At 46.1% G+C, this 115,343-nt stretch carries 96 protein-coding genes, 2 rRNA genes, 2 pseudogenes and 1 riboswitch (2 of these 101 running past the window's edge); of the genes and pseudogenes, 75 read left to right on the forward strand and 25 right to left on the reverse strand.

The features are described from left to right. Positions 1-1,839 (forward strand): 23S ribosomal RNA (locus tag MHI55_RS04095); it begins 1,087 nt to the left of the window's first position. Positions 1,840-1,915: 76 nt separating this feature from the next. After that, positions 1,916-2,032, forward strand: a 5S ribosomal RNA gene (gene rrf, locus MHI55_RS04100). 183 nt (positions 2,033-2,215) lie between these two features. Here the strand turns inward: rrf and MHI55_RS04105 are convergent. After that, positions 2,216-2,770 carry an NADPH-dependent FMN reductase gene (locus tag MHI55_RS04105; RefSeq protein ID WP_036668406.1) on the reverse strand — a complete coding sequence of 185 codons (555 nt, stop codon included), beginning with the start codon at positions 2,768-2,770 and terminating at the stop codon, positions 2,216-2,218. Positions 2,771-3,072: 302 nt separating this feature from the next. On the opposite strand from MHI55_RS04105, the gene MHI55_RS04110 reads away from it, so the two are divergent. Next, positions 3,073-4,080 carry a ketoacyl-ACP synthase III gene (locus MHI55_RS04110; RefSeq protein ID WP_340388941.1) on the forward strand — a complete coding sequence of 336 codons (1,008 nt, stop codon included), beginning with the start codon at positions 3,073-3,075 and terminating at the stop codon, positions 4,078-4,080. Between the two features lie 173 nt (positions 4,081-4,253). On the opposite strand, the gene MHI55_RS04115 is transcribed toward MHI55_RS04110, so the two are convergent. After that, on the reverse strand, positions 4,254-6,188 hold the full coding sequence (locus tag MHI55_RS04115; protein ID WP_340388943.1) for an amidase family protein: 1,935 nt from the start codon (positions 6,186-6,188) through the stop codon (positions 4,254-4,256). Between the two features lie 368 nt (positions 6,189-6,556). Between MHI55_RS04115 and MHI55_RS04120 the strand changes: the two genes are divergently transcribed. From MHI55_RS04120 to purF, 12 genes are all read left to right on the forward strand, one after another. Beyond that, a complete protein-coding gene (locus MHI55_RS04120) occupies positions 6,557-8,686 on the forward strand; it encodes a DNA topoisomerase III (RefSeq protein ID WP_340388945.1) in 2,130 nt (709 codons plus the stop codon). Between the two features lie 74 nt (positions 8,687-8,760). Continuing rightward, positions 8,761-8,898, forward strand: a complete 138-nt coding sequence (locus tag MHI55_RS04125; protein ID WP_017690703.1) for a hypothetical protein — start codon at positions 8,761-8,763, stop codon at positions 8,896-8,898. Positions 8,899-9,024: 126 nt separating this feature from the next. Next, complete coding sequence (locus MHI55_RS04130) at positions 9,025-9,288, forward strand: DUF1294 domain-containing protein (protein ID WP_017690702.1); 264 nt, start codon at positions 9,025-9,027, stop codon at positions 9,286-9,288. A 170-nt stretch (positions 9,289-9,458) separates the two neighbouring features. Beyond that, positions 9,459-9,893 carry a universal stress protein gene (locus MHI55_RS04135; RefSeq protein ID WP_047840488.1) on the forward strand — a complete coding sequence of 145 codons (435 nt, stop codon included), beginning with the start codon at positions 9,459-9,461 and terminating at the stop codon, positions 9,891-9,893. A gap of 270 nt (positions 9,894-10,163) precedes the next feature. Beyond that, a riboswitch (purine riboswitch) is annotated at positions 10,164-10,265 on the forward strand. Positions 10,266-10,459: 194 nt separating this feature from the next. Then, positions 10,460-10,945: a 5-(carboxyamino)imidazole ribonucleotide mutase gene (gene purE / locus MHI55_RS04140; protein ID WP_339258764.1), complete on the forward strand. Its 486-nt coding sequence runs from the start codon at positions 10,460-10,462 to the stop codon at positions 10,943-10,945. Then, positions 10,942-12,144: a 5-(carboxyamino)imidazole ribonucleotide synthase gene (gene purK, locus MHI55_RS04145; RefSeq protein ID WP_340388947.1), complete on the forward strand. Its 1,203-nt coding sequence runs from the start codon at positions 10,942-10,944 to the stop codon at positions 12,142-12,144. Before purE ends, purK begins: the two co-directional genes overlap by 4 nt. Then, positions 12,141-13,439, forward strand: a complete 1,299-nt coding sequence (gene purB, locus MHI55_RS04150) for an adenylosuccinate lyase (RefSeq protein ID WP_076320043.1) — start codon at positions 12,141-12,143, stop codon at positions 13,437-13,439. Before purK ends, purB begins: the two co-directional genes overlap by 4 nt. 235 nt (positions 13,440-13,674) lie before the next feature. Next, positions 13,675-14,547, forward strand: a complete 873-nt coding sequence (locus MHI55_RS04155; RefSeq protein ID WP_340388949.1) for a phosphoribosylaminoimidazolesuccinocarboxamide synthase — start codon at positions 13,675-13,677, stop codon at positions 14,545-14,547. A 602-nt stretch (positions 14,548-15,149) separates the two neighbouring features. Further along, complete coding sequence (gene purS, locus MHI55_RS04160) at positions 15,150-15,395, forward strand: phosphoribosylformylglycinamidine synthase subunit PurS (protein WP_017690695.1); 246 nt, start codon at positions 15,150-15,152, stop codon at positions 15,393-15,395. A 4-nt stretch (positions 15,396-15,399) separates the two neighbouring features. Further along, on the forward strand, positions 15,400-16,089 hold the full coding sequence (purQ, locus tag MHI55_RS04165) for a phosphoribosylformylglycinamidine synthase subunit PurQ (protein WP_036606071.1): 690 nt from the start codon (positions 15,400-15,402) through the stop codon (positions 16,087-16,089). Continuing rightward, positions 16,067-18,310, forward strand: a complete 2,244-nt coding sequence (purL, locus tag MHI55_RS04170) for a phosphoribosylformylglycinamidine synthase subunit PurL (protein WP_100526311.1) — start codon at positions 16,067-16,069, stop codon at positions 18,308-18,310. Before purQ ends, purL begins: the two co-directional genes overlap by 23 nt. Then, positions 18,295-19,773, forward strand: coding sequence for an amidophosphoribosyltransferase (gene purF / locus MHI55_RS04175; protein ID WP_036606069.1), 1,479 nt, complete (start codon positions 18,295-18,297; stop codon positions 19,771-19,773). Before purL ends, purF begins: the two co-directional genes overlap by 16 nt. Before the next feature lie 77 nt (positions 19,774-19,850). On the opposite strand, the gene MHI55_RS04180 is transcribed toward purF, so the two are convergent. Beyond that, positions 19,851-20,072 (reverse strand): hypothetical protein, encoded by a 222-nt coding sequence (locus tag MHI55_RS04180; protein WP_156946077.1) that lies wholly within the window; start codon positions 20,070-20,072, stop codon positions 19,851-19,853. Positions 20,073-20,137: 65 nt separating this feature from the next. Between MHI55_RS04180 and purM the strand changes: the two genes are divergently transcribed. The 8 genes from purM (at position 20,138) to MHI55_RS04220 (ending at position 30,410) form a co-directional block, all read left to right on the forward strand. Then, on the forward strand, positions 20,138-21,178 hold the full coding sequence (gene purM, locus MHI55_RS04185; RefSeq protein WP_340388950.1) for a phosphoribosylformylglycinamidine cyclo-ligase: 1,041 nt from the start codon (positions 20,138-20,140) through the stop codon (positions 21,176-21,178). Further along, on the forward strand, positions 21,178-21,795 hold the full coding sequence (purN, locus tag MHI55_RS04190) for a phosphoribosylglycinamide formyltransferase (protein WP_036606067.1): 618 nt from the start codon (positions 21,178-21,180) through the stop codon (positions 21,793-21,795). Before purM ends, purN begins: the two co-directional genes overlap by 1 nt. A 331-nt stretch (positions 21,796-22,126) precedes the next feature. Beyond that, entirely contained in the window at positions 22,127-23,674 is a 1,548-nt protein-coding gene (gene purH / locus MHI55_RS04195) for a bifunctional phosphoribosylaminoimidazolecarboxamide formyltransferase/IMP cyclohydrolase (protein WP_340388952.1), read from the forward strand. A 129-nt stretch (positions 23,675-23,803) separates the two neighbouring features. Next, positions 23,804-25,069 carry a phosphoribosylamine--glycine ligase gene (gene purD, locus MHI55_RS04200; protein WP_340388954.1) on the forward strand — a complete coding sequence of 422 codons (1,266 nt, stop codon included), beginning with the start codon at positions 23,804-23,806 and terminating at the stop codon, positions 25,067-25,069. 719 nt (positions 25,070-25,788) lie between these two features. Further along, a complete protein-coding gene (locus tag MHI55_RS04205; protein ID WP_036606064.1) occupies positions 25,789-27,126 on the forward strand; it encodes a hemolysin family protein in 1,338 nt (445 codons plus the stop codon). A gap of 231 nt (positions 27,127-27,357) precedes the next feature. Beyond that, on the forward strand, positions 27,358-28,440 hold the full coding sequence (locus tag MHI55_RS04210) for a hemolysin family protein (protein WP_036606063.1): 1,083 nt from the start codon (positions 27,358-27,360) through the stop codon (positions 28,438-28,440). Between the two features lie 396 nt (positions 28,441-28,836). Then, positions 28,837-29,790, forward strand: coding sequence for a ring-cleaving dioxygenase (locus MHI55_RS04215; protein WP_143781310.1), 954 nt, complete (start codon positions 28,837-28,839; stop codon positions 29,788-29,790). A gap of 14 nt (positions 29,791-29,804) precedes the next feature. Beyond that, a complete protein-coding gene (locus tag MHI55_RS04220) occupies positions 29,805-30,410 on the forward strand; it encodes an alpha/beta hydrolase (protein WP_340390570.1) in 606 nt (201 codons plus the stop codon). A gap of 110 nt (positions 30,411-30,520) precedes the next feature. Here MHI55_RS04220 and MHI55_RS04225 read toward each other — a convergent pair whose 3' ends face one another. Continuing rightward, the gene (locus tag MHI55_RS04225) at positions 30,521-31,204 is read right to left on the reverse strand and encodes a stalk domain-containing protein (protein WP_340388956.1); all 684 of its coding nucleotides are present in this window, start codon (positions 31,202-31,204) and stop codon (positions 30,521-30,523) included. A gap of 246 nt (positions 31,205-31,450) precedes the next feature. Here MHI55_RS04225 and MHI55_RS04230 point away from each other — a divergent pair, with 246 nt between their 5' ends. The 4 genes from MHI55_RS04230 to MHI55_RS04245 all read left to right on the forward strand — a co-directional run bounded on the left by MHI55_RS04230 (position 31,451) and on the right by MHI55_RS04245 (position 37,187). Then, complete coding sequence (locus tag MHI55_RS04230; protein ID WP_340388958.1) at positions 31,451-33,742, forward strand: glycoside hydrolase family 3 C-terminal domain-containing protein; 2,292 nt, start codon at positions 31,451-31,453, stop codon at positions 33,740-33,742. Between the two features lie 365 nt (positions 33,743-34,107). Then, positions 34,108-34,998, forward strand: coding sequence for an alpha/beta hydrolase (locus tag MHI55_RS04235; RefSeq protein WP_340388960.1), 891 nt, complete (start codon positions 34,108-34,110; stop codon positions 34,996-34,998). Between the two features lie 294 nt (positions 34,999-35,292). Then, a complete protein-coding gene (gene ilvA / locus MHI55_RS04240) occupies positions 35,293-36,585 on the forward strand; it encodes a threonine ammonia-lyase IlvA (RefSeq protein WP_036606060.1) in 1,293 nt (430 codons plus the stop codon). Positions 36,586-36,599: 14 nt separating this feature from the next. Beyond that, a complete protein-coding gene (locus MHI55_RS04245; RefSeq protein ID WP_340388962.1) occupies positions 36,600-37,187 on the forward strand; it encodes a GNAT family N-acetyltransferase in 588 nt (195 codons plus the stop codon). 149 nt (positions 37,188-37,336) lie between these two features. Here MHI55_RS04245 and MHI55_RS04250 read toward each other — a convergent pair whose 3' ends face one another. Continuing rightward, complete coding sequence (locus MHI55_RS04250) at positions 37,337-38,305, reverse strand: hypothetical protein (protein WP_340388964.1); 969 nt, start codon at positions 38,303-38,305, stop codon at positions 37,337-37,339. Between the two features lie 316 nt (positions 38,306-38,621). Between MHI55_RS04250 and MHI55_RS04255 the strand changes: the two genes are divergently transcribed. Next, positions 38,622-41,765, forward strand: coding sequence for a copper amine oxidase N-terminal domain-containing protein (locus MHI55_RS04255; protein ID WP_340388966.1), 3,144 nt, complete (start codon positions 38,622-38,624; stop codon positions 41,763-41,765). A gap of 300 nt (positions 41,766-42,065) precedes the next feature. Then, a complete protein-coding gene (locus tag MHI55_RS04260) occupies positions 42,066-42,971 on the forward strand; it encodes an AraC family transcriptional regulator (RefSeq protein WP_340388968.1) in 906 nt (301 codons plus the stop codon). Positions 42,972-43,075: 104 nt separating this feature from the next. Here the strand turns inward: MHI55_RS04260 and MHI55_RS04265 are convergent, their stop codons facing one another. After that, on the reverse strand, positions 43,076-43,888 hold the full coding sequence (locus MHI55_RS04265; RefSeq protein ID WP_340388969.1) for a DUF1129 family protein: 813 nt from the start codon (positions 43,886-43,888) through the stop codon (positions 43,076-43,078). 412 nt (positions 43,889-44,300) lie between these two features. Here MHI55_RS04265 and MHI55_RS04270 point away from each other — a divergent pair, with 412 nt between their 5' ends. From MHI55_RS04270 to MHI55_RS04280, 3 genes are all read left to right on the forward strand, one after another. Next, positions 44,301-44,534, forward strand: coding sequence for a hypothetical protein (locus MHI55_RS04270; RefSeq protein WP_340388971.1), 234 nt, complete (start codon positions 44,301-44,303; stop codon positions 44,532-44,534). 254 nt (positions 44,535-44,788) lie between these two features. Continuing rightward, positions 44,789-45,619: an alpha/beta fold hydrolase gene (locus MHI55_RS04275; protein ID WP_340388973.1), complete on the forward strand. Its 831-nt coding sequence runs from the start codon at positions 44,789-44,791 to the stop codon at positions 45,617-45,619. Between the two features lie 103 nt (positions 45,620-45,722). Beyond that, positions 45,723-46,508, forward strand: a complete 786-nt coding sequence (locus tag MHI55_RS04280; protein ID WP_100526323.1) for a class III extradiol ring-cleavage dioxygenase — start codon at positions 45,723-45,725, stop codon at positions 46,506-46,508. A gap of 167 nt (positions 46,509-46,675) precedes the next feature. On the opposite strand, the gene MHI55_RS04285 is transcribed toward MHI55_RS04280, so the two are convergent. Both MHI55_RS04285 and MHI55_RS04290 read right to left on the reverse strand, forming a co-directional pair. Further along, entirely contained in the window at positions 46,676-46,888 is a 213-nt protein-coding gene (locus MHI55_RS04285) for a hypothetical protein (protein ID WP_017690673.1), read from the reverse strand. 155 nt (positions 46,889-47,043) lie between these two features. Further along, positions 47,044-47,586, reverse strand: a complete 543-nt coding sequence (locus MHI55_RS04290) for a DoxX family protein (protein ID WP_340388975.1) — start codon at positions 47,584-47,586, stop codon at positions 47,044-47,046. Positions 47,587-47,923: 337 nt separating this feature from the next. Between MHI55_RS04290 and MHI55_RS04295 the strand changes: the two genes are divergently transcribed. The 5 genes from MHI55_RS04295 to MHI55_RS04315 all read left to right on the forward strand — a co-directional run bounded on the left by MHI55_RS04295 (position 47,924) and on the right by MHI55_RS04315 (position 52,838). Further along, positions 47,924-48,997, forward strand: a complete 1,074-nt coding sequence (locus tag MHI55_RS04295; protein WP_340388978.1) for a DUF3048 domain-containing protein — start codon at positions 47,924-47,926, stop codon at positions 48,995-48,997. 317 nt (positions 48,998-49,314) lie between these two features. After that, positions 49,315-49,935, forward strand: coding sequence for a DUF47 family protein (locus MHI55_RS04300; RefSeq protein WP_017690670.1), 621 nt, complete (start codon positions 49,315-49,317; stop codon positions 49,933-49,935). 14 nt (positions 49,936-49,949) lie between these two features. Further along, positions 49,950-50,939: an inorganic phosphate transporter gene (locus MHI55_RS04305; RefSeq protein ID WP_036668387.1), complete on the forward strand. Its 990-nt coding sequence runs from the start codon at positions 49,950-49,952 to the stop codon at positions 50,937-50,939. Between the two features lie 349 nt (positions 50,940-51,288). Next, a complete protein-coding gene (gene corA, locus MHI55_RS04310) occupies positions 51,289-52,248 on the forward strand; it encodes a magnesium/cobalt transporter CorA (protein WP_036668386.1) in 960 nt (319 codons plus the stop codon). A gap of 128 nt (positions 52,249-52,376) precedes the next feature. After that, positions 52,377-52,838 (forward strand): DIP1984 family protein, encoded by a 462-nt coding sequence (locus MHI55_RS04315; RefSeq protein WP_036668384.1) that lies wholly within the window; start codon positions 52,377-52,379, stop codon positions 52,836-52,838. A gap of 395 nt (positions 52,839-53,233) precedes the next feature. On the opposite strand, the gene MHI55_RS04320 is transcribed toward MHI55_RS04315, so the two are convergent. After that, a complete protein-coding gene (locus MHI55_RS04320) occupies positions 53,234-54,322 on the reverse strand; it encodes a DNA alkylation repair protein (protein WP_338707752.1) in 1,089 nt (362 codons plus the stop codon). A 133-nt stretch (positions 54,323-54,455) separates the two neighbouring features. Further along, positions 54,456-55,091, reverse strand: coding sequence for a hypothetical protein (locus MHI55_RS04325; RefSeq protein WP_338707753.1), 636 nt, complete (start codon positions 55,089-55,091; stop codon positions 54,456-54,458). 452 nt (positions 55,092-55,543) lie between these two features. Here MHI55_RS04325 and MHI55_RS04330 point away from each other — a divergent pair, with 452 nt between their 5' ends. Both MHI55_RS04330 and MHI55_RS04335 read left to right on the forward strand, forming a co-directional pair. Beyond that, the gene (locus MHI55_RS04330) at positions 55,544-55,834 is read left to right on the forward strand and encodes a YerC/YecD family TrpR-related protein (protein ID WP_017690665.1); all 291 of its coding nucleotides are present in this window, start codon (positions 55,544-55,546) and stop codon (positions 55,832-55,834) included. A 1-nt stretch (position 55,835) separates the two neighbouring features. Beyond that, entirely contained in the window at positions 55,836-56,621 is a 786-nt protein-coding gene (locus tag MHI55_RS04335; protein ID WP_340388980.1) for a CbiX/SirB N-terminal domain-containing protein, read from the forward strand. A 145-nt stretch (positions 56,622-56,766) separates the two neighbouring features. On the opposite strand, the gene MHI55_RS04340 is transcribed toward MHI55_RS04335, so the two are convergent. Beyond that, entirely contained in the window at positions 56,767-57,336 is a 570-nt protein-coding gene (locus MHI55_RS04340; protein ID WP_036606049.1) for a TetR/AcrR family transcriptional regulator, read from the reverse strand. A gap of 168 nt (positions 57,337-57,504) precedes the next feature. Between MHI55_RS04340 and MHI55_RS04345 the strand changes: the two genes are divergently transcribed. After that, the gene (locus MHI55_RS04345) at positions 57,505-58,431 is read left to right on the forward strand and encodes a 2-dehydropantoate 2-reductase N-terminal domain-containing protein (RefSeq protein ID WP_340388982.1); all 927 of its coding nucleotides are present in this window, start codon (positions 57,505-57,507) and stop codon (positions 58,429-58,431) included. Between the two features lie 71 nt (positions 58,432-58,502). Next, entirely contained in the window at positions 58,503-58,919 is a 417-nt protein-coding gene (locus MHI55_RS04350) for a DUF4395 domain-containing protein (protein ID WP_340388984.1), read from the forward strand. 181 nt (positions 58,920-59,100) lie between these two features. Here MHI55_RS04350 and MHI55_RS04355 read toward each other — a convergent pair whose 3' ends face one another. Beyond that, the gene (locus tag MHI55_RS04355; RefSeq protein ID WP_036668377.1) at positions 59,101-59,817 is read right to left on the reverse strand and encodes an NPP1 family protein; all 717 of its coding nucleotides are present in this window, start codon (positions 59,815-59,817) and stop codon (positions 59,101-59,103) included. Positions 59,818-60,342: 525 nt separating this feature from the next. Here MHI55_RS04355 and MHI55_RS04360 point away from each other — a divergent pair. From MHI55_RS04360 to MHI55_RS04450, 19 genes and pseudogenes are all read left to right on the forward strand, one after another. Then, positions 60,343-61,224, forward strand: coding sequence for a diacylglycerol kinase (locus tag MHI55_RS04360; protein WP_017690659.1), 882 nt, complete (start codon positions 60,343-60,345; stop codon positions 61,222-61,224). A gap of 546 nt (positions 61,225-61,770) precedes the next feature. Then, positions 61,771-63,552 (forward strand): 23S rRNA (uracil(1939)-C(5))-methyltransferase RlmD, encoded by a 1,782-nt coding sequence (gene rlmD, locus MHI55_RS04365; RefSeq protein WP_076253819.1) that lies wholly within the window; start codon positions 61,771-61,773, stop codon positions 63,550-63,552. Positions 63,553-64,955: 1,403 nt separating this feature from the next. Next, the gene (locus MHI55_RS04370; RefSeq protein WP_164783195.1) at positions 64,956-65,171 is read left to right on the forward strand and encodes a phosphopantetheine-binding protein; all 216 of its coding nucleotides are present in this window, start codon (positions 64,956-64,958) and stop codon (positions 65,169-65,171) included. Next, positions 65,168-66,661: a class I adenylate-forming enzyme family protein gene (locus MHI55_RS04375; RefSeq protein ID WP_083684999.1), complete on the forward strand. Its 1,494-nt coding sequence runs from the start codon at positions 65,168-65,170 to the stop codon at positions 66,659-66,661. The genes MHI55_RS04370 and MHI55_RS04375 overlap by 4 nt, the downstream gene beginning before the upstream one ends. Before the next feature lie 49 nt (positions 66,662-66,710). Beyond that, positions 66,711-67,766 carry a hypothetical protein gene (locus MHI55_RS04380; RefSeq protein ID WP_076253816.1) on the forward strand — a complete coding sequence of 352 codons (1,056 nt, stop codon included), beginning with the start codon at positions 66,711-66,713 and terminating at the stop codon, positions 67,764-67,766. Positions 67,767-68,155: 389 nt separating this feature from the next. Beyond that, positions 68,156-69,076: an NAD-dependent epimerase/dehydratase family protein gene (locus MHI55_RS04385; protein WP_218640806.1), complete on the forward strand. Its 921-nt coding sequence runs from the start codon at positions 68,156-68,158 to the stop codon at positions 69,074-69,076. A 21-nt stretch (positions 69,077-69,097) separates the two neighbouring features. Beyond that, positions 69,098-69,349, forward strand: coding sequence for an acyl carrier protein (locus MHI55_RS04390; protein WP_076253814.1), 252 nt, complete (start codon positions 69,098-69,100; stop codon positions 69,347-69,349). Continuing rightward, positions 69,346-70,704 (forward strand): hypothetical protein, encoded by a 1,359-nt coding sequence (locus tag MHI55_RS04395; protein WP_340388986.1) that lies wholly within the window; start codon positions 69,346-69,348, stop codon positions 70,702-70,704. Before MHI55_RS04390 ends, MHI55_RS04395 begins: the two co-directional genes overlap by 4 nt. A gap of 44 nt (positions 70,705-70,748) precedes the next feature. Continuing rightward, the gene (locus tag MHI55_RS04400; RefSeq protein ID WP_076253850.1) at positions 70,749-71,864 is read left to right on the forward strand and encodes a UDP-glucuronosyltransferase; all 1,116 of its coding nucleotides are present in this window, start codon (positions 70,749-70,751) and stop codon (positions 71,862-71,864) included. Positions 71,865-71,891: 27 nt separating this feature from the next. Continuing rightward, positions 71,892-72,986 (forward strand): radical SAM protein, encoded by a 1,095-nt coding sequence (locus tag MHI55_RS04405; RefSeq protein ID WP_076253812.1) that lies wholly within the window; start codon positions 71,892-71,894, stop codon positions 72,984-72,986. A gap of 42 nt (positions 72,987-73,028) precedes the next feature. Beyond that, complete coding sequence (locus tag MHI55_RS04410; RefSeq protein ID WP_076253811.1) at positions 73,029-74,207, forward strand: radical SAM protein; 1,179 nt, start codon at positions 73,029-73,031, stop codon at positions 74,205-74,207. A gap of 32 nt (positions 74,208-74,239) precedes the next feature. Further along, the gene (locus MHI55_RS04415) at positions 74,240-75,244 is read left to right on the forward strand and encodes an ATP-binding cassette domain-containing protein (protein ID WP_074093526.1); all 1,005 of its coding nucleotides are present in this window, start codon (positions 74,240-74,242) and stop codon (positions 75,242-75,244) included. Next, positions 75,222-76,031 carry an ABC-2 family transporter protein gene (locus MHI55_RS04420; protein ID WP_017690646.1) on the forward strand — a complete coding sequence of 270 codons (810 nt, stop codon included), beginning with the start codon at positions 75,222-75,224 and terminating at the stop codon, positions 76,029-76,031. The genes MHI55_RS04415 and MHI55_RS04420 overlap by 23 nt, the downstream gene beginning before the upstream one ends. A gap of 4 nt (positions 76,032-76,035) precedes the next feature. Further along, positions 76,036-76,848 (forward strand): ABC-2 family transporter protein, encoded by an 813-nt coding sequence (locus MHI55_RS04425; protein WP_017690645.1) that lies wholly within the window; start codon positions 76,036-76,038, stop codon positions 76,846-76,848. A gap of 40 nt (positions 76,849-76,888) precedes the next feature. Next, entirely contained in the window at positions 76,889-77,737 is an 849-nt protein-coding gene (locus MHI55_RS04430; RefSeq protein WP_036606035.1) for an FkbM family methyltransferase, read from the forward strand. A gap of 5 nt (positions 77,738-77,742) precedes the next feature. Beyond that, positions 77,743-78,696 (forward strand): class I SAM-dependent methyltransferase, encoded by a 954-nt coding sequence (locus MHI55_RS04435; RefSeq protein WP_076253809.1) that lies wholly within the window; start codon positions 77,743-77,745, stop codon positions 78,694-78,696. 46 nt (positions 78,697-78,742) lie between these two features. After that, the gene (locus MHI55_RS04440) at positions 78,743-79,777 is read left to right on the forward strand and encodes a hypothetical protein (protein WP_076253808.1); all 1,035 of its coding nucleotides are present in this window, start codon (positions 78,743-78,745) and stop codon (positions 79,775-79,777) included. Positions 79,778-80,191: 414 nt separating this feature from the next. Next, positions 80,192-80,541: pseudogene (locus tag MHI55_RS04445) on the forward strand (AIPR family protein). Continuing rightward, positions 80,468-80,878: pseudogene (locus MHI55_RS04450) on the forward strand (methyltransferase domain-containing protein); the annotation flags it as partial. The pseudogenes MHI55_RS04445 and MHI55_RS04450, both read left to right, overlap by 74 nt. Before the next feature lie 125 nt (positions 80,879-81,003). On the opposite strand, the gene MHI55_RS04455 reads toward MHI55_RS04450, so the two are convergent. After that, the gene (locus MHI55_RS04455) at positions 81,004-81,945 is read right to left on the reverse strand and encodes a 2-dehydropantoate 2-reductase N-terminal domain-containing protein (protein ID WP_340388988.1); all 942 of its coding nucleotides are present in this window, start codon (positions 81,943-81,945) and stop codon (positions 81,004-81,006) included. A gap of 149 nt (positions 81,946-82,094) precedes the next feature. Here MHI55_RS04455 and MHI55_RS04460 point away from each other — a divergent pair, with 149 nt between their 5' ends. Next, complete coding sequence (locus MHI55_RS04460; RefSeq protein WP_017690637.1) at positions 82,095-82,676, forward strand: TetR/AcrR family transcriptional regulator; 582 nt, start codon at positions 82,095-82,097, stop codon at positions 82,674-82,676. Between the two features lie 137 nt (positions 82,677-82,813). Here the strand turns inward: MHI55_RS04460 and MHI55_RS04465 are convergent, their stop codons facing one another. The 3 genes from MHI55_RS04465 to MHI55_RS04475 all read right to left on the reverse strand — a co-directional run bounded on the left by MHI55_RS04465 (position 82,814) and on the right by MHI55_RS04475 (position 86,213). Beyond that, the gene (locus MHI55_RS04465) at positions 82,814-84,481 is read right to left on the reverse strand and encodes a leucine-rich repeat domain-containing protein (protein ID WP_340388990.1); all 1,668 of its coding nucleotides are present in this window, start codon (positions 84,479-84,481) and stop codon (positions 82,814-82,816) included. Positions 84,482-84,864: 383 nt separating this feature from the next. Then, the gene (locus tag MHI55_RS04470; protein WP_340388992.1) at positions 84,865-85,746 is read right to left on the reverse strand and encodes a GNAT family N-acetyltransferase; all 882 of its coding nucleotides are present in this window, start codon (positions 85,744-85,746) and stop codon (positions 84,865-84,867) included. Positions 85,747-86,006: 260 nt separating this feature from the next. Next, positions 86,007-86,213 (reverse strand): DUF2536 family protein, encoded by a 207-nt coding sequence (locus MHI55_RS04475; protein ID WP_076329555.1) that lies wholly within the window; start codon positions 86,211-86,213, stop codon positions 86,007-86,009. A 383-nt stretch (positions 86,214-86,596) separates the two neighbouring features. Between MHI55_RS04475 and MHI55_RS04480 the strand changes: the two genes are divergently transcribed. Beyond that, the gene (locus tag MHI55_RS04480; protein ID WP_076215043.1) at positions 86,597-87,571 is read left to right on the forward strand and encodes a tRNA-dihydrouridine synthase; all 975 of its coding nucleotides are present in this window, start codon (positions 86,597-86,599) and stop codon (positions 87,569-87,571) included. Positions 87,572-87,667: 96 nt separating this feature from the next. Here the strand turns inward: MHI55_RS04480 and MHI55_RS04485 are convergent, their stop codons facing one another. Beyond that, positions 87,668-88,723, reverse strand: coding sequence for an ankyrin repeat domain-containing protein (locus MHI55_RS04485; protein WP_340388994.1), 1,056 nt, complete (start codon positions 88,721-88,723; stop codon positions 87,668-87,670). Between the two features lie 252 nt (positions 88,724-88,975). Between MHI55_RS04485 and MHI55_RS04490 the strand changes: the two genes are divergently transcribed. Continuing rightward, complete coding sequence (locus MHI55_RS04490; RefSeq protein ID WP_340388997.1) at positions 88,976-89,545, forward strand: hypothetical protein; 570 nt, start codon at positions 88,976-88,978, stop codon at positions 89,543-89,545. 170 nt (positions 89,546-89,715) lie between these two features. Next, positions 89,716-90,882: a cobalamin-independent methionine synthase II family protein gene (locus MHI55_RS04495; protein WP_076253801.1), complete on the forward strand. Its 1,167-nt coding sequence runs from the start codon at positions 89,716-89,718 to the stop codon at positions 90,880-90,882. A 191-nt stretch (positions 90,883-91,073) separates the two neighbouring features. On the opposite strand, the gene MHI55_RS04500 is transcribed toward MHI55_RS04495, so the two are convergent. Beyond that, on the reverse strand, positions 91,074-91,652 hold the full coding sequence (locus MHI55_RS04500; RefSeq protein WP_340388999.1) for a GNAT family N-acetyltransferase: 579 nt from the start codon (positions 91,650-91,652) through the stop codon (positions 91,074-91,076). 44 nt (positions 91,653-91,696) lie between these two features. Beyond that, on the reverse strand, positions 91,697-92,440 hold the full coding sequence (locus MHI55_RS04505) for a TVP38/TMEM64 family protein (RefSeq protein ID WP_340389001.1): 744 nt from the start codon (positions 92,438-92,440) through the stop codon (positions 91,697-91,699). A gap of 183 nt (positions 92,441-92,623) precedes the next feature. Here MHI55_RS04505 and MHI55_RS04510 point away from each other — a divergent pair, with 183 nt between their 5' ends. Both MHI55_RS04510 and MHI55_RS04515 read left to right on the forward strand, forming a co-directional pair. Continuing rightward, complete coding sequence (locus tag MHI55_RS04510; RefSeq protein WP_340389003.1) at positions 92,624-93,316, forward strand: response regulator transcription factor; 693 nt, start codon at positions 92,624-92,626, stop codon at positions 93,314-93,316. Then, the gene (locus MHI55_RS04515; RefSeq protein ID WP_340389005.1) at positions 93,309-94,649 is read left to right on the forward strand and encodes a HAMP domain-containing sensor histidine kinase; all 1,341 of its coding nucleotides are present in this window, start codon (positions 93,309-93,311) and stop codon (positions 94,647-94,649) included. The genes MHI55_RS04510 and MHI55_RS04515 overlap by 8 nt, the downstream gene beginning before the upstream one ends. A gap of 194 nt (positions 94,650-94,843) precedes the next feature. On the opposite strand, the gene MHI55_RS04520 is transcribed toward MHI55_RS04515, so the two are convergent. After that, positions 94,844-96,379: a carboxylesterase family protein gene (locus MHI55_RS04520; protein ID WP_340389007.1), complete on the reverse strand. Its 1,536-nt coding sequence runs from the start codon at positions 96,377-96,379 to the stop codon at positions 94,844-94,846. A gap of 112 nt (positions 96,380-96,491) precedes the next feature. On the opposite strand from MHI55_RS04520, the gene MHI55_RS04525 reads away from it, so the two are divergent. Further along, a complete protein-coding gene (locus tag MHI55_RS04525) occupies positions 96,492-97,301 on the forward strand; it encodes an AraC family transcriptional regulator (RefSeq protein ID WP_340389009.1) in 810 nt (269 codons plus the stop codon). 206 nt (positions 97,302-97,507) lie between these two features. Here the strand turns inward: MHI55_RS04525 and MHI55_RS04530 are convergent, their stop codons facing one another. Continuing rightward, positions 97,508-98,671, reverse strand: a complete 1,164-nt coding sequence (locus tag MHI55_RS04530; protein ID WP_340389011.1) for a glycoside hydrolase family 27 protein — start codon at positions 98,669-98,671, stop codon at positions 97,508-97,510. A gap of 517 nt (positions 98,672-99,188) precedes the next feature. Here MHI55_RS04530 and MHI55_RS04535 point away from each other — a divergent pair. Beyond that, entirely contained in the window at positions 99,189-99,896 is a 708-nt protein-coding gene (locus tag MHI55_RS04535; protein WP_340389013.1) for a DNA alkylation repair protein, read from the forward strand. Between the two features lie 578 nt (positions 99,897-100,474). On the opposite strand, the gene MHI55_RS04540 is transcribed toward MHI55_RS04535, so the two are convergent. Continuing rightward, positions 100,475-101,050: a TetR/AcrR family transcriptional regulator gene (locus tag MHI55_RS04540; RefSeq protein WP_315370434.1), complete on the reverse strand. Its 576-nt coding sequence runs from the start codon at positions 101,048-101,050 to the stop codon at positions 100,475-100,477. Positions 101,051-101,250: 200 nt separating this feature from the next. Between MHI55_RS04540 and lpdA the strand changes: the two genes are divergently transcribed. The 4 genes from lpdA (at position 101,251) to MHI55_RS04560 (ending at position 106,019) form a co-directional block, all read left to right on the forward strand. Beyond that, positions 101,251-102,636: a dihydrolipoyl dehydrogenase gene (lpdA, locus tag MHI55_RS04545; protein WP_076253791.1), complete on the forward strand. Its 1,386-nt coding sequence runs from the start codon at positions 101,251-101,253 to the stop codon at positions 102,634-102,636. 49 nt (positions 102,637-102,685) lie between these two features. Next, on the forward strand, positions 102,686-103,318 hold the full coding sequence (locus MHI55_RS04550) for an HlyD family efflux transporter periplasmic adaptor subunit (protein WP_036606016.1): 633 nt from the start codon (positions 102,686-102,688) through the stop codon (positions 103,316-103,318). Next, a complete protein-coding gene (locus tag MHI55_RS04555; protein ID WP_036606015.1) occupies positions 103,302-104,474 on the forward strand; it encodes an ABC transporter permease in 1,173 nt (390 codons plus the stop codon). The genes MHI55_RS04550 and MHI55_RS04555 overlap by 17 nt, the downstream gene beginning before the upstream one ends. A 363-nt stretch (positions 104,475-104,837) precedes the next feature. Beyond that, the gene (locus MHI55_RS04560; RefSeq protein ID WP_036606014.1) at positions 104,838-106,019 is read left to right on the forward strand and encodes a DUF4317 domain-containing protein; all 1,182 of its coding nucleotides are present in this window, start codon (positions 104,838-104,840) and stop codon (positions 106,017-106,019) included. 173 nt (positions 106,020-106,192) lie between these two features. On the opposite strand, the gene MHI55_RS04565 is transcribed toward MHI55_RS04560, so the two are convergent. The 3 genes from MHI55_RS04565 to MHI55_RS04575 form a co-directional block, all read right to left on the reverse strand. After that, entirely contained in the window at positions 106,193-107,314 is a 1,122-nt protein-coding gene (locus tag MHI55_RS04565; protein ID WP_340389015.1) for a response regulator, read from the reverse strand. Further along, positions 107,311-110,442, reverse strand: a complete 3,132-nt coding sequence (locus MHI55_RS04570; protein ID WP_340389017.1) for an ATP-binding protein — start codon at positions 110,440-110,442, stop codon at positions 107,311-107,313. The genes MHI55_RS04565 and MHI55_RS04570 overlap by 4 nt, the downstream gene beginning before the upstream one ends. Positions 110,443-110,562: 120 nt before the next feature. Beyond that, complete coding sequence (locus MHI55_RS04575) at positions 110,563-111,510, reverse strand: AraC family transcriptional regulator (protein ID WP_340389019.1); 948 nt, start codon at positions 111,508-111,510, stop codon at positions 110,563-110,565. A 171-nt stretch (positions 111,511-111,681) separates the two neighbouring features. Here MHI55_RS04575 and MHI55_RS04580 point away from each other — a divergent pair, with 171 nt between their 5' ends. The 3 genes from MHI55_RS04580 to MHI55_RS04590 form a co-directional block, all read left to right on the forward strand. Continuing rightward, complete coding sequence (locus tag MHI55_RS04580) at positions 111,682-112,701, forward strand: glycoside hydrolase family 88 protein (protein WP_340389021.1); 1,020 nt, start codon at positions 111,682-111,684, stop codon at positions 112,699-112,701. Between the two features lie 13 nt (positions 112,702-112,714). Next, the gene (gene gnpA / locus MHI55_RS04585) at positions 112,715-114,895 is read left to right on the forward strand and encodes a 1,3-beta-galactosyl-N-acetylhexosamine phosphorylase (RefSeq protein ID WP_340389023.1); all 2,181 of its coding nucleotides are present in this window, start codon (positions 112,715-112,717) and stop codon (positions 114,893-114,895) included. Between the two features lie 210 nt (positions 114,896-115,105). Beyond that, positions 115,106-115,343 carry the beginning of a GNAT family N-acetyltransferase gene (locus tag MHI55_RS04590; RefSeq protein WP_340389025.1) on the forward strand. The gene runs 611 nt beyond the window's last position, so 238 of the gene's 849 nt are visible here — the first part of the coding sequence; the start codon lies at positions 115,106-115,108; the stop codon falls past the right edge of the window.

Here is a 115,343-nt window from a genome sequence, read left to right on the forward strand (position 1 = left end):
TTGCACAGACAACCAGGATGTTGGCTTAGAAGCAGCCACCATTGAAAGAGTGCGTAATAGCTCACTGGTCGAGTGACTCTGCGCCGAAAATGTAACGGGGCTAAACACACCACCGAAGCTATGGCTTGATGCTTTGCATCAGGGGTAGGGGAGCGTTGTATAAGGGTTGAAGGTGTACCGTAAGGAGCGCTGGACATTATACAAGTGAGAATGCCGGTATGAGTAACGAAAAGATCAGTGAGAATCTGATCCGCCGAAAGCCTAAGGGTTCCTGAGGAAGGCTCGTCCGCTCAGGGTAAGTCGGGACCTAAGGCGAGGCCGAAAGGCGTAGTCGAAGGACAACAGGTCGAAATTCCTGTACCACCGTAAGCCGTTATGAGCAATGGGGGGACGCAGTAGGGTAGTGACGCGGACTGATGGATGTCCGTCTAAGCAGTGAGGCTGATGTGTAGGCAAATCCGCACATTGTAAGGCTGAGCTGTGATGGGGAGCGAAAATTATAGTAGCGAAGGTCATGATCTCACACTGCCAAGAAAAGCCTCTAGCCAGGTGATGGTGCCCGTACCGCAAACCGACACAGGTAGGCGAGAAGAGTATTCTAAGGCGCGCGGAAGAACTCTCGTTAAGGAACTCGGCAAAATGACCCCGTAACTTCGGGAGAAGGGGTGCCCCGGTAGTGTGAATAGCACGAGGGGGCCGCAGTGAAAAGGCCCAAGCGACTGTTTAGCAAAAACACAGGTCTGTGCGAAGCCGTAAGGCGAAGTATACGGGCTGACGCCTGCCCGGTGCTGGAAGGTTAAGGGGAGTGGTTAGGAGCAATCCGAAGCTGTGAACCGAAGCCCCAGTAAACGGCGGCCGTAACTATAACGGTCCTAAGGTAGCGAAATTCCTTGTCAGGTAAATTCTGACCCGCACGAATGGCGTAACGACTTGGGCGCTGTCTCAACGAGAGATCCGGTGAAATTTTAATACCTGTGAAGATGCAGGTTACCCGCGACAAGACGGAAAGACCCCATGGAGCTTTACTGCAGCTTGATATTGAATTTGGGTACGATCTGTACAGGATAGGTGGGAGCCTTTGAAACGTGAGCGCCAGCTTGCGTGGAGGCAACGTTGGGATACCACCCTGATCGTATCTAGGTTCTAACCTGGTACCGTAATCCGGTGCGGGGACAGTGTCAGGTGGGCAGTTTGACTGGGGCGGTCGCCTCCTAAAGAGTAACGGAGGCGCCCAAAGGTTCCCTCAGAATGGTTGGAAATCATTCGAAGAGTGCAAAGGCATAAGGGAGCTTGACTGCGAGACCTACAAGTCGAGCAGGGACGAAAGTCGGGCTTAGTGATCCGGTGGTACCGCATGGAAGGGCCATCGCTCAACGGATAAAAGCTACCCTGGGGATAACAGGCTTATCTCCCCCAAGAGTCCACATCGACGGGGAGGTTTGGCACCTCGATGTCGGCTCATCGCATCCTGGGGCTGAAGTAGGTCCCAAGGGTTGGGCTGTTCGCCCATTAAAGCGGTACGCGAGCTGGGTTCAGAACGTCGTGAGACAGTTCGGTCCCTATCTGTCGTGGGCGTAGGAAATTTGAGAGGAGCTGTCCTTAGTACGAGAGGACCGGGATGGACGTACCGCTGGTGTACCAGTTGTTCCGCCAGGAGCACCGCTGGGTAGCTATGTACGGACGGGATAAACGCTGAAAGCATCTAAGCGTGAAGCCCCCCTCAAGATGAGATTTCCCAGTATGTAAGACCCCTTGAAGACGACGAGGTAGATAGGCTGGGGGTGGAAGTGCAGCAATGCATGGAGCTGACCAGTACTAATCGGTCGAGGGCTTATCCAATAGCAAGTTGTAATTCGCATGTTTCGTTTCGAATCTAGTTTTCAGAGAACAACAACTCTGAAATGTAAGCTACGCGTTTGGTGGCGATGGCGGAGGGGTTCCACACGTACCCATCCCGAACACGACCGTTAAGCCCTCTAGCGCCGATGGTACTTGGACCGCAGGGTCCTGGGAGAGTAGGACGCCGCCAAGCAATAGGAAGACACACTTGATAATATCGAGTGTGTCTTTTTTATTTTAATCCTAAATACTTATATAAACCTTAACAGCCCTGGTAAATAACCAAGGTTGTTTACTATTTCAATATTTATGAGCATGTTAAATAACTTTAAAAGGATCATTTCTTCTCTATCATCGATTTAAGTACAACATCTGTCTATACTTTCATTTGGTTGCAAGCCTCCCCAAGGATTGTAAGGGAGTTCTGCAATGCATGCTGGGTTTCCGAATCAATGATGACGCCTTGTTTGTTCATTTTCAATGTAATATGAGGAATGGTTAAACAGCCCTCCTGTAGAACTTGTGCATTAATCATGTTTAGTGTGAGCAATAAGGAAGCATGGGCTTTGTCACCTCCCATGGGGCTTGGGGAAGCAGCAATGACAATGGTGGGTTTATTGAGCCATTCTCCAGAAGATACAACCCAATCTAGTGCGTTTTTTAAGACCCCAGGAACGCCGTTTCCATACTCTGGCGTGCAGATAAGGACACCGTCCGAATGCTTAAGTTGGGCTCTCAAGTTCTGTACGGACACTGGACCCTCCTCGACATCGAGGTCAGGGTTAAAATGCGGCAGATCATTTAATCCATCATATACTTCAAACTTAAGGTTAGTGTGAGCCAGTTTAATCATGGCGTGCATTAGTAACGTATTGGAGGACTGATTGCGCAGACTTCCGGAAATGGCAAGGATATTTAATTCTTTTTTCATGGATATAGATCAACTCTATTCTTTAGTAATGTAGGGCAATTTGTTTATTTTCCTCCTGTTTGAATGAGCTGTCTATAAAAAACGCATATAATTAAGGCATTCTTCATGTTAGTCAGGGAATATCCACAATTCTTCATCAAAAATGCATGCCATCGTTTGTATTACTCTGGGTAATAGAATGAAGAGATCACTTTAAAATAAACAACTAACGAAAGAATCATAATAAATATTTTATATAATTAGTACCAAGTACTAAGACTTAGTGCTATAATGATAAAAAAACAAGTGAGGTGACTACCGGTATGAATCATCAATCAAAGGCAACCATCACGGCAATGGGGACGTATGTACCGGATCGAATATTAACGAATGCTGATCTGGAGAAATTGGTCGAGACAAGTGACGAATGGATTGTACAGCGTACTGGTATGAGAGAACGGCGAATTGCAGCTGAAGATCAATTTGTATCTGACCTGGCTACGAAGGCTGTAGAAGATATGATACGTCGTTATGATGTAAGTGTAGAAGATGTGGATATGATCCTTGTGGCTACAAGTACACCTGAATATGCTTTCCCAAGTACGGCATCCAGAGTACAGGCTAATCTTAAGATCCCATACACGGGTGTACTGGATTTAAATGCTGCATGCGCAGGTTTTACCTACGGGCTACAGCTAGCTGACAGTCTGGTGACCAGTGGAATGTACCGCAAAGTACTGGTTATTGGAGCAGAGACATTATCCAAAATTACCGATTACACAGACCGCACGACTTGTGTACTGTTTGGTGATGGAGCGGGGGCCTTCTTGGTGGAGAGATCATCGGGTGCTGAAGGTGACTTTGTGGCAGCCATATCAGGTACACATGGAGAAGGCGGTGTACATCTCTATAAGAGTGGTCTGTCTTCGGAGATGAATGGTGTGCCTTTACAGGGCGAAGGTTGTTTAGTTCAGAATGGGCGAGAGATTTATAAGTGGGCTGTACGAACGATTCCAGAGCAGCTGGGTAAACTTATAACGAAAGCTGAATTAAGCCCTGACCAGATTGACTGGTTTGTCCCGCATAGTGCCAACATGAGAATGATTGAAGCTGTTTGCGAACGTGGTCCGGTTCCTTTGGAACGTACTTTAACCAGTGTCGAGTATCGCGGGAACACATCTGCTGCTTCCATTCCGCTTGCTTTACAGCTTGCAGTAGATGAAGGGGAATTGAAAGAAGGACAGAGCGTAGCTCTCTTTGGCTTTGGCGGTGGTCTGACGTACGCAGGTCTGGTGCTGAAATGGAGCGTGCCAGACAAGGTTCAGGAATGAGTAACATACGACGGTATGCAATACAAAAATAAATAGAGAACATAAAAGAGACCACCCAAACTTCATGCAGTCATGAAGAAGGTGGTCTCTTTAGTGGGTTAACTCGTTTCAAAAAAGTGATATGATTGCATCTATTTTTGTGTTAACCGGAATTGCTTAATCCCATAAATATTTTACGGCGTAAGCTTAGGCGCTTGGCGGTGATGAGTTCCTTGTTCGTAACTGTAAGCCAGCTTGATCAAGGTTCCTTCATCAAAGGCTCGACCAAGGAATTCCATGCCTACTGGCAAACCATCAGTTGTGAAACCAGCAGGGACCGTAATCGCCGGGAAGCCGGAGAAAGGACTCAATCGGTTGTTACCACCGGAGTTTTGTCCTTCGCCAATAACACCAGCGGCTTGTGTGGACGTAGGATAGATGATGGCATCCAGGTTGTTGTCTGCCATAACTTTCAGCAGGGACTCACGTGTAACTTGGGTGCGTTTCAGGACGATGTCCTTGTATTCGGTAGTCTCCAACGTTTGGCGTGCATCCCGAGTCTTCATGGATTGCTCCTGAGATTTGTCGAACTCTCCGGAAGCGATGATCTCGGACAGACTGTGATATGGAGCGTCTGCACCCAATGAGTCCAGATAGTCATTCAGTTGGAACTTGAATTCATATCCGCTGAGACTTGGGTATTTGTTGATCTCAGTCAAGTTCGGGATGGAAATGGGAACTGCGGTAGCGCCCAGTGTCTTCAGTTCTTCCACAGCGGTGTTGATCACGTCAGCAACGGCTTTTTCTTCAGCTTTGGTACTTGGGATGAGTTCTGTGGCCACACCGATGCGTGCACCTTTCAGTCCGTTTACATCCAAGAAGTCTGTATAGCTGGATGGAATTTTGCCAACCGCGTAGGCTGTAGCGACATCCTTTTTATCATAGCCGGCTGTAGCATCCAACATGATTGCAGCGTCACTAACCGTACGAGCCATAGGTCCACCTACATCCTGTGTCAAAGCCAGTGGGATAATGCCTTCACGGCTGGACAGTCCGATGGTTGGGCGGATACCCACAAGGCTGTTGAAGCTGGATGGGATTCGGATCGAACCGCCAGTGTCTGTACCCATGCCGGCTGCAGCAAAGTTTGATGCAATGGCTGCACCTGTTCCACCGCTTGATCCACCTGGATAGTGATCCAGGGCGTAAGGGTTCAGTGTTTGTCCACCCAATGAGCTGGATGTCGTGATGCCAAATGCGAATTCATGCAGGTTTGTTTTGCCCAAAATAATGGCGCCAGCTGCTTTGAGTTTCTTCACTTGTTCAGCATCGTGAGCAGGGACGGAATCTTTCAGACAGATACAGCCTGCGGTTGTCGGCATGTCATTGGTATCGAAATTGTCTTTTACCAAAACCGGAACGCCATGCAGAGGCCCGCGGGCACCTTGGGCTGCACGTTCTTCATCCAATTGCTCCGCAATTTGGAGTGCATCCGGGTTCAGGGTTAATACGGCGTTGATGCTTACACCTTGATCATCGTATTTCTCAATGCGGTCCAGATATTTCTGAACCAGCTCTTTTGATGTCAGTTTTCCTTGCGTCATTCCAGTCTGGAGATCCATAATGGTTGCTTCCTCCAGGACAAACGGTTTTATGTAGTTATAAATGCGGTCTTTCAGTATGGAGAGGTCATTCTCGGTAAGTACAGCGTTTGGAAGGAAGAGGGAATCGGTATAACCTTTCATTAGCCCTGCCGTATTCAATGCGCCAACAGCACCTGCGAAAGTGGCTTCATTCGGGACATCCTTGAATGATACGGTAGTCGAATCCAGCTTGAGCCATTGTTGCAAGGCGACCGCAGCATCTTTACGTTGTACGGTTGTGCCGGAGAGCTTGTCCATGGTAAAAGGAACACCTGCAAGTGTAGCCGCTTCTTCCATAGCCTGAACAAATGCTGCCGGAGTTGCTGGCGCTTTTCCTTTGGATACAGCTGCTACTGTTGTTTTACTCGTAGGCGTTACCGTTGCGGCTGATGCCGAAGGAACCGTTCCTCCCCAAGTTGTGGCAACAACAGCTCCCGCCAGTAACAAAGCCCCACTTTTTTTCAATACAGATCCATGATAAGTCATGCATCCACGCTCCCTTCCTGTGTCTCATTGATGTGTGTAGCAGCGATTCTGTTTCTATGCTTTGACACATTGTATAGTTATGTCAGGTAATCTTACAATGTTTATATTTATCCAAAAAAACGTATACATCAATACTTTACAGTGTTAATACTTATTCATGCTTCTGTTTGCATGTACTCAGAAAAACTATTACATATTATAATGTAAAGAAATATAACACGAACTCGATATGTTGATTAAACATGAGGTTACAGGATGCAAGTAGTTAGGAAGTAGAGATGACAGAGCATACCTTTAGTGTGAAATGATATAATGAAAAGATAGGGATAGAAGAGACATAAGGTATTACAGAGAGGAAGAGATATGAAGTGAAGACATTGGTACTCGCAGAAAAACCATCTGTAGCACGCGAAATAGCCAGAGTTATGGGTGCGCGTGATAAACATAAAAGTTATATGGAAGGCCCGAAATATATCGTTACCTGGGCGCTTGGACATCTGGTTGGATTAGCTGAACCCGAGGATTACGACAAAAAGTATGCAACATGGAATCTGGAGGACCTACCCATTCTGCCAGATCGTACGAAATTGAAAGTACTTAAAGAGACCAACCATCAATATAAAGCCGTGCAGCAGTTGATGAAACGTCAGGATGTAGGCGAACTGGTCATTGCGACCGATGCAGCACGTGAGGGAGAATTGCTGGCTCGTTGGATCATGCAGATGGCGGGGTGGAAAAAACCTTTTAAACGCCTGTGGATTTCATCCCAGACAGATAAGGCGATCAAAGACGGATTTGCTTCGCTGAAGCCAGGCAGTCAGTTCGACCGCCTCTATGAATCTGCACGTTGCCGGGCGGAGGCTGACTGGATGATCGGACTTAATGTGACCCGTGCATTAACCGTTCGTTTCAATGCCCAGTTGTCTGCTGGACGTGTACAAACTCCGACCTTGGGCATGATTATGGACAGGGAAAATGAAATTAACGGTTTCCGCTCGCAGGAGTATGAGACGTTAACGGCAGACATGGGAGGTTTTCAGGCTGTGTGGCGGGCAGCTGGAGGAGATTCACGAATTTTCGACCCTCAAGAAACACAAGAATTGAAGAAACGGGTAGATGGGCGCAAGGGCACGATTGCCCAAGTGAAGAAAAGCGAGAAGGTTGAGCCGCATCCACTGGCATATGATCTGACGGAACTACAACGGGATGCCAACCGGAAGTATGGTTTCTCTGCAAAGCAAACATCGAATGTCCTGCAACGTCTGTATGAACAGCACAAGCTTGTGACGTATCCGCGTACGGACAGTCGATACCTCACTTCGGATATGACAGCTACGTTGAAAGAACGGCTGGATAGTGTAGCCATTGGACCTTATGCGTCTTTGGCACGTCCTTTGCTGCGCAAAAATCTGAATATTACCAAACGTATTGTGGATGACAGCAAAGTTACGGATCACCATGCGATTATCCCAACGGAGCAGACGGTGCTTCTGAATCAATTGAATCCAGAGGAACGCAAACTGTACGATCTGATCGTACGTCGTTTTATCAGCCTATTCTATCCGGCAGCGAAGTACGATTCGGTTGCGATCACGGTTCAGGTGGGGAATGACTCCTTCCATGTTAAAGGTACAACGGTGAAAGAAAGTGGATGGCGTGAAGTATACGGCGGCGATTACAGCGATGATGACGATGACCGTACTGATGAAGCAGCAGACCATGAGCGTGCGCTTTTGCCAGATGTGCAGCAAGGGCAGTACGTGACGGTTCAGCGTTGCCATATTAAAAGTGGACGGACGATGCCGCCCAAACGGTATACCGAAGCTGCTTTGCTTTCCCAGATGGAAAAGCATGGACTCGGCACTCCAGCTACACGTGCGGATATTATCGAGAAGTTGGTCAGTTCCGATACAATAGATCGTCAAGGCAACAGCATGCATCCAACCGGTAAAGGAAAACAGTTGATTGAACTGGCTGCCCCGCAGCTTCGTTCACCGGATCTGACTGCCCGCTGGGAAGCTGAACTGGAACGCATCGCTCGTGGACAAGGGAAACCGGGGCCGTTTCTGGATAGTATCCGATCCATGGCGAAAGAGCTGGTGTCTACGGTAAAAGGCAGCAAAGCAGAGTACAAGCCGCATAATGTGTCCAATAGCCATTGTCCGGACTGTAGTGCACGATTGCTGGAGAAGAAGGGCAAGCGCGGCAAGTTTCTTGTATGTCCTACCGAGGACTGCGGGTATCGTCGTTCGGCAGAAAAGAGACTCTCCAATCGTCGTTGTGCGCAGTGCCACAAAAAGATGGAAATCAAAGAAGGTAAGGCGGGGTTATACGTACAATGTCTACCTTGTGGTATTACAGAAACGTTGGATAAGGACAAACAGCATGTGAACAAACGCGATCAGCAAAAGCTGGTGAAACAATATGCGAAGCAGGAGTCCATTGGGTCTAACCTTGGAGATCTGCTGAAGGCGGCTATGGAGAAAAAGGGAGAGTAACACGCTTGAGGGTAGTTGAAGTCGTATAAGATCCTCCGTTTTCAGGCAACGTAAGCCAAGGAGGTGATACCTACATGCCGCATAACAAACCAGAGAAGATCCATAACCAGCAAAACAAAGACAGTATTCGGGAAGAGAGTATCGCTGTGCGCCCGGACAAAGCAGCCAAAAGAGCACCAAGCCTGAACGGTATTCCAAAGCAGGAGTCCTAGGTTAGAGCGAGGTTAGCGTTATTACACAAAATTGCGGTTCCCTATCCGGTGCGTTGAACATGTCTCTGATGAGGACTATAATGGTGACAGGGAGATGTCCCGGGACAGGGGGATCGCTAGAATTATATGCAAACCGGACTTATATTGTGGTTTTTATTTATTAATGTAGTTGGTTATCTGGTGATGTCGGATGATAAGAGGCGTGCACAACAGCGTCGTGACCGTACACCCGAACGGACGTTATTCTTATTAGCATTTATAGGCGGTGCTTTGGGAGTCTGGATCGCGATGTATCGGAAAAGGCATAAGACCAAACATCCCAGCTTCACCATTGGCATTCCATTGTTGTTGTTCTTGAATGCGGTAATCTATGGTTATTTTATTCAATGAACACATGCGTAACCGTTCATACTGTGGTTTCATATGTAAATTCATTCGTATAAATGGTTCATTGTGGCTCTGGAACGTTTAAGGAGTTATATGGTTCTGTTAGTTTATTACATGTCAGACCGAAGCTTGCTTCGCGTGCTCTACATATATAAGGAAGGGACGGGATTCACATGTTATTTTCCAAAATATTAGTGGCTTATGATGGTTCCAAAGCTTCAAATAAAGCACTTGATCGTGCAATTGAGCTAGCTAAAGTGTCCCCAAATGCAGTACTGGATGTCATTCATGCTTTTGATTTCCCGCGTGTATTCATCGGTGAGGGGTTGGCTCCATTGCCACCTTCACTTAATAATGACTATTACAATCTGGCGGTACAGACAACAGATGAAGCGAAAGAACGAATTCAGGCTGCGGGTGTAACGGCCAATGTGGATCTGATTCAAGGAGCGGCAGCGGAAGTGTTGCTTGATTTTGCCAAAGAAAATGATTCTGATATCATTATTATTGGTAGCCGTGGACTGGGTGGTATTCGGGAATTTGTCCTGGGTAGTGTGAGTCACAATGTGGTGCAGCATGCGCAGGTTCCAGTACTGATCGTAAAATAATGGATGAAGTGTGGATGCACTGAAAAGCAGGAAGCCGGTTGTCTTCGAGAGATTGAAGAGGAGCCGGCTTTCTTTTATGGGATGAAATGGATGGATAAGCGAATTCAAAGAAGCAATTCCCGAACATTATATTTGTCAATATGTTAAATGTTCGTCTTTAAGTTGACATTAGCTGTAGGGGATTGTTAGAATGTTAGATGTGTCGATCAGGTAAGAATAAGGTCGAGTAGGAACGAAATATGTAATAAGAGATTGCAAAAATGAACGAAGATAGTTTGATAGATATTTGCTCGTATAACGCCGGGAATAGGGCCCGGAAGTATCTACCCGGGAACCGTAAATTTCCGGACTACGAGGAGATACGGCTGAGAGTCGCATGCAACCAGATGCGGACAGCAAGCCCCCTTTTGGCATGCCCAAATGAGGGATACGTATTTCTTGGAGTCCGGTGTCCGGAGAAAATGTGATGTTTTCGCGGGTAGCGGATTTTTTCATTTCACACGTAATAAGAGTCCCTTAATAGTCAGATGTAATCAAAAAAGCGCAGACGGGAGTTGGATGTATTCATGTCACTGCAAGTCGCTGTAATTATGGGCAGCAAGTCGGATTGGGAAACGATGAAACATGCGTGCGAGGTACTGGACGAGCTGGAGATTGGGTATGAGAAAAAGGTGGTCTCCGCCCATCGTACACCGGATTTGATGTTTGAATACGCAGAGCAAGCAATTGATCGAGGATTCAAGGTGATCATTGCAGGGGCAGGCGGGGCAGCACATCTACCTGGTATGGTTGCCGCCAAAACGATGCTTCCAGTCATTGGCGTACCGGTTCAATCCAAAGCATTGAACGGTCTCGATTCCTTGTTGTCCATTGTTCAGATGCCTGGTGGTATTCCCGTCGCAACTGTGGCGATTGGCAAGGCAGGGGCAACGAATGCAGGATTGCTGGCAGCTCAAATAATCGGTGCTTTTGACCCGGATGTCCAACGTCGCTCTGAAGCTCGCCGAGAGCGCATCAAACAAGAAGTACTCGAAAGCAGTGAAGAACTATGAGTAGCACAGGGAACCAATCCGGTATAACAGGAGAGCTGAAAAAAGTCCTGCTGCCCGGGAAAACAACCATTGGCATTCTTGGAGGCGGACAGCTCGGACGTATGATGACGCTCGCAGGAACGGCAATGGGGTATCGATTCGTTACTCTTGATCCCGCTGTGGATGCACCTTGTGGTCAAGTTGCTCGTCAGATTGAAGCTGGTTATGACGATGCCAAAGCTGCACTTGAACTGGCTCGGCAATGCGATGTCATTACGTATGAGTTTGAAAATGTAGATGCAGAAGTGGCTGGGCTGCTTGAACGTGAGTCTTACGTTCCGCAAGGAAGTGCGTTACTGTACACCACACAACATCGGTTGCGTGAAAAACGTGCGATCGAAGCTGCTGGAGTAAGAGTCGCGCCTTATCGTGAGATCACAAGTGTGGATACGATGCTTGCTGCTGTTAGCGAACTTGGAGTGCCGTGTGTACTGAAGACGGTGACTGGAGGCTACGATGGCAAAGGTCAACGGGTCATCCGGGAAACAAGTCAGGCTGTTGCGGCATACGAAGAACTTGCGGCTTCTGGTGCGGAACTGGTGTTGGAACAATTCATCAAGTTTGAATGCGAGATATCGGTCGTTGTAGCGCGTAGTACAAATGGGGAGATCAAAACGTTCCCGCCAGCGGAGAACATTCATGTGAACAACATTTTGCATGCTTCAATTGTACCGGCTAGAGTTGCCGCAGATATCCAGATTGAAGCGCAAAAGCTGGCAGCAGCGGTGGCAGAATCGATGAAGGCTGTTGGACTGCTGGCTGTGGAACTGTTTGTAGCGGCGGATGGAAGACTGTACGTCAATGAGCTGGCACCAAGACCGCATAATTCTGGTCACTATACGATGGAAGCTTGTGCGACTTCTCAGTTCGAACAACATATCCGTGCCATCTGCGGGTTACCACTTGGGGACACTTCGTTATTGAGTCCGGTTGTTATGGTCAATGTGCTTGGAGAACATCTGGAAGGCATTATCGCCAGAACAGGGCAACCTGATGTAGAAGCGATAGAGCTCGGTGTGATTCCCAAGCTTCACATATATGGTAAAACCGAAGCAAAAACAGGACGTAAGATGGGGCATGTGAATCTGCTCTGTCAGGATGTTGAAGAAGGATTGCAATGGATTGAACAAACTAATCTCTGGAGGAATACAAATTCATGATTGAACGTTATAGCAGACCCGAAATGAGAGCCATCTGGACCGAAGAGAACAAATTCCAATCGTGGCTGGAAGTTGAAATTTGTGCATGTGAGGCGTGGGCCGAACTGGGTGTTATCCCTAAGGAAGAAGCAGCATTGCTTCGTCAGAACGCATCTTTTGACATCGATCGCATCTATGAGATTGAAAAAGAAACACGTCATGACGTTATCGCATTTACACGTACGGTATCTGAAAGTCTGGGTGCGGAGCGGAAATGGGTGCACTACGGACTGACTTCTACGGATGTCGTAGATACGGCTCTAGGTTATGTATTGCGTCAAGCGAATGAGATTCTGGAAAAGGATATCGTGAATTTCATTGAAATTCTTCGTGAAAAAGCATTGGCTTATCAGCACACACCAATGATGGGACGTACGCACGGTGTGCATGCGGAGCCAACGACATTTGGACTGAAAATGGCATTGTGGCATGAAGAGATGAAACGGAACCTGGAGCGTTTCCGCCATGCAGCAGACAATGTACAATACGGCAAAATCTCAGGCGCAGTAGGAACGTACGCGAACATCGATCCGTTTGTTGAAGAGTTTGTCTGCGAGAAGCTGGGCACGAAGCCTGCGCCGATCTCAACTCAAACATTGCAACGTGACCGTCACGCAGAATATATGGCTACACTGGCGTTGATCGCAACGTCCCTGGACAAGTTCGCTACAGAGGTGCGTGCACTGCAGAAGAGTGAATTCCGTGAAGTGGAAGAAGCTTTTGCAAAAGGTCAAAAAGGATCTTCCGCGATGCCGCACAAGCGTAACCCGATCGGTAGTGAAAACATCTCCGGTCTGTCCCGCGTCATTCGCGGACATATGGTATCGGCATACGAGAACGTAACACTTTGGCATGAACGCGACATCTCACATTCTTCCGTAGAACGTATCATTCTGCCGGATGCAACGATGCTGCTGAACTACATGCTGAACCGTTTTGGTAACATCGTGAAGAACCTGACAGTATTCCCTGAAAACATGAAACGCAACATGGAGCGCACCTACGGGGTACCATTCTCCGGTCGTATCATGACAAAGCTGATCGACAAAGGTTTCAGCCGCGAGCAAGCATACGATACCGTTCAACCACGTGCGATGCAAGCATGGGAAGAACAACGTCAGTTCCAGGATATCGTGAAATCCACACTGGAAATCACGGAAGTACTGAACGAAGAAGAAATCGCAGATGCGTTCAATCCATCATGGCACCTGAAGCACGTTGACACCATCTTCAAAAAGCTTGGTTTGAACGACTAATATATAAGTCCCATAAGGCTATAGCGCAGAATGATGGTTCAGCAGGGAACGCAGAGGACAGAAATAAGCTGAAGAAGCAAAGCGCTCGCCTTTATCACCGGATTTCCCCCTTGAGAAAGGGATCAGAAAAATCCGGGGATAACAGCGATCGGAAGGTTATTCTGCATTCGGAGTGGCCCCGCGTGATGAGGGGAATTGGACGTATACTTTACATCTCCTGAAAGAAGGTGAGCCCATGGCACTGTCCACTGCGGCAGATCTCGTTAAAGCACCTCTGTTATATAAAGGAAAAGTACGTGAATTGTACGATCTGGGTGAACATTTTCTGATCGTGGTTACGGACCGTATATCGGCATTTGATTACGTGCTGGACCCGGCGGTTCCCGAGAAAGGAAACGTACTGAATAAACTCAGCAGCTTTTGGTTCGAACTGACAGGTGACATGATGGAGAACCACGTCGTTCATACCGATGTGAATCAACTGGGTGACCTTATCACAGACCCTGAATTGCTCAAAGACCGCATCATGGTAACACGCAAAGCTGAACGCATTGATATTGAGTGTGTTGTGCGTGGATACATCACTGGTGGGGGATGGAGACAATACGAGACGAGTGGTGAAGTGAATGGCATTAAACTGCCTGATGGACTTCGCAAAAACGCCAAGCTCGAAGTTCCCATTTTCACACCGGCAGCCAAAAACGATGTTGGTCACGATGAGGACATCCCAATGGATCGCATGAAAGAACTGGTGGGAGACGCACTCGCAGTGGAGCTTCAGGAAAAAAGCCTGCGACTGTACGAATTCGCCCGTGATTACTGCGATCAGCGTGGCATCATTCTGGCAGACTGCAAATTCGAGTTCGGCATCGTGGATGGCAAGGTCATCCTGATTGACGAAATCTTCACCCCAGACGCTTCACGCTTCTGGGCCAAAGAGAATTATGAACTCGACATCGAGATTGACAGCATGGATAAAGAGCCAGTGCGCACCTACCTTGCCGGAACCGATTGGGACAAGAACAGCAAACCCGATCCACTCCCACAAGAGGTAGTAGAGACAACAACCGCAAGATACGTCGATATTTATAACCGTTTAACGAGATAATAAAGTTTGAGTGAGAGGCTATGGGAAAGTTTGAGGAAGCTAACGTTTGAGCGAGCTATGGGAAAGTTTGGCTTTCGATCGTTGTTGCCCCCGGAATGTTTTGATTGGAATCCTTTTTTCAAAAGGAAACATTCCAGTTGCAAAGGCGAGCACTTCGTTTCTCTAGCTCAAATCTTTCCCTCCGCCAGTGTTCAAACTGGTGGATGAGGCAATTAAGAGCGGTGGCTTCCCACAGGTAGGGGAAGCCTGAGAAATTAAGAGAATTAAATTCACTAATTACTAAAGTAACTTAAAGACCATTCGCCATTCACTGTTTTGAAGGAATGGTCAGGCTAGACCATTACACACCGTGCAACGTAAAAGGTTTAGGCCTTTAAAAAACGTCCCATGGACTAGCGGAGGGGCGGAATTGTTCTTAAAGGAGCGATAGCGTTCGCCTTTGTCCCCGGGTTTTGACCGCACAGCGGGCCAAAACAATCAAAAAACCTGGGGACAACAAGCGACCGGAAAGAACAATCCGCCCCGGAGCAAGCTCCCAAGCCCCACCTTTTAACAGCGTAAAGCATTTATCCCGTTCATTACTGAGGAGGAACATAAGGATCATGATCAAAGCAACCGTATATGTCACTATTAAGCAAAGCGTACTCGACCCGCAAGGCGTAGCTGTTCAAGGAGCACTGCATTCAATGGGATTCAACGAAGTGGAAAGTGTACGGATCGGTAAAGTCATGGAATTGAACCTGGATACAACAGATCGTGCGGAAGCGGAGAAACGACTGAAAGTCATGTGTGAAAAGCTGCTGGCCAACACCGTTGTTGAAGATTACCGCTACGAATTGGAGGGTTAATCTCATGAAATTTGCAGTTCTTGTGTTCCCTGGCTCCAACTGCGACATCGACTGTTACAAGGCAGTGGAAGATGCGATTGGACAAGAGGTTGATTATGTATGGCACACGGCTACAGATCTTTCGGCTTATGATTGTATTTTAGTTCCGGGTGGTTTCTCTTATGGTGACTACTTGCGTTGCGGAGCGATTTCCCGCTTTGCACCGGTAATGAACGAGGTAGCGAAAGCTGCTGAACAAGGTAAATATATTTTGGGTATTTGCAACGGATTCCAGATCCTGACGGAAGCGGGATTGCTTCCAGGTGCATTGATCCGTAACACTTCCCTGAAATTCCGTTGTCACGATACGGTATTGAAAGTGGCGAACGCAGATACACCATTTACACGTGACTATGCACCCGGCGAAGAGATTATCATCCCGATTGCTCACGGTGAAGGCAACTATTATTGCGACGAGGAGACGCTGGCGAGTCTGCAAGCGAACAACCAGATCGTATTTACGTATGGTACCAACCCGAACGGCTCTCTGGGTGATATTGCAGGAGTCTGTAACGAGGCTGGAAACGTGGTCGGCATGATGCCGCATCCAGAGCGTGCAGTGGATTCACTGTTTGGTTCGGAAGACGGCAAACGTATGTTTACATCTATTTTGAAAGCATGGAGGGATCGGCATGACGCAGCAGCTATCCGCTAAGGAACCAACAGCAGAACAGGTCGCAGAACATAAACTTTACGCACAAATGGGCGTATCTGACAGCGAGTATGAGCTGATCTGTGAGTTCATGGGGCGTAAGCCAAACTACACGGAAATTGGTGTGTTCAGTGTAATGTGGTCCGAGCATTGTGCTTATAAAAACTCCAAGCCATTGCTGCGCCGTTTCCCAACCACTGGACCACGTGTCCTGATGGGACCTGGTGAAGGTGCCGGTATCGTGGATATCGGTGATAACCAGGCCGTTGTATTCAAAATTGAAAGCCATAACCATCCTTCCGCAGTTGAGCCTTATCAAGGTGCGGCAACAGGTGTGGGCGGCATTATCCGTGATATTTTCTCCATGGGTGCAAGACCGGTAGCAATACTGAACTCCCTTCGTTTTGGCAAGCTGGAGAGCGATCGAGTTAAATATTTGTTCGAACATGTGGTAGCAGGTATTGCTGGATACGGTAACTGTATCGGTATTCCTACCGTTGGTGGCGAAGTGATGTTTGATGAGAGTTATGAAGGCAATCCGCTGGTTAACGCCATGTGTGTGGGTCTGATTGATCATGACAAGATTCAGCGCGGCGTAGCTAAAGGTGTAGGTAACCCTGTGTATTATGTTGGTCCGCCAACAGGCCGTGATGGAATTCATGGAGCAACCTTTGCATCGGTTGAATTGACGGAAGAATCCGAGTCCCAACGGACAGCCGTTCAGGTCGGTGACCCGTTTATGGAGAAACTGGTGATGGAATCTTGTCTGGAATTGATCGACACGGGCATCGTGCTCGGAATTCAGGATATGGGTGCTGCGGGTCTGACATGTTCGAGTGCAGAGATGGCAAGTAAAGCGGGTAATGGTCTGGAATTGTATCTGGATCAGGTACCACAGCGTGAAGAAGGCATGACGCCTTACGAGATGATGTTGTCCGAGTCCCAAGAACGGATGTTGTTCGTTGTAGAGCCGAAGGATGAGGCGCAGGCGATGGAGATCTTTGAACGTTGGGGCGTAATCTGTGCCAAAGTTGGTAAAGTAACGGATGATGGTCGTCTGAAATTGATCCACCACGGCGAAGTGGTCGGAGATATGCCGGTAACGGCTTTGGTTGACGAATGTCCAGTGTATGACAAACCTTCTTCTGTACCTGCCTACTACGAGCAAAGTGCTTCCATCGACACGCTTCGTTATGACGAAGTGTCGGATCTCGGCGGAGCGTTGAAACAAGTATTGGCTTCACCAACAGTAGCTAGTAAAAAATGGGTGTATGATCAATATGACTACATGGTGCGTACAAGCACTGCCGTTCGCCCAGGTTCGGATGCAGCCGTAGTTACGATTCGTGGCACACGCAAAGGTCTCGCGATGACAACGGACTGTAATGGACGTTATGTGTACCTTGATCCTGAAGTTGGCGGACGGATTGCCGTAAGTGAAGCAGCGCGTAACATTGTATGTTCCGGTGCTGAGCCACTGGCGATTACGGACAACCTGAACTTCGGTAATCCGGAGAAACCGGATATTTTCTGGCAAATGGAGAAAGCGGTAGACGGTATGGCGGAAGCTTGCCGTGTGCTGGATACGCCGGTCATCGGTGGTAACGTAAGTTTGTATAATGAAAACGCCAAAGGCTCCATCTATCCAACGCCAGTTGTCGGTATGGTAGGTCTCGTTCATGATACGGATCATATCACGACACAAGCATTCAAGTCCGAAGGTGATGTTATCATCCTACTGGGTGAAACAAAAGCTGAACTGGGTGGCAGCGAGCTGCAATACGCGGTTCATGGTCAGACGGAAGGTCGTCCACCAGAACTGAACTTGCAAACAGAAAAAGCGTTGCTCAGCACGGTGCTGGAAGCTATTCAATCCGGTCTCGTTCGCTCGGCACATGACTTGTCTGAAGGCGGCTTGGCTGTTGCACTCGCAGAGTCTTGCATCAGTGGTAACGTAGGAGCACAGGTGAATGTGGAGACTGCATTGCGTGCAGATCACGCCCTATTCAGTGAGAGCCAATCCCGTATCTTGTTGTCGGCTACGCCAGAGCAAGCGGGTAAACTTGAAGCATTTGTACGTGAGCGTGGTGTACCTGTAGCTGTGATTGGACGAGTAGAAGGAAGTAACCTGACGATTGAATTGAACGGAACATCAGCCGTGAGCGAACCTGTAGGAGGTTTGGCTCAGGTCTGGGAGGATGCGATTCCATGTCTCATGAACTGACGACAGGACCGTTGTGGACAGGCGATTATTATAATGAAGGGTCCGGCAAGGAAGGACTCGACAAATTGAAAGAAGAATGCGGTGTGTTCGGGGTGTTCAGACACCCTGACGCGGCTTCGCTCTCCTATTATGGACTGCATGCGCTGCAACATCGGGGCGAAGAAAGTGCAGGCATGTGTGTGAGTGATGGCAGCCAGTTTAACTATCATCGCGGCATGGGTCTGGTGAAGGAAGTATTCACCAAAGACCTGATGCAGACGCTGACCGGGGATATTTCCATTGGACATGTCCGTTATTCAACGAGTGGTGACAGTAAACTGACAAACGCACAGCCATTGGTATTTAAATACCGTGATGGCGATTTGGCGGTAGCGACCAACGGGAACATTGTGAATGCACCAACGATCCGGCGCGAGCTGGAGCAGAGCGGGTCCATTTTCCAAACAACAAGTGATACCGAGGTCATTGCGCATCTAATTGCACGATCCTCCAAAGGGCTTGTGGAAGCGGCAAAAGAGGCGTTCCAGCGCATTGTGGGTGGTTATGCATTTCTGATCATGACCAACGACAAACTGCTCGTGGCTTCCGATCCGCACGGACTTCGTCCGCTGACGATGGGTAAGCTGGGAGATGCATATCTGTTTGCATCTGAGACGTGTGCACTGGAAACAATTGGCGCAGAGTTAATCCGTGACATTGAACCGGGTGAACTACTTGTGTTGGATGCAGATGGTCTACATGAGGATCGCTTTGATCATCACAAACACCGCAAGGCATTATGCGCGATGGAATATATTTATTTTGCTCGTCCGGATAGTGATATGAATGGTACGAACCAGCATGCGGCCCGTAAACGGATGGGAAGCCGGATGGCGATTGAGTCGTTTGTGGATGCGGACTTGGTTACGGGGGTACCAGATTCCAGCATCTCGGCGGCCATTGGATATGCTGAACAGACAGGTATTCCGTATGAGATGGGTATGATCAAGAATAAATACACTGGACGTACGTTTATCCAGCCAAGCCAGGAATTGCGGGAGCAGGGCGTGAAGATGAAGCTGAGCGCTGTGCGTCGCGTTGTGGAAGGCAAACGTGTGGTTATGATTGACGACTCCATCGTACGGGGAACAACTTCCCGACGGATCGTGAACATGCTGCGTGATGCAGGAGCAACGGAAGTACATGTACGGATTACATCACCACCGTTCAAAAACCCGTGTTTCTACGGTATTGATACGCCTGACAGCCGTGAATTAATTGCTTCACAGTTGTCGGTGGAAGAAATTTGCCGTGAAATTAATGCTGACTCCCTAGAGTTCCTCAGTCCGGATGGACTGATTGCATCGATTCAGGGAGATAATCAGGATGATCCGAAGGGCGGACTATGTCTCGCATGTTTTGATCATGATTACCCAACCCGCCTCGATTTTGGCGGCGAGGAAAAATTCGGCTGTAGCTGTTAGCCCTTAAGCCCCGCTTTGCGGAGCAACAGGGGCTAGGCAGCCAGGCGAAGCAGCTGCCCCGGGCCAAGCCCGCGCCCTTAAGCCCCGCCTTGCGGAGCAACAGGGGCTAGGCAGCCGAGCGAAGCAGCTGCCCAGCGGGCTTGCCCGCAGCGTAGCTGAGCGGGGTTCGCCGACCGATGGCTTGCAGCCAACGGAATCGGCGAACAATCCCGCGAGATCACGCACGAACCAACCATAGCAAGATCACACCAGCCACCTCTGCACCGCTTTTTTTGGCGGGTGTCCAGAGGGCCTGCCAAGGTCCTATGGGGTCCTCCCGGGCGGGAGGATTTAGGTGGGGCGAAAAAAAAGGAGATGATTCCACTTGTCCGAAGCATATAAAAAGGCCGGCGTTGATATCGCGGCAGGTAATGAAGCGGTTGAACGGATGAAAAAACACGTGAAGCGTACCTTCCGTCCGGAAGTGATGACAGATCTGGGAGGCTTTGGCGCCCTGTTCGGTTTGAACAAAGATAAATACGATGAGCCGGTGCTTGTATCTGGTACGGATGGCGTAGGCACCAAGCTGAAAATTGCATTTGCCATGGACCGTCACGATACCATCGGAATCGACGCGGTAGCGATGTGTGTGAACGACATTGTGGTACAGGGTGCAGAACCACTCTTCTTCCTCGACTATCTGGCATGTGACAAAGTCATTCCTGAGAAAATTGAAGCTATTGTCGCGGGTATCGCTGAAGGGTGTCATCAATCTGGTTGTGCGTTGATCGGTGGCGAGACGGCGGAGATGCCGGGCATGTACAGTGAAGGCGAATACGATATTGCCGGATTCACGGTGGGGATCGTGGACAAAGCGAAGATCATCAATGGTACAACCATCGTCCCTGGCGACACAGTGATTGGACTTGCTTCCAGCGGTGTGCATAGTAACGGATTCTCGCTGGTACGCAGACTTTTGTTGGAAGATGCGGGACTTGATCTGCATGATGAAGTAGCGGAACTGGGTGGTAAGCTGGGAGATTCACTGTTGGAACCTACAAAGATCTATGTTAAACCTCTGTTGTCCTTGCTGGAAAAGGTAAAAGTAAAAGGTATGGCTCACATTACAGGTGGTGGTTTCATCGAGAATATCCCACGTATGTTGCCTAGCAACGTGAATGTGGATATTGACTACGGCTCTTGGCCGATCCTGCCAATCTTCAACCTGTTACAGGAAAAGGGTGCTGTTTCGAACCGTGACATGTTCACCACATTTAACATGGGTGTCGGGCTTGTACTGGTCGTTAATGAAGCAGATGCATCGGAAGCGCTGCAACAACTGAAAGCATCTGGTGAAGAAGCGTACATCATTGGCCGTGTTACTGAAGGAGATGCGCGAGTAACCTTCACGGGAGCGGATGTTTAATGGCGAACTACCGCATAGCTGTATTTGCCTCGGGTGAAGGGACTAACTTTCAGTCATTGGTCGATGCAGTACGGAATGGTGGGCTGAATGCATCCGTTGATCTGCTCGTGTGTGATAAACCATCTGCACGTGTTGTGCAGCGGGCACAGGACGCAGGCGTGGAATGTCATCTGTTTACTCCGAAAAATTATGCTTCCCGTGAAGCCTATGAGTCAGAGATCGTGGAAGTGCTTGAATCCAAAAAGATCGACCTGGTCGTTCTTGCCGGATATATGAGATTGCTGACTTCCGTTGTGGTGGATCGTTACGCAGGGCGGTTGATTAACATTCATCCGTCCTTGCTACCGGCATTTGCAGGTAAGGATGCGATTGGACAGGCATTGGAATACGGTGTGAAAGTTACGGGTGTGACCGTGCACTTTGTGGACGGAGGCATGGATACCGGACCGATTATTGCCCAGCATCCGGTTCCCATTTTGCCAGAGGATACGCCTGAGTCAATCAGCCGTTCCATTCATGCGGCTGAACAGCAGTTATACCCTGAAGTTGTTTCCTGGTTCGCGCAAGGTCTGGTTCAGTTAGACGGACGTCACGTGACTGTTAACAAACCGGTTTGATATAAGTTGAATTTTTTTACACATTAACGGAGAGGACAGAAAAAACCTGAAAAAGCGAAGCGTTCGCCTAAAAGCTTTCTGAAAGAAAGCTACATCGGAAGCATACGCTATCACCGGATTTTCCCTTTAAGAAAAGGGAATCAAAAAATCTGGGGATAACAGCGATTGAAAGGTTGTTCTGTCATCGGAGTGTCCCGTGTAAACATCTTGGTTCAACTTCTATAACAGAAGTCGAATATTGGTACGCATTTTGTGATATTTCTCGGGAAATAAATCGGCTGTGTTTCGTCAGGAAACGCGAAGCCATGGGACATTAAAGGAGGAGCATATTGTGAGTATCAAAAGAGCGCTGGTTAGCGTATCGGATAAAACGGGCATCGTGGACTTTTGCCGAGAGCTGTCGCAAATGGGTGTGGAGATTATTTCGACAGGAGGTACAAGCAGCCTGTTGTCGAAGGAAGGCGTACCTGTCATCGGAATTTCGGATGTGACCGGATTCCCCGAAATCATGGACGGACGTGTCAAAACATTGCATCCGGCAGTTCATAGTGGGTTGTTGGCTGTGCGTGATAACGAAGAGCACACACGCCAGATGGAAGAACTCGGTCTCGGCTATATCGATCTGGTTGTCGTGAACCTGTATCCATTCCAAGAGACTATTGCGAAACCGGACGTAGCATACGAAGATGCCATCGAGAACATCGATATCGGTGGTCCAACGATGCTTCGCTCGGCATCCAAAAACCATGCCTTTGTCAGTGTCGTTGTAGACGCATCTGATTACAGCCAAGTGCTGGAGGAAGTGCGCAACGATGGAGATACCACTCTCGAAACTCGCAAACGGCTTGCGGCAAAAGTGTTCCGTCATACGGCGGCTTACGATGCACTCATCTCCGACTACCTGTCCAACGTAAATGGCGATCCACTGCCAGAGCGTCTAACGGTTACTTACGAAAAACTCCAAGATTTGCGTTACGGCGAAAATCCACACCAGCAGGCGGCATTCTACCGCAAACCGCTGGCTGCTCAAGATACGTTGACAACAGCCGAGCAATTGCACGGCAAAGAGTTGTCTTATAATAACATCAACGATGCGAACGCAGCATTGCAGATTGTCAAAGAATTTGAAGAACCAGCCGTTGTCGCGGTTAAACATATGAACCCATGTGGCGTGGGCATTGGCGCAAGTATCTATGAAGCTTACAGCAAGGCATATGCTGCGGATCCAACATCTATCTTTGGTGGCATTGTGGCAGCGAACCGCATTATCGACAGCGATACAGCGGGCAAGTTGAGCGAGATTTTCCTGGAAATCGTACTTGCTCCTGATTTTACACAAGAGGCTCTCGATATCCTGACGAAAAAGAAAAACATTCGTTTGCTCAAAACAGGCGAACTGAATGCTGCTCGTAAACGGGAGAGCCAATTCGTGGTAACGTCTATCGACGGTGGCATGATCGTGCAACAGTCCGATGTACACTCCATCGAAGCGAGCGAGTTGAATGTTGTAACCGATCGTGCGCCATCGGAAGAAGAACTGAAACAGCTGTTGTTTGGCTGGAAAGTAGTTAAACATGTGAAATCCAACGCGATTGTACTTGCTGTGAATGACATGACGGTAGGTGTGGGCGCTGGACAAATGAATCGTGTGGGTGCAGCCAAAATTGCGATTGAGCAAGCGGGCGAGCAAGCAAAAGGTGCTATCCTGGCATCCGATGCGTTCTTCCCAATGGGTGATACGTTGGAACTGGCAGCAAAAGCGGGAATTACAGCAGTGATCCAACCTGGTGGTTCGATCAAAGATGAAGAATCCATCAAAGTAGCGAATGAATACGGAATTGCCATGGTCTTCACAGGCGTTCGTCACTTCAAACACTAGAACGAAAAAGGTTTAAATAGGGGTGTCGCCAGTCATACTTATGACTTATGGTACACCCCCTCTTTTTTAGGTTTTTTTAACACGCATTAGCGTAACAAATTCAGTTATGCACGGAGGGGGACAGAACGGATGGATATTCTGGTAGTAGGCGGCGGTGGCCGGGAACATGCAATCATCTGGGCACTGGCGAAGAGTCCAAAGGTAGACAAGATTCACTGTGCACCGGGAAATGCAGGCATTGCTCAGCTGGCTGAGTGTCATGCCATTGCGGTAAATGAATTTGATAAACTAACGGCTCTTGCTGTAGAGCTTAAAGTGGGATTGGTGGTTATTGGTCCGGATGATCCGTTGGCGGATGGAATCGTGGATGCATTTGATTCGACAGGTATTCCGGTATTTGGACCTCGTCGTAATGCAGCAGAGATCGAGGGAAGTAAAACGTTCATGAAGGATCTGCTGCACAAATACAACATTCCAACCGCAGCCTATGAAAAATTCGACAACTACGAACAAGCTCAAGCATACCTAAATGAGCAAGCAATCCCGGTTGTCATCAAGGCAGATGGTTTGGCAGCGGGCAAAGGTGTGACCGTAGCTTATTCGCGTGAAGAGGCTGATCAGGCACTTCGCAGTATCATGGTGGACAAAGTATTTGGTGAAGCAGGAGCCAAAGTAATTATCGAGGAATTCCTCGCAGGGCAGGAAATGTCCATTCTGGCTTTTGTTGATGGGGAGACGGTTCGCCCGATGGCGGCGGCACAGGATCACAAACCTGTATTCGACAACGACCAAGGGCCAAACACAGGCGGTATGGGGACATACTCACCTTTGCCACATATCCCTGCTTCTATTATTGAGGAAGCCGTGGAGACGATCATCAAACCAACTGCCAAAGCAATGGTGTCCGAAGGACGTCCGTTCCAGGGGGTATTATTTGCCGGACTGATGATCTCGCCGGATGGCAAACCCAAAACGATTGAGTTCAACGCACGTTTTGGTGATCCGGAAACACAGGTTGTATTGCCACGTCTGAAGAGCGACTTGTTTGATATCTTCTGGGCAACCGTTCATGGCAAGCTGGCTGATATTGAGATTGAATGGAGTGATGAAGCCGCAGTATGTGTGGTGCTTGCTTCAGGAGGTTATCCGGGTCCTTATGCCAAAGGTGTAGTCATTGATGGTCTGGATCAAGTGCAAGATGCCGTGGTATTCCACGCAGGTACAGCGCGTAATGAAGCAGGAGACTGGGTCACCAATGGTGGACGGATCCTGGGCGTAGTTGGCCTTGGTGCGGATATTGCCGAAGCTAGAAACAAAGCTTATGAACAGGCGGAGCGTATCCATTTTGATGGTAAACATCAGCGAACGGATATTGCTGCCAAAGCACTCGTATAGAATGAATATAAGAGCCCGTAAAGATGTATACCGGAAAGGTATTTGCATCTTGCGGGCTCTTTGCTACGTATATAGATGTATCTTGTGCATACGGCCGGACTTGTTTTATACGGGAAAGAATATGGGGAAGATTCAAAACGGGATTAAATCAGGGAAATCACGCATGTTTAATGCCCTAAAGTAAGGGGTAGTATTTTTATAAATTGGACTATACTAAACATGTGAAGATTATCACATTATGAGGTAATATCAATCATATTATATAAAGTATGTAACATACATAGAGACTAATTTGTGAACATTATACTGTAAGCTTGTGGCAAACCATTACGTGCAACTGGATGGTTGAGCGGGAAACATGGTATACTTTTCGGAAACAGGAATGAGTACAAGGGGAGGTGGATATCTATTGGGTAGGCGATATTGTAAATTGTCCAAATGGCGAATCTAGGTGGAGTTAAGCGAGGAACAATTGACAGCATGAGGGGTAACCCGATTTGAATGAAGAAGTTTCTGCAAGTCATTGACTTCATCTTGAATTCCTGTTTTGTAATTTTACAAGGTCAAACGTAAGACTTATACAAAAGATATCATTGAAATCAATTTTATATAAGGCAGACGTCGTGTTGAAAGACTAACAGTTGATGAATGGTTAACACAGTTAACGGATCACGCTGTAACTATCTCTGGAGGTGAATCCCTGAGAACCGGGGAAATCATTGGACATAATTACCATATTGAATATCGCTTTACTTATTATCTTGATTGCATTGACTGCATTTTTCGTAGCATCGGAGTTCGCTGTAGTCAAAATTCGTACATCAAGAGTGGATCAACTGGTCGCGGAGGGCAATAAAAAGGCCGTATTGGCTAAAAAAGTTGTCTCGGACCTGGATTATTATCTGTCAGCCTGTCAGCTCGGTATTACGGTCACTGCACTGGGACTGGGAGCGCTCGGAAAACCGACGGTTGAGAGATTGTTATATCCGGTATTCAATTATTTAGATGTACCTGCTTCAATCTCGTCGATTGCTTCCTATGCGATCGCCTTTATCCTCGTCACGTTCTTGCACGTGGTTGTTGGTGAGATGGCACCGAAAACGTTGGCGATTCAATTTTCAGAAAAACTGACATTAATGCTCGCCCCATCGCTATACTGGTTTGGTAAAATCATGTATCCGTTCATCTGGGCGCTTAATGGAACATCACGTGTTCTTCTGCGAGGATTCGGTGTAAAGCCTGCCAAACATGATCAAGCCTACTCGGAGGATGAGATCAAAATCATCATGAACCAGAGTTATGAAGGTGACGAGAACAACAAGACCAAGCTTTCGTATCTGGAAAATGTATTTGTGTTCGACGAACGTGATGCCAAGGACATCATGGTACCACGTACGGAACTGGTGACATTAGATCAGGATATGACCTATGACGATATTATTCCTATATTGGATGAACATAACTACTCACGTTACCCTGTCATCGAGGATGGGGACAAGGACCGCATTATCGGCGTTGTGAATGTGAAAAAGATTTTGCCTGACATGGTAGCCGCAAGATCGTATCAACTAAGCGAGTTCGTTCGTGAGATCCCATTTGTTTCCGAAGTTACAAGTATCCAGGATGCAATGATTAAAATGCAGCAGGAACGTGTACACATGGCCGTGGTCGTGGATGAATATGGGGGTACCTCGGGTATCATTACGATGGAGGATATTCTGGAGGAACTTGTCGGTGAGATTCGCGATGAATTCGATGCCGATGAGGTGGCTGATATCCAGGAAACCGGAGAGAATCAATATCTCATTAATGGTCGGGTACTTTTGGATGAAGTGGAGCGGCAGTTCGGACTTAGCTTTGAAGGAAATGAAGAGATGGACACCGTTGCTGGATGGATCCAGTACCAGAAGGGTGTAGGTGTGGAAAAAGGCGACACGGTAGAACACGGCGATTATGTGTGGACCGTTGTGGATACCGAAAACTATCACATCAAGCAAGTTCTTCTGGAACGAGTGAGCGGCGCACAGGTTGAGGAAGCTACTAGCGATCTGGCGTGATCTTGTCCGGAAATCTTTTAAAAATTTAAATATTTTTGCGATAACGGAGAGGACAGAATAGACTGAAGAAGCGAAGCGTCCGCCTTTATCACCGGATTTTCCCCTTTTATATAAGGAATAAAAAAATCTGGTGATAACAGCGGTCGGAAGGTTATTTTGTCATCGGAGTGGTCTGTGCAACCTTAATATAAATTTTATTTGGAGGTGAATCCCTCAACCCGAGGGAAATCATTGGACGGAATAATAGCCTTGAATTTATTTTTAGTAGCCGTATTTATAGGTCTGACAGCCTTTTTCGTTGGAGCCGAATTTGCAATTCTTAAAGTACGGATGTCCCGAATCGATCAATTGATCTCGGAAGGCAACAAAAAGGCAGTACTGGCCAAAAAAGTGGCGCACAACCTGGATTATTATCTGTCGGCATGTCAATTGGGGATCACCATTACGGCGCTGGTATTGGGAGCCTTGGGTGAACCTACTGTTGAGAAAATGCTGCATCCGCTCTTTGAGCGAATGGAAGTACCAGCGGCATTGTCTACCGTGCTTTCCTATGGTATTGCTCTGGCGATCATTACGTTCCTGCACGTGGTTATTGGTGAATTGGCGCCGAAAACCCTGGCGATTCAATTTGCAGAGAGAATGACGCTGTTGCTGGCACCACCACTGTACTGGTTCGGTAAAATCATGAATCCATTCATCTACGCGCTGAATGGAGCTGCTCGTCTGTTACTTGGCATATTTGGTGTAAAACCTGCCGGGCATGATACCGTTCACTCCGAAGAAGAGCTGAAGCTGATTATGGCACAGAGCTACGAGAGTGGCGAGATCAACCAGACGGAGCTGGACTATCTCAAAAACATTTTTGCTTTTGATGAGCGTCTGCTTCAGGAGATCATGATTCCACGAGATAAAATTGTTACTTTGAATAAGGAAATGCCGATTGATCAGATCATTGAAACGCTGAATCGACACGAATACACGAGATACCCTGTTATTGCAAATGGGGATCAGGCTCATTTTGTTGGCTTCATTAACACGAAAGAAATGCTGACGAGTGTAGCAGCAGGCAGAGACTTCAATATGGAGACATTTGTTCACAATACACCGAGTTTCTCCGAGCGTTCTCCAATCAAGGATGTACTGATCCAGATGCAGCAAAGCCGTGTACACATTGCAACCGTGAAAAACGAGGCAGGTGCTACGGTAGGTATGGTTACGATGGAGGATATCCTTGAAGAGATTGTCGGAGATATCAAGGATGAATACGAGCATAAAGATTTGGTGAATCCACCAAAAAGAATGAAACTGGTTTAAGAAGCATTAATACAAAAGTAATACAGGAATACGAAACAAGCTAATCAATCGTTATAACGCTAAGCAGGTTCCCGGAGTGATCGGGGCCTGCTTTTTGTATTAAATCTTAATTTTAAAATAAAAGCTTGCATAATGTAGTCCAATGGATTAATATAAATTTAAAGAATCTTAACTTAAAGATAAATAACGAAAAGCAATAAATAAAAGAAGCAAAATAAGTCGAACTAATAACTTACACGTAACGAAGAGGACAGAAAAAACCTGAAAAAGCGAAGCGTTCGCCTTTATCCCCGGATTTTCCCTTAGGAAAAGAAATCAAAAAAATCTGGGGATAACAGCGATTGGAAGGTTATTCTGTCATCGTAGTGTCTGTGTAAATAAACCAAGGGAGTGGAGATTATGTTCAGAACTTCAGGAATTCATCATATTACAGCTTTTGTTGACGATGCGCAGAAAAACGTTGATTTTTATGCAGCTGTGTTGGCGCTCAGACTGGTGAAAAAAACAATTAACTTTGATGCACCGGATGTGTATCACTTGTATTACGGGAATGAGCAGGGTGCACCGGGCACAATCATTACCTTTTTCCCACAGCAGAATTCAAGAAGAGGTGTCATTGGGTCAGGTCAGACTGGAGTTACCGTATATGCGGTTCCTGTAGGAAGCCTGCCTTTCTGGAAAGAACGTCTTGCTTCCTTCGATATTCCATATGAAAATAAAACCAGATTTGGTGAGCAGTACATTCGTTTCTTCGACAAAGGCGGTCTGTTGCTTGAACTGGTTGAGCGTGAAGGTGGTCAGCCAAGCAACTGGAGTTTCAACGGTGTGACACCGGAGCATGCCATCAAAGGATTTGGCGGAGCCGTATTGTTCAGCCACGTTCCTGAGAAAACCATGGACGTCTTGGTGAGCAAACTGGGTCTGGAGCAAGTCGGTGAAGAGAACGGACTCCTTCGTCTTCAGGCAAGCGGCGATATTGGTCAGATCATTGATATTCAGTCCACAGGTATCCAACGCGGGATTGGCGGAGCCGGAACGGTTCACCATATTGCATGGCGTGCCAAAGATTACGTGGAACATGAACAAATTCAGCAGGATCTTGAACAATCCGGATATCATCCAACGCCAGTCATTGACCGTCAATACTTCAACGCTGTGTACTTCCGGGAGCCGGGTGGTATACTGTTCGAACTGGCCACGGATCCTCCGGGATTTGCACGGGATGAACCAGCAGAGAGCATGGGTGAGAAACTGATGTTGCCTGAGTGGTTTGAACCACAGCGTGAGCAGATTGAACAATTGTTGCCACGAATTGAAGTACGTGAATGGAAAGGAGAGTCCAAATCATGACCACAACCAATACAATGAAACATATCTATAAAGCAGGTGCTCAGCCGGATGCGCCAACAATCCTGTTGCTTCATGGCACAGGCGGAACCGAGAATGATCTGATCGGTCTGGCGGAGATGATCGCACCAGGAGCTGGCATACTTGGGGTGCGGGGTAATGTATCGGAGAACGGGATGCCCCGTTTCTTCCGCCGCCTGGCCGAAGGCATTTTTGATGAAGAAGATCTGATTGCTCGTACGGCAGAGCTGGGATCTTTTGTCGATGCAGCTGCGGTGGAATATGGGTTCGATCGGTCCAACGTGTATGCACTGGGTTACTCTAACGGTGCCAACATTGCGGCAAGCTTGATCTTCCATCAAGCAGATGTATTCAAAGGTGCAATTCTGCATCACCCGATGGTACCGTTGCGCGGACTCGAACTGCCGGATCTGAAAGGTCTGCCTGTGTTCATTGGTGCGGGCGAGAACGATCCGATTGTACCAAGACGTGAAACCGAGGAACTTGCTTCGCTGCTCAGCGGTGCAGGTGCCGATGTAAACACGCATTGGGAGCGTCAGGGTCATCAGTTAACTCGTAGCGAGGCAGAAGCTGCAGCAGCTTGGTTTAAGACACAGGCGTAAATTGGTGGATAGACATCCTCTATTCAAATGATAAATTATTTTAATGTCTCTATAAGAAAAAAACGTTACTCATTTGAGTAACGTTTTTTTCTAGATTTGAAATTTTATTTCTAATTTAGATTACCAGTAACAAAAATAGAACTTTCAGAACCGGTTATGTTGAGAGTTTCAGCTTCGACAGTCAGCTTTTTAGCTGCTCCAATGTCGAATGAAGCAGTTTGAATTTTATCAGATGTACCAATAATAATCTCTTTAAGCAACACATCTCCATCTAAAATTCTAACACTAATATCTGTCTTTACATCAACTGGGAATACAGAAACTTCAAGTTTTTGATATTTTCCTTCGGTAGAAATATTGAAGCCTTTATCAGCACTATTAATTTCCTTTATAACAACTCCAGAGAGATAATCTTTCCCTTGTTGAACAGTGAATTGTTTATCCTTCGTAACATAGGAACTATATTCAGTTACAATTTTCTCGGATGTTATAGGTGTCCTATCTGATTTCTCACCAAGCATAAGAGTTTGGCTACTGCCGTTATAATCTACCGCTACTCCAAGTGCTTCGCCTACTGAACGAACAGGTAGGTATGTCGTGCTGTTATATGTAATTGCAGCTAATTTCTTACCATTTTGATCTACTGGGCTCCATGCTTTACCTGAAATGTTGTAATTGATTCCCCAATTCAGATTGGCCGTGATTTTCTCCAAGATTGGTGCAGCTCCGGCGCCGATAGCCATACCTCCAAGAAGTGTAAAGCTAGATAACGCAATAATAAACTTTTTCTTCACAATTTCTTCCTCCTAAAGTAAATATATGATTTCATTGTAATTATATTACTTTAGACATGGTATGACAATGATTTTAATAGTCTTAAAGTATCAGTCGTCTGAGTTATCAGTAATATAGACCTATAATCGGAATGACTGGTGTTATGTAACCGTTTCTAACCGGGTAAACATTTGAATGTGTGGTAGATAACCTTGTATGCTTAGTGATATAGCTATGCATCAACATCATGAACTGGAGGGGTTAATGTGGAACGTAACATCAAGGAACTGGTACAGCGGATGACACTGGAAGAAAAAGCGGGTATGTGCTCGGGACTGGACTTTTGGCATCTGAAAGGGGTGGAGCGTCTTGGCATTCCATCCATCATGGTGACGGACGGACCTCATGGGCTACGCAAGCAGGATGGGAGTGCAGATCATCTGGGCCTGACGTCGAGCGTGCCTGCAACCTGTTTCCCGTCTGCGGCAGGATTGGCTAGTTCATGGGACAAGGAGCTGGCGCGTCAGGTCGGGGTGGCTTTGGGTGAGGAATGTCAGGCCGAGGATGTAGCGGTATTACTTGGACCGGGTGTAAATATTAAACGTTCCCCATTGGGTGGACGTAATTTTGAATACTTTTCCGAAGATCCGTTGTTATCTACGCAGATGGCTACCGGTCATATTCAGGGTGTGCAGAGCCAGGGTGTGGGTACGTCTCTCAAACACTTTGCAGTTAATAATCAGGAAGAACGGCGCATGTCGATTGATGCGGTGGTGGATGAACGGACACTGCATGAAATCTATCTGGCGAGCTTCGAAGGTGCGGTGAAGGATGGACAGCCGTGGATGGTGATGTGTTCTTACAATAAGGTGAACGGTACGTATGCAGGTGAGAATGAATGGTTGCTTACGGATATCCTGAAAGACGAATGGGGACACGAAGGTCTTGTGGTATCAGACTGGGGTGCGGTCAATGAACGTGCAGATGCCCTTGCAGCAGGACTGGAACTGGAGATGCCAACAAGTGGTGGAATCGGTGAGCGTAAAGTGATCGATGCCGTAGAGAGTGGACAACTGCCGCTGGACAAGCTGGATCGGGCGGTGGAGCGTCTGCTTACGCTGATCTTTAATGCCGTTGATCAAAAGCAAGATGGGGCTACATATAACAAGGATGAGCATCACCAACTTGCGCGTAAGGTGGCAGCCGAGAGTATGGTTTTGCTGAAAAATGAAGAAGGTATCCTGCCGCTTGGGCGTGAAGGCGATGTGGCGATAATCGGGGCATTTGCGCGTAAACCTCGCTTCCAGGGCGGGGGAAGTTCCCACATTAATCCGACCAAAGTGGATGATATTGTGGAAGAGATGCCCCAGGTGGCTGGCGAAGGTGTAACCTTCTCGTATGCCCCAGGTTATCGGATTGAAGCGGATGATGTGGATGAGACGTTAATGCTTGAGGCTGTTCAGACCGCACAGTCGGCTGATACCGCTGTTGTGTTTGTTGGATTGCCGGATCGTTATGAATCCGAAGGGTATGATCGTGCCCATTTGCGTCTACCTGACAATCATATTCGTCTGATTGAAGAGATTGCAAAAGTACAATCACGTGTGGTTGTGGTGCTGAGCAACGGATCTCCAGTGGAGATGCCTTGGTTGCCACAGGTGCAAGCGGTGCTTGAAGCTTATCTTGGTGGACAGGCCGTTGGTGGAGCGATAGCTGATCTGCTGTATGGTGAGGTGAATCCGTCCGGTAAACTGGCGGAGACGTTCCCTGCCAAGCTCAGCCATAATCCATCTTATCTGAATTTCCCGGGCGAAGGGGATCGAGTTGATTACCGGGAAGGCATCTTTGTTGGTTACCGCTATTATGATAAAAAAGAGCTGGAGCCACTGTTTCCGTTTGGTTATGGACTAAGTTATACGACATTTGAATATGCTGACCTGAAGGTAGATCGCACAGAATTGACCGATCAGGATGAGGTGAATGTGCAAGTAAGGGTCACCAATACCGGTGACAGAGCGGGCAAGGAGATTGTACAGTTGTATGTCAGCGATGTAGAGAGCACAGTTATTCGTCCTGTAAGAGAATTGAAAGGATTTGCGAAGGTGGCCCTTGAACCTGGAGAGTCCAAAGTGGTGAGCTTCACACTAAACAAACGTTCATTCGCCTATTACAACGTAGATATGAAGGACTGGCATGTGGAGACCGGAGAGTTCGAGATTCAGGTAGGCAGTTCCTCACGGGGCATTCATGTGCACACACGTGTGAATGTAGAGTCTACAGCGACATTCCTTCCAACCTATACGCGTAATAGTACATTGGGTGATATCCGGCGTGATCCGGCCCATAAACAGCTACTGGACCAGGCTTTGCAACAATTCCAGGAAGCCAGTGGGTTCGGCGGTGATGATGCTGGTGATCATGCAGATATGATGGATGCGATGATGAAATATATGCCGCTGCGAGCACTGGTTGCGTTTAGCGGTGGGGCCATGACGGAAGAAGCGATGAATGAACTTCTGGAGCAGCTGAACAACAAGGATCATGGTATTCGGGGATAAGGGGCTGTGCTCTTAAACCGAGTATTCGTCCATCCTTGGATTAAGCGATTACGATTATGCGATACGTGCAGGAACTGCGCACGAAGCAATAAGAAGGTGTATGTGATAGTCAGCCGCATAGTGGCTAGGACAGTTACCCGATCCGATCATGGATCGGGTTTTCTTTTTGCACAAGGAAAAAGGGGGGGAAGGAACGGTGGGATGTGGGGTGATCCTAGCAACGTGACAGAGGTGACAGGACTGCTCTAACTTGCTGAAGCAACATGGTTGTCGTAAAGGATGGATTAATCTATAATGAAGTAATTGATAATCATTTTCAATTAGATTCGGTGATAGATGATTATGCACGTAATCAGGAGGGGAATATGAATTCTAACCCTAGCTTACATACATTTGGTTCAAGTGCGTTTGTTCAGACCCGCGATGGTCGCAAACTACATTATATGTCCAGGGGAACAGGAGAACTGATGGTTGTATTTGAGTCCGGTATGGGCGCCTCCAGATCAAACTGGGGACTGGTTGCACCAGCCATTGCTGAGCATGCACGTGCTGTCGTGTATGACAGGGCAGGGGCGGGACGAAGTGATGTCGACTCGGCTCCCCGCAGCCTTGAACGCATTGCAGGGGATCTTGGAGAACTGCTGACAGCTCTGGGCCCGGGCCCATTCATTCTGGTTGGACATAGCTGGGGCGGTCCGATTGTACGGGCTGCGGCAGCTGCACATCTATCTCGATTACGTGGCATTATTCTGGTAGATCCATCAGACGAGCATTGCGAAATGTATTTTTCCAAGCTTACTAAAAAGAGCTTTGCCATCAATGGTTTTATTATTCCAATCATGGCGCGGACTGGCTTATATAAGAAACTTGGCAGCAAAGCTGGAAGTGTTCAGCCTGACGATGTGGCAGCGGATCACCTCAAGGAGGATTTCACTGTACGGGCAGCCAGCACGATGCTTGCAGAAGGCAAAACATTTCTGGATGACATGGCAGCGCTGCTGGAACATCCTCCGGCTCTGGGTGATCTGGAAGTTAGCGTGATCTCGGGTACGAAACCGGGCAAGGGAGAGGGGAAAATAAGACCTGCCCTCATTACGGCGCATCGTCAGACGGTGAGCCAGCTGTCCAATGCGAGATGGATTGGGGCCGATCAATCGGGACATATGGTTATGTATACAGACCCTCAGGTCATTATTGATGAAATTGTACGAATGATAAATGACGTGAGCTCAGGCGCAAGAATAGAGCAAAAGTGATACAATACAAAGAAAAGCAGTGCGCGACATTGCTAGATAAGTTGAATTAATGATTTACACGATAACGGAGAGGACAGAAAGAACCTGAAAAAGCGAAGCGTTCGCCTAAAAGCTTTCTGAAAGAAAGCTGCATCGGAAGCATACGCTATCACCGGATTTTTCCCTTGGGAAAAGGGAATCGAAAAAATCCGGGGATAACAGCGATTGGAGGGTTATTCTGTCATCGTAGTGTCAGTGTAAAAATAAACTTTAGTTCAACTTATATAGACCATAAAAGCGGAGTGTGGAGACAACATGAAACCAGTTGAACAAGAACCAACGGGAACCACAAGTCCCGGTCGTGCCAGTGTTGGCATGGAAGATATCGTACGCGCACATCATGTGTTGCGTGAGGTCATTGTAAGAACGCCGTTACAGCGGGATGCTGTATTGTCGGCCAAATATAACTGTAATGTGTATCTGAAAAGGGAAGACCTTCAAGTGGTACGTTCGTTCAAAATTCGGGGCGCCTATAATATGATTCGCAGTCTGACACCAGCCGAAATGGAGAAGGGTATTGTCTGTGCAAGTGCGGGCAACCATGCTCAGGGTGTTGCTTTTAGTTGTAATGCCCTTGGAATTAACGGCAAAATCTTCATGCCGAGTACAACACCGAACCAGAAGGTGAAGCAGGTGCGTCGCTTTGGTGGAAACAACGTTGAAGTGGTGCTGATCGGGGATACGTATGATGACGCTTATGCTGAAGCGATGCGTGCATGTGACGAACAGGGCATGACGTTTATCCATCCTTTTGATCAACCGAAGATTATTGCAGGTAATGGTACGGTAGCGATGGAAATCATGGAAAGTCTCGATGAGAATGCCGACTATGTGTTCGTGACAATTGGTGGCGGAGGGTTGGCAGCCGGCGTGGGAACCTACATGAAGACCGTGAGTCCAGAGACACGCATCATTGGAGTTGAGCCACTTGGGGCAGCTTCCATGAGTGAGGCGATGTTCCGCAAACAGGTTGTGACGTTGGATGATATTGATAAATTCGTGGATGGTGCAGCGGTGAAACGTGTTGGCGATCTCACCTTTGATATCTGCAATAGTATACTTGATGACATTGTGAAAGTGCCGGAAGGCAAAGCCTGCACAACTATTCTGGAACTATATAATGAAAATGCGATCGTTGTCGAGCCTGCCGGTTCCTTGGCTGTTGCGGCGCTTGAGCAATATCGTGAGCAAATCGTGGGCAAGACGGTGGTCTGTGTTATTAGTGGCGGGAACAACGATATCGACCGGATGCAGGAGATCAAGGAACGTTCCCTGATCTATGAAGGTCTGAAGTATTATTTCATGGTTAATTTCCCGCAGCGTGCAGGAGCTTTACGTGAATTCCTGGAGGAAGTTCTAGGGAAGAATGATGATATCACCCGGTTTGAATATACGAAAAAGCATGATAAGGAAAATGGCCCTGCCTTGGTGGGCATCGAGCTGATGTACAAGGAAGATTACCACCCGCTCATTGAACGCATGAACCGCAAAGGTATCGCCTATACCGAACTGAACAAAAATCTAAATCTGTTCAACATGTTAATCTGATGAATAATTCCAAAATGCAATTAGATCACCAAGAAACATCTCCTCTGATCAGACCTGCACGCATAGAAGATGCTGATCAGGTCATTCCGTTACTGTATCAGGCGATAGGGGATATAGCTTACTCGCTTGCGGGTGAGGCGGATCATGAGAAGGCGATGCAGATTTTGCAGGAGTTTTATGTGCAGGAAAACAACCGGATTAGCTATCGTCATGTGACAGTGATGGAGCGGGATGGGCTGATTGCGGGGATTCTGGTAGCCTATGATGGCGGAGACGCAGATCGTCTGGACCAGCCGATTTTGAACCGCCCTGGACGAAGCCAGGAAGAGAAGTATGCATTGGTCAAAGAAACCCGTCCGGGGGAGTATTATCTGGATACTCTCTCGGTAAGTGAAGCTTATCAGGGGCAGGGCATCGGCCGGGCACTGATGGCTGCTTTTGAGCAGCAGGGCAGAGATCTGGGTCACTCGCAGGTATCCTTGATTGTAGAACGGGACAACGGCCGTGCGCTAATGCTGTACGAACGGCAGGGATATGTCAAAGACGATGTGATTGTCATAGCAGGACATGAGTATAATCATATGGTCAAACCGATTCAATAGTGCAGGGAGCTCACGGATTAAGTCAGTTTTGACTATAGAAGCAAAAAGAAACCGCAACAGGAGCAAACCCTGTCGCGGTTTTTGTTGTGGTTATCTGTTGGGATTTAGCCTGAATTCGAACAGGATATTAACCATGGAAGCGGATTAACTCAATAATTCGTGTAGTCGCTGACCGGCACATTCTGCTCCAGCCATTTCTCGACAGCAGTCGTTTTCTCGAATTTGGCTTCGGTTACGATGTCCATGAACTTTTCGAGTTTGGTCAGGAAGGCACTGTCTTCGGTTGAGTTACGTTGTAAGACAGCTTTGTAACCTTTCTGGGCATTGGCTGTCATTTTGTTCGTTTCATAGTCAAATAAAGGCGTATTATTCAGGCCATAAAAGGTATACAAGGTATAGTTATTCATCAGGTTCTTCACCTGTTGTACCCGATTGGACTTCGGATATTCGTTCAGGAATCGTTCCTGATTCAGAGCGCGATTGAGTATCTCCTTATAGCCAATGACCAGTGCACCATCATCGGCGGCAAGGTTGCTGGTTTCAACTGCCATAATATTAATGTATTGTTTGATGTCTGGTTTCACGTATGAGATATATTTCTGAAAAGCCATATAGTTCATGATCGGATAGAGGGAACCTTCCAGCATAACCAGGCGATAACCGCTATCCCGTGCCTGCTGGAGCAACGCACGCAGACTGGTGTCGTTGGTGCGGCTCATCAGTTGGGTGAAGCTATCATTCCACTTGTAGGCTTTGATCATCTTGTCTTGAACATTAGGCACCAGTAGACGGTCCGTCATGGCTGTTAACGCCTTGTTGCGGGCATTCTCCAGTTGTAAGGCCATCAGAGTTGCATGATAAGTGGTGACTTGATTGATATGAGATTCGAGATAAGTATCCGCGGCAGGCAAGCCGTTCTTTTTGTAGAGCATGGACTGAAATGTTTTATATATCGTTGTTGAACTGGCAGTCGTGACTTTGGTATCTGTACTGGAAGGTGCGGCTGCAGCGACTCCGGATAAGGGAGCGACAGCCGTTTGGAGCAGCATGAGGATGGCGGTGGCTGTAATGAAGGTGCGCATGCCTTTACGTTTGGCAGATTGGAACGATGATGTCATAGATATGAACCTCCCGTAGTTGAGAAAATGATAGGTGTTGTTCACTAGTCACTATACATTAACCCAATTGGTGCAGGATGTGGTTGCGGAATGGTGACAAATTCTTCTGTTATTTTTAACTTTTGGAGGGTGGAAGATAGAGGAAGTTTTCTGAGAAAATATTTTTTGTACAACTGGAAACTTTTGAGCCGATCGGAACGTCTTAGTTGTGCATAGGTAAATACAGGAATTAATGAAAAGAACAGCGAATCTATTTCGATGTTAACTAAATGCGAGAATGGGGATATGGGATATGAGGAAAGCGGGAGGAAAACAAGTGAAGAAGGTAATGTCAGCGCTGGCTGTATCGGCCATGCTGATGTCCGCACTTCCAACGTCGGTTATGGATGCAGCCGCGAGGATCAGCATATATATTAATGATGCAGAGTTATCATCTGCTCAGGCACCTGTGATGAAAGGTGGACGTGTACTGGTTCCGCTGCGTTCGATTTTTGAAGGATTGGATGCGAAGGTACAGTACACGAACAGAACCAAAACGATTGTTGCAACTCGCGACGATCAGGAAGTTACATTGACACTCGGTTCCAAAACGGCATACATCAACGGGGAAGCGATATCGCTGGATGTACCTGCAAACACGATTAAGGGCAACACGATGGTTCCAATTCGTTTTGTCAGTGAAGCTTTTGGAGAGAAAGTATTCTGGAACTCACGCAATCAGCGTGTAGATATCAAGACAACGGCCACACCTCCAGTGGATGAGACACAATATGCTGCATGGAACATCTATGGTTCGGTATCCGGAAGTAACGGAGATGGTCGTGACTTGACCGTGAGCTTCACACGTCCAACTTCAGAGAAGGCGGTATCTGCTTACCGGATTATGCTGGTAAAAACTCGCGATGTGAATAGCTTCACGGAGTCCTCAGCCACTGCCGTACCTTCTGCGAACTACACATCTGTTACACCAAATGGCAGCAACCCGAAACTGACACTTAATGCACAGACACGTGACGTAAACGGGGATTTGCTTAACAGCAATGAAACGTATCGCCTGTATGTACTGACTGTTGGTAACAGCAGCAATAATTATAAAAATGCATTGAACTGGTCTTCCCAAGCCTTGAAGCTCAATAATGTGAAATCCACGGTACAGGCAGTTACAAGTCTGCGTGCCGCAGATATTAGTGACTATGGCGATGGTCGCGATCTGGAGATTAACTTCACGCAGCCGAGCACAACATCGAACATTACGTATTATCGTGCTTTTGTTGTTAAAGCGAAGGATTCTTCTGCGTTCAATCTGGCTGCAGCGAACAAAGTGTCCAGTGCCAACTCAACGATCATATACAAAGGAAACAGTACCGCAGTGAAAAGCCAGCTGACTTCTTCGACACGGGATACGTCCGGCGAATTGATCAAAAGCGGTACAGCATATGTAGTTTACATCTTGTCGGTAAGCACTAATACAACAACAGACAGCAAGCTGTCCGCAGCAACATCTTCACTTACGCTGTCCGTGAACACAGCAACCTCTCCAGTAATTACGCAGGTGAAGGATAACTCGGATTATGGAGATGGTCGTGATATTCAGGTGAGCTTCAACCGTTCATCAGATGAGTCCAAGGTGGCGAATTATCGCGTCTTTGTGGTGCGCAACTCGGTTGCCAGCAGCTTTAATCTGACAACGGCGAGTAACCTGTCCTCCAGTCTGTACTATACGGTGAATAAAACAGGTAACAACATTACAACGACTTTGCCTTCATCCATGAAGGACACAAGTGGTTATAACGTAACGAATCTGCAAGATTATCGCATCTTTGTGATGGCGGTGGGCAATCAGCAAAATGGATACACCAATGCGCTGTCAGCTTCCTCCACAGCTCTGAGACTGACAACGACCGGTAACGCGGGAGTTATTAGCAACCTGTCTGTTGCGGATATTAGTGACTACGGTGATGGGCGTGATCTGCGGGTTTCTTTCAACAAAGCTGCGGATGAATCCAGAATCTCTGCCTACCGAGTATATGTAGTTCGTTCCGCTAATGTGGGCAGCTTCACACTAAGCGCAGCTAATGCGTCAAACAACTATACGCAGGTGAACAAAACGGGTGGTAACCTGTCCGTTACGCTTCCAAACTATGCGGTAGATACCAATGGTTATACCATTAGCAATAATGTTGCTTATCGGGTATTCGTTCTGTCGGTGAACAACAACGGAAACTCCAGTCAAAATGCTTTGTCTGGTTACTCTTCCCAGATTACATTGTCGGCAAACGCGGCTGTAACAGCTCCGAGCAATGTGGTTGCAACTGATATTGGGGATACTGGAGATGGACGTGATCTGCGTGTGACGTTCACTAAATCCGCAGATGAGACAAATGTGAATCATTATCGGGTGTTTGTAGTGAAAAATGCAAATGCAGGCAGCTTCAATCTGAACGTAGCCAATACAGTGAATAGCTCGAATTATACGTATGTAAGTAGAACTGGAAGCAACCAGACGATTACTTTGTCTAATGGTTCGAGATCAGTGGATGGTGACTTGATCCGTAATGATGTAGGCTATCGAGTGTACGTGATGGCTGTTAATAATAACACGTCTTTAGTGAATGCAATATCGTCAGCCTCTGGTATAGTGACACTGACTTCAAATTCCGCTGTAGCAGTGGCGAGTAATGTGAATGCAACCGTTAAAGATCAAGGACAGTCTGGAACGCCTTCGGATGTAACAATAACCTTCAATAAGGCAACTAACGAGACCAATATCTCCAATTATCGTATCCTGATTGTGCCTGCTAACCAAGTGAGTGGATTCAATACAAGTTCTGCTCTTGGAATTAATTCTTTTATTGAAATTAACAAAAACAATGCAGGCAGTCCGGTAGTACTAAACGGTGGACATCGAGATATTAATGGTAGTGCCCTTGTAGCTGGACAGAAATACAGAGTGTTTGTCTTGTCCGTTTCGGACAGTACATCACGTGCTTCCAATCTGTCCCTTGCTTCCAATGAGTTTAATATCTTTACACAAGCAAATGTGGTTCAAACTGCTACTATTACAGGCCTTCAAAATACAAGTACTGTAACCGAAGCGAGTTATAAGCTTACCTTTACTAAACCAACTGCTGAAACGGGGATTTCTGCATACCGAATCTTTATTGTTAAAGGAACAGATAATTTGGATATTACTACAGCAAGCTCTAACACTAGCTACCCAATTGGAAATCCTGCAGCGGTTGAAGTTACTTTAACGAAATCAGCTATAGATTCAACTGGAGCCAATCTGGTGGAAGGAGGCGAGTATAAGGTGTATATTCTTTCAGTTGCTGCAAATACAACAACGAATAAACATACACTTTCAGGCCCATCGGATACATTCAAGCTTGAAAAAGCTCAGCCTACGCCTACACAGGAGCAGACGTCTATTACCAATCCACCAGCCTCAAATGAGGGGTAAACACCTCCAAAGGGCTGAATGTAAAAATCTACACTGAAACAAACTCGAACACCCTTTCCATCCGGAAAGGGTGTTTTCATTATGTATGAACGACAATCGTCTGGCGTGAATTTCAGACTCGCTTTTTGAAAATCTTGTCGTCAAAAAGGTTCCTAAGACCATTGTTACATCGGGAACAAATAATGGATAATAAAGGGAAGTTGGCTATATAGATTGAACTAAATATTTACATGAAACGGACAGTGTAAATATCTTTAGTTCACCTTATGTAGGAGCCTATGAGCCGAAAGGAATGATGGAATGCTTGCGTTTCGTTTGACGGGCCTGCCGGATTCCCGGTTGCCGCTGTACCTGTATTGTGTGGGGACGCAGGAAGAGAAAGTTCTGCATAGACCGGATGGATTTCCGGTGTATCAGTTGTTTTTGTCACGCGGTGGTGAAGGGCAGTTCAAGATAATGGGAAAAGGGACATGGACGATGGGAGCAGGGCAGTTATTCATCGTGGAACCCGAGGTTGCGCATGAGTATGTGCCTCATTCCAAATCCAAAGGAGAACTGGGTTATATCGGTATTGGCGGTACATCGGCTGAATCGGTACTACAATCCACGGGTTTGCTTCAGAACGAACCGTGCCATATCTCCGGTTTTGAAATCATCTGGTTACGCATGACCAATCTCTGGCACACGTTGGATCAAGGAGCAACGGAGATGTGGAACACATCAGCCCTCATCTACCAGCTTATTTTGGATATAGCAAAATCGAAAATTCCATCTGATGTCGGCATCGGAGGTATTGGATCATCGATGGCACAGGACGGCACTGTAACACGTTCTAATCGGGAGCCCGATCCGAGCAAGGATGCACTCGTCCGAGCAGTAGCATTGATGCATACGCACTACCAGGATGACCTGTTATTGAAGCATGTCGCTGACGCAGTGGGTTATTCGGTTCAGCATCTCAATCGATTATTTCATCATCATTATGGCGTGACAGGACATCAATATATGCAAAGATTACGTTTGCAGAAGGCTTCGGACTGGATGGACAAGCATCCACGAGCAAGTGTGCGAGAGGTGGCAGAGACCGTAGGAATGGAAGTGAACTATTTTATCCGGATGTTCAAGCGGGAGTTTGGAGAAACACCGGGTAAAGGAATCAAACATCGGAACCAGCTCCAAATGGAAAAAGACCTCACGAGTTCGTGAAGCGTTCCCGTGCCCATGTCACATGTACCTAATATCAGAAGGATTTAGATTCGTCAGAACATGAAAAAGGGACCCTCAAGGCCCCTTAATCGATTATATACGTGTTATGCTGTTTTCTTTTGTCCAAATAAAGGCCTTACCGTTGCAAGTCCCACAACTCCGATCACTGCACTCACCCACGGAGCCAGTGCAAATACCGGAAGTTTATCACGCAGTGGATACCCTACAAAGAGCACAAGGACCACGATGACGATGTAAATGATGATTCCCTTAAGGTTAACCTTAGGTACGGTGTTCTTGTCCGCTCCTTCATCGTCCGGTCGTTCAGCAAGACGGCGAAGCATCTCCACCAATGCGATACCGCCAACTGCCGCAACGATCAGAGAGAACAGACTGATGTGTTGGAACGGCTCCGTATCTCCGCCAGTCCAACCCACGAACAATCCCACACATCCTTGAATCAACATGACAAAAGACAAAGCCGCCCAAGCGATCATGGCATACCACTTTGGTGTCCGTTTCACAGGCTCTGGATTCTCAGTTGGCTGTGGTTCTACAGCGTTGGCATTCTTTTTCGATGAAGCTGTTGAACTATTATCACGGGTTGGGCTGGATTTACCCATCTCAACGACAGCCGTCTTCTCCGGTGCTGTATTTGTAATCCCGAGCTGTGCATGGATGTCTTGTTCCAGATCAGGTCCGTATAACTCGCGAGCGGGTTTGTTATCCCGCTGAGCCTGTACGATTGCTTTTCCTGCGGAGAGTATCCACTCTTCCTGTGTTCTCTCGTCCGCTGGCGCATGACGCGCAATTGTGCTGATCTCGTCATACAGTTTCACATGTTCAGGTGTCATTCGACTCATCTCTGTTATTTGCCGATTCTGTATTTCTTTAAGCTTCTTATAGGAAATCCCCAATGATTGCTCCCCCTGTCTACACACGTTCTGATCTTCCAATGGACTGAAGACCCTGACGGTATTTTAGTATAAGGGAAGGGCTCTCGTTTCGCAAAGTCATTCCTTATAAAAAAGCTGCTCATGGTGGACCCATATCCATACACAGGCCAGTATAACACAGGTGCATAACAGCACCAGTTTACCGTGATGTTGAATCCATTCCAGTAGATGTTCCATGAATTCATTCCTTTCGGCAGAAGGATTCCGAGGCAGATGCTGCCTATGTTTGTTCGTTTATTTTCCCCTGTTCATGTGAAAAAATACCCTCACGCATCCCAGATCTAACGATTGTGTGAAGTATGCATAAAGAGCAGCCGATTCCATCACAATAGTAGCATTTCCAACAGAAATCCAAGATTGGAGTGTGCTTGTTATGGATAAACAAACAGAATTGACGCGGAAGCTGCTACTGAACAGCAACTCCCGTGGAGTCGTGGACGAGGTTGTATCCTTTGAAGAGAACCTGGAGGATACGGAGTATGCAGAAGAACTGACAGATGGTAATTTGAAGGGCAGAAGTTTCTGGGACAATAGTGATTCGGGTCATGAGCATGAGTGGAATGGACGGGTGGAGACCCACGAGATGTTCCGTAGTAGCTACGAATAACGATCCTGCAACACTTGGTTTGAATTCCAAATGATATCCGGGCCAGCTGTCATCAGCGTGGCTCATTTTTTTGCGCTTATTATCCGATAAAATGTAGATTGGTAGTCGACGCAGAAAGGGTTCTTACTTACGTTGACTTGAAGGTTACGGGATGATAATATATGAATAACATCTTAATACACACTAAACTTATCGGATTATATATATTTAATAAATGGAAGTTAACAGGCTAAGGGTGGAAAGGGGAAATCGGTATGGAACGTCAGATCAGTATCCGTCATGGACAGGAAGAATTAACAGCCACGATTCATTATCCGGTTGTGAAAGATATCAAGGAGGAGAAGAGTCAGCAGCGAGTCCCTCTTGCGGTCATCTGCCACGGCTTCGTTGGTAGCCGGATCGGCGTGGATCGTTTGTTTGTAAAGACTGCACGGGAGCTGGCTGAAGACGGTTATCTGGTCTTGCGTTTCGATTATATCGGTTGCGGAGAGAGCAGTGGGGAGTACGGAGCGGAGGGACTGGAGTCCATGGTGCTGCAGACCCGTTCGGTGCTGGACTACGCGGTGAATTGCAGTGATGTAGATCCTACGCGTGTTACGCTGATTGGTCATAGTCTGGGTGGTGCCGTTGCATTACTAACTGCTGTACGTGACAAACGTGTCAAAAACCTGGTTATGTGGTCCTCCGTGGGTTATCCATTCAATGATATCGTGAAGATTACGGGACGGGAAGTATATGATGAAGGCGTGAAACTGGGTGCGGCTGATTATCTCGGATACAAATTCACACCGCCGTTCTTCGAGTCTCTTGCTGAACAACAGCCATTCCAGGAAGCAGTTAAGTTTAGCGGCGATGTTCTAGTCGTGCACGGCACGTCAGATGAGATTATCCCTGTAGACTATGCATTCCTGTATCAAAAGGTATTCTGGATGCGCCAGGAAGGCCGTTGCGACAAGGAGATCATCTTCCAGGGTGATCACACCTTCTCTTCAGGTAAAGAGCGGGAACAGCTGATTACGCGTACCAGAGAGTGGCTGGGCGAACGTCAGAAGATCGAGCAGGATTGGCAACACTGGATGATATAAGTGGCAGGATTACAACTGTTTGGGGATGTCAGCTTGGAAAAGCGCCTTCTTAAGGGTAAAATAGAGGAGTAAGCATTCTATCCGTGTCTGGAGGTTGGCAGCAATGACATTACCCGCACTTTTCATTGCGCATGGTTCTCCCGCTCTGGCGGTGGAGAGCAATGACTACACTCACTTCTTGAACCAGCTTGGAGACAGGCTGCCGGCTCCGAAAGCCATTGTCGTATTTACGGCGCATTGGGATTGTCCTAAGCCGTCCGTGACGATGGATGATACACATCAGACCTTGCATGATTTTTACGGATTTCCTTCTACGATGTATACGATGGAATACCCTGCATCTGGGCAGCCAGATTTAGCGAACGAGATATGTGCTTTGTTCACCCGCAGCAATCTGGCACATCAGCCGATTCGAGGCCGAGGGCTGGATCATGGCGTATGGGTACCGTTGCTCCATATGTATCCCGAGGCTAACATACCTGTGATTGCTGTATCTGTAGACTCGCTGCGTACGCCGCAGGAACAGTATGATATTGGCCGAATGCTGGAACAGCTACGTCATGATGATGTGTTAATCATTGGCAGCGGTGGAACGGTTCACAATTTGCGATTGCTGGGCAATACGGATGAACCGCAAGAGTGGGCGGTTGAATTTGATAACTGGATTGGGGAGCGCTTGCAGCAGTGGAACACAAGAGAACTGTTTCAATATGAGAAAAAAGCCCCTCATGCACGTACGGCGGTTCCGTCGTATGGTACAGAACACATTGCACCTTTGTTCTATGCCATGGGTACAGCGGATATGTCCCGATCAGCGAAGCGTCTATTCCAGTCTTACCCTTATGGAACGCTCAGTTTAAACTGCTGGCAGTTTGGAGACGGCGTGTAACTTGGAACAGACAACAGCCTGATTATGGTGCTTGAAGCCAGTTTCGTACGGATAACGTGTATTAATGCATACAATTACAATATATAAACAAAAGAAGGTTACTGTACACCCTTGAAGGGCTACAGTAACCTTTTTTTAATACGAGGACTTATTCATGCAATAGATCTTTATTTGCGGATTTCGAACAATTCACAGTCTGTACGCGAATGATAAGCGAGCTCACTGACACTGGATTGTACTACTACGGTGTTGCTGTCAAAACGGATAATGATGCCACCGGAGTCAATCTGGTGATTATCTTTAAAAACTCGAACCTTATACTTCATATTCATGGCTTCCTGGAAGTCCGCATCGGTCTCGAGACGTCGCTGGGTCGGCATATCGTGTACTCCTTTGAAGTTCAACTTTATTTCATCATAATACGATTTTCTGTGGATGGGCAAGTCAGTCAGGCATTCGGGCTGATTTTGAAAAGTAAAAAGCCCTGCTCTCCAGGGGGATTGGGAGCAGGGCCGAGAATTCTATGAATGATTGCTTAAGCTGTTTTTTGAGTAGGGCTAATCGTTGGTGTGTCTTTAGGAAGATTTCCTTTGGTGTTACGAGTGAACAATCCGCGAAGGTAAGGCAGTACCCAGTGATCCAGACCGATTTTACCTGCATTTGCACCAGCAACGACAAGGAAGATTTCCATTACAACCAGTTGAGCATTCGTGCTTACTGTTCCCGAGAAGAGGAACGCGAAGTTCATGACCATAGCCATCAGTGCTGCTAGTGTAGTGAAGCAACCGAGGATGAGACCCAAACCTACAAGGAATTCACCCAATGGGATAACGAAGTCGAACAGTCCTGCGTTTGGTACTGCGAATTTCTCAAGGAACGTTGCCCACCATGCTTGAACTGCTGGATGATCACCTGTTGCTTTTTCTACCGCACCGGCCAAGAACCCGCCAGCTTGGAATCCGCCAGTCAATTTGCTCCATCCGTGAGTCATCCAATCATAACCGATATACACCCGAAGTACTGTCAAAATCCACATTGCTACTTTGTTTTCTCTAAGCCATTGGTTTGTGCTGAACATATGAACCACTCCTTCATGGAATCTAGTGTGTGTTGTTTTTGTTTTTCTAAGTGATCACCTTTGATGTCTTTATTGTATAGTTCAAAAGTTGTTTTGTTTGTGATTAAAATCACAATCTAGTTCAAATTTTAAGTAAGGTTTGAGAAGTTCACATTTAGGACATATTTTTCTGGCTATATGCTGTTTCAAATGTGAATTTCAAGCTGTATCAAGGCCTTCTAGGCGCAGACAAATCGGATGGGGTGTGATTAAATGGAAAGAAATACGTGAAATGGTTGCCCACATGAGACATATATCACAACTTAGAACCAGGCCATATCGTTCAGGAGGTCCTATATTGAAGCTTTTTAAATGGAACAAAGCAGCATGGGCTGCATCTCTGTTTATTCTCTCATTAAGTCTTGTTGCTTGCCAAAACCAGGAGGTGGCGCAGATGCCACTTCAGCCAGAACCGACACCTGCACCTGTACAAGAAGAACACGTGGAGGAAACCAACACGTCTCTCTATACAGCACCTCTGACGGGTCTGCCTGTAGATGAAGCGATTACGCGTCGACCACTCGCCGTAATGATTAATAATGCACCCGCAGCTCGGCCCCAATCGGGTCTAAGTTCAGCCGATATCATTCTTGAAGTTCTCGCTGAGGGAGGCATTACCCGTTTCATAGCCATCTTCCAGAGTGAAGGCGGTGCGGAGACGGTTGGACCCGTTCGCAGTATACGTCCATATCTAATTGAGCTTGGCGAGAGTTATGATGGGGTACTTGTTCACGCCGGAGGCAGTCCGGAGGCGTATTCCATTTTGCAAAGGCAGCAGAAACAGCATATGGATGAAATCTCGAATGGTGGACCTTACTTCTGGCGTTCCTCGGATCGTAAAGCCCCACATAATCTGTATACTTCAGCGGACAAGCTGAGAGAAGGGTCAGACATCAAGGGTTACAGCCATGATTTCAAGTCGCCGGTATACAATTATAACGAAGAAGGCGCGACATCCGTAGGAGAGGCAGTGAAGCAATTTGATATCCATTATTTATTGGATAGTTACCGGGTGACGTATGATTATGATGAAGTTAGCGGACGATATATGAGAATGGTGAATGGCAAGGCAGATCAGGATCTGGATAATGGGACTCAACTTGGTGCAGCAAACATCATTGTGGCAGGTGCAGATCACAAGGTGCTCGATAATGTAGGTCGGTTGTCCGTTAATTTGGAACAGGGCGGGGAAGCCATGCTTTTTCAGAAGGGCAAGATGATTCGTGGGCAGTGGGTGAAGAAGCAGGGGGATATTATACGGTTTGTTCAAGGTGGCAGTGAAGTTGCTCTTGTACCGGGTAAAACCTTTATCAGCATTGTTCCCAATCAACCGGAATTTTCCAGTCATGTGAAGCTGGCTGCGCAGCAATAAAAGGATGTAATGAAAGAAAACAATGAAACATGTATTCATTTTGTTGTCGAAAAGGCATTATATTTGTCCTTAGCGTGAAAAGTAGAATCGTGTCGATTTTGAATTTTGATGTCGAATTGTAAACGCAGTGTAAAATCTTGACTTGAATTTACCATTATTCCAAATAATTAAGATTCATTTCAGATTAATGTGATAAGAATATAAAAAAGGATCACACCTTTTGTACAAACCATGAAACAAATATGATAAGATATCAAAGGTTGTCATTTCATGTTTCATCGGTTGTCGGCAATTTTTCTCGTAAAGGGGATAGAGCTATGAAGCTTAAGAAGAAGAAGGATATATTTTTTGAGACACTGGAGAATATGGCAGATACGGTTGTTCAAGCGGCAGATTATTTCTCCCAGCATGTTTCCAACCTTCAGGATGTGACTCTTTTTGCTAATGAAATGAAGAAGTACGAGTCGAAATGTGATGATTACGTGCATACGATCATTACAGAACTCAACAAAACATTTATCACGCCGATCGAACGCGATGATATTATGGAGCTGACAACAACACTTGATGACGTATTGGACGGACTCGAAGCAACGGCTTCCCGTTTCTATATGTACCAACTGACAGATCCAGATGATGAGTTCGTCATACAGTTTGCTGAAATTTTGCGCCAATCGGCTTACGAAATTCAGAAGGCGATCCATCTGCTGTCCCAGAAAAAATTGCTCGCGATCCGTGAGTATACCATTCGTTTGAATGATCTGGAAAACCAAGGCGACGAAGTGCTGCGCATGTGTATCAAACATCTCTTCGCTACCGTGTCTGATCCGATTGAACTGATCAAGCGTAAGGAAATTTACGAACGTCTTGAGACAACAACGGATGCTTGTGAAGACGTGGCGAACGTGCTTGAATCCATCATTATGCGTAATTCTTAAGGAGCCAGAGAATAATGGAAACAACGATTTGGGTATTGGGTATAGTCGTCTTCCTTGCACTGGCGTTTGACTTCATCAACGGTTTTCACGACACGGCCAATGCCATTGCGACTTCGGTCTCAACCCGAGCACTGACGCCGCGTCGAGCTATTCTTATGGCAGCGGTGATGAACTTTGTCGGTGCGATGATGTTCACAGGCGTTGCGAAGACGATTGGGGGGAGTGTGACCGACCCCACCACGCTGGATAACGGGATAGAGGTCGTCATAGTCACCTTGATATCAGCGATTATCTGGAACCTGGTTACATGGTGGTTTGGTATTCCGTCTTCCTCATCACATGCACTTATTGGAGCCCTTGCAGGTGCCGTACTCGTTGGCGCAGGATCTGATAAAGTGAAATGGAGCGGATTCATTGATATCGTTGGAGGTTTGTTATTATCACCTCTGATCGCATTTGCCATCGGTTATGTGGTCATGACGATTCTCAAATATATTTTCGCCAAACGCAGTCCGCATAACGTGAACAAAGGTTTCCGTACGGTACAGATTTTCACGGCAGCACTGCAAGCATTCACGCATGGTACGAATGATGCACAGAAAGCGATGGGTATTATTACGTTTGCTTTGGTTGCAGCAGGTGTGCAGGATAATCTGGATGTTCCGCTGTGGGTTAAAATCTCAGCAGCAACTGCGATGGCTCTGGGTACATCCATTGGTGGTTGGAAAATCATCAAAACGATGGGTACCAAAATCTTTAAAATTGAACCGATCAACGGATTTGCCGCCGATCTGTCAGCTGCATCCGTTATTTTCACAGCAACGTTGCTTCACCTTCCAGTGAGTACAACGCACGCGATCACATCAGCAATTCTGGGTGTGGGTTCCGCGAAACGTTTCTCTGCTGTGAAATGGGGACTTGCTGGACGTATTATTATTACGTGGTTCATTACGATTCCGATTACTGGGGCACTGGCAGGGTTATTGTACTGGATTATTTTCTAAAAAGAGAAGTTATCCCGAACAAATTCGGAGTTACCAGACAATCTGTTCATAACTGTGTGAATATCGGGATATGTGGATAAATATACAACCAAAATCAAGAGACGCCTGTGCATGAACGTGTGGACAGGCTGGATATGTGGATAGCCATCCGTGGAATGATAAACCAAAAGAAGATATTCCTGTGGATACAGGGAACTGTGGATAGGGAAATGAGAGAAGCCAACAGGGTTGGCTTTTTTTGTTGTCGAGTTTAAATGCGTCTGTGGATATTTTGGACACGTGGGAGACGTACCTATGGTTAAAGTTGTACAATGACGTAAAGATACAGGACAAGGACGTGGTCTAATTTATGATTCGTACACTCGCCATTACACGAGAACATCAAGTCTCCGTTAACGTACCACTTACACAGCTGGATCTGAACGATTATGCCTGGGTATGGGCAGATTTTAACCAGCCTACGGAAGAGGAAAGCCGTTTGCTGGATACATATTTTCATTTTCACCCTTTAGCTATTGAGGACTGTCTGCATGTATTGCAGCGGCCTAAGCTCGATTATTATGATAATCTTCAGTTTCTTGTGCTCCATGCACTGAACCCGTCCACACTGGAAGCCGAGGAGGTTGACTTGTTTCTCGGATCAAACTTCCTAGTGTCTTTTCATCATGGCGTATTGGAGGAAGTGGATGAAGCGTGGGAACGCTTGTTGCACCATGCACATGAACGAACCATCTGGGCGCGAGGTCCGGTGGCAGCAGCCTATACGGTGATGGACAAGTTGGTCGATCATTATTTTCCGTCTCTATTTGCCATTGAGGATGAACTGGCCGAACTGGAGAACCGGGGTGGACAGGAGTCAGTTGAAGACTTGATGAACCAGGTGTTTGATCTGCGGACTCGATTGCTGAAGCTTAGAAGAACCGTAGTACCGATGCGGGATCTGCTCTATCGGGTGGTGAACTCCCAGCATGTGCAGCGAACAGGTGAACATACGGCTTATTTTACCGATATCTATGACCATTTATTGAAGCTGACGGACATGATTGAAGCCGATCGGGAGATGACTGCTGACCTGCGCGATAGTTATATTTCCCTGAACTCCAACCGGATGAATCAGATCATGAAGACACTCACGGTGATTACGACTGTATTTATGCCGCTCACACTGATCGCGGGTATTTATGGCATGAACTTTGCCTATATGCCTGAGCTTCAATGGAAGTTTGGGTATGGGGCTGTGTTGCTGTTGATGTTTGTGCTTGGTGGAAGCATGGTGGCCTGGTTTGTAAAACGGGGCTGGTTTAAGTGAGAACGAGTGTAATCAGATGTTAGTAACATAAACTTGTAATAACGTGTATCCACAGGTAAAATATAACGATATGTGAATAGATTCTGGATGAATTATCCATACATATCATTGTGGAAGGATGGGATACGATGAGATTGGCAGAGGCTCTTGTACTGCGTGCAGATGAGCAGAAGAAGATAGCTCAGCTCAAGCAACGTCTGGAACGCGTAGTTAAAGTTCAGGAAGGTGAACAGCCAGCAGAGGACCCACAGTTGCTTATGATTGACCTGGAGAATACGATCCGGAGCCTGACGGTATTGGTTAAGAAAATTAATAAGACCAATGCACAGACTGACTTCACAGCTGGAGTTACGCTTGCAGATGCCCTTGCAGAGCGGGATGGAATCATGCAAGAAAGAGCATCGTTTAACGAGGTTTTGCAGAATGCGTCCATTCGCCAGGATCGGTACAGTCGTTCTGAAGTGAAGTATGAGCGAACCGTGAACATAGCAGATATTCAACAAAAAGTGGATAGCCTTTCGAAATCCTACCGGGAACTGGATTTTAAAATTCAGGAGAAGAACTGGACCATAGACTTAATCGAGGAATAAAACTGCGTCGGTAACCCTATCCAAATGAAGCGAGCATAACCCACCAACGGGAAGTTGGAAACCTGGTAGACGCTGGGCCATGTCTAACCCATATCATCATTTAGCCCAATATTGTTACAAGAATGCGCAGCATGGATGTATCGTGTATCTTTCTAATTGTTACGACCATATGCAGGTCTTTGGATAGCGGTGAGGGTGGGTAAGGGGAATTGCAGTTTGAACTACATATGAAGAAGGCCACTGGGCCATGATCTCGGGCAGTAATAAATGTCGGGAGATGATGTTTGCCAGGTGGCCTTTCTGATTCTTCTATTAGAAGTTTTGAAAAAAATGTATCCACATGTGAATAACTATTCCGCTTCAACAAGCTGTGTATAACTTATGATGACTTCCTTTTACTCCATTTCAAGAACAAAAGAAGTTGTAGCTGCTTCTTTGCCATTCACAAGAATGGTAAGCGTATGCAGACCGGCATAATATTTTCTCGTTGTGATGACTTTGAACGATTGTTTAGTGGCTACCTTGGTTCTGCCTGTCGGGTACATTTTATCGGAGCATTTGAACCGTTTGGGGGCCTGCTTGCCATTTGCCTTCATATAACCCATCTCATATTCAATTCGCAGCATCTGGGACTCGCCGCTCTCGTTAACGACATCAAACGAAAAATGAAGATCCTCGCCAATGCTAATCGTATCCTGGACAAGCTGAAGCTGCTCAATGTGAATCGAATCCTGCTCGTTATAACCAAAAAGACTCAGTGCTTTGCGATGTCCTTTCTTCAGTAATGACCTGCTGGCATGCCGGACAATCCAGTCTGTGTGTGCATGTTGTCCGTACCAGGTCGTGGCCAGATCCATAACCAGTTCAGGGTGGTCCTTGGAGATGTCATTCAGATGATTGGCGACACTTTTGCGAACATAGAGGGACTCGTCCTGTTTCAATGCATGCAGAATCGGAAGTACAGGTGTTGGATCAGTGATAAAGTTCTGGAGTTTCGCACCCCATGGCAAACGTGGCCGGCTGCCCTCACTGGCAAGTCTGCGGATATGCTCGTTGTTGCTCTCTGCCCACGCCATCATATGTTTCATCGTTTGGATTGGATAATGTTCAATAAACGGGCGTACCGCGAACTCCGAGCTGGAATAAGGTGTGAAGAGGGTCAGATACTTCATGGATAACTCGTAATCCTCTGGGTCAAGTCCGTTCACTTCGATAAAATCCGGTACAAACAGATATTCAACGCCTCTCATCGTCGGGGCGGCTTGTTCGATAATATGTAATGCTTCCTCATAATTGTCCGGCAGTACCTGGGTCAAAGCCAGTGTGATTCTGCGAATGCGCGCTTTGAATTCCAACTGTTCCCAGCCTTCGGCGAAAACCAATTCATGAAATTGCTGTGTATCCAGCTTAGGGTAGAATTGACGCATCTGTTCGCCGGTCCGATCGATTAATGCGGGAGTGTATTTATCTTTGATAAGTTCCATGGTCCGCCTCCTTTAGTTACTATCCAGTATACCTCAAATTACAGAAATAAGAACGTAAGTTCCTGGAATTTATTTGTATACGGATGGACGGTGTTAAGGCACCCGCCTTCTGTAAGGGGGTGCCTTAATCTTCTTAACCTTTGTGACTTTTGGGACGGCGCTTCGTGGAATTGGATTTGCGACGGGTTGGAGTCGTATTACGGCGACGTGGAACATTCGTTGCTTTGTTCCGACGTTTGTTTTTGCGTTTGCGGGACGGCTTATATTCTTCATAGTCTGCATCGGCCGCGCTGCTATCCGTTTTTCCTTTTCCAAAAGGCAGAATGCCCATAACAAGTTTCATCATCGGAGCCATCTGCTGGATACCACCGACGACCTTTTGCATTTTGCCTATTCCAGTCATGATTCCATCAATACCGCCGAAGCGGTCGATCATTCCTTTTAACTCACCGATGTTGGCTAATGAAAAGCCGGAACTGCCAGTAGCAGGCGCCGGTACCGGAGCTGGGGGAAGAACCTGAGCTGCACCTCCATAAAAGTTCCCGCCAGCCACACCTTGCCCATAGGGTACGACTGCAGAAGCTTCGACTTCACCAAAGCCCGGGTAATGGGGCTCTACTCCAGGATACATCGGTTGAATCTGAGTTTCATTTAAAGACCTCGGAACCACACCGGGCGGCATATAGGCAGAAGTATGTGCCTGCCGATGAGCATGAGAAGACGGACGCTGCCCTGGTGCTGGCTGGCGGTGATAATAATGCTGTGGCATGAACAATCACGTTCCTTCTATTGGATTTCGGAATTGCGTTCCATGAGTTGCATGACAGATGTACATCATAGACCCTTGTGGAACTCCCTTTTGTTATACTGTATGTCATTCGCGGAGAGACGGCGTAGGCGGGTATCCCGGAAAACGGGATATTTGCGGATTTGGGCGCATGTAAGATGGCAGGTTCACGAAGAGTAAAATGAAGTTTAGACACAAAATTGTAACATTTAGGAGGATTGAAATCCTACATAAGTAATCGGATATATACAGGTGAAAACTGGGAAAAAGCGCGGAAATTTCGCCCGATGTACACGAGGGGAGGACAATAGTACCTTTTGTAAGCGGTAACATGTATTTTTATTCTGTAGTGCGTGAAATCGGTAACGCTTGAAATACCAACTCAGGGTGAGTACAATGTAGGTACACAGTAACCGCTAGGGGATGATGATGAAATGCAGCTGAAAAAGCTAAATGATAAAAGCATTGAACAACTATTCGAGGCTATTTTGACGCTAAAAGATATTGAAGAGTGTTATGTTTTCTTTGATGACCTCTGCACAGTTAACGAGATCCAATCCATGTCCCAGCGGCTGGAAGTGGCTCGTATGTTGGGTAAAGGCAATACGTATAACCAGATTGAAGCAGAGACAGGTGCGAGTACAGCTACAATTTCACGTGTGAAACGCTGCCTGAATTACGGTAATGATGGTTATAAAATGACGCTGGAACGCCTGGGACGCTAACATGAAGAAGCCGGGTGTACTCATCATCAGTCACGGTTCACAGGAGCAGACCTGGGTGGAATCCGTCGATGACGCGATCTCCCGGTTGAATCTGCCTGTTCCATTACCGGTTGAAGCCGGTTTTCTTGAACTTGTGGAAGGACGCCTGATCCAGGACGGTATCGACCGACTGGAAGCACAAGGCGTAACCGATATTCTGGTCGTACCTCTATTTGTTTCGTCCGGCAGTACACATGTGGATGAAATTGAATATGCCATTGGTGCAAAGGAAACACCTGATCGCGAAACGGATCTGGAACCGTTCGATGTGAAGGCTCGGGTTCACTTCGGTTATCCGGTGGATAACGATCCGGATATTGCCGTGATGGTGTGGGACAAAGTCCGAGTACTGTCGCAGCAACCGGAGGAAGAAACGATTCTGCTGGTTGGCCATGGGAGTATTCATGATGGTTTTCGCGAGCGTTGGGAAGCCGGAATTTCTTCCCTTGCAGAGCGTGTGCAGGAAGTTAGTGATGTAGCCCATACGGATTATGCATTGCTGAATCCGGAGAGTGTGTACGACAAAGTGAAGTATTGGAGCGAAGAGCGGGGGAACCAAGTCATTGTGGCGCCGCTGTTTTTGAGTGCCGGTTATTTCACGAGGAACGTTATCCCGGGTCGGTTGCAAGAACTGAACTATGTGTACAGCGGTGAGACACTGTTGCCACATCCATTGCTTGGGCAGTGGCTGGAGCGCCAGATCCAGATTTTGCTGGAGAGATGTAATGAAGTTAAAGCTTCTTCTTGAAGTGATCGCTTTGGCATAGGTGTGTGATCGCATCGCTCGTAGTAATGCAGTATCAATTGATTTGAACTCCATAGCTTCATAAACAATCAAACCACGTCGAAGGACGTGGTTTTTGTTTGTTGTAGATCACTTGAAAGAGATTGGGTTATCCATTAATGGGTGCGTGCAATTGCAGATGTAGCTCCAGTAAATTTATTAATTGGTCAACGATCTCCTCGGCCGGATATGGCATGGAATTCATAATCCACCACTCCAGGAGGCCCACAGCAGCGGAAGCAAGAAACTGTATGGTGATCTCTTTTTTCATACCTTCCTGGATGCCACAGGCATCCATCTGTTCCTCCACTCCCTGGACCAACAATGTCATCAACTTACTACGGAACGCTGGAATACCTTTTTTAGTTAGAAGTGTGGTATAGGTAGAGGCATGCTGTTCCAGATAACTGAAGGTTCGGAGCAACGCATCCTTGGCCGTAACGGGTGTTGTAGTAGGGCTTTCGATCATACAGGCATCCAACAACCGCTGCAAATAGGTCTCAATGCATTGATCCAACAGGTCGAACTTGTCAGCGTAATGCAAATAGATGGTTCCTCGGTTTACATTAGCCCGATCAGCAATATCGTTTATCGTAATTTGCTCAAAATCCTGTTCCTCCAGTAACCCCACAAAAGCTTCAATTATTGCCTTTCGTGTCTTGAGTACTCGTCTGTCCATGGCCCCTCCTATGATGGTTTTCAACAATAAGGAATCATTCGTTGATTATTCAACAAAAACGGATATTTTAACGATTGAAGCACAGTAGGTGCTTTGTTACTCTTATTTTATCAACAAATGTTGATAAAACAACGATTATTTATAAAATATGAAATTGAGGGATAACCAATGAAGATATTAGTGTATGGTGCGGGGGTTTTGGGCAGTCAACTGGCACAAGTTCTGGTACGTGGCGGGAATGATGTTACTATTCTGGCTAGAGGGAAGCGGGCAGAGGAGCTGGAGAAGGATGGAATCGTCATCCGGCATATTTTTCAATTCAAAACGACAGTTGATCAGGTTCGGGTAGCCAGAACGTTGGAAGTGGATGACCAATATGATCTGATTTTTGTTGTCATGAAATATAACGATTTTCCTTCAGTGTTACCTATCCTGGCAGACAATCAGAGCAGCAATATTGTGATTGTGGGAAACAACGCAGATGCACGAAGCATGCAAAACTTTTTGGAGGAAAACAGCAGGGTAGCAAAACAGGTCGCGTTTGGATTCCATGTGAGTGCAGGGAAGCGGGAAAAGGACCGCATGTTATCGGTCGGTGGAGGCAGCGGACAAATGGTAATTGGAAGTCTGGACGGTGAAATAGGCTTTAAACCTTTGCTGGATCAAGCTTTCCAACATGTGAAATACAAGTTAAATGTTCTGAGCGATATTGATGCCTGGCTGAAAAGCCATATCATCCCCATTCTGATGCTTAATGCGGTGAGCTTTAATGAGAAGCGTGAGTTGATCAAGTTGGACGGGAACAGAAAGCAAATCCAACATATGATTAGGGCGATGGATGAAGGCTTTAGCGTACTTGAGGCTATGGGCATAACGATTATACCGGAGATTCAGGCTAAAATGATCCGCAAGCATCAACGGATGTTGTACCTTCTGTTGAAGATCTATAGCATGCTTCCGGTTCATAAGCTGGTCGCGGGTTCTTTTGGAGAGATTGAGGCGTTAAATAATGCATTTACCGATTGGAAAAAGACAACAGGCATCCCGACTCCCCATTGGGACGTACTGAAAAGAGATTTTACTTCCCTTAAATGAAGTGTTGCTCATTAACCCAATACCGACTACAATAAAACCAACTAATAAAATGGGGATAAGGAGATATACAGATGCGGGAAGTGCCCATGCGTTATGTGAAAGCAAATCAGGTCGGTATTGTATTGTTTGTTTTACTCTCGTTTGTGTTCAATCCAATTGTAGTTCTGGGAGCGCTCTGGAGCATTCAGGTGGTTGGTCTGGCTTCCAGTGGCAAGCTTAATCTGTTTGTGCAGATTGGGAAAGCTGTGTTGACTGGTAAAGGTACAGAGACGCAGGCGGTGGAGCTACAGCGATTCAACAATATTCTGGCCGTGCTCTTCCTGTCTTTGGCACTCATCTCGTTCTCGCTTGGTTGGGTAGGCGCAGGTTATGTATTCTCCGTCATGCTTCTCGCGGCTGCAAGCGCGGCACTGCTGGGTTATTGTGTAGGCTGTACCGTCTATTTCTGGTATAAACAGCTGCGTGCAGGCAGAAAAATCGGATTTTGAGGTTATCTGATGAGCGATACGATGACAGAATAACTTATTCTTCGAGTAAGGATAAAGACGAGTCATGTTCCGAGGAGCTTTCTTGCGGCAAGCTTTTAGCTGGACCTATATGGCGATCGGGATACGATCGCATTATAATGAAATCCCCCTCAAGTGAGCTGCCACTTGAAGGGGATTTTTTTTATCTGAACCAGGCCTTATTTAAATTGTTGGTAAAATTGTTATCGTTGAAAGGCACGTTGGCGCTACCGAAGTTTGTCGTGTTGAGTGCATTTCGTGCCGCAGAAGTCAGATCGTCCCATCCGATTAAAGGCTGAGTTCCGCCAACAGCATTAGTAACGCCAAGCTCATGGTTCAGCGGCCAGGTACTATTATAGGAAATCAACGGATGGTTACCTTGTGTATTGTTATTGCTCGGTGTAACTTTTGTAAACTGGCCGTGACCGGAATATGCGATAGAGAGGATTTTGGAATTGGGAGCTGCCGGATTATCGACCCACACGACGATTCCTTCCCAATCATGACGATGGCCGAGTCCAGAGGAAGGGGAGTCTTTGGGGAAATACCACGAATACATGATAGCCCACACCCCATTGTGCCATGCGGAGCGGGAGTAGATCTGCCCTGTGTTTGAGCTACAGTTCCCATTCGATGACCCGGACGTATTCAAGCCAGCGCTGGTATTGCCCTGTTGATCCACTGCGGGAAAAGGTACACAACCATGATAGACTTTTAGAAATGGCTGAAAACGCTTGGCTGCTTGTTGCATTACGGTGACTGGGGAGACTTCCTGAAATCCGACAACCTGATCATGATTAATTTCTGCTGCTTCAACAACGGTGACCCAAGGAATACATGCCATAAGAAAGACCAGGAGCATTAACACGATTTTTTTCATTTACAATTCTCCTTCAAGGGTATGATGTGGTGTTAAATTGAGGTTGCACTAAAACTATATTGGAAAAAGGTTTATGTTATTTATCTTTTCATCTTAAGATTTGTAAATTTGTAGCATATCTATGTCATAATCATATGTAGATCATCGAAATCGAAGACTAATTCCTGTCCAAGCGGGCAGAATGGTTGATTAATGAGACTATTTTACATAAAAGGTAGTGGGGAAGATTCAGGAGCAGTGCGTGAGGTTTATTGGGTAATAGGCAGATTAGTGGGTACGGATATGTTAAAATATACTTATGGATTACAGGCTAGGACATCTTTACATTTGATGATATGATAGGAGTTAAAGGCTTTGGAATGAGACGGAATTCCTGATGCATAGATATAGGTAAGACGAAAGATTAGAGCAACATTAACGGAAGTTCATTATTGTGTAAAAAATATGCCCTTTTGTGGACTGATGCAACGTAAGAATATGAGGTCGTTTAGACTCATGGATAATGTGGAATAGGTGGCGTATGAGATGAAAAAAGCTCGCTTAATATATAATCCGACCTCAGGCCGGGAAGAAATGAAGAAACGTCTGGCTGATATTTTGCAGCGTTTGGATCAAGGTGGTATTGAAGCTTCATGTCACGCAACAACGGGTGAAGGTGACGCAACCCGGGAAGCTGAACTGGCAATTGAACGCGGATATGACATGATTATTGCTGCTGGTGGCGATGGCACGTTGTATGAAGTGATTAACGGTATGGCTGAGCGGGAGAACCGTCCTCCGCTGGGTGTGTTTCCTTTGGGAACAACGAATGATTTTGCACGTGCACTCGGCATTCCGAGACAGTGGGAAGATTACGTGGATCTGGTCATTAACCAGCAACTTCGTCCGCTCGATCTGGGCAAAGCGAATGATAAATATTTTATCAACATCGCTGGTGGCGGATCACTGACTGAACTGACCTATGAAGTACCGAGTCGTCTGAAAACGATGATTGGGCAACTGGCCTATTACATGAAGGGTATTGAGAAAATGGCGAGCCTGTCTCCTCAGGAGCTGATTATTCGCGCCGACGGTCAGGAAGAGATCCATGATGAATTCATGTTATTCCTCATCGCCAATACCAATTCGGTCGGGGGATTTGAGAAGTTGGCTCCAGGTGCAACCATCGATGATGGTCTGTTCGATGTGATCGGTGTCCGCAAATGTAATCTGGCCGATATGATTCGCCTCGTAACGCTCGCGCTGCGTGGGGAGCATCTGAACGACAAGAAAGTGGTTCATTTCCAGACGAGTCATATGGAAGTTACGTCCCCGGGATATGTACAATTGAACCTCGATGGAGAGTTGGGCGGTACATTGCCAGCTACCTTTACGAATTTGCGTCATCATCTGATGTTGTATCGTTAAACTTGGCACTTGGCGGAGAATGTGGTCGCTTGCGGAAAGCGTTAATGCCGCAGTGGTTGTTGTATAGCATCGCACAAGTGGTGAGGAGAGTTGGATTCAGCTCTGCCGTAAGGCGAGATGGAAGTGCATTTTCCAGTTGCTGTGTGCAGTGGGATCGCGTATAATCTCATGTGGTCACCATGCTTTGAGCTGATACAGGGCATATTGTGGTGATTGAGTGAACGTGAACATTGAACGGTGAATAATGAACAGTGAAGGTTAAGAGTGCTGGTCTAGTTCGATGGTACTGCGATGTGGTACATCGTGCTGAATGTAACAGTTTGGTCGAGTGCCGACTGGCGGCTAACGAACTCAGAAAACCTTAATGTGGCGAAATTGCCGAAGCTGCGAATCTAACGAATCTCAGTGTCGTTAGTTTGGAGAAAATGACCGAAAAAGGTCGGAAAACACCATCCGAGGATGATATAACGTTTCTGAAGTTCATTAGAAATTCGGAACGTTATTTTTTGATGTGATACCATATAAGAAGAAAGAAGTGAATGTACGTTGTCTAATACGAACCGCAGCGGTCGTGGAAAAAACCGCCGGAATTCGGCTGCCTCTCAGGGGCAAGGGAACGCTTCAGCGTCCCGTCAGCCAAGTCAATCATCTCGTCCATCTACACGTCAGCAGGGAAAAGAGGTGCGGCCACAAGGCGCATCTCTTTCTGCCGTTCGTCCAAAAGGGAGAGCGCGTGAATCTGCACCAATCGAAGGACTGCCCGTTACCAAAAATGAAGAGACCGTCATCGACATCATTGGCATGAACCATGACGGTGAGGGTGTAGGTCGTGCGAATGGATACACGCTCTTTGTGCAGGGTGCGCTTCAAGGTGAAACCGTGCGTGTGCGCGTGATGAAAACCAAGAAGCAGTACGGCTACGCCAAATTGCTGGAGATCGTGAAAGCAAGTTCAGATCGAGTATCCGCGCCATGCCCGATCTATGATCAGTGCGGCGGCTGCCAAATCCAGCATATGAGCTATGCCGGACAGCTTGCGTGGAAACGCCAGTTGGTGGTCGATAATTTGCAGCGGATTGGCAAGTTGAACGTGATGGTGGAGGATGCGGAGACGTTGGCATCCAACGCGCAAGATGACGCCTCAGTTGATGAGGCTAAGTTGGTGGAACGGTTGGAAGATGATGCGAATCAGACAACTGAACCTGGACAAGCATCTTCTGAAGCGCAAATGATTGGAAGTAATCGTATTCGTTTTCGTCTCGAAGGTGTCATGAACGAAGAAGATACAGAACACGCGATTCGCGTACTGCCTACGATGGGTATGGACGAGCCGTGGCGATATCGGAACAAGGCACAGGTGCCAATTGGAGCTGCCGAGGGTGGTCTGGTAGGTGGTTTTTACGCTAAAGGAAGTCACCGGATCATCGATATGGAGAGCTGCCTCATTCAGCATGAACACAATGACGAAGTGGTCGCGAAGGTGAAGGAGATTGGCAGTCATTTTGGAATTAGCGCCTATAACGAAGAGACAGGTCGCGGATTGCTGCGTCACGTTGTCGTCAAGAAAGCGTTCCGTACAGGCGAGATGATGCTTGTTCTGGTTACGAATGGTCGAGACATTCCGTACAAAGACGAATGGATTGGCAGTATCCGTGAAGCCATTCCGCATGTGGCGAGCATCTGCCAGAACGTGAACAAAAAACAGACCAACGTCATCTTTGGCGATGAAACCCGCGTCCTGTGGGGCCGTGATGTAATCTATGATTATATCGGTGATGTGCAGTTTGCCATCTCGGCACGTTCGTTCTATCAGGTGAATCCGGTGCAAACGGAAGTACTGTATGGCAAAACGGTAGAGTACGCTGGACTGAGCGGCAAAGAGACGGTAATTGATGCCTATTGCGGCATCGGTACGATTTCTCTTTTCCTCGCGCAACATGCGGATCAGGTGTATGGTGTTGAGATCGTGCCCGAAGCAATTGAGGATGCTCGCAGCAATGCGCTCTTGAACGAGATGCGTAATGTGAAGTTCGAAGTTGGTGCCTCAGAGGACGTTATTCCACGCTGGAAAGAACAAGGCATCGAAGCAGATGTGATCGTTGTTGATCCGCCGCGGAAGGGCTGTGATCCACGTTTGCTGGAAACGATCCTGGAGATGAAGCCGGAACGCGTGGTTTACGTGAGTTGTAATCCGAGTACGCTGGCACGTGATCTTCGTGTGTTGGAAGATGGCGGCTATCGCACCGTGGAGGTAACGCCGGTGGATATGTTCCCGCATACGGTGCATGTGGAATCGGTGGCGATGCTAAAATGGAAGGGGCAGGATTAATTCCTACGCCTCTCGTTGTTCCAACTTCCTTATGGATTGAGGACGGGAAATATGTAATGTATGGCTTTGATTGAACCGTCTCTAATAACTTCAATTTTTTGAATAAGTCTTTGAAGTGCCTGCTTAAAGACTTGTTGACCTTCAATTTGAAGTTCGGTGAAGCGGGATAATTGCTTTATATAGGCACGGAGTTGTTCTTCCGTGTCTTTTTTTGTACCTGTAATAATGAAGTAATTACTGATTTTGTACACACCCTAATCCTAATACAGATAGAGGTGAAATTTCTTGAACTATAGGGGCATAGATCTCATCAAGTAGAAGCTTCTTATCATCACGCTTGTAGCCAAATGTGGGTAGAGAAGCCTTGTAGGGCGGTTCGTGAAAATATCATCTTCATGTGGCTCGCCGCTGGCCAACAGCCAGACTTTCGTACCAGTAACCTCTTTCTTTCCGAACGGATGAAAGAGGTTACTGGAAACCGTGTTTACCCATGTGCTAGAGTTATAACTGATTTCGATTGGACGTCAAAGCGAGGCAAAACTTCATTAACTCAGCTTTGGACGCTGATACACGTGGTTCTGTATCGTGTTCATGAGCGATTCCAGTTTGAAGTCGAGCCGTTCTCCTTATCAATATCTCCGCTCGTCTGTTTCCTCGTAAGCTTAACAGTCCCTAGACGAAAACACTTCGACATTGTGGTTATGAAGCATTCTGACAATGTTTATTGTATTGGGCGTATTCTTTATGACTGGAATGGCTGCGTTAACTATATTTTCCCTTTACCATACACATTTTGAAACAATCGCAAATGAGAGAAACAACCAGATGACGAATGGAATTCCAGAGGGCATCAACGGGCTTTTTCAAAACTGTTGACAATTGGTATATTTGTAATTATATTAAATATATCGGGCGCTTGGTGCTGTAAATCTACTAGTGTAAACGCTACCAAGAAAAACTTTACGCAGTATAGTTCGATCCCGTCGAGGAAGAAAATGGAGAGTTGATTGGGGACTTACTCCCAGTTTTATATACACTCTGTCCATTTACGAGTGACATTCATCGTAGTTTTGTAGAGCATTTTCAGCAACGCTTCATTGCTTGGGAAAATGCTTTTTTTTAGGCTTTGCGATGTTGACGAGGGAACCCTCAAGTATTTCCGTCGTTGTACTCTTCGCGTCAAGCTTTTTATGTCCTGCACCGTGTCATATTCCACCTCCAACATGAATTGCAGCATCTCTGCAAACAACTCTTTCAGTGCAAATTCACCTTGTCTATATTTATGAACTTATTCTTCTTCAAAATCACTTTCACTTGCTCATCACGTATACTATCCTCTTTAATCAGCCTTTCTAAAGATTATCTAACGGGGGAATATGATGTCTAAATCAATAGAATCTATCTTGAGAGATGAAATTTTTGCTGAGCTGGACATCGAGTATCCGGAAGGCCACGATACCCGTTTGTTGGACCAAGGGATCGATTCAGTAGGCTTCATCAAGCTTATTGTTCTAATGGAATCGAAGTTTAACATCTCGATCCCTGATGAAGATCTGTTATTTGAGAAGTTCTCCACGGCTGGATTAATCCTTAATTATTTGACTGTGAAAACGCTATGATGACTATCATTCAGCGTCTATTTCTGGAGGCCTCTGATCGCCAAGATCATATTATCCTTGAAGATCTAAAGCAGCAATGGACTTACGCAGAGGTGATGACAGAAGCTTATTTGATTGCTCTATATATCCACAAGAATTTTGAGCTTGAGTCCGGAAGCCATCTTGCATTATACACAAATAATGAGCCCTTGTTCATTTTTGCGGCGCTGGGCATTCAATTCTGCGGTTATGTGTTAGTACCGGTTCCTTATTCGGCGTCCAATACTGAAATTGAAAATATTTTAATTGCCAGTGACGCCAAATTGGTTATCAGCAAATCTGCACAGCCAGCGCATTTAAATTGCGACATACCTTGGGTTACCGCTCAGGATTTATCGCAAGAACCAATGCCTTCGTTCGAATCGATCTCGTTAACCAATCAGTCCGATCCCAATCAATGTGCGATTCTCCTTCCTACATCGGGCACAACCGGAAAATCTAAAATCGTTATGTTATCCCATTGGAATGTATTAACGAATGCGTTGGCACATGGCGGAAAGGTGGGGTATACAGAACAAGATTCGTTTCTTGTAACGATGCCCGTTCATTTCAGTTCTACGATTGTCACGCAATTGATTTCTTGTATGTTATATGGAACCCGAATTAAACTTATCAGCTTGCCCTTTCTGCCGCGCACCGCGTTTAAACTGTTTCAGAATAAGGCGGTCACGGCATTCTCAGCGGTGCCTACGCAATTGATGCACTTTGTTTCCGATTTCCATCAGACAAAGAACTGGAGTGCCTTTGATTCCATTGAATTTATTGTAATTAGCGGTGCGGCGATTCCCGCGAAATTAGTAGACCATCTTCAGACTGTATTTCCTCACGCGGACATTATTCAAACCTATGGATTGACCGAAGCTTCTCCGCGGGTGACCATGATGGAACGGGGAGAGCACTGCCTATCCTGTGGATCACCCATAAATGACGTTTCTATTCGTCTTGTTGACGAAGAAGAGAATGAGGTTGAAGGAGCGGCTATCGGAGAAATTTGGGTCAAGGGCCCGAATGTGATGCTCGGTTATTACAAAAACCCGGAGTTAACGAACGCTACCATTGTTGAGGGTTGGTTAAAGACAGGAGATTTGGGATATTGGAATGAATCAGGGTGTCTTATACTCACAGGCCGAAAGAAGAATATCATTATATCCGGCGGTATCAATATCTATCCGGAAGAAATCGAGGAATTTTTGTACGGCTTGAAAGAAGTGGAGGAGGTCATGGTTGTTGGTGTACACGATGATCTGTTAGGCGAAGTGCCTATCGCATTTCTGAAAGTTTTTAATGAATGCCTGATCGATATAGAGGCACTGACACGACATTGCAACTTGCATTTGTCAACGTATAAAGTGCCTAGACAATGGAGGATTATCGATAACATTCCAAAAACAAAAACAGGAAAACTGGACAGGGCAAGCACGAAGCGCTTATTGCTAAATGAGATATACTGATTCGAAATCCTTAAGCTATTTAACCAGATAACGAGGGGTGAACGAAAGGTTGAAGAATTCAACTCAAACGTTAGGCAGAAAAATATTGCCGGTCAGTTATCCGATGATTACAACCTATACGCAACATGCTCATCTCTTGTCCATACTTACCCATTACGAGTGCGCACACCCATGGATATTTAGCAATTATATTCAATTATTTATTAACAAAGATTATAAACATCATTGGGGAGATTTTTATTTCCCTCTGACTTATGAGCTGCGGCCTTCGGATGCGTGCAAATGGATTACTACTCAAAAGATACATAGAGATACTGTAACAACTAAATGGGACTCTGTTATTCATTTTATTGTAGAAAATATTAATGCTAATAACTATGTCCACACCATGATCAATTATTTCTACGTGCCCCTAAGCGATCGCTACAATAAACTTCAATTGCATCATGACATATTTGTTTACGGCTATGATTTGGATAGAGAGATGTTGTATGTTTCCGATTTTTTTAAGAACGGGGTGTATAGTCAGGCTGAGATATCATTTACTGATTTCAATCTTGCGTTCGACACAAATCATCTAACAACCAATCATGATTACCTTAGAGAAATGGTTTATCTGTATACATTCAATGATCAAAATCAGGATAAATTCAGTGCAGATACCCTAGTGAATTCGATAAGAAATTATTTCACTAAGCAAACGCCGGAGTATTGGGATATGTTCAACTACGGGGGTGACAAGGATAATCTTGACTTCGGCATGCAAATATACACAACTCTATTAAATTATGCGAAAGAGACATTGGAACATAAGGTTATGTTTGATATAAGACCCTTTCATTTACTTTATGATCATAAGAAGATAATGACGCTAAGATTCAAGTACTTGTACGATAATCAGCATTTAATTGAATTAAATCAAGAGCATATAGATGAATTCACAGCTATTGAACTTAAAGCAAAAATCCTTGTGAATCTAGCGATTAAATATAATTTGACAAAGGATACGAGTATTTCCGAAAGTTTACAAACGCTGATTACGAATATAGAAAATGAAGAATCCATATTCCTTGAACGATGGCTGAAGAAGGTAGCTATTCAGTAATGTTGAGGGAGCAGATGATGTCAGTTGTGGATATCTCTTCTTGCACCCGAATAGAAGCCTTAGCGCGAAGCCCGTGGTGATCCGGGCATATTTATGGAAGGAGTGATGCCGGGATTATAATCGTTGGGAGACAGCGTGTTGAGTAAGCCAAACCGTTGCTCTTGTATTAAAACAAACGTTTGCTGACAGCCTATTGCCTTCTTGTCTTTCAACGATCCGCATTGCTTCAAGCGCTTTTTCCGGCACAACCACAACGGATCCACTCACCTCAAGAATCTCTCCTAGTATTTAACCCAACATCTTGTGACTCATGCATAGAACCAAGCCTGTTTCGATTGAATTAATAGTGGTTTCACAGTCCTTAAGCAAGGGGGAGGATCATAATATTCATTGTATTAACAGGAGTCGCAGGCTTCATCGGTTCCAACCTCGCCGAGAGGCTGCTGCGGGAAGGCCATACCGTTATCGGCGTCGATAATTTTCTGACCGGGTCTACTGTAAACATAGACAATCTCTTACGGTCGCCAAATTTCAAGTTTATCGAGCATGACGTCATTTATCCGCTCGCAATTGAAGGCCCTGTCGATTGGGTGATGCATTTTGCCAGTCCTGCCAGTCCGCCCAAATATCTGTCCTATCCGATCGAAACGATGAGGGTCAACAGCGAAGGGACGATGCATCTGCTGTATCTGGCCAAAGAAAAGCAGGCTGCGTTCTTCTTGGCTTCAACAAGCGAGATTTACGGTAACCCCACTGTTCACCCTCAGCCGGAAAGCTACTATGGCAACGTGAATTCGGTTGGAGCAAGAAGCTGCTACAACGAAGCGAAGCGGTATGCAGAGGCGATCACCTACTGGATGAACAGGAAATACGGTATACCGGTAAGGGTCATTCGGATCTTCAATACATTCGGTCCGAAGATGGATTTACATGACGGACGCGTGATTACCAATTTCATTAATGAAATCATGTCCAAGCAAAACCTTACGATTTATGGCGACGGCAGACAGACGAGGAGCTTTCAGTATATCGACGATTTGCTGGAAGGGATTGTGAGACTGCTGGGCACCACGTATGAACAGCCAATCAATTTGGGGAATCCGGAGGAAGTCACCATACTTGAAGTCGCCCAAATATTGAAGGAGCTAATGAAGTCCAACGCGCAGTTAGAGTTTCTCCCGCTGCCGGAAGACGATCCAAGGAGAAGGAAGCCGGATATTACCATTTCAAGGACGATTATGGACTGGGAACCGGCGATCAGTTTGCATGATGCACTCGCTAGAACGATCCATTATTACCAGGGTCAATAATCCATTAAACGGGAGGTACCTATGCAAGAACAGATCATAGCGATGATATGCGAAATCAAGGAAGACGCCCAACTGGTAAACAGTTTGAACGAGCATTCGAACATCATGGAAGACGGGGGATTGGACTCTTTACAGCTAATTACTTTTGTACTACAGGTGGAAGAGCGTTTCGGTATTGAAATCGATTTTGAACAATTCGACTTCAATCTTATGGAGTCGGTAACGACCTTCTGCAATTATATCTCGGAGCTGCAGAAAACAGCGCCTGTATGAACGATAGACGCAAGTTCGAGCTCATTATCGGGACATTTGACGCGGAACGCTTCTGGCGCGACCCTAATCTAGCCAAACTGCCGTCGTTTCACGATCCTGAAATGGAGAATATCGTGATGGCCATGGATGAGCTGCTCTTCCCATTTTGCGAGGCGCAGGATAAGCTCATTACTCGCTATCGAATGAACGTTTGCCATAAAGAGTATTTGCATGAGATCGGATTTAAATTTCTTTCCAATTCAACCGATCTCGAGAGTCCTGATGTAGGAAGCGTAGGCAGAACCGCCAATATATTCGACCTGCTCACATCAGCCGATCGAATGGGTGACATGGATCTCTACTTGCTGGACGGCGCCCGGTTGTCGCCCTTTGCCGTCATTCCGGGGGTGGATCGTACTGCAGCGCGTTACGGGCTGGAACAGGATTTTCCAGCTATCGAAACGGTTCAGACTGTCAATTCGAAGCTGTATTCAACCGAATTGAACCGTCGCCTTGATCTTCGATGTGACAGCCAGACGGTCTATACTCCCGAAGAGCTGCTGGCAAACGGCTTGACTTTGCTGAATCAAGGACCCTTCCTAATCAAAGATGAGTTTGGGGTATCCGGGAAAGGGAATTTGCTGATCGAGTCGGAAGCGATTTTGCAGCGAGTCACATCCTATGTCGCCGATCAGTGCAGCAAGGGAAAAACGGTTCGGTTTATTATTGAGCCGTTCCTCCGCAAGGAATTGGATTTTTCTTGCCAATTCCACATCGATTCGGACGGTACTTACCGACATATCTCAGTGCAGCAGTTGGTCAATCACAATTTCGCTTACCAAGGCTCCTATACAGCAGACGATAGGTTGCTTCATATGCTGCAGGAAGCGAAGTATTTTGATGTAATGAAACGGGCGGCCCGCGAGCTTTATCGGTCGGGTTATCACGGCGACGTATGCGTCGATTCTATGCTGTTGACGGACAGCCGCATCGTTCCGATTGTTGAGGTGAATGCAAGAAGATCGATGAGTCTGATCAAGCATTACGTTGACCGCTACCTGAAGAAGCACGACACGGCAGGGAGCATGACGCATGCGACTTTACAGTTTGCATGCGATGTATCATTCGATCAATTGCTTGAATCGCTGGACCGCGAGGGTGTTCTATATAAGCCTGATCGAGGATTCGGTATTTTACCGTTAAGCGCGAATACGCTCCTTATTAACAAAGTCGTCAGCGAGTGCAAGGGGATCCGGAATAAGCAGGTGAAAGGCAGATTATATTATTCGTTGATCCAAGGGGAATGGGATAACGAACGATTGACCGCTAAGGTTAAGGAGGTGCTGTCGTCGTTATCCTTCAAGATCGCCCGCTGATGCAGTCCGAAGCGCTTGAAGCCATGAATGGAGGAAGAAATTTTATGGGTAAGCGGAAAGTGACGATTCTATGCTCGGGTTTCGGTCTGGGTTTCTATATTCCCGGTCTGTTAGCTGCAAGTGATTTCGAGAAAAGGGATATCGCGACGGAAGTGCTCGTGTTCGAAAGCTATTTGGAGCAAGACAAGATGGATCATATTGTAGACAGCAGAAAGGCTTACCACAATAATTTCGCACTTGCCAATTTATCGGCCCGAATGCCGATGGATATACGCAACAGCATTGATTATGCCCAGGTCGAGCTATTGCTGGAGGCGTGGAAAGCGGAAGACCGGTACGAATTCATATCGTTATCCGGACACTGGATCTATATTCTGGATTTGTATAGGGAGAAGATGCTGCCGAATCAAATTCATGTAGACCTGCTCTACGTCGATTCAGATCTGGCCCCGTCTTGGAAGAGCTTGAAGAAGTTTCATTCTCGCTATGACGAGTATTATTACAATGCTTGTCTCTATGACACTGACAAGATGGAGATTCGATGCGAAATCCCAGTTCTTCATCGTACGGCACTGCCCTTCGACTCAAGGAAGCGGCGGCTTGTTGTTCATGGTGGCGGCTGGGGGATGGGCACTTATCAAAGTACAATTCCAGAGCTTGTCGGCCATAACTATGGGCTTGATATCGTAGCTTACGATTGGAAGGAAGCGAAGCCCGATCCCGATCACCGATATTGGATGAATGATCCGGAATGGTGTGCATGGGTGAAGAGTGCGAACGGCCTGCACGAGTTTCCGCCATACATCGAAATAACGGGAGAAGACACGAAGTCATACGCCGCTGAGGTTGATCATCATTGGTTATTCGATATCGCTTCGGAGGCGATGGCTATCGTGGCCAAGCCGGGAGCGGGCACATTAATCGACTCGCTTGCATCCGAAACCCCTCTTATTCTGCTGGAGCCGTTCGGAAGTCACGAGCTTAGCAATTTGGAATTGTGGGAATCACTGGGGTTCGGAATACGCTACGAGAAGTGGCGGGAGATGGATTTTTCCGTAGAGGTCCTTAGGGAGATGCATCAAGCGATCATGAACAGACCCGGAGAACGGACGAATTATGTGGATCATTATTGTGCGAGAGTCGCGTTAACGAAGGGGTAAGATTTCAATGGCAGAAGGGGTTATGCGATGAGCGTAAACAAATTGAGTGTCGTCCAAGATAAGACAAAGACAAGCTATCCGAGATGGATCGTCATGCAGCTGTTGGAGGAGTGTAATTTACGATGCAAGATGTGCTATGAGTGGGGACTCGAAGGGCCCTACAAAAGCAAAAAAACGTTAGCGCATCTGGATCCGGATCTCATTAAAAAGATCATCGTCGAGTGCAGCCCGGGCAAGCCGTATTACGATTTCTTCGGCGGCGAGCCGCTGATGTACCCTTGGCTGAGCGATATTCTCGACATGATCAATCACTATGGAAGCATAGCGGACTTCCCCACGAACGGCACATTGCTTGAGCAGCATGCCGAGATGCTTGTCGAGACTGCTCCAAATAAGATCTGGATGTCGCTCGACGGCCCTGAGGAAATCAACGATAGGCAGAGAGGCAAAGGCGTATTCAAGAAAGTAATCAAGGGGATCGAGAAGCTTTATGAGCTTCGGGAAAGCAAGGGCAAGCAATTTCCGAAAATGGGTGTATCCTTTATCATTACGCCCTTGAACTATATGTACGTTGAGGAATTTTTCTTTAAGCATATCGACTTGTCGATGTTGGACCATATCAGCATGGAAGTGCAGCTCTATGCAACGGAAGAGCAGTATGCCCAATATGTGGAGGTTCTTAGTGACAAATTCGACGTGCATGAAGCTCCTTATGCCAAGGGGATGGTCTGGCGGGACACCAGTTCGTTCAGCCAGATCGATATTCCGGAATTGACGAGACAGCTCAATAATGTTAAAGCGTATTGCTTGAAAAACCGCATCCATGTGATCACCTATCCGAAGACGATAGATGAACAAAATTTGAGTAACTATTTCTCGGGGCAATTCCATCAGATGGCTGATAAACGAAATCGGTGCTCCCTTCCATGGGTTTATGCGGAGATTACGGCAAGGGGCGACGTTTCGCCCTGCCATGCCTTCTATGATTTGACCTTCGGCAACGTGAACGAAGAGAGTTTGCTGGATATCTGGAGTAGTGACAAGTACAAAGATTATCGCGCGTATATGAAAAAAAATATGCTTCCGATTTGTACGGCTTGTTCAAGGTATTATATCTATTGATTCATGTGAATGACCTAATAAGTTTAAGAAGGGTGTGTTGATATGAATCCAAAATCAGAGATTAAACATTCCCCAAAGGATTTGCAAATATTGAAACGTACTATCAAGAATACGGTGGAAACTAAGCGGAACATGGAGAAAATAGCGGGTTACGCGACACCGTTGCCAGAGTCGGTCGGGATTAAACTGACGAACCAATGCAACTTGCGCTGCAAGCATTGCTATCAATGGAACGACACCGGCTACCATCACTTTATGACACCGGAGCAGCAGCGGGAACAGCTCGACTACGGGCTGCTGGAGAAGCTGATCCTTGAGACGGAACCAGCCAAGTCGAGACTCTATATCTGGGGCGGCGAGCCGCTCGTATACAGCCATTTCGACCGTTTGGCCGATTTGCTTGAAGCCCATCCTCGCGAGACGACGATCTGCACGAACGCGATGCTGATCGAGCGAAAGCTGGATGCCTTGCTGAGAATCTCCGACAATCTGGAGCTGCTCATTGCACTTGATGGATTCGAAGAAGAGAATGATGCGCTTCGCGGCAAAGGGGTATTCAACAAGGCGATAGATGCTATTCGGATGCTAGTCGAGCTGCGCAAGGAAAACCGATTCAGGGGCAAAATTACGATCCATACCGTCGTTAACGATGCTATGACCGACAAGCTTTACGATCTGCTGGAATTTCTGGAGGACGTCGGTGTAGATATGGTCATGGTCTGCTTCCCGTGGTACATCTCGGAGGAATGCACGCAGGGAATGGACGATTACTTTGACCAGAAGTTCGACTTCCTTCCGGCGAGCGAGCACAAGGGCGAACGAAGCTGGCACGCCTTTAACTACAAGCTCGATCCGGAGCGTATCCCTGCTTTGATGAGCGAGTTGGACCGGGTGAATAATCGGGTCTGGAAAATGCGTTTACGCTACCAGCCGAATCTGGATTATGACCAGATCGAAGATTTCGTGCTCGGCAAAGAGGTGAAGAGTAAAGGCACGATGAACAAGAAGTGCCTGGCTCTCTCGAACCGGATGGATATTACGCCCGATGGAACGATTGTTGCATGCAAATTTTTCAAGGAGTTCGAGATCGGCAAATTAAATGAAGCGTCCGTACAGGAATTATGGCACGGGATGACCTACAGAAGGATAAGGGAAATGATGGATGAACGACTGACACCGGCATGTTCCAAGTGCAGTGTCTTGCATTTGCACGGTGTTTAACTATTCTACATGAGCATAAATGAGGTGAACCAGTGAGCATTATCCAAGTGGAACGCTTATCCAAAAGCTTCAATTACTACGAAAAAGAATTGGGTTTCAAAAAATCGCTAAAAAATTTAGTGAAGCGGAAATCACTGATCAAAGAAGCGGTTAGCGAGATATCACTTGTAATCGAGCAAGGCGAGATGGTCGGGTTCTTAGGCCCGAACGGTTCCGGCAAAACAACTACGCTTAAGATGCTGTCCGGCATCTTGTATCCGACAAGCGGGCAAGCGACGGTATTAGGCTATGTCCCTTGGGAGCGAAAAAAAGAATTCAAGATGCAGTTCTCGATCGTGATGGGGCAGAAATCGCAGTTGTGGTGGGATTTACCGGCGAACGAATCGTTGTACCTGAACAAATGCATTTATGAGGTCGAGGATAAGCCCTACAACCTTGTCCTGGATGAGCTTACGGAGATGCTTGATGTTAAAGATCTGCTCAATATTCAGGTACGTAGGCTTTCGCTGGGGGAACGGATGAAGATGGAGTTAATTGCGTCGCTCATCCACCGGCCTAAGGTGATTTTTCTGGATGAGCCTACAATCGGACTCGATCTGATTTCGCAGAAGCGCATTCGGGAGTTCCTGAAGTATTATAACCAGCAGACGAAAGCAACGGTCATTCTGACAAGTCACTATATGGCGGATATTGAGGATTTATGCAAACGAACAATCATCATCAATCAAGGGAAGATCGTATACGACGGCGATCTTCGGCGTGTGAACGAGCTGTTTCATGCAAAAAAGATCATCAAGCTGCAATTTACGGACGAAGTGCCAAGGCAAGCGCTAAGCGACTATGGCGCTATCATGCAACATGACGGCATGAATGCCGTCATGGAGATCGATAAGCATGACCTTCAGCGGCTTTCCAAGATGATGCTGGACCGGTTCCCGATCCTCGATTTCACAGTTGAAGATATACCTGTCGAGCGAGGCATCGAAAGCTTGTATCAGAAAGATGGGGTCAGACATGAAAGCCTTACAGAAGTATAAAAGGACGTACATCCTTGCGCTTCAGAATGCGATGGAGTATCGGACCGATTTCTTTATGAGTATCATCAGCGGCGGCTTCATCATTCTCGTCCAATGCTTCCTCTGGACGGCCGTGTTTCGCAGTTCGCCGCAAGAGATTATTAATGGCTATACTTATTCACAGATCATCATTTATTCCGTGTTGTCCGGCGTCGTCTCCAAGCTGGTTTCTGCCGGCTTCGAAGGGGAAATCGCGAATGATATCAAGACGGGTGGACTGAGCAAATTTATCGCTCAGCCCATTCATTATTTCAGCTATCGGATATGCAATTTTTTCGGTGGGAAAACGGTTCAGATCGGGGTCGTCCTTGTCTTATTCGTCATACTGATGATCGTTTTTACTCAGATTTGGGGGTTTCAGCTTAGAGGGGTGCAGATCGTTATGTTCCTGGTCAGCATTCTGTTCGGACTGCTCATCAACTTCCTGCTTTTTTATTCGATTAGTGCTCTCGCGTTCATCATTACCGAGGTTTGGGGCGTTTATATCGCGTTCAATCAAGGCGTCTATCTGCTAAGTGGTGCCATCTTTCCGCTTAATATTTTCGGAGATACGTTTGCCAGAATCTCCAGCTATTTACCGTTTCAATATGTCGTATTCTTCCCGGTTAACATCATCAATGGCAGCATGGCGATTCATGAAATCGTGCGCGGACTCCTCTTACAAGCGGTCTGGGTAATTGTTCTTATGATGATTTCGAAGTTGTCGTGGGATTCCGGGATGAGGAAATATGTAGCCGTTGGAGGTTAGATCTGTGAGTATCAGCTTGACGGAGTTTCGGAAGCATGTACGTATGTTCTTTATTTTCGCAAAGAACAGCTTGGTCGGTTACATGGAATACAAAGCGAATTTCTACTCCGGTTTGATCATGGAGACCGTATTTCTGTTTTCCAAGCTGATCTATATCTTGTTCGTTTTCCAGCTCGGGATCGAAATCAATGGCATTTCTCCTGACCAGATGTTGATCTTCACGGGGACCTATACGATTATGATCGCAATCTATACAGGACTGTTTATGGATAACTTTTATAGATTCGCCGGCCATATCCGCAACGGGACGCTGGACTTGTATATGACGAAGCCGCTTTCGCTGCAGTTCATGATTTCATTCCGGCACGTTAACTTCGCGTTTCCGATCCCGAACCTGATCGCCGGGATCACGATGATCGTACTGGCTTGGCGGCGTCTTGACATCGAGCCAAGCTTGATCCACGTGGCCGGATATATCGGCGTGATCTTGAGTAGCACGATCGTGACCTATTCGGTGCTTCTACTTCCGCAAATCCTTGCCTTCTGGACGGTGAAGTCCGGTTCGATCTTCGAAATACTCGACAAATGTTGGGATTTAAACAATATGCCGATGTACATATACCCCAAATGGCTGCGGAGAATAGGGCTGTATGTTGTGCCGATCTTGTTCATCACCAACATGCCGTCGGTTTATTTGATCGATCGATTGGACTTGTTCCTTGGGATATGGATTTTTGTAGCTCCCGTTATATCGCTTCTAGTGGTCAGGCTGTTCTGGAAGCTGGCCGTCAAACGCTATGAAAGCGCCAGCAGTTAGAGAAATGCCCTACAAACAAATTGTTGAGAAGGTGAATTGAATGAGCAAGACGGAGCATGAGCGTCATCCATTGCAGACAGAGGCCATTACAAAGAAACGGCTGCACAACGGGATTGAAATCTATCAAAACAACGAAGGAGAGACCGAGTTTCTCTACAACGAGATTTTCCACAAGGAGATGTATTTCAAGCACGGTATTACGCTTCCGGATCATGGCACGGTCCTGGACGTCGGGGCTAATATCGGCATGTTCAGCCTATATGTCAGCAGCAAGAGCGACTGCAGGGTGTATGCCTTTGAGCCACTGCCTCCGACGTTTAAACTCTTGAAGATGAATACGAGTTCGCTGCCTCGCGTAACGACGGTTAACGTCGGGCTTTCCAATGAGATCAAGGAAGCGGAGTTTGCCTATTTTCCTACGATGTCCACGGACTCTGTCCAGATCAAATACAGGGAGAACCACGATCAGGATCTCCGATACGGGTTAATCAACCATTACGAAGATAATTTCGCTGACCGGCGAATGCTAAACCGCTTTGTCGATCATCTTATGTCGCCGAAGCTTCTGAATGAACAAATCTATCGTTGCAAGCTAACTACGATCTCCGAAATGATCCGTTTTTATGATCTGAACCAAATTGATCTTCTCAAAATCGACGTGGAAAAAAGTGAGTTCGAGGTGCTGGAAGGAATCGAACCGGAAGATTGGGGCAAAATCAGGCAAATTGTAATGGAGGTACACGGACTGGACGGAGAGCAGATCAGCAGGCTCGAGAACATCTTCCAAACCAACGGCTTTTATGCCGTGATCGATTACTATGAAGATTTGAATATCCCAAATTACTATAATGTGTACGCGTTGAATCAAATGCATACGTCGGCTGGGTGATAGTCATGCTACAACATCTACATGCAAGGTTGGTATGCTCCAGCTGCAAGGGCGTGCTGGTCCAGTCGGAGGCATTGCTGCAATGCTGCAGCTGCGATGCGGTATATACGAACGATGACCGTTATGTATCGATGCTCGACCGGCGTGAGCAGTTTGTCCACCCTTCCGAATGGAATCGGAAAGAGGCTGAAATTCGGGATTATAGCGAGATTTCGCACTCTCTTGCGCTGTCCGGTATAGGCCGATTCGCCACCTTCTTAAATTATGGTTACGTCCCGCACGGGAATGAGCAACATGCGGTGATCGAGCCCGACGATGCATGGAATAGAAACTCGGTCAAGCTGCTGCTTGAGACAGTGGGCAGGACGGCGATTCGGGAGCGGCAGGTGATCGACATCGGATGCGGCAGGGGAGGGAACATAGCAGCTCTGTCTAAATATTTCAAGCCGCTGTCTATTGTCGGTCTCGACATCTGCCCGGCGAATATTGCCTATTGCAATGCCAAATCCCGAGGGGGTGAATCTTTGTATCTCGTCGGCGATGCGGAGAATATACCGTTTGCAGACGAGAGCTTCGATGTGGTGTTAAATATAGAATCCGCACATGCCTATCCGAACCGATCACGATTCTATGAAGAGGTGTACCGGATAATGAGAGTTGGCGGCGTATTTCTGTATACGGAGCTGATGCTGGGAGATCAGGTAGCGCAGAACATCAGGCTGTTAGAGGAAGCAGGCCTGTCTGTAATCCGCAATCAGGATGTGACTTCGAATGTTCTTCTATCATGTGATGAGAGTGCGAAGCAGCGTACTGGCACACAAGGGATTGCGAGCAACGCCAAAGCGAGCACGAATATTGGAGATATCAATGAATTCATCGCATTGCCCGGCTCGAAGAAATATGAAGAGATGAAGGTTGGAACGCGGCAATACCGTATGATGAACCTTGTTAAGAGGTAATATAGCCGTAATATCAACAATAATTTTAGTATAGGAGAAATATTTTATGGAAGAAATTATTTCCCTGGACACCTTTCAGCCCTTCGACGGCATGACAAAAATGTATCCTCATCATAATTTTCCTTATTTTAATTGCGGCTACAATTTGTTGTTAACGCTTGCCAGATATTTTAAAAAAGATGAGTTGCCGATTTTGAATAATGTTATTAGTATTTATAGATTTGATAAACAAAAAATACAAACAAGAGGATATTTCAAGTTAGAGGTGTTGGATCTTGAGGAGGGAGATCAGATCCTTGAGGAAATGGGGATCTCTATTCGTAAAAAATCCCCTGAACTAGATACGTTACAAGATGAGATCATAAACTCTATTTCAAGTGGTCATCCGATTTCCATATTTATTGATTTATTTTATCAACGCGGGAGAGACTTTTACTATAACCAAAAACATGGACTGCACCCTGTTTTTGTCTATGGCTTCAATCTTACGAACGAGGAAATATATACGGTTGATGATATTACAGAATACAGACAATATTCTCTGCCATTTTCAGAATTTAAATGGTCATGTATGACTTCGGAACACGTAAAGATGCCAGACTACTTTTGGGAATATGCGCTAGTGCCCCCCGGTAATCATGAGATCTTGAACAATAAGAATTTAGCACACACAACCATCAATACATTCGTAGAAAATATGTGCAGGTATCAAAATGAAATAACGGAAAGTTTGAATAATATACTGTTGTTGGCAGAAAATTACGAGCTCATTATAAAAAATGAAACGATTATAGAAACACTGAGCAGTACTATTTATAGAAAATGTTCTGAGAAATACAGGTTAAATACTCTCTATAAGTACAACATTGATCATATCAATGCAAAACATACGCTTGACCCGTTATTGGACCAAATTATTCATGACTGGAAGGCAGTAAGGATCTATTCGAATAAAGCCATCATGTCCCAAAAGCTCACTGGGGAAATCATAGACAAGTGCATTGGTTTATTTACAAAAATATATACGAATGAAGTACATTTTAATAATCAATTATTCTTAATGTTAAAGGCTTTCAGGTAAAATCACATCTAATATTGCTAGAAATGAGCCGCATCAACAGGCATACTGTGCATGTGTCTTTTCATCGTATGAAAACCGCCGCCGCTGTCTGCATCAACACTTTAATCACAAACGGCTGAGATGCCGTTTTTTTGTTTTGATTTTGTTACAGCACACTAGTCATGTGGAGTGTTACTCACTGTTGGTCAGGAAAGACTAATAGTTGAGATGTATTGGCGGAAATAGCAAAGAGGGGCAATTAACCCCTCTTTTTCTTTTTCCCTCTGAACTACCGTGTCCCGTTTGTTCAACGAGGCCGTCTTATCTTTCATTTATGACAGGTGATGATCTTGTAAAGATCTATGATTAATTCGGACAGAGGTTTTTTGAGCAAAATGTAAGGACTTTTCTTCAAATAATCCATATCATAAAGAAATGAAAAGCAATTCACAGCGTGTGTGGGCTCCAAATATAGGAGGGTCACAACGCAGAACACATTGGTTTTATGAAAGAGTAAGTGGAGAATATCTCATCGAACAGGCGTATCTGACAAAAACAGAAAAACTAAATTTCAGCTCGAAAATCCGAAAACTCAACTCATTGAAAAAACCTCTCTATCTAAGAGTGAAAATTCTTGGCTTAAAAAGCCAGATGTTGTATCCAAGGTGGCGCAGTATAGCTTTGCTTCTTTCGCAGATTACATCACAGAGTGGAACGATCTCTCTTTTCCTGGCGCAACATGCGGATCAGGTATACGGGGTGGAGATCGTGCCCGAAGCGATTGAAGATGCTCGCAGCAATGCGTTCTTGAACGAGATGCGTAACGTGAAGTTCGAAGTTGGCGCATCCGAGGAAGGTATTCCATGCTAGAAAGAACAAGGTATTGAAGCTGATGTGATCGTAGTTGATCCACCGCGGAAGGGCTGTGATCCACGTTTGCTGGAAACGATCCTGGAGATGAAGCCGGAGCGAGTGGTGTATGTGAGTTGTAATCCGAGTACGTTGGCACGTGATCTTCTTGTGCTGGAGGATGGTGGATATCGCACGGTTGAGGTAACGCCGGTGGATATGTTCCCACATACGGTGCATGTGGATAGTGTAGCGATGTTGGTTAGGGTGTAGTGTTTTGAAGCTACATTTACCTGTTTTAATAAATTACTTTGCCCGAAGCTTCTAAAGCTCGGGCTATAGTTGTTATAACCATTAGTAGAGTTGATGTTGGTCTGAACAATATCAAGTTTTCCAGTTTATCCTTTTTCAATAGCTTTGTGTTGTTGCTCAGTGTTTGCAAATGCCGCAGTAAGACGTGGTGAAGGTATACCTAACTTTTTTGCTTCTCTCACAACTTCAAGTACTGCAAAACCGGCTTTACTATTGTTGTATTCAATGAAAAGTCGCGGTAAGCTGCCCTTTGCAAAAATAACCTTGTTAAACAGCGTGCTGAGAAGTGCTGATGGAATTTTGGTCAACAGTAGAGTAATCGCGTCCATCTTTGCGCCTCTTGCTTTAAGTACAGGTGCCATTTCCCGCATATTCTTACCAACATTTGCGAATGAGTCACGATGATTCATAAGTGCTGGAAAACTTCCCCGTTTTAACACCTCGGTCTCCATCGCCGCATTCACGGCAAAGTGATTCCATAGCCAGCTTTGCATATCCTTTATCCAATTGATTTTAAAATGGGCGCTTTCAAATAGTTCTTTGACCTTGTTGTTTATCTGTTCCGTGCCTACACGTGGTTTTTCCAGAAATATCGTTTTTAAGAAGCCGCCCCTAAGCTTATTGTCCTCAATGCCGCCTCCTGCTCCTGGGAAACCAAAGACAACATTGTTCATAGACAAGGGCAAGATCGATGATTTTAAATCCTGCCAAATATTATTGAAAATAAGGATCGGGGTGTTACCCGCAGTAGTCGATAGTAATTGTGCTGCTTCGGGAAGTTGTTTCGTGTTGACACTCGCAATAATAAGATCGTAATTTGGGCTTATCTCCTCATGCAGCTTGACTTTCCATTTTTCCTTGATTAACCGTTTCGCTCTTCGTGCGTCCCACATTTCAAGCGCTATATGACTTCCGAAGGTTTCTTTTCTCCCTTTTCTAACGTAAAACTCAACGGTGTGGCCTGCCTTTTCGAAAGCCCACGCGTATTGGGTCGATATTACACCTCTACCGAAAAATAAAATTCTCATCTTAGCCTCCTAATAATCAATATTCATCCTTGTTGATGATCCAACAACGTGTTGTATAATATTATTGTATTGATTCACTATACGGTCATCAACCATCAGATTTTTAATATCTGTCGGATAATTGATCGAACAGCAAACGGAGGAAAATAATGAAAAAGCAACCTGAAATTACGGATAAAACAAGGCAGACATTCATAAATGTATTCTGCGATTTATATAGCCAAAAACCCATCGAAAAAATATCTATTCAAGAGATTGCTAACCAATCAGGATATAATCGGAGTACATTTTATCAATACTTTACAGATATCTATGAGTTGTTGGACTGCGTTGAGGAGCGTATTTTGAAATCCATTAAGGAGGAAATGGCAGGCAGAGAGTTTTCTACACATACTATTCAAGATGCACTTCAATGCTTAGAAAATGCAGAGGAGATTTCAGTTCTTAAAGCTATATTGGGCGACTATGGTTCTGTTCATTTTGTGGAACGCTTGAAAAGAGAAATTCCCTTTGAGCGATTGATTGTGGATTTTCCAACAGATGATGTCTTGGCACCATATATCATTGAGTTTTACATTTCAACATTAATATCTATGTTTCGTCTTTGGATACGCAACGACAAAGATCTATCGTCGGAGGAATTGATCAAACTGATCGATAGTCTATTTTCAAAGGGGATAACACCGTATCATATCTTTGGCACGGTCAATCCGCAGCGTTCTGGAGTGTAGCGATGATGGTTAGAAAGCTAAACATAAACAGAAGGGGTTCGAGAATTTATACATAATTCTCGAACCCCTTCTTGTCTTTGTTTCAATACCATCCATTAATTATAGTAGTATAAAACTCCCATCATCCCAGGCGGTAATTAATATACCTTCACGTCCGTTCCAAGCACGGATTTGTTTTGTACGGAATTACCGGATAGATATACCTTTTGCAGATTAGGCAGCTGGCTTAGGGTCTCGATATTGGAAATGGCGTTGTTCTCGAGATGAAGCTCTTCTATGGCCTTCCATTTACTCATAAATTCGAGAGAAGCCAAATTGCTGTCTTGCAGAGTGAAGGAACGCAGAGCGGACATGTTGGCAAAGTAAGGCATCATTTGATCAATTTCAGTAACAGAGGTATTGTTCATACTAAAATATGACTGGTTTAAGGTCAAATGTTCAAGTACGCTGTTCTCCGCGGCCGCCTTTTGTTCAAAGTTCAGCCTGCACTCGGAGCACACCAAAGATTTCACCTGCTTCAAACGAAATAAGGCGTCGCTTTCCTTGAACAGTGACGAGTCGTAAATGTTTAAGGTCTCTAGGCGGGACAAGCCGTCCAGGGCGGCAAGACGGGTTATTTCATCGATCTCCCAGAGCGAGAGTTGCTCCAGTTTCGGGAATTTCCCCAGCGCAGCCAAGTTCAATTCCCCACTTCCGCCACGGAGCGTCAGACTGGTTGTAACCGGGGCCTTTAGCCCGGGGAGAAAGGAGCTTGGAATTTCCACTCGCTCTACTTTAGGCAGTTTCAGCGCTTCTGCATTTTCGTAGTAGCCGGACAACGTTAATTCCCGCAAAGAGGGCAGACTGTTTATGGCCTTTACCGAGCCAAGCTCACTTAGAGAAGCCAGGCGTAGTGTGGTAATAGAGTTTTTGCCGGTCAAGCGCTCCAGACTGGAGAAGTTTACATTTTCAATATCTAACGTTTGTAGAGCAGGCATATTTTGCACAAAGTTGATGGACTTTACATTCGTTAAATAGGACAACTGAAGCTCCTGAAGCTGGGTCAAGGCATACAGCGGCTGCAGGTCTGTGGTTTCACTGTACTGTATAGACAAGGATGATAACCCGGTCATGGACGACAACCATCCGAGTTCATCGACAAAGGTGAGCGACAGGGACTTGATTGGCAATTGGTTTAACAAGTGAAAATCTGTTACGGACTCATCCACATAGGTAATGGATAAAGAGTTCAGATTGGGGAATTCCAGCAACATAGCCAATTCCTGATTGCTGCGAAGCTGAGTGGTAAGCTCCGTAATTTTAGACTTGTCGCCAAAGTAGCCCGAAAATGTACTAAAGGATTCGTTAAAAGCGCCACCATAACTTTTTAATCCGGGCATATGGGCCAAAGTGGTTTGGTCCGTCTGGGATATTTCATAGGTATTCGTCAGATCCAATGCCGTCAGTCCCTTAAAAGCTTCAAAATCTCGCTGATCAATCCGCTGGCTATTCAGTTTCTTATCCTGAGTAATATAAGTGATCTTCTCGGCCTGTTCATCGCTGAAGGGATCGGAGAGGCTATATGTAAACTTCCACTGATCATTCTCCGAATGCTCTACGGTTAAATAGCGAATACGAGCCAATTCCTCCTCTGTTGGCAAGGCGGACCCTTTATCAAAGATATCTCGCAAAAATGAGAGCAGAACCTCGCTTTCAGGCATCTTTCGTACAGGCAGATTGGCTTCTGTTTTTGGATAGGTGGAGCTGTTGCTATAATAAAAATATGTACCGATCGCGCCAGTTAGGACTAACATCAGTATCAGCATTACCTTTACGGAGGCAGTCTGCTTCGGTGGTACTTTAGGGGGCGTTCCATGGTAATGATTAATAGTCTGGTCTACGTAATAGACATGATTTTGCTTCAATAAAAGCTCTGTTTCACAATAGGGACACTTTAAAACCTCATCCTTCTTGTATTCGATTTTTCCGTTGCAATTGGGGCAGTTTAGCGGGATAAACGCCACGAATGTCCCCTCCTTCATTATGATGGTCATAAGATCATGCTGAACGGTCATCTGATTTCATTATACCTTGTGAATTTACGTTTGATGAGAGAAAGAAGTTTCACATAACGAAGGAGCAGGGAAATCCTGCTCCTTTTTGATCTTTTTTAAGTATGGTCTGGTGGTAGGTCTTATTAAATAAATCATCAAGCAATAGATGTAATCGGATGTTTAACGTGCAGAGGGTAGAGATGTTCACCATGGGTTCTTACAAATAAACCTTCATTGGTGATCGAACTTTTTAGAACGATATCATCTGTTGCATCTGGAGTGAAATGAAAGGTTATTTTCTCCGTACCTTCATCTGCAATCTTATCCAAGATATATTTCATATTCATTTCGTTTAAGCTAACAACGTCGAAGAGCTCAATATGATTGTCTTCTTTCTGATAAATAACAATGACGTTTTCGTTTTCCAAGTAATAAATGTCATCACTAAAGACATTCAGGCAATAAAACATGAGTATTCCTTGAGCATGATGGGTTGCGAAATGCTGAGAAACAGGCAATCTTTCCGATGCCAATTTTTGAATAAGACGTAAATCCTCCGCGTTAGTTACATTTAGTTTTCGGATGTCCGCAGGCTCAGGTGATTTTTTTGCCGTATAATTCATTGAAAAAAGATGCTCTTCCACAGGCTTAAACCCAAACTTGTGGTAAAAATCAAGCACCGATTCATTGGCGAAAAGGTACATGTAATCGTACTTGTTCTCGTATTCCTCTAAAACTTTGTTCATTAAACGTGTAGAGAGTCCTTTCCCCCGATAATCAGGATGTGTCATCACCGTGCCGATTTGAATCGCTTTTTTCTTCTCACCGTGAATGATGAGCTCAAGGATGTTAACAGAAACGTTGGCAATAACCTGGTCTCCATCGACATATGAATAAGGGATGTAACGCTCGCCCCAGTATCCTTGTTGATACCAATCTTCAAAATTGATCTCAAACGTGTTGACAGCAAGCTCGAAAAAACTCTTGCGCAGCACTTCATTGTTTTTATAATTCTTCATAAATATTAATTCTTGCATGGTATTACCCCCTTAATCCTCAAAAATGACTGTTTGTAAAGTGGTACGATCCCGTATTTAACTATGTAAAGTATGATTACAGGTGAAATTCTGCTTATAAGTTGTTGTTGGTTAAGCAGGAGTTTTAATAAGAGAAAATGGAGTTTGATATGGAAAGAGACGCGAGCGAATTCGCGTCTTCTTTTTTGCATGCTTTATAGGATATGTTTAAATGCAATTGCGTCAGTGAACTGTTTTTCACTATTGAAAATCTTGGTCCATTAATTTACGGCAAAATGCACGATTGCACTATATAACATCTTGTTGCGAAAAGGGTCAAACGTTACTTGATGCTGAACTTGCTTCACGCGCAGCATTAATGCTTTGTTCATTCCGATTCGCTCTTCGATCGCTCGTTCCAGTTCACGGAAGTCATAAGCCTGCAAGCATTCGACTTTGTCTTTGATCATATCCAGTGAAATTTCCATATATCATTCAGGCCTCCTTAAAATCTCGATTTGCAGGTTAAAAGCCTGTCGAGCTTCATTTTAGAGGAGCTTTTCCAGTTCGGCAAGAGCAATCGGGCTGAAAATCTAATAAAGACGTGATAAAATCGGAAAAGGGCAATTTTGAGATCATCGAACTTCCATTAATCTGAAGATCTAATGGAAGAATAACAGATACTGCTGTTTGAACAAAGTTACATTTGCATGGTATAAGTGAAGAAGCAAGGACAGCATAATGTGAATTGCAACGAAACTGCGAATGATCATGTAAATGATAGCAAGCAGATGTATGAGTTACGAGTTTTACTATTTTAACTATTAATGAGGACAGAGACTGTCCTGGAAGGTATAGAGGAGCTTTTGAGATGACAAAGGAAAACTTTTGGCGTGAATTGCCACGACCATTTTTTATACTGGCACCCATGGAAGATGTGACGGATGTTGTGTTTCGGCATGTCGTAGGTGAAGCGGGCAGACCGGATGTGTTTTTTACGGAGTTTGCGAACACAGAGAGTTATTGTCACCCGGAGGGGCACCATAGTGTGCGCGGACGGTTAACTTTTACAGCGGACGAACAGCCGATTGTGGCTCATATCTGGGGAGATAAACCTGAATTCTTTCGTGAGATGAGTATCGGTATGGCGAAAGAAGGCTTTAAAGGCATCGATATCAATATGGGTTGTCCGGTAGCGAATGTAGCCGAGAATGGAAAAGGAAGTGGATTGATCTGCCGGCCAGCCCTTGCGGCGGAGATTATTCAGGCAGCGAAAGCCGGGGGGCTACCGGTCAGTGTAAAAACGCGTCTCGGATTTACTGAGGTCGATGAATGGCGCGACTGGTTGACCCATATTTTGCAACAGGACATTGTGAACCTGTCCATTCATCTGCGGACGAGAGAAGAAATGAGCAAAGTAGATGCTCACTGGGAACTGATTCCGGAGATTAAAAAACTTCGTGATGAGATAGCGCCTAATACACTGCTGACGATTAATGGGGATATTCCTGACCGTGAAACAGGCCTCAGGCTCGTGGAGCAATATGGTGTGGATGGTATTATGATTGGACGCGGTATTTTCCAGAATCCGTTTGCTTTTGAGAAGGAGCCGAAGGAACACAGCAGTAAGGAATTGCTTGATCTGCTACGGCTGCATCTGGATCTCCATGATCAATATTCTGAGCTTGAACCGCGTTCGTTCAGCCCGCTGGCCCGTTTTTTCAAAATCTATGTTCGAGGCTTCCGCGGTGCTAGTGAGCTCAGAAACAGCTTGATGAACGCCAAAACCACTTCTAAAGTACGCGAATTGCTCATTGAGTTTGAAAGTAATGAACAGGTGGAGTAGAGTAAGACGTAATCATGGATACGGAGTATGATCCAGGTAGATTAAATAGAAAAAAAGAAGCGGTAACTTTTCCGCTTCTTTTTTTTGCTTTACTGTTTAACGCGTATACTCTGGCTTCTCTATAGTGACCGGCTGAGGATTGGCAAGCACCCATAATACCGCCAACTCGGATAATCTGGCAGGCGCATCAAAATCGTATCCATTATGAAGCCTGCTGGCCAAGTCTGCTGCCTCTTGGAGAAGTGCGGGGGCGAGTGGCGCTCCAGTGCCCAGATAACGAATTAGCGCATCTAGCATCTTGCGATACTCCGCATCCCAGTTTCCTCCGCCATTATCTAATACTTCATGGGACACACGTCCTGTGATGCGAATGACCTCTCCCTGCACCGTTTGAGCGTGGCCCTGAGCAGGGATGAGATATTCCCACAGCTCTTGGTGCTGCTTGGGCCAGGTGGTTGCCTTTACCTGAATGGGTGCAGTTCCATCGTGCATGATCCGATTCGCTACAGGCTCGACATCAAATAGACGGTACAGTTTGATCAGCGCGTCTGAAACTCCATCGACCTTGTCCTTATTGAACTTCTCACGGACGAATTCAAAATCCTTACCGATCCGCTTCACAGACTCTTTCATTTCCGAGGTGACTGCTGCACCAGCATCCAGCAGAATTGCTGAAATTTTCGACATACTGACTATATCGCTATTCCTGCAATTGGCTAACCCCTTAGCTAATGGCGTATTTCCCTGTTTATTTTCTACGTTAATCGTAGCGCCTTGGTTTACCAACTCTTGAACCACTTTGGTTCGATACCCATTGACCGCTGCATGTAACGGTGTTTCATTTTGGTAATCCACAGCGTCCAGATCCGCACCTAATTCAAGGAACAGGGGTACATTTCCTGACCAGTGTGAGGCATGGGCATGTAAAGGCGTGCGTTGATATTTGTCGCGTGCATTAATGTCTGCTCCTTGCGCTACCAGCCAGCGGACCAATTCATCCGAAATATGCCGAAAGCTGAGGGCCGTACCTTTGCTATAACCCCCACGTGCATCCCATTCGCATTGCTCGAAAATTTCTTTTACGGTAGCGATATCATTATCTTTAACGAGTTTTTCCATATGAGCAGGTAAGGTTGCTTCCTTCGTAGCCATTACACTCTTCCTCTCCTTTGTGAATAACAACGTATGTTCCAATGGTAGGCTATGACGATTTAATAGTAAGTAGATAATTTTCTGCAATTTTATCACATAGGGGATTTTAAAACCAATAACTGGGTTTCTTCCATCATCCATTTGGTTTGCTATGTTATAATTTAGATGAATGTTGATACTGGAGACGGATTGGAAAATATTTGAAATGATCACCGCAATTCATGCGGTAGGCTTTTGATAATAGGAGGATCTATGTCCTGGAGTAAATTGAAGCAACAACTGGAGAGTTTTCTTAGTCCTGCGTTAGTTGGAAGGGCGGAGTACCGTGCCACCAGCTATAGCTATTCACCTGATAAATCAGGCAATTGTTATATTACTGTAGATAAAAAGAATGTACTCAACATGAGTGATACTACAACCCCAATTCGATGGTATCAGTCAGAGCAGGAGATCAAGAGCGACCCGGAAATCATGATTCCTGTGAGCGATGAAGAGATTGAAGCTATCAGAAAAGATTCCAAAGGACCCATTCCCGAGGATCGTCTTCAAGTCATGGCAAGAAGTAGAAAAATCTCCGTACTTGCCAAAGAGCTTTTGTTGGCTCAGACCGCACTTAGTAAATCGAATTTTACCGTTGCAGCTACGACGTATTTATCCACTTCTATAGAGGATAATCTGGAGAGCAAGGATATCTTGTTTAATATTCTGGCTTTAATGGACAGACGAGTTGGCAAAAAGAGAATTCTAAATATGTCGGAGCAGGTCAAATTAAAGCATCCAGCCGTTCAGTATTTTTATGAACTGCGTCGTCGTACGGTGTGAAATTGAATAACGTTCACGGATAGAGGTACACTGTGTCGGTGACGGTTTCACTGAAATCTGTATAATAAGTGGATATAGCTTTTAACTATAACCAGTTATGGTTTTTTAGTATCCCTTCTAACTGCTCTCAGCATGATATGATCATTGTATACAACGAGGGGGTTTTTTACATGACTGATAAGTTCCAGATCGTAGGAAGTTTATTGCGGCCGGATGAGCTGCTGAAATATAAAACGCAAATTGAACATAATGATGATATCCAATATCCGTTCTATGAAAACTACGAAGGATATGAGAAGTGTGAGACAGAGGCAATCAAACAAGTTGTCGCTAAGGAAATCGAACATAACTTGTCCGTGGTTACCGATGGCGAATTCTCCAAATCGATGTGGCATCTGGACTTTGTATGGGGATTTGGCGGAGTGAAGCGTTACATCGCGGATCACGGCTATTTTTTCAGAGATGTGGACGGAACTTCGAAATATGAAACACGCAAAGATATTGGACTGCGCATCACTGATAAATTGAGTGGAAAGAACCATCATTTCATTCAACTGTTCCAACAACTGCAAGACACGGCTGGCGAGCAACAAACGAAACTTTGCGTACCGTCTCCTTCCCATATTTTTGGTGAGCTTTCCTGGTCAGATAACATTGGTGGTACGGATGCTGTATATCAAAACATACAGGAGCTCAAAGAGGGTCTTGTGATCGCGTATAAGGAATTCGTGGAGGAATTCGCTGCAGTGGGCGGAAAAATTCTGCAATTCGATGATTGCTTGTGGGAACTGTTTGCAGACGACAACCCGAACTCTCCGTTTACAGGGGAAAATATTAATCAAGATGAAGTAAAGGGACTTGCTACCGAATTCATTGATATTAATAATACCGTGATTGACTTTGGTCATAGCCTTGGCTTGAAAATGTGGACACATAACTGCCGCGGCAATTATGATTCCCGCAACATGGGTGGTGGATCGTATGCCAAAATTGCGAATCTGTTCCTGAAGCAATTGAAGTATGACCGTTTCTTCCTGGAGTGGGATGATGATCGTGCGGGTTCAATTGAAGCTCTGGAAGTGTTCAAGGACAGACCTGAAACGGAAATTGTACTGGGTCTGTTGTCATCCAAAACGAGTACACTCGATGATGAAGCACGTGTTGTCCGTTTGCTGGACGAAGCATCCAAAATCATCGATAAGGATCGGCTGCTGTTGTCTCACCAATGCGGATTTGCATCCTGCGATGGTGGAAACGAATTAAGCGAAGCTCAGCAATGGGCGAAGATCGATCAAGGGCAGAAGATTGCAAAGCAATATTGGGGCAGCACCGTCTAGGATTCAAGCTGAATGTATTGTGACCTTATAAACACATTGCTCGATCAATTGTGTTCTGTGCAATAATGAAACGGCGACTTTTCCTCTGGAATCTATCCAGGGAGAAGCCGCCGTATTTGTTGTGGAACGTACGTATGGGTACGTTCTCATTTCTATAACTTTTTTAAACTAATGATGGGGCTTGTCATTCTTTATTTCTGAGATTCACGCTGTGCCAGCCATTCCTTTTTCAACAAAGCATATTGATACGTATTCTCGTATTTCGGTGTGCCGTCCTCATTTTTGACAAATGAAATGAACTCCAAAAAAAGACCTTCCCGACGCATGCCCAGCTTCTCACACAGTTTCTGAGAACGGAAGTTATCATCCTCGACATAAGCGTACAATCTTCTTATTCCCTGTTCCATAAAGAGATTTTCGATGAAAGCATTGGCGCTCTCACTGGCGTACCCTTTCCCTTCAAATCTGCCATTAAAATTCCAACCTATACTATACGTATCTGAATTCGAATCTTTATCCGTATCGGAATCCCGATCTTCCCTCATACCAAACAGCTCACCGATCAACTCGTTACTGTCTTTCAGACAGACTGCGATGTGGGAATCGTCACTGCTTCTTTTTGCGACCTCTGCCGCAGCGTCTTCCAACGTTGAAATTCGTTGATCCATAAAACAATTCACTCTGGGATTTGCTGTGTATTCCAACAGTCCGGCTGCGTCCGTTTCGGTGAAATTTCTCAGGATTAATCGATTGGTTTTAAGTATTTGCATAAGATGATATACCTCCGGTTTTCATATCAATAGATTGGCTTTGTTCATGTTGTATCTCTTTTTATTTTACGAGACTCCCTATTCGTACTATAACTGGGTATAGCCTTGGGTTTGGCTTTGGCTTTGGTACTGTCTGACCGGGAGAACAATCCCACCAATTTCTCCCTATAGATATAACCGAGTACAAACCCGATTACAGCGATAACAGAAATAATAATGGCGATTGTGTATTGTTGCATATGAATCGTGGACCCTACAACGGTAGATGCGATGATCCATGGCAGACGACCGACGATAAGGATCGTGAAGAATCTATACGAACTAATCGATGTAAGTGCGGCGACAAATACAAGCATGTCTTTGGGCAAGCCGGGAATTACGAAAAAGATGAATAAAAAAGCGGAGAACTTCTTCTCATCATGAATTAACGACATCCACTTATTATTTTTCTTTTGCATTAGCCGTGAAATATAAGCGCGACCGATAAAACGAGTGAAATAAAAAGCAATCGCTGAGCCTATAATCAAACCTATTGTAGTATACAAGGACCCAAGTGTAACCCCATAGATATAACCGCCTGCAATCTGTACCACTTCTCCTGGAATAGGTGCAACCACGATCTGAAGAATCTGGAATAAAATAAACATGACCGGACCCCAATGGCCTGTTGAGTGAATATACGCTCTGAAGTTGTCCATGGAAGACATGATTTTAATAAGGGCAGGAGAATAATACACCAGTAGACCAATGGACAACATGATGAACAGACCCAACAATATGTTAATCATTACTTTTTTCGAAGGTTGTGGCATACCTGACGACCCCTTTGTCTAATAACTTCTACATATTTACAGTATAAGACGAAATTATTAAGAGATACCTACATAACTTCTGAAGAATTCTTAAGTCGATTGTATTTGCTGGTAGTCGCTAATAGCGCATATTATACTGAAATTAGACGGAGGGATCAGATGAGCAAGAAAATTCTAATTGCTGATGATAACAGTGAAATTCGTGAAATTGTAAGGATTCTGTTAGAGAGTGAGAATTATGAAGTGATTGAAGCGATAGATGGTCAAGATGCGATTGATAAAGTGAACGAAGAGACGGATCTCATTATTTTGGATATGATGATGCCCAATAAATCGGGGCTGAAGGCTTGTCTGGAGATTCGTGAAAAAACAAGCGCACCGATCCTGTTTCTCACGGCGAAAACGCAGGATTCTGACAAACAATTGGCCTTTTCCTCAGGCAGTGATGACTTTTTGTCCAAACCCTTTTCCTATACAGAACTTGTTTCGCGGGTGAAGGCTTTACTGCGGAGGTATTATGTATATCGGGGCAAGGAGAAGACCGAAGAAAAGGACCAGATTATCGTTAAGGATCTTACCGTCCATCAGGATTCAAAAACCGTGTTTGTTGGAGAGAAGGAGATTGCTCTAACTGAAATTGAATACCAGATATTGCTGCTGTTGGCTAAGAAGCGACGAAAGGTATTCTCGGCAGAAAATATATATGAGAGTGTTTGGGGGCAACCCTACTTTTATACGTGTAATAACACAGTGATGGTTCATATTCGTAACTTGAGAGGCAAACTGGAGGATGACCCGCAGAACCCTAAATATGTGAAGACCGTTTGGGGGAAGGGGTACAAAATTGAATAGATTATTAATCGGAAAAAAGCTGAAGATTAAACTGGTTCTGGCGGTTGTCATTTCTTTGGTCATTTCCATAAGTGCACTCGTTATTTTACAAGTTGTTGGCGAGACTGTATTGGATAGTTATTTAAGCAAATCCACTTTTGTAGAGAACAGGCAGCAAGATGCGCTTGATCGATTCGAAGCATTTGTGGATAACCAGAACGTGTCAACCCGTGATCATGAGCAATTGTCTGCTTGGATAAGACATGAGCGCTACTTAAATCTGTATATTTTTGCAAAAGACAAATTGATATTTTCCTCCAACACGGAGATTGATCCTGCCATCAATGAAGAGTTGTTAACTCAATTCGTGCCATCGAAAATACCCATCACCACCATCCATTTTGCGGATCAGGATGCCCAGATATACTTGGTTAGCTTTTATGAGTATCAATATTACAACCTCATTCTGATTATTGGTGTTTTCATAGCGGCCATTGTGTTCATTGTTTCCTTTCTACTGATGATTAATAAGAAAACATCTTATATTGGCGTGCTTGAACAAGAGATCAAAATACTCGAAGGTGGAAATTTGGATTATTCGATTACGATATCGGGAAAGGATGAACTGTCATCTCTGGCCCAGAGTATTGATGAGATGAGAAAATCATTTGTGGAGCGGCTGGACAGCGAGGAGAGGGTCAGGATGGCCAACCGTGAATTGATCACGGCGATTTCCCATGATTTGCGAACACCACTCACGATTCTATTAGGATATATGGATATCATAGAGCTCAACAAATATAAGACACATGAGGATCTATTGCAGTATATTCATAATAGCCGGGAGAAGGCTTATCAGATCAAAGTGTTGTCGGACAAACTATTTGAATATTTTACGGTATCCGCCGCTGAAGAAGAGGAAGTAGAATTTGAAGTGTATGTGGGCAGAGCGCTTATCGATCAACTCATAGATGAGCAACTAGTGGTTCTGGACGATATAGATGTGCAGGTTCAGACAGATGCACATCATGAGGAGTTTTTGCTGGAAATCAATCTGGTCGCCATGCGTCGCGTAATGGATAATATATTTTCAAATATTCGAAAATACGCCGATCCAGGGCATCCCGTTCATATCCAGATTTCTTTGAGGCAACAATGGGTCATTCTTGGGGTGGAGAATAAGATTAAACGTGTTGGCAAAAAGAATGATAGCAACGAAATTGGGCTCGTTAGTTGTCAGAAAATGATCCAGCAGCATAACGGGACGTTGACGGTATCGCAGGAAAAGGATATCTTTTCACTACAGATTACGCTACCTGTCATCTTCAACAAACCAACACAGACTCATATTTAACGGATCTCTTGAAATGATGCTGAATGTTCGTGGGATTCCTTTGGCTGCCTGATTGTTACCTTAGGCTTCTGTAGTGGGGCAACTTGCTAAATAGGCATGGGCGAATGAACATCGCTCTACCATTCACACTATACAAAAAGAGCCATGCGACAGCATGGCTCTTACATATATCGTGAGAGGGCAAACCTCATGTTTTAAACAACAGGTGCATTCTGTTTCTTGAAATATTGTTCAATTAGAAACGCGAGCATCGGTCCAGACTCAGCCTGCTGTAATTGAGCCTGATCGCCAAATTCCATGAGATACGGCTGTTCTGTAGTACAAGGAGTCCAATGAGGCATCAGCTTTCCGGTGGAGTCCGAACCGTTTGGGTCACCTGTAGCAATAAAGTTGGATAAGTAATTACACATCTGGCGAGCCAGATCATAATGCTTGCCTGTGAAAGGCCGCCAGCATTTGGCAAGTGTTTCGAAGAAAAACCACAGATCAACGGAGTGAAAAGTGCCTGGCTGGTCCCAGCCCGGAATCTCGGCGTCGAAGTTATAATAGTAGAGAGGCGTTTCAGACGGATGACCGCTGTTCGCGCGGATGGCGAGCAGAATGGCATGTTGGATCATGCGGACCGATGCTTGTTGCAGAGCATGTTCGATTTGGCCGGAATCAGCCTCACATAGTTGCAAAAAGGCAGGAGCATCCTCGCCAAAGAGCTCCACAACCATCTGCTTCAGTTCTTCCAGATTGGTTGCGGCGGGCCGGGTCCAAAATTCGGAAGACGTATGCCCCAGCATTACGGGTATCGCCTCGCGCTCCTGCTGAAGAAAACGAGTAAACGGATCGCCTGCGCAGAATTGTTCGTCGATGACGGTTCCCCAGAAGCTTTTGTATTCGAGTGCTTTGTCACGGAGATATTCAGCATCCAGTTGTCTCGCCTCAGCCAGGGAAGATACGCCCAGGAAGCCGAAAAATTCAACCCCTGCTTGCTCTGCATCCCTTAGTGTGGAGCGGACAGAAGGCACGCGGACCTTCGGGTACAACTCGGTAGCTATACCGCTCATGATGACGGCTCGCTGGAACAAGCCTTTATTTTGAGGAGAGGTCATCTGGCTGAGTACACTTCCTCCGCCTGCCGACTGTCCGCCGATGGTGATCTGTTCTGGATCACCGCCAAAGGCGGCAATGTTACGTTTGACCCACTGGGTACCTGCTTGCTGATCAAGATGACCAAAGTTGGCGGGTGCATGTGGGGATTCGGCACTAATCTCAGGATGGCACAGGAAGCCAAAGGCATTCAGCCGATAATTAATCGTCACAACGACAATACCTCTACGAGCGATTCGCTCGCCATCAAATTCCATTTCGGCCGTATGGCCGACTTGCAGGCCCCCGCCAAAATACCAGACAAAAACAGGCAACTTCACGTCCGTACGCTTGGCGGGTGTCCAGACATTCAGATACAGACAATCCTCGTCCATGGGCAGGTCGGGATCAACGGCCCATTCGCGGGTATAGATATTGTTATCATCGATGACTGTTGGGGCTTGCATGGAGATGGGGGCAAAATCAAAAGCTTGCAGTACACCTTCCCAGTTCGACTGCGGCTGCGGAGCGCGCCAGCGGTTCTCACCTACAGGAGGTGCGGCAAAAGGAATTCCCTTGAAGCTGGTAATCCGCGGGTCCGCCGCGGGCAGTCCTTGCACTTGTCCATGTTCTACCGTAACCATTCTAAGCATACAACATTCTCCTCTCTGGATTTAGCATGTAAGCGTTACCGAGCATCTGATCAACGATATATAAGATAAACCTAACGCCAGAACAGGGCGCCTTAGAAAGGGGGAATCGTGGTTGAATCCGATTTGGCATGAGAGCAGTAGAGCCAGTAATTTGTATTTTATCAGCGGTGGTCACAAGCCAGCTAACCCTCACCAATGGGGGCCAGGCGTGCGTGACGTTTATGCGCTGCACTATATTATCCGCGGCCAAGGGACGCTGGAGACGGGCGGCCGCGTTTTTCGGCTCGTTACGGGGGAAAGCTTTATCATATTTCCGCAAAAGGAGATTTACTATTATCCAGACCCGCAAGATCCATGGGAGTACGTCTGGGTGGAGTTTAGCGGTGAGGATGCCGGGCGGTTGCTGGGGCTGACACAGCTCTCAGAGGTACAACCCGTGGTGACGGTCTCGCCGGAGACATTGCAGCCTTTTTTCCACCTTGCCTGGAACGCGGGTGCATCATCTTATGAATTACTGCGGGCGGATGCACGTTTGCGTCTGCTGCTCTCCTACTATATGGAGCATTATCCGAAAGAGCCGCAGGTGGACGCCAAGGATTATGTCTGGCTGGCGAGAAAGTACATCGAGCAGAACTACTGGAAGCCAACATTGACTGTCACGGAGATCGTAAAGGCAGTTAATCTGGAGCGCAGTTATTTGTTTCGTCTGTTTAAGGCAGCAACCGGCAAGTCTGTTTTGGAGTATATTACACACTGTCGAATCGAGCGCGCCTGTGAACTGCTGAAGACGTCGGGCCTGCCAATTCAATCGGTAGCTTATTCTGTTGGTTACAATGATCCGTTATATTTTTCCAAAGTATTCAAGAAATCAACTTCACACACGCCAACAGAGTACATTACGCTGCACCGGACGAAGGTATAAAGTTAACGGAACAGGGCGCAGTTCCCGGACTCTCGGAAATAACGGATCAGCTTCTCAATAGGCTCACGTCCACAGTTCAGCTTCACTCCTATACAATCAATGCACAGAAATTGCTGAGCAGAGCGCGAGATCAATTTGAGGTAGATGCCCACATCGTCTGAAGAGAGCGGGACCTGACAGGAGGTGCACAGGCGATGTTGAGCCATCTATTTAACCAGTTTGGCCCGGACGACGAGGCAATCATGTGCTGCGACAACGGGAGCGAAGCGTTCACGGAATACGCCAAGCTCTTGATGTTCCCAGCAGTCATACAGGGACAGGGCATAACCGGCAGCATAAGGCAGACCCATATCCCAAAATTGCAAAGACAATTCCCGCTGGCTGTCGCTCAGGTTGAAGAAACCAATAGCTAGATCACCATCTGTGAGTACCTTCACCAGCATAAATACATCGTCTGTGTGAAACCATTGCGGTTCTGGTTTAATGCGGTAAGCTCCGCGCGCTTCTACATCCTGATTGATAGCGATCAGGTCAGGATTCAGGAGAATATCCTTTGTAATCTGGTTAGCCTTGCGCACGTCACATCCGATCATTAATGGGGACCCCATCATGGACCAGAGTGAGAAGTGGGTTTTATATTCGATGTCGTTGCATCCACCGATGCTGCCAATATAATCATTGTTGCTTCCACCGTACATACCTACAATCAGCATATCCATGTCGTTATGGCAGAAGGAGCCGGTGTAGCTTTGTTTTCCCAATTGAGACAGGGCAAGTTCCTTCACTGAATCCCAATTGTCACGGATATCGCCGGTGGAGCGGTACATATGAGCGCCCGATTCCCGAATCCAATCGTATACGTCGTCGGCTCCCCAGTTGCAGGCGGAGAACAGGATATCGCGTCCGCAGTTTTTGAGCGCAAGGCTCATCCGTTTGTATAGCAACTCTCCTGAGATATGGCGCGGCTTGAAGCAGTAATCATACTTCAAATAATCAACGCCCCATTCGGCAAAAAGGGCAGCATCCTGGAATTCATGCTCGAAGCTACCTGGATACCCGGCACATGTATGTGTACCCACGCATGAATACATGCCGAACTTCAGTCCTTTGCTATGGATATAATCAGAAAGCGCTCTCATTCCACTCGGGAATTTATCCGGGTCAGCCACCAGATTGCCGTTTGCATCCCGTTCCTTCAGGCTCCAGCAATCATCAATGACAATATACTCGTAACCAGCGGCCAGATAACCTTCCGATACAAACACATCAGCGACATCCCGAATTAATTGTTCGTTAATATCCCACGTAAAGGTGTTCCACGAATTCCAGCCCAGGGCAGGGGCAAAGCCTAACACTTGATTGTTGCTCATGCTCTCGCATCCTTCCTCATCTCGGTTTTGTTAACAACACTAAACTGAACATAAACGATGAGTGACGTATCCTGCCATAGCTTAACGTTGCTTGGACATGGACATATGTTGCTCTGCTTGTGCTGGGGGAATTCCCTCTTCCAATCAGGCTCTGGGCAGGTATTCAGAAGTTGCCGGTAGAAGCATAAGAAAGGAAAAATGTCTGTCTGCGAAGAAGTTATATCTATCTTTTCAGGGATCTGTGCGAAACGCTGGTATAGATGTTATGATCGGTGATAATGCTCGAACAGGTTGTCAGAGCCACAGGGAAATTTGAATAGAATTCAGTTTTTTCAGGAAAAATACCCCAGTGGGGAATCCCTCATACGTAAGGTAGTAATCTCGTCGGAATGATTATGCAAATGGCGGAATAGTTCGAATGGGATAATGTGCGATTTCCCCATCGGTTTTTCGTTAAACATAAGTGTCTGTTTGATTTGATTAGATATATAATTTATAGGATGGGGAGTGTCGCGAAATGAATCTAGATGAAGTGATGCAAGAGCTAGAAGCGCTGGGTAAAGAACGAACGAAAAAAATCTATATCTCTAACGGTGCGCATGAACCGCTATTTGGCGTGGCAACCGGAGCGATGAAACCAATGGCGAAGCGGATCAAAAAGGATCAACCTTTGGCAGAGCAACTATACGCGACGGGGAATTATGATGCGATGTACTTTGCGGGCGTGATTGCCGATCCTCAAGCAATGACGGAAGCTGATTTTGACCGTTGGATTGACGCTGCTTATTTTTACATGATCTCTGACTTCATCGTTGCCGTCACGTTGGCAGAGACGGATATTGCTCAAGAAGTTTCGGATAAGTGGATCGCGAGTGGGGATGAACTGAGAATGTCAGCGGGATGGAGCTGTTACTGTTGGTTGCTCGGCAGTCGAAAGGATGCTGAGTTTTCGGAGAATAAACTGATGGAGATGCTGGAACAGGTGAAAAAGACGATTCACGAATCTCCGGAACGAACGAAATATTCGATGAACAATTTCCTGTATACCGTTGCAACATCCTATCAACCGTTGCACGATCAGGCAGTGGAGATAGCCAAGGCTGTGGGACCTGTCGAAGTGAACAAGGACAAGCCCAAGAGCAAGCTGCTGAATGCCTCTGAGAATATCCAAAAGGCAGTGGATAAAGGTCGGACGGGGTTCAAGCGTAAATATGTAAGATGCTGAAATTTTCGCCGTATCGTCAGTTTTAACATACGGAACATATGGAGATCGTGGGATTGAAATCCACAATCTCCATGTTATAATGAGGACAGAAACAGCTTATAATGCAAAGAGAGCCGTGCGCTAACACGACTCTCTGATGCAATAGCCGCTTTTAAGGGCGGTGGGCTTAACAAGAGGATACACGATCAAGTAGACCGCAACCTTTGCAAGGGTGGGCGGTCTACTTGTGTTTATTGGACAGCAGCGCTACAATCAGCAAACCGAAGGTAAGCATTAGCATAATTGCTTCAAATACTGTCACAAGGCATCACCTCCCTTCCGGGAGATTAGCCGACCGCCCATATAAGCCTTTCCATTGCTCTGTGAGTATACCATATTTTTCTTGGACCTAATAGATGAACAATAATTCGTTTTTATAAAAGTTTGGGAATGTTAATGACCCCGTGCTTTGAATGCGAAAAGAGCGTTACGGTGGCTAGTATGGAATTTATTTAGTTGCAGACAGATAAGAAAAACACGCCATTTATAGGCGTTTTTTTTGTTGACAGCTAGATAATAAGCATATAGCAACATCGAGGCTACATATCGTTCCTTTTAACCATTTCTTTGGCTTGCTGTCTGCCTGCCGAGAGAAAGCTGTCGCTAAGCTCAGGATCACTAACAGAGCGTGCAAGTACAAGCGAGCCAACCATTGTACTGAACAGTGCACGACCTCTGGACACATCAATCTCAGCCAGATTGGAGATAAAAGCGATCATCCGCTCCAATTCATGGGTAAATACCTGCCGAACCTCTTCGGACGAACGGGATATTTCGCTGGAAAGGGCGGGGAAAATACAGCTCATTTCCGTTTGGTCGCGGTGATACGGACTCAAATAATAATCGATTACTTTATTAATTTTGGAATTCTGCTCTTCCTGATCAGCCACGTTCTTTAGAAGTGTAATGGTATCACTAATGGCATATTCGCAGGCTTCGGCAACCAATTGTTCCTTGTTGTCAAAGTGTGAATAGAACCCTCCGTGAGTTAATCCAGCTCCCTTCATAATAAACGGGACACTCACTTCCTGGATACCATTGGTGCGAAAAGCTCGAGCCGCACTTTCAACAATTTTACCTCGTACTTTTATCTTATGTCCTTTAGGATAGGGCATGATCATTCACTCCATAGTTTCATCATTATGCTTTTTAAAATATTATAGTCATCATAATAAAGCCTGTCAATTTGCTAACTGGATGTCTGTTCATTTTCAAAAGGGCCAAATACGATTGTTGACGGTCTTAAAATATGATGGTTATAATATATTATGGTCATCATATTTTAAATCAACTTCAAATCGGGAGGTATCAGAATATGGGCAAGCTTGAATCTGTGGATACGTTAGTTATTGGATCAGGTCCAGGGGGATATGTGGCGGCGCTTCGTTCTTCGCAGTTGGGGATGAAGATGGCAATTGTTGAACGTAAACAGCTTGGCGGGGTCTGTACACATGTGGGTTGCATACCATCCAAAGCCTTAATTGCGGAATCGCATCGTTATGATTGGTTCAGACAGTTTAATCAAGCTGACGCGGCAGCGACATTTAAGAATGCTCAGGATTTTAAACAGGGGGTTGTGAATAAACAGGCAGGTGGTGTCCACTATTTGTTAAAGACTGCGGGTGTGACCATTCTTGAAGGCGAGGCCAGTCTGTTGGATGAGCACACAGCCATGATCCAGCAAACTGGACAGGAGCAAAGCATTTCTTTTAAAAATCTCATATTGGCAACGGGGTCTCGTCCAATTGAGCTGCCAGCATTTCCAGTTGGAGGTCGCATCTTATCTTCCACTGAAGCATTATCTCTACAGGAGGTTCCGAGTAGTCTGATTGTGATCGGCGGAGGTTATATTGGGGTGGAGCTCGGACAGATGTATGCCAAATTCGGAACCAAGGTAACGATTCTGGAGGGAGGCGCACAAGTATTGCCTGGATTCGAGGCGGAACTTGCAGCCCCTGTAGTCAAACAATTAAAGGCGGACGGCATCCAGATCGTAACCGGAGCGATTGCCGAAAAGGTGGAGCACAAGGCGGATTCCATTACACTTCATTATTCAAAAAATCAGGAGCAGCATCAGGTTACAGCGGAATATGTATTGGTCACAATCGGCAGGAAACCCAATACAGACGGCCAGTTAGGACTGGAACGCATAGGCTTGCCCGTAACAAACAAAGGACTGGTTGAGACGGATGCACAGTGCAGAACGGTTATCCCGCACATTTATGCCATTGGAGATATTACAGCCGGTCCGGCACTTGCTCACAAGGCCTCCTATGAAGCTAAAGTAGCTGCAGAGGCCATTGCGGGTCTCACCTCCAAAGTGGATTACAAGGTGATTCCGCTTGTTGTCTTTTCTAATCCGGAGCTATCCAGTGTTGGGGTAAGTGAGACGGAAGCCAAAGCGCAGGCCATTCCGGTGGTTATCGGAAAATCTTCTTTTGGAATCAACGGAAGAGCATTGGCGTTAAGGGAAACCGAAGGTTTTGTGAAAATAGTGGCTGACCCGACTTCAGGAATTGTCATTGGTGCGCAAATCGTCGGAGTGGAGGCATCCACACTGATATCGGAGCTTGCACTTGCGGTCGAGATGGGCGCAACCGTGGAAGATCTGGCCATGACGATTCACCCTCATCCCACTTTGGGAGAAGTGATCATGGAGGCAGCCGAGAACGCGGTCATCAAAATGAAAAAGCAAAAATAGTCAGCAAATTTAACCATACACGAGGATTGGGAATGGGAGAGATAAAAAGATGAAGTTAAAAGCAGGTTTGTATATCGGAATTGCGATGGTGTTCATTGTTGGAGGTTCACTTCTGGCTGTTAAAGGAAAGGATGCTGTAAGTCAGGCCGAGAGCAGTAAACAAGGCATACTTGAGGCAGAGCAAACGACATTATTTTATCAGAATAGTCCCGGGACGATTGCAGAGGTTGGTGTGTCTGCAGGTGACTCCGTGAAAGAGGGAGAGGTACTTTTCAAAGTGAAATCAGCGGGGGAGGGAGATAAGGAGGTACTTGCACCGTATGACGGGTTGGTTGACCGAGTTGCTGTAATACAGGGAGATCAAGTCCAAGCAGGAGTCCCGCTAGCAGTTGTGCAAAAGAATACGTATTACACCGACCTTTACATACAGGAAAGTGAAATTCAACAGCTTGAAGTGAATCAAAGCATTGATGTTCATTTCCCTTATTTGGATCAGCCAACGCAGGTGAAAGGGAGTATTATTTCCATCTCAACTGCTCCTCAGTTTGCGAACTTGCGTATGTCGCGGGAAAAAGGGCAAGCCGATTTGAGCATGTTTCTGGTCCGAATATCGATGGATTCGAATACCGATTTGCTTCCGGGGATGACAGCAGAGGTGAAACTTGATGAAATCACTGATTGACGAATGGAAGTACGTCGCGGACAGTAAGTATATACGGCTAATTTTTATTGGGCCAATGATTGCAGCCCTATTTTTTGGATTAATGTTCTCGCAGAATCAACTTAATAAATCACCAGTTGTGGTTATTGATGAGGATCATAGCGAATATTCACGGCAATTGATCTCCAAGATAAATGCGTCACAATATATGAGCGTCAAAAGCGTATATGCGAGCCGAATGAGTCCTGAAACATTGCTTGCCAACGAGCAGGCTGTAGCGGTCATTATGCTTCCCAATCAGTTGGGTTTGCGTCAACAACAAGGGAAATCGACGAATATCGGCATCTTGATGGATAACACGATGCCCTCGGGGTTAACAGGTATTCGCACTGCGATTCAGGAAATCATACTGACAGAGAATATGACCCTTTCCATGACACGTCTGATCCAAAAAGGGATGGATGCCGAGACAGCTAAAGGAATCGTGTCACCGTTATCCCTTCAGCAGCGGATGCTGTTTAATCCAACCTCCAGTTATGTCGGTTTTATGGTGCTTGGATTTGTGAATATCGTAGTATTGATGATTACAACAAGTGCAGCGGGCTCAATTGTACCCCGGCTTCGTCAGGAAGGGAAACTGTTTGCAAACGGAAAGTCACCTTTCCAGATATGGGTTCGGAGTGTACCTTACGCTGTGTTGAGTTCCCTTTCGCTGCTTCTAACCTATGGATTATTAAAGCAGGTGGGGGGAATGCGGTTTGAAGCAGAGGCTTATCTTTTTATCATTCCGTTAGTTGTTTATGCTTTTGCCTTGTCACTCATGGGTATGCTGATTGGATACACTGCCAAAGATATGTCGAAAGTAAGCCTACGAACCAGTTTTGTATTGTATCCCTCCTTTTTGGCTACGGGAATTCAATTAACGCCGCTGGCGTTCCCAGAACCGTTCCAAATGTTCGCATGGGCATTACCCATGAACTGGCTTAACCGTCTGATTCGTGGAATGGCGTTTAGGGACGGGGCGCTGACAGCCTACAGTCAGGAGTTGGGGGCATTGCTGATTATTATTGGCGGAGTGTCCTTGTTCATGGGATTACTGTTTCTGCGGGAAACAAGGAAAGTTTCTTCCAGCAGAGCACCCCTGTTGAATATGGATATATTGCCGAGCAGTAATTAATTTTTTAAGAATCGTTAAACAACGAAAAAAGACGCACGGGAGTCATTCCTGTTGCGTCTTTCTGTTTTCTTTTAAATCTCATTCGTGCTCCCATACGGCGAGCTATTTTCCATATTCAAAAATGGATCGTGATAAAGAGGGAAATACCATAGATTGTTTCTCATTAATCGTCATCATTATATGATATAATTTCTCACTGAGAGTACAGAAATGGAGAGCAAGAACGGCTTGATCCAGCTACTCCATAGCTGCGCCCATTTGTGACCTACTGCTCAGATGAAAACTTCCAAGGGAGCACTGGCTTTTAGGATATAGAGCTGCACGCAGATAAAATTATATATTGTGGGAGTTGTCTAACGAATCATGAATAAAAAAGAAGTCGCGCATATACGCAAGCAGTTTAAACTCGATCACGATCTACTGAATATTTACGATATTCTCAACGTGTATATTACGAAGGAAACGAATGAGGTCTATCACTGGGAGCGTCACCCGTTCGAACTGGTGGACAGAGAGAAGCAGGAGCTGTACATGGGCAATTTCAAAAAATTGCTGACAGGTGATTTGGATCAGAAGTTATTCGAATTGAAGTTCCAGGAAGCGGCGGAGGACCCGGCACAGGTACTGCTTCACCAGGCTCTGGTCACAGGTGATCCGGATGAATGGCAGGATCTGATGCTACTGCTCGTGGATCGAATGTTGGTGGATACGAAGTTTGAGCGGGATATGGTAGCTACGTTTGTGCGTGGACAATATTATCTGCCGACCAAGGCTAGAAACGAAGCTACGGAAGAGAGTGAGAAGAATGAGGTGTTCGCTCATCCGTTCATTCTGTGCAGCGTGAATTCCACGGAGAAACAGCGGAAAACACTCTTGTTTGACTACGTGGAGAGAGAATTCAAATACAACATCATTGTAGATCCGATTATCAAATTAAGCACGCCAGAGCAAGGATTCCTGTACCCTAGCGTGACGGACAACTACTCCGATGTGAATCGTGTACTCTATTGTACAGGGAAATCCAATTTCCCGGATCCGCATTTTGTTGAAAATGTATTGAATGGAGAAAGATCCGTTACCGCACTGGAAGAACGGGCGATCTTCGAAGATATCGTCAAGGAAGTGGCCGGTGAACAGTTCGATTCAGCCACCATTGCACATGTATACGAGGAGATCAACCGAGTCATCGAGATTAACGAAGAGTCCCATGAGGAAGAACCTCCGAAGCTGGATTATAAAGATCTGGAACGTGTACTGACCGCGAGCGGTATAGAGGATCTGACAACGGAGAAAGTAGAACGTGCCTTTGAAACGATCGTTGATAACAAGAACTATGAGATGAAGGCAACCAGTGTTATGCCGAAGTTTACGTCCAAGTCCATTAAGATTGAGACCAAGGTTGCTACGATTTCGGTTAGCCCGCAAGACCTGAGATATGTGAAGCAGGTGAATTATCAAGGCAGACGTTGCATCATGATTGAAGTGGACGAAGATGTAGTGATTGAAGGCTTTACCCTTAATACAGAAAAACTCATAAATGAGTAATTGATTCTAGACAATGATGATGTAAAATCATCAGTTATGGACGAATAAACGTCCATTTATTGCAAAAAGCCCAAGCCAAAAGCAACACTGAACTGCTCCCTGTCATAGTAGACCGCAGAAGACTACGATGGGAGCAGTTCGTTATCGCCAAGGCATGGGCTTTTTTTGCTGTTTCATGACTGTCGCAACAGTTGTTTGATATCCGCTGCCGGACTGGAGCCAAGCTCCTCTTTGAGCAATTCCTCCAGCACCAGATACTGTCGCTGCGCTTCGGTTCTTCGTCCAAGCGACAGATACAACAGGATGATCTCGCGATGAATATCTTCCCGAATCGAATCAATCTGGAGGATACGTTCAAAATAATACAGCGCCCGTAACGGCTCGCCTGCCTTCGCGTGATAGTGGGCCGCAGTTTCCATCGTCATGATGAAATCCAGTTCCAGCTGTCTGGACCACGCAAAAGCCCACTCATAATGCCTTCCTTTCAGAAGTTCACCCGTATACAACGTATCCATCCGCTCGAAGAGCTCGGGGCGATGTGCCGAGGCCTGACGCATCTGCCGGAACAAAGTCTCGAACTCGTACAGATCACAGTTAATCGCTTCCCGGTCGATACGGATACCGTTTCTGTCCTTGAGAATGATAGGCACGTCACTGTTATCACCGATGGCACGTCGCACGTAGTACAGTGTGGAATTGATGTTGGTCCAGGCTTTCTGCGGACTGAGGTCCTTCCACAACGTATCGGCCAAGGCATCGCGGGTGGTTGATTTGGTATACAGCAAGAATGCAAGTAACTCTTCGGTTTTGGGCGTTCTAAGCTTGATGGGACTGTCTGCTCCGGCACCGCCAAACACGGTGAATTCACCGAACAGACGAACGTTCAGTTTGGGTCCAGGCACCGCTGGTTCAGGTGTTGTCACGGACTTGTGAAGCTTTTCCTGCAACCGTTTGATGCTGCGGTTCAGTCGCTCAGCCGTGACCGGCTTGATGACGTAATCAATCACCTCTTTGTCAAAGGCCTGCACCGCATATTCCTCATATCCAGTCACCAGCACAATGGGAAGCGAAGGATGATGTTTACGCAATTCACCAATGAGTTGCATACCCGAGATGCGAGGCATCGTAATGTCCAGAAATGCCGCATCGAAGCTATTCTCTGCCGCATATTCACAGGCTTCCTCCGGGTCATGGAATGCGCGAGACACCTCAACTTCTCCGCTTTCTGTCAAAATGCGATTCAGTCGCTTCAGCGACAAATCCTCATCGTCCACGATGATGACTTTTATCTTCATGTTTCATAACCCCCGTTCCCATCTGTGCTTAGACGTTGATTTGGAAGATCAAAGGTAATCCGCGTTCCCTCGCCGTCCAGACTTTCCATCTGAAGGTGTCTGCCATACAGCAGGTTCAACCGGCTGGAAATATTCCATAGTCCAACACCGTTACTGCCGTCCGTGGATTGCCGAATCTCGTCCATCCGTTGCTTGGTTATGCCGATTCCGTTGTCCTCGATGGTGAACCGTGTTTCCGTATCATTCAGATTGCGGATAGACAACATGACCCGACCACCGCGAATGCTGGACATCAGCCCATGCCGAATTGCGTTTTCGATCAGGGGCTGTAACGTGAGCGGTGGAATGTCCATGTTCCGGTTCACATCAGCATCCACATCGATAATGACCTCCAACCTTGAGCCAAAGCGGGCTTGCTCAATCGCTACGTATGCCTCGATCATCTCCAGTTCGTTCATTAGGCTAGTTTTTGAGTCCAGATGTTTAAAGTGCACACTCCGTCGTAAGTAACTCGATAATTGCAAAATCAATTGTTCTGCCCGATTTGGCGCATCCACACACAATTCGGCAATGGCGTTCAGGGCGTTGTACAGAAAGTGCGGGTTCATCTGTGACCGCAAAAAAGATATTTCTGCATCTCGTGCAGCTTGGACGGATGTTTTCATCCGAGTCAAACCGCCGATCCGTGCCAGCAGTTCCTCCGATTCGAACGGCTTGGATACAAAATCATTGGCACCTTTCTCCAAGGCCAGCTTCAATTGATTGGCTTTATTACTCGCCGTTAGCATGAGTACAGGCAACTCGGAAGGAGAGAAGCGCTCCCTGATCCGTTCCAGCAATTCGTAACCCGACATGTCAGGCATCATGATATCAGCAATGACGAGATGCACGGCAGGTAGTTTGTCCAGCAACTCCAGTACGGAAGGGGAGCGTGAAGTGACCGCATAACTGTAACCTTCCAGCTTCAAGAGATTCACTATTGTCTGCAAATTAGCCGAGTCGTCATCCACAACGATGATCCATTCGTCTTTATTCCCTTGTACAATCGTTGGTTCTTCGAACCGGAGTAGCCGATTACCAGGACCTGTAGGAGCGATGGTAAGTGGCATGACGTTGGAACGTTTCTCTCCTTTATTCTCTGCCAGCGGAAAGGTCAGGATGAACGTAGCACCCATGCCGGGTGCTGATTCCGCATGAATGGTTCCGCCATGCAGCTCGACCAGCTTGCGTGTAATGCTTAGTCCTAGACCGGTGCCTCCAGCAACGACTGGCCCCGTATCCGCTTCCTGCTCGAACGGCAGGAAGATATGTTCCAGCTTGTCCGTACCGATACCACGGCCGGTATCCACAATGCGTATTTCCGCTTTGCCTTGCACGACCGTAGCTTTGATGCTTACCGTGCCACGTTCCGTGAACTTAACGGCATTGCCGATCAGATTATGCAAAATCTGAATCAGTCGATTGCCGTCTGCATAGATCGGCGGGAAATGCGCCGGGATGCGGTTGATAAGCTCCACCTTTTTCGCGCCAAGCAGGAAGGAGTGCATACGCATGACCGATTCGACAAACGAGTACAGATCGGTCGAAGACCGGTGGAGCGGGATGTCGCCATGTTTCATTTTCGAATAATCCAGCAATTCATCGACCAGATAGGTTAATCGTCTGCCACTTCCCGTCACGATCGCCAGATTGTGCGCTTGCTCATCGGTAAGGGGACCTTCTGCGCCTTTAAGCAGGCTTTCACTGATGTTAACAATCGCGTTCAGCGGTGTTTTGAGCTCATGCGAAGTATTGGACAGGAAGTCGTCCTTCACCTTGTCCAGCAATAGCAACTGATCTTTGAGGGTGCGGACCGTACGATAGGCCTCGAAGAACCGAAGCACCGCCAGAAACAGCATCAGGATGCTGAACAGGACAATGGAAGCCTGCCCGATATTCATATTTTCCTTGAGCGAGATCGAGAAGAGATTAATGTCCAGACAGTACAGCATGATGCTTAAGAGGGCTGCGTACCACAGAAAAGTAGACAGCCGTTCGCCTTTCTCACTGGTTAGGAACTGTTTTGCACATTGATAGAGCAACCAGAGCAGCATCAACGTGTACATAACGACGACGTAAGGTGCAGCCAGCCCGTAGATGGAAATAGGCAGGAGCGTGACCATACATAAGTAAGCTCCGAAGATGATCAGGATCAACGCCGTGAGCATACCGGACAGGATGCCTGTTTTGAATCGGTAGAAGTAAAAGGTTAACAGACCCAGACATGCCACAGAGCAGAAATCTTTTAATTTATAGAGCGTGCTAAAGGAGATTTCCGTGCCCGCCATCGATAACACACGTTCGCTGATCATGCCGTTATAGAGTGCATACTGGAGACAGATTAGACCAATCAGCAGCAGGGAGTCGTCCCTGTTTCGGTAGAGTGCAGACCCCAGGTAACTGACGAGGAATATGATCGAAATGGTAGCCAGTACAGCAAGCGTGCCGAATTCGATAGCTGTGTTGAATTGATGTTTTTTCAGCATGGCTGCTTGTTCGCCGAAAAAGAGTGGACCCGGAATGCCAGAGTCCGTGTAATCGTAATTAGCCACCCGGATCAAAATCTCAATGTCACCGCCATGATAGGGGAAAAAGCCAATCTGGGGGGAGTTGCCTGGTCGGTAACCTGCGGATTTTGCCACGGCATGCCCGTCTTCCAGCAGCTTGTTGCCATTAATGTAGATCTCGCTGGCAAAACGAATGTTCATTTTTTTGATCGCCAGTGTTCCCTCAACAGGTGCATTACGCAGTACCAGTCGATACGTGGCGAAGCCGTGGGTTGGCAGTCGTTCACCATCCACTTTAAGTCGATTCCAGGAGCCGGGAACGGTTGCATAGGTGTCGGGTGCTTTCGTTGGACCAGCCTGATTCGATGTTGCAGATTCGTCAGGAAGCAATCGCTCCCAGTAAAATTCCCACTCCCCGTCCAGCTTGATCCGCTCGTCTTGTTCAGGGTCCCAGGCCGAGAGGTCCAGAACACCTTGACGGGCATGAAGCGCAGCAGATTGTGGTTCTCTGATCGTTGACAGCAGCAGTACGGTAATAGCGAGTACAACAGTCAGGACAACGCCTGAAATTTTTAATAACACGAAATGCTGCTCCTTTAGAGATTGTTCAATCCTTTGGTAGCTTCGGACAAAATCTCTTGTATTCTATCGGCATTGTAGCGAATATCTCCGGGGGGCGCAATCATATTTCGACAAATTCCTTCATACCCACCCCGTGAATTCTAATATCGACGCTTTTGCAGACTGTGCTTCTGTAAGAGCCCCTTTGCGCCAGGATTTGGGGGATTCTCCCATCAGTTTGGCGAAGCAGCGGTTAAAGCTGGAGATGGAGCGGAAGCCAACTTGCTCAGAGATGGATAGAATGGAGGCCTCGGTGCTTTTTAATCGTTTACATGCCTCTTCAATCCGGGTACTGTTCAGAAAATCAAGCGGCGTGGTTCCCATAATTTCATGGAACTTGCGGCGAAAATGCGTTGTACTCAGATGACACAGATCAGCGAGGTAATCGATGGTCACAGGCATCATATAGTTTTTGGTGATAAACTCCAGCACGGGTGAGATGACCAAGTCACCTTGGAGGTCTCTTTCCCGTTCGTGATCCTGAGATGACAAGCGTTCGCTGCTCGCATGAATTCGAAGCAGTTCGATATATAGAGACATCAACAAGCCGTACGCGCTCTCCCGATAGTAGGGGGACTGCTGCTTCATTTCTTCAACGATTGAAGTTGCGAGCATATGAATTTTGGGATGCTGTTCCTTATTCAGAATGCAATTGGTTCCCTGAATCGCCCATAGATTCGGTTCAATGTGAGTTTGTGCTGTTTTGAGCGAATGACGGAAGAGTTCTTCCGGTGAAAAAAAGATATAAGCCCACAGGCTGGCGTTATTAGGTGAACTGTATGTGGTATGCGGAAGATATCGGGGAATGAACGTGACGTCGCCTGCACGAAAAGGTACAGATTCCCCCTTAATCTCCATGATGCCTCCATCTGAATAACAGATGCCAATCTCCATGTGGTTATGGAAATGAAGATGCTCACTCTTGATATCGGATATTCTCCAGCGGTCTCCACTGAGTAACAGGACAGGGAAATCAATGGGCAGGCTATAGTGGCGATATTCAATGACCGGTTTCTTCGGTTTGGGCATTTTCGAGGACTCCTATGTATAAATGATTGAAATTGCGCAGTTTTGTTATGAATATGCTTAGATTGAGACTATTTTACTGCGTACAATGGAATAAGTAAAGCGTTTACAAAAATGGACGGACACCTCTCAGGGCGCACTTGGGGGCGTGTGCGCAGGGAGAGGGGAATAACAATGCTTCAAGTGAAATATGACAGGGAACAGATTCTACACGTAATCGAGAACGTTACCAAGAAAACACTGGATATGGATCTGACATGGGATTGGCCAGGCGGGGTGGCTTATTATGGTGTATCCAGAGCCTATCAAACGACAGGCAACCAAGAGATTCTGGACAGGCTGGTGAAATGGGCAGACGAATATATCGAGCTGGGGTTGCCAAGTTGGACGGTAAATACATGTGCTATGGGCCATGTGCTCATCACTTTATATGAAGAAACCGGGGATCAGAAATATTGGGATATTGTCCTCAGCAAGGTCGATTATCTCCAGAACCATGCACTTCGCTTTGGAGACAATGTGCTTCAGCATACGGTATCCGTTTCCAATGATTTTCCGGAACAGGCTTGGGCGGACACCTTGTTTATGGCGGCATTTTTCCTGCTCCGCGTAGGTAGCAAATTAAAAGATGAGGCCATGATTCAGGATGCGCTGAATCAGTATTACTGGCATATCAAATATCTTCAAGATCCGACCAGCAGTCTTTGGTACCACGGTTATAACAATATTAACAAGGACCACATGTCCGGATTTTACTGGGGAAGAGCAAACGCTTGGGGAGCCTATACGATGTCTCAAGTAAAACCGCAATTGAACGACTGGTATTTGTATCCGCAATGTATGGATGTAGAGTGTGCCCTTCGCGATCAGTTGGCGGCTCTCAAGCTGGTGCAGACCGAAAACGGCTTGTGGCGTACGGTTCTGGATGACGAAGATTCGTATGAAGAGGTGTCCGCTTCCGCGGGTATTGCAGCAGCCATGATCAATAACGGCAATCCACTGCATACCAAATACGTGCAAAAAGCACTGGAAGGCATCCTGAACAACATTAGCGAAGATGGACGCGTGCTTGGTGTATCTGGCGGTACGGCGGTAATGAAGGATCGGGAGGGCTATCGCAATATTCCAAAAGACTGGATTCAGGGCTGGGGTCAGGGCCTGGCACTCGCTTTTCTGTCCGATATGTTGAGATAGGGAGGGAACCCAATTGTCCAAATTAACCAAAGGCTCCTTTACACTACCGGGAGAATCCGGTTATGAAGCACTGACGCTTGAACTTGCCAACCGCTGGGGTGCCGATGTGATCCGTGACAGTGACGGTACAAAATTGTCCGATGAGATTATCAATGCCGGATACGGCATCTATTCAACCATTTGCATTATTCGGGATCATAATGAGTGGGCATCCCGTAATCTGGATAAGCTGCAGCAATGTTTTCTCATTACGAATCCTAAGGTTGCTGTGCAAGATTATGTATCCATCTATCTGATGGAGGACTTCTTCGCTGAACAATTCAGGGTGAATGATTCCAAAGAAGCGTTTAAATATTGGCAGGTGTACGACCGAACGACTGGGGAAGAGGTACCTAGAGGACAGTGGAATTATGAAAGGGAATCTGGCAATGTTGTCATTACCGGCGTTGCTCCTTGGCATAAATACACGGTGAGTTTCATGGTCTATCGGATCTGGGAAGAGATTTCCATGTACAACCATACGACGAATAACTGGGACAAAGAGCATCTGATGCAGATTGACCCGATCTATACAGACACACAAACCTATTTACTGGATTGGATGGAAAAGTGGTGCCAAGACCACCCGGAAACAACGGTTGTACGTTTTACGTCCCTATTTTATAACTTCGCCTGGATCTGGGGCAGTGATGAGCGGAATCGCCATCTGTTCTCGGATTGGGGTTCATACGATTTCACGGTAAGTTCGAGAGCGCTGGATATGTTTGCTCAAAAATATGGGTATTCACTCTCCGCCGAGGACTTTGTAAATGGCGGTAAATATCAGGTCACTCATATGCCTGCGGATCAGCGCAAACTGGACTGGATGGCATTTATCAATGATTTTGTCATTGAATTCGGTAAAAAGTTAATTGATATTGTACACAAACATGACAAGCTGGCGTATGTCTTCTATGATGACAGCTGGGTGGGCATGGAGCCGTATAATGATCGCTTTGAGGAATTTGGATTCGACGGCATGATCAAATGTGTGTTCTCCGGTTACGAGGCAAGAATGTGCTCCGGCGTTAAGGCTGATACTCATGAGATTCGCTTGCATCCCTACTTGTTCCCAGTTGGCTTAGGCGGGCTTCCTACCTTCAAAGAGGGAGGAGACCCTACCCTGGATGCGAAGAAATACTGGATTAATATCCGGCGTGCGCTGCTGCGTGAGTCGATTGACCGGATTGGACTGGGTGGATATTTGCATCTGGTTGAGCCTTACCCGGACTTTGTGGATTATATCGAGAAGATTGCCCATGAATTCAGGGAAATGAAAGAGCTGCATCAGTCTGGAAAACCATATCAGATCAAGACAAAGGTAGCTGTGCTGCATAGCTGGGGCAAGTTAAGATCGTGGACCTTGTCCGGTCATTTTCATGAAACGCATATGCATCATCTGATTCATGTGAATGAGGCATTAGCCGGGTTGCCTGTTGACGTGCAGTTTATTGATTTTGATGATATTTGTCAGGGCGCATTGAAGGATGTAGATGTCGTCATCAATGCCGGCTCTGCAGGTTCAGCATGGAGCGGTGGAGAGCATTGGAGTGACCACAAGTCTGTGGACGTATTGACCCAATGGGTGTATGAGGGTGGTACCTTTATTGGCATTAACCAGCCTTCGGCAATGGACGGGTACGACAGCTATTTTAGAATGGCTCATGTGCTTGGGGTAGATGAGGATACAGGCGCCAGAGTTGTTCATGGAAAATGGTCGTATGAGGTTAATGATCAGTATGGTTTGGTGCCTGAGGGGGCCAGCATACTTCCGAAAAATAATATTTATCTTACGGATGGATCAGCAGCTGTAGTGAGTGAAACGGATGGTCGGATCACACTGTCCACACATGCTTTTGGAAAAGGAAAAGGGATCTACCTGCCTTCCTTCGAATTCAGCTGGGAAAATACAAGACTACTTCTGAATTTGATTCGATTTGCGGGCAATGAATTCCATGAAACAAAGTACATCACGAATAACTTGTATACCGAGTGCGCTTACTATCCTGAGAGCAACATATTGGTTGTGATCAATAATAGCGATCAGGTTCAGTCCACGACGATCAATACAGAGCATGGAAAACAGACCGTGGAATTGGAGCCGTATGATACGGTGATCACCAAAATTGGTTTAACAAAATCGGTATCCCCATAGAATGATGACTCGATAGACCGTATTCCTTAACCAGGGAGCGGTCTATTTTAGTTATTAGGACGTGTCTGAAAACTCTGAAGAAAGCAGAATTTATCGTACGGATATTACTTTATAGTGTTAACACTATTTAGTAGAATATTTAAATAAGGATAGGGATCATGAGCCCTAATATTTTATTGTTTTCATCTTTTTAAAGGAGAGAGTGCCCTAATGTACAGTTATAAAATGTTGGACACAATAAGCATGGAGACACTTCACGAGGCGTTTGTGGGTGCGTTCTCCGACTATCAGGTTAAAATGGATTTGCCTTTTTGGAAGTTTCAACAAATGCTCCAACGAAGGGGTTATCACCCCGAAATATCTATGGGAGCCTTTAAGGATGAGAGAATGGTCGGATTTGTTATCAATGGGCTTCGAAGCTGGAATGGAAAGACAACTGCATATGATC

Source organism: Paenibacillus sp. FSL E2-0151 (genome assembly GCF_037993015.1).
Taxonomy (GTDB): domain Bacteria; phylum Bacillota; class Bacilli; order Paenibacillales; family Paenibacillaceae; genus Paenibacillus; species Paenibacillus amylolyticus.

Bases quoted from the DNA above. Each gene is read 5' to 3' on its own strand.
- MHI55_RS04105 (WP_036668406.1), bottom strand. From the start codon at position 2,770: ATGAAAAAAGAATTAAATATCCTTGCCATTTCCGGAAGTCTGCGCAAT.
- MHI55_RS04110 (WP_340388941.1), top strand. From the start codon at position 3,073: ATGAATCATCAATCAAAGGCAACCATCACGGCAATGGGGACGTATGTA.
- MHI55_RS04115 (WP_340388943.1), bottom strand. From the start codon at position 6,188: ATGACTTATCATGGATCTGTATTGAAAAAAAGTGGGGCTTTGTTACTG.
- MHI55_RS04125 (WP_017690703.1), top strand. From the start codon at position 8,761: ATGCCGCATAACAAACCAGAGAAGATCCATAACCAGCAAAACAAAGAC.
- MHI55_RS04130 (WP_017690702.1), top strand. From the start codon at position 9,025: ATGCAAACCGGACTTATATTGTGGTTTTTATTTATTAATGTAGTTGGT.
- MHI55_RS04135 (WP_047840488.1), top strand. From the start codon at position 9,459: ATGTTATTTTCCAAAATATTAGTGGCTTATGATGGTTCCAAAGCTTCA.
- purE (WP_339258764.1), top strand. From the start codon at position 10,460: ATGTCACTGCAAGTCGCTGTAATTATGGGCAGCAAGTCGGATTGGGAA.
- purK (WP_340388947.1), top strand. From the start codon at position 10,942: ATGAGTAGCACAGGGAACCAATCCGGTATAACAGGAGAGCTGAAAAAA.
- purB (WP_076320043.1), top strand. From the start codon at position 12,141: ATGATTGAACGTTATAGCAGACCCGAAATGAGAGCCATCTGGACCGAA.
- MHI55_RS04155 (WP_340388949.1), top strand. From the start codon at position 13,675: ATGGCACTGTCCACTGCGGCAGATCTCGTTAAAGCACCTCTGTTATAT.
- purS (WP_017690695.1), top strand. From the start codon at position 15,150: ATGATCAAAGCAACCGTATATGTCACTATTAAGCAAAGCGTACTCGAC.
- purQ (WP_036606071.1), top strand. From the start codon at position 15,400: ATGAAATTTGCAGTTCTTGTGTTCCCTGGCTCCAACTGCGACATCGAC.
- purL (WP_100526311.1), top strand. From the start codon at position 16,067: ATGACGCAGCAGCTATCCGCTAAGGAACCAACAGCAGAACAGGTCGCA.
- purF (WP_036606069.1), top strand. From the start codon at position 18,295: ATGTCTCATGAACTGACGACAGGACCGTTGTGGACAGGCGATTATTAT.
- purN (WP_036606067.1), top strand. From the start codon at position 21,178: ATGGCGAACTACCGCATAGCTGTATTTGCCTCGGGTGAAGGGACTAAC.
- purD (WP_340388954.1), top strand. From the start codon at position 23,804: ATGGATATTCTGGTAGTAGGCGGCGGTGGCCGGGAACATGCAATCATC.
- MHI55_RS04220 (WP_340390570.1), top strand. From the start codon at position 29,805: ATGAAACATATCTATAAAGCAGGTGCTCAGCCGGATGCGCCAACAATC.
- MHI55_RS04235 (WP_340388960.1), top strand. From the start codon at position 34,108: ATGAATTCTAACCCTAGCTTACATACATTTGGTTCAAGTGCGTTTGTT.
- ilvA (WP_036606060.1), top strand. From the start codon at position 35,293: ATGAAACCAGTTGAACAAGAACCAACGGGAACCACAAGTCCCGGTCGT.
- MHI55_RS04245 (WP_340388962.1), top strand. From the start codon at position 36,600: ATGCAATTAGATCACCAAGAAACATCTCCTCTGATCAGACCTGCACGC.
- MHI55_RS04250 (WP_340388964.1), bottom strand. From the start codon at position 38,305: ATGACATCATCGTTCCAATCTGCCAAACGTAAAGGCATGCGCACCTTC.
- MHI55_RS04260 (WP_340388968.1), top strand. From the start codon at position 42,066: ATGCTTGCGTTTCGTTTGACGGGCCTGCCGGATTCCCGGTTGCCGCTG.
- MHI55_RS04270 (WP_340388971.1), top strand. From the start codon at position 44,301: ATGGATAAACAAACAGAATTGACGCGGAAGCTGCTACTGAACAGCAAC.
- MHI55_RS04275 (WP_340388973.1), top strand. From the start codon at position 44,789: ATGGAACGTCAGATCAGTATCCGTCATGGACAGGAAGAATTAACAGCC.
- MHI55_RS04280 (WP_100526323.1), top strand. From the start codon at position 45,723: ATGACATTACCCGCACTTTTCATTGCGCATGGTTCTCCCGCTCTGGCG.
- MHI55_RS04285 (WP_017690673.1), bottom strand. From the start codon at position 46,888: ATGCCGACCCAGCGACGTCTCGAGACCGATGCGGACTTCCAGGAAGCC.
- MHI55_RS04290 (WP_340388975.1), bottom strand. From the start codon at position 47,586: ATGTTCAGCACAAACCAATGGCTTAGAGAAAACAAAGTAGCAATGTGG.
- MHI55_RS04300 (WP_017690670.1), top strand. From the start codon at position 49,315: ATGAAGCTTAAGAAGAAGAAGGATATATTTTTTGAGACACTGGAGAAT.
- MHI55_RS04305 (WP_036668387.1), top strand. From the start codon at position 49,950: ATGGAAACAACGATTTGGGTATTGGGTATAGTCGTCTTCCTTGCACTG.
- corA (WP_036668386.1), top strand. From the start codon at position 51,289: ATGATTCGTACACTCGCCATTACACGAGAACATCAAGTCTCCGTTAAC.
- MHI55_RS04315 (WP_036668384.1), top strand. From the start codon at position 52,377: ATGAGATTGGCAGAGGCTCTTGTACTGCGTGCAGATGAGCAGAAGAAG.
- MHI55_RS04320 (WP_338707752.1), bottom strand. From the start codon at position 54,322: ATGGAACTTATCAAAGATAAATACACTCCCGCATTAATCGATCGGACC.
- MHI55_RS04325 (WP_338707753.1), bottom strand. From the start codon at position 55,091: ATGCCACAGCATTATTATCACCGCCAGCCAGCACCAGGGCAGCGTCCG.
- MHI55_RS04330 (WP_017690665.1), top strand. From the start codon at position 55,544: ATGCAGCTGAAAAAGCTAAATGATAAAAGCATTGAACAACTATTCGAG.
- MHI55_RS04335 (WP_340388980.1), top strand. From the start codon at position 55,836: ATGAAGAAGCCGGGTGTACTCATCATCAGTCACGGTTCACAGGAGCAG.
- MHI55_RS04340 (WP_036606049.1), bottom strand. From the start codon at position 57,336: ATGGACAGACGAGTACTCAAGACACGAAAGGCAATAATTGAAGCTTTT.
- MHI55_RS04345 (WP_340388982.1), top strand. From the start codon at position 57,505: ATGAAGATATTAGTGTATGGTGCGGGGGTTTTGGGCAGTCAACTGGCA.
- MHI55_RS04350 (WP_340388984.1), top strand. From the start codon at position 58,503: ATGCGGGAAGTGCCCATGCGTTATGTGAAAGCAAATCAGGTCGGTATT.
- MHI55_RS04355 (WP_036668377.1), bottom strand. From the start codon at position 59,817: ATGAAAAAAATCGTGTTAATGCTCCTGGTCTTTCTTATGGCATGTATT.
- MHI55_RS04360 (WP_017690659.1), top strand. From the start codon at position 60,343: ATGAAAAAAGCTCGCTTAATATATAATCCGACCTCAGGCCGGGAAGAA.
- MHI55_RS04375 (WP_083684999.1), top strand. From the start codon at position 65,168: ATGATGACTATCATTCAGCGTCTATTTCTGGAGGCCTCTGATCGCCAA.
- MHI55_RS04390 (WP_076253814.1), top strand. From the start codon at position 69,098: ATGCAAGAACAGATCATAGCGATGATATGCGAAATCAAGGAAGACGCC.
- MHI55_RS04395 (WP_340388986.1), top strand. From the start codon at position 69,346: ATGAACGATAGACGCAAGTTCGAGCTCATTATCGGGACATTTGACGCG.
- MHI55_RS04400 (WP_076253850.1), top strand. From the start codon at position 70,749: ATGGGTAAGCGGAAAGTGACGATTCTATGCTCGGGTTTCGGTCTGGGT.
- MHI55_RS04405 (WP_076253812.1), top strand. From the start codon at position 71,892: ATGAGCGTAAACAAATTGAGTGTCGTCCAAGATAAGACAAAGACAAGC.
- MHI55_RS04410 (WP_076253811.1), top strand. From the start codon at position 73,029: ATGAATCCAAAATCAGAGATTAAACATTCCCCAAAGGATTTGCAAATA.
- MHI55_RS04420 (WP_017690646.1), top strand. From the start codon at position 75,222: ATGAAAGCCTTACAGAAGTATAAAAGGACGTACATCCTTGCGCTTCAG.
- MHI55_RS04430 (WP_036606035.1), top strand. From the start codon at position 76,889: ATGAGCAAGACGGAGCATGAGCGTCATCCATTGCAGACAGAGGCCATT.
- MHI55_RS04435 (WP_076253809.1), top strand. From the start codon at position 77,743: ATGCTACAACATCTACATGCAAGGTTGGTATGCTCCAGCTGCAAGGGC.
- MHI55_RS04440 (WP_076253808.1), top strand. From the start codon at position 78,743: ATGGAAGAAATTATTTCCCTGGACACCTTTCAGCCCTTCGACGGCATG.
- MHI55_RS04455 (WP_340388988.1), bottom strand. From the start codon at position 81,945: ATGAGAATTTTATTTTTCGGTAGAGGTGTAATATCGACCCAATACGCG.
- MHI55_RS04460 (WP_017690637.1), top strand. From the start codon at position 82,095: ATGAAAAAGCAACCTGAAATTACGGATAAAACAAGGCAGACATTCATA.
- MHI55_RS04465 (WP_340388990.1), bottom strand. From the start codon at position 84,481: ATGCTGATACTGATGTTAGTCCTAACTGGCGCGATCGGTACATATTTT.
- MHI55_RS04470 (WP_340388992.1), bottom strand. From the start codon at position 85,746: ATGCAAGAATTAATATTTATGAAGAATTATAAAAACAATGAAGTGCTG.
- MHI55_RS04475 (WP_076329555.1), bottom strand. From the start codon at position 86,213: ATGGAAATTTCACTGGATATGATCAAAGACAAAGTCGAATGCTTGCAG.
- MHI55_RS04480 (WP_076215043.1), top strand. From the start codon at position 86,597: ATGACAAAGGAAAACTTTTGGCGTGAATTGCCACGACCATTTTTTATA.
- MHI55_RS04485 (WP_340388994.1), bottom strand. From the start codon at position 88,723: ATGGCTACGAAGGAAGCAACCTTACCTGCTCATATGGAAAAACTCGTT.
- MHI55_RS04490 (WP_340388997.1), top strand. From the start codon at position 88,976: ATGTCCTGGAGTAAATTGAAGCAACAACTGGAGAGTTTTCTTAGTCCT.
- MHI55_RS04495 (WP_076253801.1), top strand. From the start codon at position 89,716: ATGACTGATAAGTTCCAGATCGTAGGAAGTTTATTGCGGCCGGATGAG.
- MHI55_RS04500 (WP_340388999.1), bottom strand. From the start codon at position 91,652: ATGCAAATACTTAAAACCAATCGATTAATCCTGAGAAATTTCACCGAA.
- MHI55_RS04505 (WP_340389001.1), bottom strand. From the start codon at position 92,440: ATGATTAACATATTGTTGGGTCTGTTCATCATGTTGTCCATTGGTCTA.
- MHI55_RS04510 (WP_340389003.1), top strand. From the start codon at position 92,624: ATGAGCAAGAAAATTCTAATTGCTGATGATAACAGTGAAATTCGTGAA.
- MHI55_RS04520 (WP_340389007.1), bottom strand. From the start codon at position 96,379: ATGCTTAGAATGGTTACGGTAGAACATGGACAAGTGCAAGGACTGCCC.
- MHI55_RS04530 (WP_340389011.1), bottom strand. From the start codon at position 98,671: ATGAGCAACAATCAAGTGTTAGGCTTTGCCCCTGCCCTGGGCTGGAAT.
- MHI55_RS04535 (WP_340389013.1), top strand. From the start codon at position 99,189: ATGAATCTAGATGAAGTGATGCAAGAGCTAGAAGCGCTGGGTAAAGAA.
- MHI55_RS04540 (WP_315370434.1), bottom strand. From the start codon at position 101,050: ATGCCCTATCCTAAAGGACATAAGATAAAAGTACGAGGTAAAATTGTT.
- lpdA (WP_076253791.1), top strand. From the start codon at position 101,251: ATGGGCAAGCTTGAATCTGTGGATACGTTAGTTATTGGATCAGGTCCA.
- MHI55_RS04550 (WP_036606016.1), top strand. From the start codon at position 102,686: ATGAAGTTAAAAGCAGGTTTGTATATCGGAATTGCGATGGTGTTCATT.
- MHI55_RS04555 (WP_036606015.1), top strand. From the start codon at position 103,302: ATGAAATCACTGATTGACGAATGGAAGTACGTCGCGGACAGTAAGTAT.
- MHI55_RS04560 (WP_036606014.1), top strand. From the start codon at position 104,838: ATGAATAAAAAAGAAGTCGCGCATATACGCAAGCAGTTTAAACTCGAT.
- MHI55_RS04565 (WP_340389015.1), bottom strand. From the start codon at position 107,314: ATGAAGATAAAAGTCATCATCGTGGACGATGAGGATTTGTCGCTGAAG.
- MHI55_RS04575 (WP_340389019.1), bottom strand. From the start codon at position 111,510: ATGCCCAAACCGAAGAAACCGGTCATTGAATATCGCCACTATAGCCTG.
- MHI55_RS04580 (WP_340389021.1), top strand. From the start codon at position 111,682: ATGCTTCAAGTGAAATATGACAGGGAACAGATTCTACACGTAATCGAG.